This is a genomic window from Hymenobacter rubidus (genome assembly GCF_016734815.1).
In the GTDB taxonomy this organism is placed as follows: Bacteria; Bacteroidota; Bacteroidia; order Cytophagales; family Hymenobacteraceae; genus Hymenobacter; species Hymenobacter rubidus.
This window is the reverse complement of sequence record NZ_JAERQF010000003.1, coordinates 170127-283750: the sequence shown is the minus strand read 5'-3', so window position 1 is coordinate 283750 and position 113624 is coordinate 170127. Positions and strand designations below refer to the sequence as shown.

Sequence of the window (113624 nt, the reverse complement as noted above, 5' to 3'; positions counted from 1 at the left end):
ACCTGCGAAATGCGCTTGCCCCGGCCGCACAGCGTACTCACATTGAGCAGCCGGCGCAGGTCGTCGTCGCAATACGTCCGAATGTTGGTGGCGGTACGCACCGGGCGCAACAGGCCATAACGCTGCTCCCACATCCGAATGGTGTGCGCCTTGATGCCCGAAAGCTGCTCTAGGTCGCTGATGGAATAATGGCCCATTTTAGTTAATTAAAAATCACGATTTGAGAATTAAAAATTGACGCGCGAAAGCTGTGCTAATATTCCGCTGCTCTGGATTCACTTTTAATTTTCTCTTTTTTAATTTTTAATTGTTTGCGCGCTAATTCCAAATACTTCGGCGACACCCAGAGCAGACCAAATTCGGCCGAGCCGTCGCGTCCGGTAGTTTTGTGGTGGGTTTTGTGGGCCATGTTAAGCGCACGTAGATAGGGATTCTGCGACTTTTTCCAGAAGCGCAAACGGCCATGAATCAGCACGTCGTGCACAAAGAAATAGACCGTGCCGTAGCAGGCAATGCCCACGCCCACCCAAAACCACCAGCGCCCGCCATTATCGCCGGTGACGAACAAAGCCGCCGAAATTGCGCCGTAAACCAGAAAAAACAGGTCGTTGCGCTCCATCGGATGGGGCTGCCGAACGTGGTGCGAACGGTGCAAAAACCACAAGGGCCCATGCTGCACAAATTTGTGCATGAACCACGCCCAAAACTCCATAAAACCGAAGGTGGCGAGGGTAATGCTAATGGCGGCGAGGACGCTCATGCAGGGGTAACCAGAACAGGAAAAGGTTGTTTGTAAAAAACAGCCTTTTTAGCGGTTAACGTATTTTTTCTGCTCACCATTAATTTTCTACCACCCAATCCGCTCCTTGCTCAGGAAAGCGGCAATGCCTTTGCGGCAATCTTCCGAGCCGCGGGCTTCGGCGTTGCGCTGGGCGGCGTAGCGCAGGCCTTCTTCCAGGTCGAGCTCGGGCAGACGGGCCAGCATCTCTTTGGTTACCTCCATGCTCTGGCCCGAGTTTTCGCGGCACAGGCGCTGGGCGTAGGTGCGCACATTGTTGGCCAGTTCTTCCTTGGAGGCCAGGAAGGTGATGAGGCCTATTTCCTGCGCCGTTTGGGCCGACACCGGGTCGCCGCTGAGCAGCAGCTGCTTGGTGCGGGCCTCCCCTATTTTGCGCAGCAGAAACACGCTCACAATGGCCGGCAGAAAGCCGATTTTTACTTCGGTGTAACCAAATCTGGCCTCGGGCACGGCAAAAGTGATGTCGCAGATGGCAGCGAGGCCACAGCCACCGGCAAGGGCGTGGCCCTGCACCTGCCCAATCACCACTTTTTTGAGGGTGTAAATCTGGTGAAAGAGCTGCATCAGGTGCGTGCTGTCCTCCAGGTTGTCGGTGTAGCCGAAACCTTGCAGCTCTTGGATATAGGCCAAATCGGCACCGGCGCAGAACACTTCGCCAGCGGCGCGCAGCACGATTACCTTCACAGTTTCATCGTTTTCAGCAAACTCGAAGGCTTGTTTCAACTCGGTTACTACGTCGGCATTCAGGGCGTTGCGCTTGTCGGGCCGGTTGAGGGTGATGTAGCCGATGCGGTCCTGGGCTTCGTAACGGATGTAACGAAGGGCTTCGAGTTCGGGCGTGAGCAGGTTTTCCATAGGAGCGGGGTTGGCGCGGACGGATGGTTAACAACAAGGATACCACCCGGGGTTGAATGGTGGCATCAGGTAGGGCAATTAACGCAAAAAATATGCAGGCGGACTTGTTTACCTGACCAACCTGTTCGCTACGACGCCGAAAGCGTGGTATGGGACAACTCGGCGCGGGTGGGGCCTACGGTTGCTTGGGCCTCATAATCATTGCTATTCGGGCAGCGGCTCCGGCGGTGGGCACCGGAAAGCGCCTTGCGCCGTCACGTCCCAGGTACGAAAGCCGTGGGCCCGAAAGCTGGAATCGAGGCGGGCCACGTACCAGATTTTGCAGGAAGAGTCGAATACAATGTTGGCCTGCGGGCCAAACACCGCCGCCACTGTTTCGGGCTTGACTCGGGCATTGCGCCGCAGCACCAGCACATCGACCGTGACAGGGCGGGTGGCTGAAGAAATTCGGTTTGAAACAAACCCAATGCGCAACCCGCGCCAAGATGCCAGCACCACCGGGCCGGGCCGAAAAAATGCGTTTCCGTTGGCGCTATCGGGGTCGGCGAGGCGCTGCACGGGCACCGTGCAGCCCCGCCAGCCCACGCGGTAGGCGGTGCGGCGGGCCGCCCGCTGAATGATGCCCGGCAGCAGTCGGTAGGTGCGCTCGGTTTCGTTGAGCGGCACCGAATCGGGCGTGACAAACTCGGCCGAAGCGCCCTGCCAGAACCCCACCGCCGAACGGCGTGGAATACTGTACACGATAAATTCCTGGGTGGGTGCCACGGCGCGGGCTTCGGCCACCCGGCTGCCCGCGTAACCCAGCAGCAGCAGCGCCATGCCGCGCAGCCACCCGATTCGGCGGGTGTTGAGCCAGGCTAAGAAAGTGCCAATGAGCCCAAAAATGAGCACAGTTTGCAGGGCCGAAACGTGGACTTCGCGCACCACCCAACCAGCGAAATGGCGGCTAATAAATGCGATGTATTGGTTGAACATCCAGACCATCCACTCGAATACCCATGCTACTGCTTTCGGTCCCCAGTCCAACAAGGGGGCGGCCTTCGGAAGCCAGATGCTGGGTAGAAACACCAGTCCTTTTATCGCCAGCAACCCTAGCCCCACATACACGGCACCGCTCGAAATGGGCACCGCCACTAAGTTGGAGAACAAAAAGCTGAACGGGAACTGATGGAAATAATACAGCCCCAGCCCAAACGTGGCCACCTGCGCAGCCAGCGACAGCGCTACGGCCTGCCATATTTTATCCAGCAGCCAGCCAATTTTCTTCCACAGCCACTGAACCACTTTAGGCTGCCAGGGCCGCTGCCGGGCGTAGAAATAGCCTTCTACGTCGAGCCAACGGGCAATGCGCGGCTGAATATAGACGATGCTCAGTACCGCCAGAAACGAAAGCTGAAAGCCTACGTCGGCCACCAGAAAAGGATTCCAAAGCAGCAGAAAAAAGGCAGCGACGCCCAGCGTGTTGAAGATGGAGCTTTGCCGCCCCCAGGCTTTGCCAATGATAAAAAACGTGAACATCACCGCCGCCCGCAGCACCGATGCCGACAGCCCGGTGAGAAACGCGTAGCTCCAAATCACGCCCAGCCCCAGCAGCGCCGACCAGATGCGGAACCCCGGCATACGGCCAAACAGCTTCTGCAGCAGCCACGACAGGGCATAAAACAGCAGCCCCACCTGCAAGCCGCTCACGGCCATGATGTGCGAGGTGCCCGTGCTGCTGTACGCCTGCTTGGTTTCCGAATCCACATCATCCTTGATACCAAGCACCAGCGCCGAAGCAATGGCATACTCCCGCTTGGCGTGGATGTACTGCCGGAAAACACCATCGAGCACCGCCGCGGCCCGCATACTCCAATAAATCAGAATATTCGGCGGCTCATTTCGCAGCCTGCGGTACTGGTCGGGGTGGATGTATTGCTGGTGGTACACCTGCCGGTACTCCAGATAGCGAGCGTAGTCGAACTCGCCGGGGTTGAGCGGGGGCTTGCTGGGGTCGGGGTGGCCGCGAATGAGCCAGACTTCGCCGTACTGCGGCTGCGCAATGCCGGCCACGCGCGGCAAAGACACGCGCACGCCGCCCGTGGCCCGGCGCCAGCGGCCGGCCACGCGCACGGCCTGCACCCGCAAGGTGGTAGCGTAGGTGGCGGCGCGCACCACGGTGGCCTCGTCCACCACGGCCTGGTAGCATTCCACTTTATCGCCGAAGCGGTAGAGGTGGTCGGCCCGGCGGCTATCGGTGGCGCGCTGGGTGAGCGTGGCCCCCAGCGCAACAATGGCCAGCAGTGCCAGCACCCCGGCCGCATCGGTAGCCGCCGGGGAGGGCCGGCGCACGCTCCAGCCGATGAGGCCGGCCGCCAGCACGGCCAGGGCTACCGTAGCGGGCCACAACTCCGGCCAGGCACCGCCAAGGTAGAGGTAGGCCACTATCCCGATAATGAGAGCGGGCGTGTAGCGCACAAAGGGAAAAGTGGCCCAGGTAAGCATAAGAAGTTGGTAGAGACAGCCAGCATATTGAACTGGCAATGTACCCGTTTGCCCTCAAACCGCCGCCGCTCCCGGTTCAAACCGTTAACTGAAGCAGTATCTTGGGGCATCGAAAGCCCTTGCCACCCATGTTTTCTTACCTGCGCCGCCTCAAGCTCAGCTACGCTGCTTACAATATTTTTCAACCCAAGCGCCTGGCCCACAACTTGCCTATTTACGCCAGGCTGGGACTGAAGAAGCAATACTTCTCCCCCATCAGCAGCCGCGACTTTGCCCACCTGCCCGCCAATGCCGGCCTGCCCACGGTGCCGCCTCTGGCTGAACGCCTGAAGGCCCTTTCCGCTTTCCAACAGCTTCCGGCAGCCAGTCAGGCCAATTTGCTTGCCTTCGAAGACAACGGCTTCGCCATCCTGCCCGGTTTTTTCAGTGATGAACAGGCCGAAGGCATCAACCAGGACCTGGCCAGCCTCATTGCAACCCAACAAATCAGCCTGCGCTACCGCAACAAGTTCATGTTCGCCTTTCGCAAGTCGGCCCGCATCCGGGCGGCCGGCGAAGGTGCCTTGCGGGAACTGGTAGCGGCGTTGCTGGGCCACGAAACCAAGCTATTTCAAAGCATTAACTTCCTGACTGGCAGCGAGCAGCGTACCCATTCCGACAGCATTCATATGAGTACCTTCCCGCTGGGCGGTATGGCCGCAGCCTGGGTGGCGCTGGAAGACATCACGCCCGACAATGGCCCGCTGCACTACTACCCCGGCAGCCACAAGCTGCCGTATTACCTAAATGCTGACTATCAGAACGAAGGCAACGACTGGCTCATCGGCGACAAGGAATACACTGAATACGAGGCGTACATCAACCAGAAAATTGCCGAAGCCGGCATCCCGAAACAGATTTTCCTGGCCCGCAAAGGCGACGTCTTCGTGTGGCACGCCAACCTGATGCACGGCGGGGAGCCCCACACGGATAAAGCGTTGACGCGCAAAAGTATGGTGTTCCACTACTTCAGCCAGGCCCACATCTGCTATCACGAAATCACCCAGCGCCCGGCGCTGCTGTAGCGCGAGCTTTGTAGTTCGCGTCCCCGCACCAAATCGTTGTTGTTTCGAGACGCGAACCACAAAGTTCGCGCTACTACCCCAGCACCATTTTATAGTGCTGAATGCCAGCTTCCTCAAACATTTCCCCTTCTTTCCGAAATCCGTGCCGCTCGTAGAAGCGCACGGCGCCAATCTGCGCATTCAGGTACACCTCGGCATCGGGCAATTCGGCCTGCACGTCGGCCAGCACGGCGTGAAGCAGCGTGGCTCCAATCTCCTGGTTGCGAAATTCTTCCAGCACCGCAAAGCGCTCCAGCTTCACGCCGTTTTCGGTTTCGCGCCAGCGAGCCGCGCCGGCAGGCGTGCCATCGGCCGTGCGGGCCAGATAGTGGCGGGCATCGGTGCGGTCATGAATGTCGTTTTCGAGGTTGGCGGGCACACCCTGGCCTTCTACAAACACTTTTTCGCGGATGGTGAAAGCGGCGTCAAGGTCGCGCAGGTCGGTGATGCGGAAGGCGGTAGCGGGCATAGGTGGTTGGGGCTAAAAGACAGGACGTCCAAAGTCCAAATTATAAAAAGAACGTCATGCTGAGCGCAGCCGAAGCATCTCTACTGCGCAAGTAATTTATTTACTTTTGCCAGTAGAGATGCTTCGACAGGCTCAGCATGACGTTCTGATACTTGCAGCGAAGCGTTACAGCGCCTGCTCGTGGTTCACGGGCAGCGCCGTTTCGGCTTCCGGAGCGGCGCCGTCGAGCAGACCTTGCTCGCGCAGGCGGCGTTCGTGGCGCTCGTCGCGGCGGGTGGCGCCGTTGGCCTGGGCCTGGCGCACCTGCTCTTCGTTGTCGAATTTGTCGTAGGCCTTCACAATTTCTTTCACCAAGCGGTGGCGCACCACGTCCTCGGCGTTCATCTCGACGTAGCCGATGCCGGGCACATCTTTCAGAATGTCAAGCGCCTGCATCAGACCCGATTTCTGGCGGGTGGGCAGGTCAATCTGGCTGCGGTCACCGTTCACCATCACCTTGGCGGTGGGGCCCATGCGCGTCAGGAACATCTTAAGCTGCGAGGGCGTGGTGTTTTGGGCCTCGTCGAGCAGCACGAAGGCATTGTTCAACGTCCGGCCGCGCATGTAGGCCAGCGGGGCTATTTCAATGATTTTATTTTCCTGGTAAAACTTCAGCTTTTCGGCCGGAATCATGTCTTCCAGCGCGTCGTAAATCGGGCGCAGGTAGGGGTCGACTTTCTCCTTCATGTCGCCGGGCAGGAAGCCCAGGCTTTCGCCGGCCTCCACCACGGGGCGCGAAATGATGATTTTCTTCACCTCCTTGTTTTTAAGCGCGCGCACGGCCAGCGCCACCGAAATGTAGGTTTTGCCGGTACCGGCGGGGCCCAGGGTAAAGGTGAGGTCGTGGGCCATCACGGTGTCGACCAGCTTTTGCTGGTTGGGTGTTTTGGCTTTGATGACGCCGCCCTTGGCCCCGAACAGAATGACGTCGGGCGAGGCGGCTAGCACCCGTCCTTCGGCCTCTTCACTGGTGGCGGAGAGGTATTGGTTGACGGTTTTGTCGGTAATCTGGCCGTATTGGTGGTAGTGCTCGATGAGCGACGACAATAAATCGTTGATGCGGGAAATGACTGCCGGCTGGCCCTGAATCTTGATTTCGTTGCCGCGGCTGATGATTTTGGAACCCGGAAAAGCAGCAGCTAACTGCCGGATATTCTGGTTGTCGGGGCCGAGGAAATCGACCAGGGACATGTTTTCGAGGGTGATGACTTTTTCGACCAAGAGCGGGGAGAGGAGGTATGGAAGCCAGCGGGCTGGCAAAAAAGAAAGGGGCCTTTCCGGGTAAACCGGCTACTTTTGCCCCGGTTCGAGCGGACTGACAATACTACGAAAAACTACCGAACGCAGGGCATGGGCTTGATTACGTTGCTGACCGATTTTGGCTACCGCGACCATTACGTGGCGGCGCTAAAAGCGCGGTTGCTCCAACTGGCCCCGGCGGTTCCGGTGGTCGACATCAGCCACGGCGTCGAACCCTTCAACATCGCGCACGCCGTTCACGTTCTCCAAGCCGTATTTCGGGATTTTCCGGCCGGCACGGTTCACGTCATCGGCGTCGACGACCACGGCGCGGGCCCCGAGCCGGGCTGGCAGGCAGCCCGCTTTAAGGGCCACTACTTTGTGGCCGGCGACAACGGCATTCTCTCCCTGCTCTGCAACGGCGCGCCCGAGCAACTGGTGGCCCTGCCGGCGGCCGTCACCTCTTCCCCCACGCGCGATGTGCTGCTGCCCGCCGCCGTGGCTCTGGCTCTGGGCGAGGCGCTGGAAAGCCTCGGCCCGGTCGTAACGGAATTTCACCGGCTCAATAACCGCCAACTGCGCTTGCAGGACCACCGCATCACCGGGCACGTGGCCCACGTGGACCACTACGGCAACCTGGTCACCAACATTTCGCGCACGGCCGTGGAAGCCGTGGGCCACGGCCGGCCCTTCACCGTGCACTTTGGGCGCGAAGTGGTGCGCGAGTTGCACCCACACTTCTCGGCCGCGCCTCCCGGCGAGGCCGTCACCGTCTTCAACAGCCAAGACTGCCTCTGCCTGGGCATTTGCCAGGGCAACGCCTCGGAGCTGCTGGGCCTGCATTTCGACTCGCAGGTGGACGTGCGCTTCGTGGTGGAGTAAGCGAGTGCCGGAGAATTCTTGCTATAAATTAAAAACGTCATGCTGAGCGTAGTCGAAGCATCTCGCGTGCAATAGTAAATAAATTACTGCTGCGGTAGAGATGCTTCGACTCCGCTCAGCATGACGTGCTGGGGTGTTCTGGAAAGCTCAGAGTGACGAGTTACTTCAGCGCGCTTTTTAGGTCGCTTACGGCTACTCCCTGGGCGTCTTTAGCTTCGGGCACTACGGCTGCCATGCCGAAGAATTCGTGCGTCGTGCCGTCATACTTTTTATAGTTGACTTTCACGCCCGCAGCCGAGAGCTTGTCCGATAAAGTCTTGCCTTCGCTTGTGAGCGGGTCGTAATCGGCCGCAATAATGGTGGTGGGCTCCAAGCCTTTCAGGTTGGCAGCTACCAGGTTGATGCGCGGGTCTTTCGCATCGGCAGGCGTGCGCAGGTAATTCTTGAAGAACCATTCCATGCCGCCCTTGTTGAGGGGCGCGGTTTGGGTGTTGGCCTGGTAAGACGGCGTGTTGGTATCGGAGCCGGCAATGGGGTACACCAGCACCTGGTACTTGGGCAGGGCCACTTTCTTGTCGCGGGCCATGATGCTCACGTTGCAGGCCAGGTTGCCGCCGGCGCTTTCGCCTACTACGGCCACTTTATTGGGGTCGCCTTTCATGCTGGCAGCGTTTTTCAGTACTGCCTGATAGGCCGCAAAAGCGTCGTCGTGAGCGGCGGGGAATTTATGCTCCGGGCCTTTGCGGTACTCTACCGACACCACCATGGCCCCCACCTGCTCGCACAGCGCCTGGGCCGAAGCAGCGTAGGTGTCGTTGGTGGCAATGACCCAGCCGCCGCCGTGGTAATACACAATAACCGGGAACGGCGCCGTCCCGCTTTTGGGCGTGTAAATGCGGGCTTTCACGCCGGGAGCAATGGTTTTGGTGGCGGTGTCGCAGTTCAGGGGCGGCGCCGGAATGTTGCTCACGCGCATCTGCTTCATGGCCGCATCGGCAGCGCTGGGCTGCTTACGGGCCTGGGCAGCGGTGAGCTCGGGGAAAGGCTTGTTCTTAAAGCTCATCAACTGCTCGATGACGGCCTGCATTTCGGGCTTGATGTTGGGGCCCCAGGCGGGTTTCGCGCCGGTGGGTTTTACCGCGCCAGCGGTAGCGCCGGTGCTGTCGGCCTTGGCCGTGACGGCGGCACTGTCGGAAGCCGCATTGGTTTCTTCCGATACCACAGTGGCCGTTTTGTCGGATTCGGTAGCGGTGGGCTGGCTATTGCAACTGCTCAGCAACAGGCCGCCCGCCAGGGCAGTCACCATCATCCACGCGGCAGTAACCGGCTGGGGGGAAAGGAATTTCATGAAAAATGTGAAAAATGTGAAAAAATGTGGACTACGTTTCAACACTCTTACGCTTAAATTGTCGGGAGAGGTTTTATTTTCTGTTGACATTTGTTCCTGAATTGTTATTTCCTGCCCCACTCATGCTTGTTCGCATTGTCCGCATGACCTTTGAACCGCGGTACGTGTCGGCCTTTTTGGTGCTTTTTCACGAAAGCGCGCCGCGTATCCGGCAACAGCCCGGCTGCCGGCACCTCGAGTTGTGGCAAGATGCCGACCACCCGGCCACTTACTGCACCCATAGCCACTGGGACGATGCGGCAGCCCTGAATGCCTACCGCAAGTCGACCCTTTTTGGTGAGGTGTGGCCGGCCACCAAGCGTCTTTTCGCCGCCCCGCCCGTAGCCTTTTCGGTGAATCCGGTGTTGTATCCGTACACTTATTCCCAACATCTGCCCGTATTTCCCATGCCCGACCCCTCTGATTATTTCGCTTTCTACGACCTGCCCCATTCCTTCCGGCCCGACGAAGCCGCCCTCAAACGCCTCTACTACGCCAAGAGCCGCGAAACGCACCCCGATTTCCACGCCACCTCCTCGCCCGAAAACCAGGCCGAGATGCTGCGCCAGGCCACCCTCAACACCGATGCCTACCGCACCCTCTCTGACCCAGATAAACGCATGGCCTATATCCTGCGCGAAAATGGCCTGCTCGAAGAAGGCAAAAAGGAACAGCTCCCGCCCGATTTCCTAATGGACATGATGGAGTTGAACGAGCAGTTGATGGACCTGGAAATGGATGCCGACCCCGCTGGCATCACCAAAGTGGCCGCCGAAGTTCAGGCCCTCGCCGATACTCTCGATGCCGGCATCGAGCCCGTTCTCGCTGGCTATGAGCAGCTCCCCGCCGACCACCGCCCGGCCGCGCTCCAACAAATCCGTACCTACTACCTAAAAAAGCGGTATCTGTTGCGCATCCAGCAACAGCTAGCTACCTTTGCAGCCCGCTCCTGATACCGGCAGAGCGGAATTGTTCTGAATGAAGTTCATCCTGCCCGGATGGCGGAACCGGTAGACGCGTTGGTCTCAAACACCAATACCGCAAGGTGTGCCGGTTCGACTCCGGCTCCGGGTACGACCCCTCACGACGTGAGGGCGCAGTTAAGCCCTCAAAAAGCCGTGAATCAAGCAATTGACGCGGTTTCTTGGGGGCTTTTTTGCGTTCATCATCAATGGGTTTACCCAGACTTACCGAAGTTTTTACGCCACCTCGCAATGTGGTGCCCGAAGTTATTGCCTCGCTCAAAACCATTCCGCAAGGCACCGCTACTACGATTTGGTGCGCGACGAATCCGTTATTAGCTACCATCGGCGGGGTGCATTGTGAGGGCGCGGATATTGCCGGCTTGGCGCTTGGGCAGGTAATGCCGGCCGGGGTGAAGCCGTATGCATTGGATGAATCCGCGGCCAAGCGGCTGTAGCAATTGACCCAAGAGATGGCGGGCATCGCCGTTGACACGGCGGGATAACGCACGAAGAAATCACGGGTGCGCAGTTCACGCCGTCGCACCTGCCTGGTTGAATTACTGGACCTGTGTTCGTTTGGCAACCGCCAGTTGAAGCAGTTGATTACCAAGGCTTCGCCTAAGCCCCGGCGTTGGTCCGGGGATTATTTTGCGGCGGCGGAGATGCTTTTTTCTGAAGTTGAGCATTGAGCTTACAGAACTTTTCGTAGTAAGGAGTCAAGGATTCGCCACCGTTCAGTTTGTGGATGAGCTTTGGAGCATGGTAACTATTGCCGTTCTTGCACTTCTCCTCCAATGGAAAAAGACCCGTTCGCTGAACCCGCCGTACCCGCCCTGCTTCACTCCGAAGAAGAATTTCGCCTGTTTTTGGCCGCCAGCTTTGACATTGTGTACAAAATGAGCGCCGACTGGCGCTACATGTACCGCTTGGTTGGCAAAACCTTTCTCACCGACACCTTTGCCCCCACCGAAACGTGGCTGACGAGCTACATTCCGGCTCCGCAGCAGCCTCAGGTGCTCGACTGGATTGCCCAGGCCATTCAGTCCCAAAGCATGTTTGACCACGAACACCAGGTCTTCCAAGCCGATGGCTCGGTGGGCTGGGTGCATTCGCGGGCCGTGCCCGTGCGCAACGCCGAGGGCGAGATTACCGAGTGGCTGGGCACGGCCATCAACACGACGCCGCGCCGACGGGCCGAGCAGGCGTTGCTTGAGCAGCAGCAGGCCGTATTTGTTGCCGTGCAGGAAGCCGAGGAGGCCGAGCGGAAGCGCATTGCCGAGAACTTGCACAACGGCATTGGCCAACTTCTCTTCGCCGTCAAGCTACGCCTGGAACAGTCGCGGGTTTTGCTGCCCACTCCGAATGCAAGGGTCGACGCCCTGCGGCAAGAAACCGATGAGTTGCTGGCCGATGCCATCCGCCAGGTACGCACCATTTCGCACGAGCTGGTGCCGATGGTGCTGGAGGAGTTTGGCTTGCCGGCGGCCGTCAAGGACTTGTGCCAAAAAATGAGCGGCGTGGTGCTGCGCGTGAAATGCCAGGTGCATCTCGATGAAGAGTTGCCGTCGCTGACGGGTTCGCTCCAGCTGGCCCTCTACCGCATTGCCCAGGAACTGCTGCAGAACGTCGTCAAGCACGCGACCGGAGCCACCCACGCCAGCCTGGAGCTGGAAAATGTGCCGGGGTTTGTGCTGCTGCGCGTGGAAGACAACGGGCCGGGCTTCGCCGCCGACATGCTGCCCGCGGGCGCCAGCATGGGCCTGCGCCACATCCGTGACCGGGTGACGCTGCTCGGCGGCACCATCGAGGTGGGCAAAATGCCCCACTCCGGTGCCTACGTGCGCCTGCGCCTTCCGGTGCCAATGGGATGAGGGTGCTTCTCCCGCAACGGTTCTTGGCTTTCATCAACCGGCGAAGCTGTTTCACGGAATAAGCGGAGCGGCCGGAGCGTCAGCAGCGGCCCGCTGTGGCTGCATCGAACACGCGGCAGAAGATGCTGCCACAAGTCCTGCCAATGTCCTTCTTCGTAAAGTCATTCGTCAGCAGCTCATCGGCTCATCAGCGGCGTCCACGTGCCGCATCGCCCTGGTTAGAGCGGTTTCGCACTCGGTGTACGGCGTTAAAGACGGTGCACCGAGTGCGAAACCGCGGCAAGGAAGCCCTGGCCAACCATCGGAGCCGCCGCGCTAGTGCGCGACGCTTTGCGGCGCACCGGCCGGCTTGGTTTCCAGCAATTGGTACTGCTGGCGGAAAAGAACGTCCTGGCAAACGTGCTGCCGGCCCGAATTTTCGGTGACGACCCAATCGCCGGCAAAAAGCGTGATTCGGCTCCGGCCGCTGGTCAGGAAAGCGTGGGGCGGCATGGCCAGGAGCCATCCGCCGCCCGGATGGCCGGGGGCTTCGTCGGAAACGCCGGCAATGGCAAGCCCCGGAAACCACTGCACCGCTTCGACTACCTGCAGCACGGAACCAAGCGGTAAGCGCGTAAAGTGAGGCATGAACAAGTGAGTAAGAGAGAAATAAAACAGCCGGCTTCACAACTGGCGGCGCTATTCGGGGGCACCGGTTGCTGCTTTCTGGCCGCCGAAGCAGCAAGATTAATACCCATCAAATGAACATATTGTGAGCCTTCGCCCACGGGCCGGCTTTCGTGGCGCGGCAAGGCACGGCGGCGCGGTGGGCAGGGCCACCCTCCGTTTTTCGGCGGCTGGGGCGGGCGGCGTTTGCCGCGCTGGCATTGCGGCTCCGCTGGCTCCGGCAGCCAACTTGTGCCATGCGGCGGCGCGGGCACGGGGCCAATGCCGGGGATTGTTGCATTTTTGCAGCCTATTCTTACCGCTCCCTTAAATGTCCCACCCCATTGCCTTGCCGCGCCTGTTGGTAGCGGCCAATTGCCTCGGCCTCCTATCCGTTCTGCTGAGTGGCTGCGTGCGCTCCGCCGGTCCATCAACTAGCGCCAAGGAGTACCTCCTGTATGTGGGCACCAACGTGGCTGGCGAGCAGGACAACACGATTTTTCTCTACCGCGTCTCCCCCACCACCGGTGCCCTCACCCGCGTGAGCGCCCAGCACGGCGGCGCCAGCCCAACGTACCTCACGCTGGGCGCCAGCCGCCGCTTTCTGTACGCAGTGAACGAAACCCAGTCCTTTCGGGGGGCCAAAAGCGGGGCCGTCAGCGCGTTTGCCGTGGACCCGCACTCCGGCGACCTCAAGCTCCTCAACCAGCAGCCGTCCAACGGCGCCTCGCCCTGCTACATCAGCCTCGACCACACCGGCAAAGCAGCGCTGGTGGCCAACTACGTGGGCGGCAACGTGAGCCTGCTGCCCGTGGCGGCCGACGGCCGGCTGGGCGCGCCCGTTACCGACCAGCACGAGGGCTCCGGCCCGCACCGCAACCAGGGCGGCCCCCACGCCCACTGCCTCCTCCCCGACCCGGCCAACCGGTTTGCCTTTGCTGTGAACCTGGGCACCGACCGCGTGTATGCCTACCGCCTCGACCCGGCCGCCGGGCGCCTCACGCGCCAGCCCGAGCCGGCCTTCGTGGCCAAGCCCGGCGCCGGCCCGCGCCACCTCGTGTTCCACCCCAACGGCAAGCACGCCTACCTGATTAACGAGCTGAGCTCGACGGTGACGGCGCTGGCCTACGACGCAGCCGGGGGGCGCTTCACGGAAATGCAGACCCTATCGGCGCTGCCGGCGGGCTACACGGGCGAAAACTCCTGCGCCGACCTTCACGTTTCGCCCAACGGCTTGTTTCTCTACGCTTCCAACCGCGGCCACAACAGCATCGCGGTGTTCGCCATCGATTCGGGCACGGGCACGCTGGTGCCCATTCAGGACGTTGATACGCAAGGCAAGACGCCGCGCAACTTCACCCTCGACCCCAGCGGCCGGCTCCTGCTGGTGGCCAACCAAAACTCCAACAACGTGGTCACGTTCCGCGTCGACCCGCAATCGGGCCAGCTCACGCCCACCGGCCAAACCACGGAAGTGCCGTCGCCCATGTTCCTGCAGGTAGCCGAGGATTTTACGCGCTGAGGCCCGTTGTGGGCCGTACTTGCGGCAACGCCCTGGGCCTGGGAACGTAAGCGGGCCTACGCTACACCTGCGCTTATCGCCTTCCCCGTTCTATGCCCGACCCCGACAACCACTCCCGCGAGCTGCAATTTCCGCTCTACGTTAAGGCACCGCTCGTGCTGCTGGGGCTGGCCCTCACGGTGTTCACGCTGCACATTGCCAGCGAAATCATCTTCCCGCTGTTTTTTGCGGCCATCTTTGCCATCATGCTGCACCCCGTGGAGCAGTGGCTGCTCCGGCACCGGGTGCCGCCGCTGCTGGCCATTGCCCTTACGGTGGTGCTGGGCGTGACGGCGCTGCTGGGCCTGCTGTACTTCATTTACCTCGAAGCGGCGCAGCTATCCAGCCAGATGCCGCTGTTCAAGGCCAAGTTTGCCCAGACCACCGCGCAGGTGCACCAGTGGCTGCAAAGCCGCTTCGGCCTGAGCGACCAGAAGCTGCAGGGCTGGCTGAACGAAGCCGGCAACCGCGCGTCGGGCCTGCTGGGCGGCACGCTGTCGGCCGTGTCCGGCCTGCTGGTGGTCGCCACGCTGATTCCGGTCTACATTTTCCTGTTGTTTCTCTACCAAAAGCGCCTAGTCGATTTTTTAATTCAGGCCTTTTCCGGCCACCGGCAGGACGCCGGCGTGACCGAGGTGCTGCGCGAGAGCAAAGCCGCCATTCAGAGCTACATGGTGGGCCTGCTCATCGAGGCCAGCATTGTGGCCACGCTCAACACCGTGGCGCTGCTCATCATTGGGGTGCCGTATGCGCTGCTGCTGGGCGTGCTGGGCGCGCTGCTGAATTTTATTCCTTATATCGGCGGGCTCATTGCCATTGCCCTGCCCATGCTCATGGCCTTTGTGGCCAAGCCCGGCTATGGCCACGCGCTGGCCGTACTGGCCGCCTACATGGTTATTCAATTCATTGACAACCACTACCTCATTCCGCGCATTGTGGCCTCCAAAATCAAGGTCAACGCCCTGGTGGCCATCGTGGGCGTGCTGGTAGGCAATGCCATTGGCGGGGTGGCGGGCATGTTTTTGGCGCTGCCCGTTATCGCCATTCTCAAGATTGTGTTCGACCGCATCGAGTCGCTCAAGCCCTGGGGCATGGTGCTGGGCGATGAAGAAACGCCCCGCGGGCGCCGCGTGAACCCGCCGCGCAAAGAGGTGTTGCAGGAAGAAAGCAAATCGAAGGATGCTTAAGTAGGCTGTTGGCCCGTCCTGCCGAGCTTGCCAATAGCGCGCAAGTAATCAGATTTACTGCTGCACGCGAGATGCTTCGATTACGCTTCGCAGGGCGTCCTAAAGCCTTTCCCTGAGTCGCTTGGCATACACCGGCCACCCGCCCCTGCTACCGGCTTAGCTCCGGGCTGCGCAGCCAGGCTTCGGCATCTTCTACGTTGGAAAACCGCTTGAACAGCAAGCCCGTCGGCGCCGCCGACACAACCGACTGGGTGGATAGCCGGTGCAGTGGGTCGGCCCCTTCCACAATGGCGCAGTAGCGGGCCTGGGCCTGGCCGATGGCCCTCGGAATCCATTGCTCCGTTAGCCACTGCTGCGCCTGGCCCGATAGCGGCTGGCGCTGGCCGTGGTCCGACAGCATTTTGCGGGTTCCGGTGCTGCGCAGCAGCTCCAATACCTGCTCGTAATAGGTCTGCAAGGCCTCAAAAGAAGCCCGCCCGCTGCCCCAGGCCAAGCGCACAAAGCCCGCCGGATGGTAAGAAACCTTGCCCACGACACTTTGAAAATAAATGGTTTCCTGCGCGCGGGGTGCTTGGTTCATAAAAAAGGTAGAGGCCGCACAATAAAATTGCCACAAAAGCCCACAAATCTACGTTCCATACCGCCAAGCGCCGCTTCCTGAAAACGACACGGGCATAAATACGTATATCCCCCCGTCCTCAGTCTTATCAATAGATTATTTTCAAGTTAAATTATATTATTTCTAATACATCTGCGTGCTTTCGCTTATCCTCTATGCGTTTATACTTTGAAAATCCTGTTGGGCGTGTGCTGGAACATCCCCATGGCTATGCCTTGGTCCAATACGCCGAGGGACCCCGCGATTTCGCAACGTTTCAGGCTCTTCTTACGCACACGCACCAGCTTTTGCGTCGCCACGGCTGGCACAAAATCCTGGCCGACCAACGCTACATCACCACCTTTACCGCCGAAGAGCAGCAGTGGGTGGCCAACTATTGGCTGGAGCGCAGCGCCCAGGATGGCTACGAGCTATACGGAGCCGTGCTGGTGTCCGGCGAGCGGCTGGCCCACTTGCCACCCGACGCCCTCGCCGACACCTTGCACCAGCAGTCGGCCCTCCGGTACCGGTTGTTTGCTACCGAAGATGAAGCGACGGCCTGGCTCCTGCAATTGCCCTAGCCTGTCGGGGCTTATTCGGCCAGGGCCGCGGGGCGAAAATCGATTGACTTTACCGGCGGGCCAAGTGGCTGCACACGAGGCATTTCGCTGTGCGCTGCAGCACACGAAAAGCAGCCCAAAAGTGGGGCAAGAGACGCACTCACAGCACCAGATGAGCCGTAGCGGCGGTGCTCCCGCCCGCGTCGTCATCGGTCACGAGCAATAGCTCAAACTGGCCATCGGCCAGTTGCTGCCGCACCGCCAACCCTTCCACTTTGCCGTAATACGGCCGGCCATCGGCCCAGGCCAAGCGGGCGAAGGTGGCTGTGTGCGCCGCCACGTCCACCACTCCGATAAACGAGCCGAGCACGGCCCCATCCAGCACGGCATCGGCGGTATTTTCGACGGAAGCCGACACGAACAGGACTCCGTTTACGAACGACGCGCCCGAAAAGCCGGCCGGGCACCCGTCAATTAGCGGCAGCTCGAATACAAGCTGGTGCGGCGAGGGCACCCGTGCTCCAGCGGCCCCGGCCAGCAGTTGAAGTACCGGCGCCAGCGGCAGCACGAACAGCGCCGCCGCATCGGCCCGGCCCACGGTGCGCTGAAACAGCAGCAGCTCCGCGTCGGTGGTCGCGGCGGCTTCGAGGTTGAGGGCTACCCCGGCGGGCAGGTGGGCGCTGAGGTGGGCGTAGAGCAGCGCCAGGTCCAGCAGCTGGGGCGTTTGAGGGCTTTCGGAGGGCACAAACCAGCCGCGGGCCCGGTTGGGGCGGCTGCCGGAGCCGAGCAGCAGCAAGCCGGGGCGGCCATCGGGCCAGGTCAGGGCGGCCATGCACTCTAGGTCGGGCTTTTCGGGCTTGGGAATCCGGCCGGTGGCGAAGGCAGCAGTATCAAACAGCGCAATCCGATTGGTAACGGCCAGCGTGGCCGCATCGAGCTGGTACAGGTACGGCGAGTCGTCGCCAACGACGTAGGCGGCACTGCCGATAATTTCAACTCCCGATGCAGAGGGCAGCCCCGGCAGCTGGTTTTCGGTGAGAATGGTGGCAGTCATGGACGTGTTCCTACTTCACAATCACCAGTTCCACGCGGCGGTTGAGGCGCCGGGTCTCCTCGCGGTCGTTGCTGAATTTTGGCTTCGAACCCCCAAAGCCCACCGTGCTGATGCGCTTCTCGTCGACGCCGCGGCCCACCAGGTAGCGCTTCACTTCGGCCACCCGGTCTTCGGACAGCTGCTGGTTTTTATCGGCCGGGCCCACGTTGTCGGTGTGGCCTTCGAGGCGGATGTCGGTGGTGGGGCTGGCCTGCATGGCAATGGCCAGGCGGTTGAGCTCGGTGTAGGCGGTGCCCAGCAGCGTGGCTTTGCCCTGGGTGAAAATGATGCTGGGCAAGTCGACTTTGGCCCCCACGGCGGCGGGCAGCAGCAGCAGGTCGAGGCGGGGCGAACCGCTGGCCACCAGGGTGTCGCCCACGGTCAGAAAACCGCCGCCGTTGGCCGAGAGGTAGTATTTGCCGGGCAGCAGCGACATCTGGTAATTGCCCGAATTATCGGCCCGACTGGTGGCGTTGAACTGCGCCCCGGTGGCCGTGCTCAGCAGGTTGGCCTTCACCACGGCGCCGGGCACCGGCTGCTTGGTGCGGGCATCGAGCACGCGCCCGCTCAGGAAGGCCCGCCCGCCGCTTTCGCCGGCCTCGGCCACGACGGGCTTGGGCAGCGAATCGGGGGGCGTAGCGCGGCCCGTGCGCAGGATGTCCTTGGTGCCATTGGGCGTGGCCGAGGAGGAAAAATAGGCCGTCTTGCCGTCGGGCGAGAGGCAGAGGTAGGCGTTGAAGCCGGGTCCGTTCAGGGCCGGGCCCAGGTTGCGGGGCTCGCTCCACTTGCTCCAGCTTTCATCGAGCCGGCGGCTCACAAAAATATCGGCCGAGCCGTAGCCCATGTGGCCATACGAGGCAAAATAAAGGGTTTTGCCGTCGGGCGCGAGCCAGGGCGCAAAGTCGAAGCCGGGCGAATTCAGCACCGGCCCCAGGCTTTTGGGCTCGGTGTAGCCGCCGCTGCCGTCGGGCCGGCTCAGGTAAATGTCGTTGCCGCCTTCGGAGTCGCCGCGTTCCAGCGAGAGGAGCAGCACCTGCCCATCGGCCGACATGTAAAAGCCCGTGCCGGGCACCGCCGAATAGAAATTGGCAATGCGCAGGGCCTCGGGCCGCACACTTTTGGGGGTGGCGCCGGGGGCGGTGGCGGCCGCCTGGGCCACCCGGCTCAGGCCCTCGTCCAGGAAGCCGTCGCGGCCGTAGGTGCCGCGCACCAGCAGCATCTGCCCGCCCGTGCCCGTCGTCGATTCCACGGCGTTGTTCTGGGGGGTGTTCACGCCATCGAGGCGGGTGGGCGGGCCCCAGGTCTGGCCTTTGTCGGGGCTTTGGCTCAGCCAGGCATCGCCCGAGTCGGTGTTGCCTTCGGTGTTGCCGGCAAATTTGGTGCGGGCGAAGTACAGCGTGTTGCCGTCGGGGCTGAGCACGGGGTGCACCTCGTTGCCGGGCGTGTTCACGCTGCCGGCCAGCGGCAGCGGTGGCCCAAACGGCGAGGGGCCTTCCAGCACATTCAGGCGCAGCCGAAACAGGTGCCACTGCTGGCTGGCCCGCCCGTTGCTCTTCTGGGCCACCACCGCTGTACCGTTGAACTTGTCGGACGAGGCCAGGGCCGCCACCCGGCTTTCGCTGCGGTTTTCGAGCTGAAAGCTGCCGGCCGGCCCGGCCGGCACCAGCCGCCACTGCTGCTGCTCGCTGCCCTGAAACGGCCGCTGCACCAGCGCCGTGCCTTCGCCGGGCTTGTCCACGGTCAGGCACTGGGTGCTGTGGCGGGCCTCGATGCGGAAATACTCGCTGCCCTCCCGGATGGGCACAAACCGCCATTGCTGGCTGTTGGCGTGGGTGAACTCCCACTGCACCACGGGCGCGCCGTTGGCCGTGCTGGCGCTGGCCACGTCGAGGCAGCGCCCGCTGCCCCGGTCAATCAGTCCGTAATACGCCCGGTCATCGGGCACAAAAGCTGCTTGAGCAGAGGCAACCAGGGGCAGAAAAAGGAGTAGCAACAGCAATCGAAACATCGGCGGGGGCGCGCCGAAAAGGAGCACGCTTGGGTGAACTACGCAAAAGAACGCCGGAATGGCGGGGAATAATATCTCCGCCCGTCATCCTGAACGCAGTGAAGGACCTTACCGCCGAAGAACAGTATGTAGTGATTCAACCGCTGTGGACGTGATAAGGTCCACAGCGGCGCTCAGGATGACAAGCGTTTTTCCGCCTTCAATCCTTCCCTGCTCAGGCCAGCAGCTTGTGCTTGATGGCGTACTGAATGAGGCCCACGACCGATTTGCAGCTGGTTTTGGTGAGAATGTTTTTGCGGTGCGTTTCCACCGTGCGCTCCGAAATAAACAGGGCCTCGGCAATGGCGTGGTTTGACTTTTCTTCCGCCACCAGGCGCAAAATCTCCTTTTCGCGGGTAGTCAGTTCCACCACCGGCGCTACGGGGCCGCGCTGGCCGGGCACGTCGAGGTGCTGGAGCAGGGTCTGGCCCACTTCCTGGCTGTAGTGGGTGCGGCCGGCGGCCACATCGGCAATGGCGGCGCTGAGCTCGGCCTTGGTGGTGTTTTTTAGGAGGTAGCCCATGCCGCCGGCTTCGAGCACTTCCATCACCGAAGCGTGGTCGTGAAACATGCTCAGGGCCAGCACCCGCACGGCCGGAAAGCTGGCCCGAATGTGCTGGGTCAGCTCCACACCGCTCATCTGGGGCATGTTGAGGTCGACAATGGCCACCCCGATTTCGGGGTGCTCGCGCAGGCGGCGCAGGGCGTCGGCGCCGGTATTGGCCTGGGCCACCACACGGATGACCGGGTCGTTTTTGAGCAGGGTTTTGATGCCCTCTATCACCAGCTGGTGGTCGTCGACCAGCAGCAGGTTGATGCGGGCCGAAACCGGGTAAGCGTCACTCATGGCCAAAAGAAATTAATGCAGAATGAAAGGGAGCAGCACCAGCCCGCCATGTCCCGGCGCAGTGTAGAAGTCAGAATGCCTTTAACTCAAACATACTTCAATTTTATTATACAACGAAAAAAACGGCCTTTCGCGCGCATCAGTCCGGCAGGGGCACCGTGGCCGTGACGGAGGTGCCGTGGCCGGGGCGGCTGTCGAGGTCCAGCACGCCGCCGAGGTAGGCCATGCGGCTCTCGATGTTTTTCAGGCCAATGCCGGCGTCTTCGCCCAGCGCGGTGGGGTCGAAGCCCACGCCGTTGTCTTCCACCAGCACGGTCAGCTCATCGGGATGGCGAATGATTTGCAGCGTCACTTCGGTGGCCTGGGCGTGCTTGAGAATGTTCTGCACCAGCTCCTGAATCACGCGAAACAGCACGTTTTCGGTGGTGGGCTCCAGGCGGCCGCCCCGGTCCAGGCCCACCACTTCGAGGTTAATTTTGACGCGGCCGGCCGCCGGGAGCTTGTCCAGAAAATCGCGCACGGCCTGGGCCAGCCCCCGCTTGATGAGAGCATTGGGCATGAGGTTGTGGCTGATGCTGCGCACCTCCTTGAAGCTTTCGTCCACCACGTCCAGGGCATTTTGCAGCAAGGCCTGCTGGCCCTGGGTGCGCACGCCCAGTTCCTCGCCCAGCGAGTGCAGGTTCATTTTGGCCGCGGTGAGGAGCTGGCCCACGCCGTCGTGCAAATCGGAGCCGATGCGGCGGCGCTCGGTTTCTTCGGCTTCGAGCACGGCCTGGGCGCGCAGGCGCTCCAGCTGCTGCCGCTCCTGGGCAAATTCCACCTCGCGCCGCAGCCGGCGGCGGTTGTAGAGCAGGTAGGCCAGGCCGGCCAGCAGCAGGGCCACCGCCAGCCCGGCCCACAGCTGCACATTGCGCCGCCGGATAACCTGCTGCTGGGTGCGCAGCTGCGCCGCCTGCAGGCGGTTCTGGGCGTCTTTTTTCTCGGTGTCGTACTTGGTTTGCAGCTCGGCCACCTGCTGGGTGCTTTGCTCCTGAAACAGAGAATCGTTCAGCAGCTGAAAGCGCCGCTGCCACTGCAAGGCTTTGGCGGGCTGCCCGTTGTCTTCGTACAGCGCGGCAAAACCGTTGTACACCACCCGCACGATGGGCAGTGCGTGCAGGCGCCGGCTGAGCTGCAGGGCGTGCTGGTAGGCGGCTTCGGCCTCCTTGGTCCGGTGCAGCAGGGCCAGGGCGTCGCCCAGGTTCAGCCACGACTCGGCCTGCCCCTGCTCGTTGCCTTCGGCCTGGTCGATGGCCAGCGTTTGGCGGTAGTAGCGGTAGGCTTCGGCGCCGTTTTTCAGCTTCAGGGCCAGGCCGCCGAGGTTGTAGAGCGCCAGCACGGCAACGCTGGAGTCGCCCAGGGCACGGGCTTTTTGCAGGGAAATATGGAAGTCGGCGCGGGCGGCGGCCTGCTGGTTTTGCTCCATCAGTGCCGTGCCGCTGTTGTTGAAGGCGATGGCCAACGGCTTGGCGGCGCGCGCATCGCCGGCCTGCACGGCCTGGCCCAGCAGGCGCTGGGCACGGCGGGCGTATTCCAGGCTCAGGTCGAGCTTGTGGAGGTTTTTGTTGGTGGTGGCCAGCCCCAGGCAGGCACTGCCCTGGCCCAGCAGGTCGTGCCGCTGCTCGGCCAGGCGCAGGGCCTGCATCAGGTTTTGGGCCGCGGCGGGAAAGTCGCCTTCGGCGTTGGCGAGGCGGCCCAGCAGCAGCAGCGCTGCTTGTTGCTGCGCGGGGCGGCCGGGCGCCGCCGTGGCCCGCTGCAAGGCCAAGGAGGCCAGCCGCTTGGCTTCGGCAGGCTCGGTGGGGCGCAGCGCGGTGGCGTCGGCCAGCAGCAGGCGCAGCTGAGCGGTATCGGCGGCTGTTGCCCGGCGCTGGTTCAGGCTGTCGACCAGCGGCGAATTGGCAGGCGTCTGGGCGTTGGCTGGCCTGGCGGCGCCGAGCCACAGGCCAGCAATGAACAGCCCGATTTGCAGAAATAATTGGCCGCCTGGGTTAGAAAATCGCATGGGGTCAGCAGGTTGAAAAACGTTTTCATCTTCTTCCTTTTCGCGCTTTCGCCGTGTTGGCTTGTGGCGGTATCAACCATCACGCAAGCCCATTCACCGGCTATGCAAAAGCAGCCAAGAATATCAGAACCGCTAAGTAAAGCAATTATGCCATACTTAACGGCGCCGTTTTCCTAATTTTTAGGTAGCCCTTTCCTGGCTGCCCTGGTAGCTGGAGCCGCAGCGTCGACCGGCCGCTTGCCGCCGAGCGGGCAACTTGGCACCCGCAGGGCGTGCTCATTTCGTCGGCACTTGCGGCCAGGCGGGCCATAGCCCGGCAACGGTTCCACTCAATTGGCAGTAAGTAATGGACTTTTGAGCCATACGTTGCTCTGTCCCTCACCTTTCTTTTTCCCTTCCCACCCATGCGCAAAGGCACCAAAGTCACCTGGAAATACGGCACCGGCACGGCCACCGGCAAAATAGAATCGGTGCACAAAGAGCCCGTTTCCCGCACCATCAAAGGCTCCGAAATTCACCGCAACGGCTCGGCCGCCGACCCGGCCCTGGTCATCGTGCAGGAGAATGGCGACCGGGTGCTCAAGCTCAAAAGCGAAGTAAAATCTGCTTCCTGAGCCCCCGTTGGGGCTTGGCTGCCCAACTCCTGCCGCCGGCTGCTTCGCCCGCCGGCGCTAGGGCTACCCCACGCGCAATGCTCTGCCGGCTTATCATTCCAAGCAGCGGCAACCCAAAGCTATTTTCAGGAACATTTTATATAATAATTAACCTATATTAACGGCGCGTTACGGTCCCCATTTCTCGCGCCCATGTCTCCTGTACCCACTCCCCTGCCAGCCGAGCCCCTGGCCGAAACCGACCGCGCCGAGCTCCTTGATGCCTTGCGCGGCTTTGCCCTGTGCGGCGTGTGCCTGGCCAACCTGTTCACGGGCTTCAGCTTGTGGCACGAGCCGGGCACCGGCGTGCCATCCACCCCACTGCCAACGGACACCACCGACCCCGCCGCCGCTTTCTTCATTCGGGCGTTGGTCGATGGCAAGTTTTACTCCCTGTTTTCGCTGCTGTTCGGCATCGGTTTCGCGGTGCAGCTGCAACGCGCCACCGCCCGCGGCGACGAGCAGCTGCTGACGTACCGGCGGCGGCTGTGGGTGCTGCTGGGCATTGGGCTGGTGCACCTGCTGTTCATTTGGCCCGGCGATATTCTGGCTTTTTACGCGCTGGTGGGCCTGTTGCTGGTGCGGCTTCGGCACCTGTCGGACCGGGCCATTGGGCGCTGGGCGGTGGTGTTGCTGCTGGTGCCCGTGCCGCTGTGGGCCGTGTTTTGGCTGGGCGGCGGCTGGAAAGCGCTGGTGCCGCTCACGCCGGCCGCTCCGTTTTACGCCCTCGGCCAAGCCATCGACCAACCCCTGCACATCAAGTCCTTTTACCAGGTAATGGCCAACACCAGTTGGATGTTTTTCTTCAAAGCCATGCGCTCGGGCATCTTTTACCGCGCCGGCGACCTGCTCTTTCAGTGGCGGGTGTGCAAAGTGCTGGCCATGTTTCTGCTGGGGCTGTGGGCAGGGCGGCACCAGGTGTTCCGGCAGCTCGATGCGTACCGGCCGCTCCTGCGGCGCGTGGCCCTTGGCGGGCTGGCGCTGGGCCTGGCGGCCAGTCTGCTCAACGCTTACCTTGACCACAGCCCGGAATACTTCCAGGGCCTGGCGCCGGGACTAACTTTTGCGGTGCTTTATGCCCTGGGCGTGGGGCCTCTGTCCCTGGGTTACGCTGCCACGTTTGCGCTGGCGTGGCGGCGGCCGGGCGCGCAGCGGCTGCTACAACTACTGGCCCCTTTGGGCCGCATGGCCCTGAGCTGCTACCTCAGCCAGAGCATCATTGCCACTTTCTTGTTCTCGGGGCTGGGCCTGGGCTGGGTGGGCAAAGTGGGGCCGACGCTGCTGTGGCCGTTGGCGGCGGGCATCATCCTGTTTCAGTTGCTGCTGTGCCGCTGGTGGCTGGCCCGCTTCCGCTTTGGGCCGGCCGAGTGGGTCTGGCGCAGCCTCAGCTACGGGCAGGCGCAGACGCTGCGCCGCCCGGCAGACCTGCAAGCTGCTGCTATTGGCTGAAACGCAACCCGTTTATCAGGAAAAAAGCAGCCCCGCCAGTAACTGCTGGCGGGGCTTCCTTTTTGTTGATAAACGGGTAGTTGTCAGTTGTTCGTTGTCAGTTGTTGGTCTCAATACAAACCCAGACTAACAACTGACAACGAACAACTGACAACTAGCTAGCGGTTCCTGGGGTCGGGCTCGATGAAAGCTTCCGACTCCATCTCGGTGGGCACCACCACCACGCCCTGCTGGAGCATGGAATTGCGCTTGCCGTAGAGGAAGTACACCACAAAACCCAGTACCATCCAGCCAAAAGCCAGCAGCAGCGTGTTCTTGTCGAGCCCGATGATGAGCAGCGTGCACACCAGCGCCCCCATTATCGGCACCAGCGGAAACGACGGCGACGAGAGCGGCGCCATGAACGGGCGGGGCTGCGCGGGGTCCGACCGGCGCATAATCCAGACGCCAATGCTCACCAGCACGAAGGCCAGCAGCGTGCCAAACGACGTGAGGTCGCCGGCCACCGAGCCGGGCACGAAGGCCGCAAACAAACCCACGAACACCATCAGCATGAGGTTGGATTTGTAGGGCGTGTTGAACTTGGGGTGCAGCTCGGAGAAGGCTTTGGGCATGAGGCCGTCCTTGGCCATGGAGAAGAATACGCGGCTCTGGCCCATGAGCATCACCAGAATAACGGACGTGAAGCCCAGCAAAATCCCGATGGTCACGGCCGTGGCCAGCCAGCCGTAGCCGGTCATGTGCGCCCGGATGGCGTAGGCCACCGAGGCCTCGCCGCCAATGGCCGGGTCGGCAAATTCGCGCCAGTTGGCCACGCCCGTCAGTACGTGCCCAAACAGGATGTAGAGCACCGTGCAAATGGCCAGCGAGCCCAGAATGCCAATGGGCATGTCGCGCTTGGGGTTTTTGGCTTCCTGCGCGGCCGTGCTCACCGCATCGAACCCGATGAAGGCGAAGAACACAATGCCCGCGCCCCCGATGATGCCGCCCCAGCCGTGCTTGTTCCAGCCCTCGTAGGTGCGCACCACTTCGCCGGCGGCGTTTTTCACCACGGCATCGGCCGGAATCAGGTAGGGCGTGTGGTTGGCGGGGTTGATGAACTGCCAGCCGACAGCAATAAAAATCACCACAATCAGGGTTTTGAGCACCACGATAACGGCGTTGAACATGGCCGATTCCTGGGTGCCCTTCACCAGCAGCAGGCTCAGCATCACGATGATGAACAAGGCCGGCAGGTTAATCATGCCGTGCTGCTCCACCCCGTTTATAACGGCGTGCTCAAACGGAGAGTGGCTTAAATGATACGGTATACTGGTGTGAAAGACTTCCAGCAGCTTGTTCAAATACTCGCTCCAGGCAATGCTGACGGTGGCCGCGCCCAGCGCGTATTCCATGATGAGGGCCCAGCCAATGACCCAGGCCACGAACTCGCCCATGGTGGTGTAGGCGTAGGTGTAGGCCGAGCCGGCAATGGGAATCATGGCCGCAAACTCGGCGTAGCACAAGCCGGCGAACACGCAGCCAAAGGCGGCCAGCACGAAAGCCAGGGTCACGCCCGGTCCCGAGGCCTGCGCGGCGGCATTGGCGGTGCGCACAAACAGGCCGGCCCCGATGATGGCGCCCACGCCCAGGGCCACAAGGTTGCCGGCGCCCAGCGTGCGCTGCAGCGTGCCGTGCCCGGTGGAGTTGGCCTCGCCCAGGAGCACGGCCAACGGTTTTTTGGCGAAAATACTTGCCATGTGTTAGGTGTAAAGGAGGAAGAAGTATGAAATAAATGAGGGTTGAAACGAAGCCGCCCGGCAGCAGCCAGCCGAAATTTCGGTTAAGACCACGGCGGCGGGTCCGAAATATAGGCAGCAAATTCGCTACAACCCGTTTTTGGACCTTCCGAGGACATGGCGAAGCAATGGTCCGGCTTATTTTTACACCCTGGATGTTGTGTCGAAGGCGCTCGGATTAAACTCCGGCCATTTCGCTGCATCCAAATCCGCATCCTGGTTCCCTACATTCCATTCCTACAATCCGTTTATGCATAAATTTCTCGTGCTGCTGGCCACCGCCGCAGCCACTTCCACCACCTGCCTGGCGCAAGCCCCTGTCGTCCTCGGCCAGACCGGCCCCGCCCCTACCAGCGTGCCAAAACCATCGGACCAGATGGTGGAGCGCCGCACCCAGTACCTCGCCAAAGAGCTCGGCCTCAGCGCCGACCAGCAGGCCAAACTGAAACCCATCCTGCTGGCCCAGCGCCAGGACATGCAGACCCTGCACCAGCAAGTGAGCACCGCCGGCCGGCGCCGCGGCCTGGGCCAGGACGTGAAAGCCAACCAAGCCAAGTACGACGAGCAAATCCGGGCCGTGCTCACCCCGGCGCAGTACACCAAGTTCGACCAGCTGCGCACCGAGCAGCGGGAAAAACTGCGCGACTTCCGCGCCACTGGCCAAGCCGGCCAGGCTGCCCAGCCAACGGAATAATTGGCGGGGTTGGCCGGCAAAAAGCGCCGACTTATCGGCGGATTGCCGCCGGGGCGTGGCGGGCCGTTTTCCTGGCATACCGCTTGCAAACACCTTTTGCGTAACCGGACGGGCCACCTGGTTCCGCCGCTCATCCCTCAGTCACCCATTTTTCGCTTCAACCCCACATGAAAAAGACCCTTGTCCTGCTCGCTGCCCTCGCCTTCGCCACCGCCGGCACCAGCTTCGCCCAAACCGCTGTGAAAACCACCGGCTCCGATGCCAACCAGACGGCCCGCCACTACCAGAAAGGCCCGAAAGACCCCGCCAAGACGGCCGACCACAAAGCCGGCAAAATGGCCAAAGAGCTCGGCCTCAGCGCCGACCAGGAAGCCAAAGTAGAGCAGCTGTTGCTGGCCCGCCAGCAGGAAGGCGCCGCCCTCAAAGCCAAATACGGCGCCGACCGCATAGCCGGCCACGCCGAAATGAAGGCTTCGCACGAGAAGTACCAGGCCCAGCTCAAATCCATCCTCACGCCGGAGCAATACGCCAAGTTCGACAAGATGAAGGACGAGCACCACGGCCACGGCAAAGGCCAAGGCGGCAAAACGAAGGTGAAAGCCAAAGCTTAACGCCTCGCTTTCAGCACCTATCAAACAAAGCCCCAACCAGTCCGGTTGGGGCTTTTTTGTGCGTTTGGCCCCGCTGGGCACTTCTCTGCATTCCGGCGCTTGCTTATATTTGGCCAAACCACCCGGCTAACCATCTCCCTCCCCATGCCTCCCCTCCCCAGTAGCACGGCTTCGGCCGTGCAAATTCAGCAGTTTTACGACAAGGGCCTGGCCCACGCCAGCTACGCCGTGCGCTGCGGCCGCCAGGTCGTTGTCATCGACCCCGGCCGCGACCCGCAGCCCTACTACGATTTTGCCGACGAGCACGAAGCCCGCATCATTGCCGTAATCGAGACGCACCCGCACGCCGATTTCGTGTCGTCGCACCTGGAAATTGCCGATGAAACCGAGGCCACCATCTACTGCAGCAAGCTGGTGGGGGCCAAGTACCCGCATCATGCCTTCGACGACGGCGACCGCATCAAGCTGGGCAATGTGGAGCTGCACGCCATCAACACCCCCGGCCACTCGCCCGACTCCATCAGCATTCTGCTCCTCGATGAGCTGGCGCAGAGCCGCGCCGTGTTCACCGGCGACACGCTGTTTGTGGGCGACGTGGGCCGGCCCGATTTGCGGGAGGACGAGGCCATTGGCGGCCACAAGCGCGAGGAGCTGGCCGCGCAGATGTACCACAGCACCCGCAACAAGCTCATGACCCTGCCCGGTGCCACCAAGGTGTACCCCGCCCACGGCCCCGGCAGCCTCTGCGGCAAGACGACGAGCCCTGACCTTGACAGCACTATCGCCAAAGAGCTGAAAACCAACTACGCCCTGCAGCCCATGTCGCAGGAAGAGTTCATCCAGGTGCTGCTCGAAGACCAGCCCTTTGTGCCCAAATACTTTGGGCACGACGTGCGGCTGAACAAACAAGGCGCCCGCGGCTTCGAAGACAGCGTCCGGGCCGTGCCGCACCTGAGCACCGCCACCGCGCTGGAGCCGGGCGTACTCGTCATCGACACCCGCCCGGCCGCCCGCTTCCGCGCCGGCCATTTGCCCGGCGCCATCAATTTGCAGGATGGCGGCAAGTTCGAAACCTGGTTGGGCTCGGTCGTAGGCCCCAAGGAGCTGTTCTACCTGCTGGCCGACAGCAACATCGCGCTGGATACGGTGGTGCGGAAAACGGCCAAAATCGGTTATGAAGGCAGCATCAAAGGCGCCTTGCTCGCCCCAGCCAGTCTGCCCGAAACCGCGCCTACTGTCGACGTAGCCCAGGTTCGTGAACACCCCGAGGCCTTCACCATCGTCGATATCCGCAACCACGCCGAGGCCAAGAACCAAGTATTCGACAACGCCCTGGTGATTCCGCTACCCGAGCTGCGCGAGCGTGCCCACGAAATCCCCACCGACAAGCCGGTGCTCATTCATTGCGCGGGCGGCTACCGCTCGGCGGCCGGCGCCAGCATCGTGCAGGCCGCCCTGCCCGGCGCCGAGGTACTGGACCTGGGCGAGGCCATCACGGAGTTTCAGAAGGCGGCGGTGCACTAGCATGATAGGAGTTCCCGGCTTAGGAATTCTGTTGGTGCTGGCAATCACTGTGCTGTTTTATCTGCCTTTCATCACGGTCAAAATTTTAGCACAGCTGACTCAGATTGATAGATTGCCGGATTTGGCCAGAATGGCATTATTCGGCATTGCCTATTTGCTATTCACAGGATTGACGCTACTTCTCATTAGAGCCAATCCTTACGAAATGATTGATTGGCTGCTTCTGTATGCTGTCCTCGCCACCCTGCTGTATTTTACATTAAAGTGGATTCAGAAGGAAACAAATCCGACTGTTTGAATAAGCTGGCCCATTGGCACTAGTCAGTTAGCATTGTATTGAAGCCCCGGCGCCCCCTGCCGGGGCTTTTTCATTCCTTGCGGCGGGGGTATCTTTGATATTCACTCTACCCCATGCGCGTCCTTCACACCGCCGACTGGCACCTCGGCCAGCACTTCCTCACCGGGCAGGAACGCACCACCGAGCAGCAGGCTTTTCTCGACTGGCTACTGCTCACGGTGCAGGCCCAGGCCATTGAGGTGCTGGTGATTGCCGGCGATATTTTTGATACCCAGTCGCCCTCCTACACGGCGCAGGAGCTGTACTATACCTTTCTGGTGAAGATGCAGGCCACCGGCTGCCGCGACATCGTGGTGGTGGGCGGCAACCACGACTCGCCCACCATGCTCAACGCCTCGCGGCAACTGCTGCGGCAGCTGCGCATTCACGTGGTGGGCGGCGTGCCGATGGACCCCACCGAGCAGATTCTGCACCTGAACGCGGCCGACGGCCGGCCCGGCCTGGTAGTGTGCGCCGTGCCCTTTCTGCGCGACCGCGACATCCGACTGGCCGTGGCCGGCGAGACGCTCGACGACCGCCAAATCCGCATCCGCCAGAGCATTGCCGACCACTACGCCGCCCTGGCCGCCCACGAGGCCGTGCGGGGCCTGCGCGAGCAGAACGTGCCGGTATTGGCCACCGGCCACCTCTACGCCGCCGGCGGCGAAGCCCGCGAGGGCGCCGAGCGCGACGTGCACATTGGCGGGTTGGGGTTGATTGGGGCCGAGCATTTTCCCACGGCCTTCGACTACGTGGCGTTGGGCCACCTGCACCGTCCGCAGCTGGTGGGCGGGCGGGCGCACATCCGCTACTCGGGCTCGCCGGTGCCGCTGTCGTTCACCGAAGCCAACGACAAGCAGCAGGTGCTGCTACTGGAGTTTAAGGGGGCGGGCGCGCCGGTTATTACAAGCATTCCGGTGCCCGTGACGCGCCGCCTGCAGCGCTTCCACGGCACGCTGGAAGAAGTGGAGGCCGATATTCTGGCCTACGACAACTCGGCTTTTCAGCAAGTGGCCTGGGCCGATGTGCTGGTGCGCTCCGACGAAACGCCCGCCGAAGTGCAGCGCCGCGTGCAGGCCGTGTTGCAGCTGCAAAAGCAGCAGGTGATTGCGCCCAAAGGCGTGCGCCACCAACGCGCCACCGAAGCCCCGGACCTGGCCGAAAACGCCATCCCGCTGGCGCTGCTGCACGAGCTGACGGTGGACGAAGTATTTGGCCGGCGCGTGGCGGGCCTGCCGCCCGAGCGGGCCGCTGCCCTCACATCCACGTTCCAGGAGTTGCGGCAGCTGCTGGGCGAGGCCGACCCACAGGCACAGGGCGGCGAAGCGTCGTAAGCCAGTTTACAGAACTATCCCAGAACGTCATGCTGAGCGCAGTCGAAGCATCTCGCGTGCAGCAATAAATCAAATCACTCACTCGGTAGAGATGCTTCGACTGCGCTCAGCATGACGCGTTAAGGAACTTGCTATTCAGCCCGTTTCCTCGCCAGCAGCCACAGGCCGCCCAGCACTAGGGCTCCCACTCCTGCTGCAACAGCTACTGCCGAAATCGGCTTGTGCGCTGCCGCGTCAGGCCGCCGCGCAACATCCGCATCGCGAAACTCCTGGCCCGCGGTGGCGGCCAGAATCAGGCGGACGGTTTCGGCGGGCTGGTCCCATTGCGGAAAATGGCCGCAGTCTTCAAACCAGTAAAGCCGGGCATCGGGGAATTTGGCGAGGGCCCGCGGGGCCTGGCGCGGCAGGCACACCCGGTCCTGCCGGCCCCAGCCAATAACCAGCGGCGCATTGATGCTGCCCGCCGGCGCCCCCTGCTGCACTTCGCCGTAGGCCAGGTTGTCCAGCAATTCATCGAAGGAGGGCGCGTGGGCAAAGCTGCGCATTTCATCGAGCGCCACGTGCGCCGGCAACTGCCACGGGTGGGCCGAAAACTGGGCAAACAGCGCCGTGCGCGTCACGGCATTGCTAGTCACGAAAGGCATGGCGGGCTGTAAGGCTCGCACCAGCTGCGTAGAAATGGCCACGCTGTGGTAGAACACCGGAATTTCCCAGCCCTGCCAGAAGCCGCCGGGGTCGAGCGACACCACGGCCCCGAGCACGCCGCCCCGCCGGGCCAGTTCCAGCACCAGCCGGGCCCCCATCGAGCTGCCCACGGCGTCGATGCCGAGCAGGTTTTGCGCCCGCAGGAAGTCGGTCACGGCATCAGCCAGGGTGGCTATGGTGACGGGGCCGGCCAACGGCGGCGTGTTGCCAAAGCCGGGTAAGTCAACGGCAATGACTTCGCGCTCAGTGGCCAGGTCTTCGATGATGGTTTGCCAGGAGCGCCAGCTGCCGCCAATGCCGTGCAGCAGCAAAAGCGGCCGGCCTGCGCCGCGTCGGATGTGGTTCATAGTCATTGGCGTAGTTAATGGCGGCGTGTGCATCTGCCGATTTAAGCGCCGGGCAGCGCGGATGGTCCAATCAACCTCAACGGCTGGGCCCGGGGCATAGTTATGCCCGGGCCGACAGCAAGGCCCCGCAGTGCGGGAACCCAAACCGGCCCGGCCGCCTTTTCCAGGCCGATTCTGCCGAAGGCCGCCGTACCTTCGGGAAGTATTTTGGGAGAAGTATTCGATGAAAATTATCAGCGTCCGTTTCGCTAACCTTAACTCGCTGCCCGGTCCGTTTCTGATTCGCTTCGATGAGACGCCCCTGGCCGACACGGGGCTGTTTGCCATCACGGGCCCCACCGGCGCGGGCAAAAGCACGCTGCTCGACGCCATTTCGGTGGGCCTCTACGGCCGGGTGCCGCGCCACGACCGCCAGGTGGGCGAGATGGTGAGCCGCCACGCCAAAGACGCGTTTTCGGAAGTAGAATTTGAAGTGCACGAAACCAACGCCGACACCGGCGTGGTAGACCGCGTGCGCTACCGCTCGCGCTGGGAAGTGAAGCGCAAGGTGCGCGGCGAGGACAAAGGCGCCCTCAACCCCGACGCCATGACGCTGGTGCTGAGCCCGTCGAACATCGCCGTCATCAGCGGCAAGGAGGCGGTGCCCAAGCGCGTGGGCGAGGTATCGGGACTGGACTTTGGGCAGTTTGAGCAGTCGGTGCTGCTGAGCCAGGGCAAGTTTGCCCGCTTCCTGCACGCGCCCGAAAAAGAGCGCAGCGCCCTGCTCGAAAAGATGACCAACGTGGACATCTACTCGCGGCTGAGCGTGGCGGCGTTTGAGAAAGCCAAAGAGGAAGAGCTGAAAACCAAGCTCCTGCGCGCCAAGCTCGACGCCACCCGCCTGCTCACCGAAGAAGAACGGACCGAGCTGGAACGCCAGCTGGACGTGCTGCACGCGCAAGCCGAACAGCACCACGAGGAGCAGCAGGACCTGAACATTTGCCTGACCTGGCGCACCATCCTCGACCAGCTCGACCGGCAACTGGCCGACGCCACCCGCGAGAGCGAGCGCCTGCAACGCGACGACGAGCAGCTGCAAGCCGAGTTTGCCCGCCTGGAAGGCCACCTGCGCGCCGCCGCCGTCGACAAGCCGCTGGAGCTGGCCGAAGCTGCCGAAAAGGAAGTGGCCAGCGACGAAAATCAGCTGCGCGAGCTGGCCGAGGCCCTGCCCCGGCTAGCCACCGCCGCCGAAACGGCCGCCGCCGCGCATACCACCGCCACCGCCACCCACGCCGCCGCGCTGGCCGAGGAAGACCGCCTGCGTCCGCTGCTCAGCCAGGCCCAACAGCAGGACGCGGCCATTGCCGCCACCCGGCACCAGCTGCAGCTCAAGCGCGAAGCCCACGCCCAGCAGGCGCGCGACTACCAGCACGCCGCCGCCGGCGTGAACCGGGAAGCGCAGGAAATCAGGACGCTGCAAGGCCAAAACGAAATGCTGGACCGCTGGCTTATCGAGCACAGCGCCGAGATTGAGCTGAAAAACCAGGTACTGGCCCTGGACCGCGAAATCATCGACCTGCAGGGCGCACAGAAGGAGGTTGCGAAAATAGACGCCAGCCGGGCCGAGCTGCGCAAAACCCAGGACCAAACCACCGCCGACCTGCGCCGCCAGCAAACCCTCGAAGCCGAGGCCAAGGCGCGCAAAAAAGCCATCGAGGACGAGGGCAAGCCCTGCCGCACCGAGCGCGACGCCCTGCTGCTGGGCACCACGGCCGCCGCCCTCGCCCAGCGCGCCGACGACCTCACCGCCCAGCAACAGGCCCTGCAGCAGCTCCTGCCGAAAGCGGAAGCCGCCCAGGAGCACCAGGCGCGCGCCGCCGCCCTGGCCATTCAGATAGAGCAGGAAGCCCCGGCCCTGGCCACGGCCGAAACCACCGCCGCCCACCTCGAAACCCGCCGGACCGACGGCCAGCACCTGCTCGACAGCTACCGCCGCGAGCTGCGCGCCCAGCAGGCCCTGGCCGACCTCAACCAGCACCGCCAGCACTTGCTGCCCGGCCAGCCCTGCCCGCTGTGCGGCGCATTGGAGCACGCCTTCGCCGCCAATTTTGCTGCCGAGGCCGACGAGCAGGAGCAGCGCGTGGCGCAGCAGCAGCTGGCCCTGGCCAAGCTGGACGAAGACCTGCGCCTCGCCACCACCGCCCTGGCCCGCCGCCAGACCGAGCAGCAGCAGCGCCGCAAGCTTTGGGAAGAAGCCCTGGCCGCGGCCGACGTCGCTCAGCAGCAAGCCGCCGCGCTGGCCGCCACCTGCACGCCGGCTCCGGCCGAGCCCACCAACCCGGCGGCCGTGCGCACCTTGCTCGAAACCGCTACTCGGGAGCAGGCCGCCGCCGTGGCCGCCCGCCGCCGCGTGGCCGAGCTGGACGAGCAGCTGGCCAAGCTCCGCGAGCAATACCTCAAGGAAGGCGAAGCGGCCGCGGCCGCCGAGCGCGAGATTCCGCGGCTATTGGAGCGGGAGGATACCATAGCCGCCGACCTAGCCAAGCTGGTGGAGGAGCTGCTGCACTGGCAGGAGCAGACCGATATTTTCCAGGGTTCGATTCGTGACTTTCTGGCGCCCCACCGCCTGCAGCTGCCCGCCCGGCCGCCGTATGACGGCATTCTGGCCACCCTGCGCGAGCGGGCCGAGCACTACGAAGCGCAGGTCGCCGCCCTGAACGAGCTAGGAAAAACGCTGCTGGGCAAAACCAGCCAGCACCAGGCGCACGCCGAAAGCCTGGCCCAGCAGGCCAAACAACTCGCCGCCACCACGGCCACGCTGCAAGCCGAGCAACTCACAATCGACCAGCTACTAGCGGCCCGCCAGGCTCAATACGCCGGCCTTAACCCGGCTGCCGAAGCCGAGCAGCTGCGCCAAGCCACCCAGCGCCTGGCCGAGGCGGCCGTGCGTGCCCAGGCCCAGCTGGCCGACCAGCAGAAAGCGCTCGAAATTCAGCAAAACCGCCAACAAGACCTGCAGGCGCAGCTAGGGGTGCACCGCAACGCCCACCACCAGCGCCAAACGGAGCTAGCCGCTGCCCTGACCGGCGCCGGCCTGGCCGCCGCCGCCGAAGCGCGCGCCCTGCTCCTGCCCGCGGCCGAAGCCACGCGCCTCACCCAGCGCCGCCAGGACCACCGCACCGCCCAGGCCGCCGCCGCCCGCCGCCTCGCCGACCTCACCGCCGAACTCAACCACCACGCCGAGGCCGGGCTCACGCCCCACACCGCCACTGAGCTCACCGCGCAGCTTAACGCGCTGTCGGCGGCCGATGATATTTTGCAGCAGAAGCTGGGGGCTGTGGGCAACCAGCTCCGGCAGGACGACGACGCCCGGCAGCTGCTGGCCGCGGGCCAGCACGAGCTGACCCTGCGCCAGCAGGAAGAGCAACGCTGGCATGACCTGAGCGAGCAGATTGGCTCGGCCCGGGGTGATAAGTTCAGCCAGTTTGCGCAGGGCCTCACCCTCACGCACCTGGCCCGGCTGGCCAACCTGCGCCTGCGCCAGCTCACGGGCCGCTACACCATTCTCAAAACGCCCAACCGCAATCTAGAGCTGCAAATCATCGACCACGACCAGGCCGATACCGTGCGGCCCATGGCCTCGCTCTCGGGCGGCGAAAGCTTCCTGGTGAGTCTGGCGCTGGCCCTGGGCCTGAGCGAGCTGGCTGGGCACAAGGCCCGCATCGAGTCGCTGTTTATCGACGAGGGCTTCGGCACGCTGGACCCCGAGGCCCTGAACACGGCCCTGGATGCGCTGGAGCGCCTGCAGCATTCGGGCAAGATGATTGGCATCATCTCCCACGTTACGGACCTCAAAGACCGGATTGGCACCCAGATTCGGGTGCGGCCCGGCGCGGGCGGCAACAGCAGCGTGCACCTGGTCGGTATTATGGGCAACGAAACCAGCTGCGCGGTGCCGTAATTCAGCGCCGGCCGCGCCGGTTGGTGATGCGCTCTACGCGCTGCTTGCGAATCCAGGCCAGGTAGGTTTGCAGGCCCTCGGCGGCGCGCAGGGCCTCCACGGTGGGGTATTGGCGGGCCAGCTCGCGGTTGCTCAGGAAACGGTGCACGCTGCTGTGACAGGGCTGGCACAGGTCGACGGTGGGGCCGTATTTGCCGCCTTCTTCGCGGGGTACCAAGTGGTGGCGCGAGGTGGCTTGCACCGTGCGCTCGCAGAGGCCGCACTGGGGGCCGGTGGCGGGCAATGCATCAACAGCGGGCCAGGAAGGAGACGGAAAGCGCCGACGGGCCATAGGTGGAAAGGGAGTTGAGTGGCGGCAAGAAGTTGCGCCATTAGGCGCCATAAGCAACACAACTGATGGCCGGCAAGTTGCGGAATCAGCATTGTCGCGCTATCTTGGCCTGCAGTGGTAGAACACAATTTCTTAATTCGCTCTTCCCGTAGTCGCTTATTCAACCCTTCATCCTACTTAACCTATGATAATAACTGTACCCCTTATTCTGAACAAGCGGCTGTTCTGGGCCGGCGTGCTCGCGGCTTTGCTGCTGGCAGCCCCCCCGGCCGCCCACGCCCAAACCTGGATGGTGAGCACCACGGCCCAAATCAAGCTGGGCATCCTGGATAAATACGGCCAGCTGGGCCCCTACACGGCCACTTTCGTGGTGCACAACGAAAAAACCGGCAAAGACTATTTCCTGGTGAAGGAGCTGGCCCGCAACCAAACCGGAATCGACGTCCTCTTCCCCACCGACCCCTCCGACCCCAACTACTTCAAAACCGAAAGCGGCGAAGCAGCCAATGCCGCCCCCGGCCGCTACACCTGGGAGTGCCGCGTGAAGGGCGTGAAAGCAGTGGGCGGCCGGTTTGTCTTCCCCGAAGTGGCCAACGACATCACCGTTGTCAAGCAATAGGCCGGCTTTCCCTCAACTCTTGTTCAAAGCCTGGCCTTGCGCCGGGCTTTTTTCGTTTAATAGTTGTTTAGGATGTCACCAAAACCAATCAGCCCGTCCTGCTGAGCTTGTCGAAGCATCTCTCCCGCTTCGTTGGGCCGTGATGAATTGCTTGCGCGGGAGAGATGCTTCGACAAGCTCAGCAGGACGTTCTACCTTGCCTTCAAAGGCCTTTCCTTTCACTTTTGCTCGTTAATATATTATGCCACGCAAGTCTTTCCCCGAACTCATCAACAGCCCCGGCATGCCGGTGCTGGTCGATTTTTATGCTACCTGGTGCGGGCCCTGCAAAACCATGGCACCCGTTCTGGAGCAGGTGGCGGCCCAGCACGGCGGCAAGCTGCGCGTCATCAAAATTGATGTGGACAAGAACCAGGCGGTGGCCCAGCAATACCGCGTGCAGAGCATTCCTACGCTGATTCTGTTCCATCAGGGGCAACCCGTGTGGCGGCAGGCCGGGGTGGTGCCCGCCGCCCAGATTGCGCAGGCCCTGCAGCCGTTCGTGGGCAAGCCGTAGCCCCGAGAAAACTCTTTTGCGGCCCCGCCGGCCGGCGGCAAACTATCCGGCGAAGGCGGGCGTTGGGGAGGGCGCTACCTTTACGTCCTCCCCGACTGCTGCCGTATGATTGTCAATTATTCACTACGTTATTACTTCTTACTGTTTGCATTGGCGCTGGGCGCGCCGCGTTTCGCCCGAGCCCAGAACCCTGCCCGGTACACCCTCAGCGGCACGGTGCGGGGCGGCCACGGCGAAACCCTGCCCGGCGCCAGCGTGGCCGTGCCGGCCCTCAACACCGGCACGGCAGCCGATTCGCTGGGTCGTTTTTCCCTGAGCTTGCCGGCCGGGCGCTACCGGTTGGTAGTGGCCTTCATCGGCTACGAGCAGCTCACCCGCGAGCTCAACCTCACGCACAACCAGCGCCTAAGCTTCGACCTGGCCGAAAGCGGCAACGAGCTGAGCGAAGTGGTGGTAGAAGGTGCCGCCACATTGGAGCAAAAGCTGAAAACCACCCAAATGGGCGTGGAGCACCTCAGCATTGCCGAGGCCAAGCTGCTGCCGGCGCTGTTTGGTGAGGTCGACATTCTGAAAACCCTGCAGCTGAAGCCCGGCGTGCAGAGCGGCGGCGAGGGCAGCAGCGGCCTCTTTGTGCGCGGCGGCTCGGCCGACCAGAACCTGGTATTGCTCGACAACACGGTGGTCTACAACCCCAACCACTTGTTTGGGCTGTTTTCGGTCTTCAACTCCGATGCCGTGCAAAGCGTGGACCTGTACAAATCGGGGTTCCCGGCGCAGTTTGGGGGGCGGCTGTCGTCGGTGGTGGATGTGAAGCTGCGCGAGGGCGACCGGCAGCACTACGTGGCCACCGGCGGCGTGGGCCTGATTTCGTCGCGCCTCACCTACGAAGGCCCCATCAACAAAGGGAAGGGCTCGTTCATTGTGAGCGGCCGGCGCACGTATTTCGACATTTTCACGCGGGCCCTCAACAAGGCCAACGAAAACAAAGAGGATTACAGCCCCATTCCGGACTACTATTTCTACGACGCCAACCTGAAGGCCAATTACGCGCTGGGCGAGAAAGACCACCTTTTTTTGACGGGCTACCTGGGGCGCGACGTGTTCGGTTTCAGCAGCACGGGCGGGTTCAATTTCAATTTTACCTGGGGCAATACCATCGGTACGCTGCGCTGGAACCACGTGTTTTCGCCCAAGCTGTTCGTGAACACCGCCGTGTCGGTGTCCGACTACAAGTACGACCTCACCAACAAGCTCGACCAATTCAGCTTCGGCATTGGGTCCAACATTCGGGACTACACCGGCCGCGTCGATGCGGAATACACCCCTACCGACCGGCACTTAATTAAGGCCGGCGCCATGCTCACGCAGCACCGTTTTGGCGTGGGCCGCCTCGATGCCAATTCCGGCGACGGCCGCGTCAATTTCGGCGCCGACGTCACTTACTACGGCCTCGACGGCGCCCTCTACGCCTCCGACAACTACAAAGCCAGCGACAAGTTGCAGCTCGAAGGCGGCCTGCGCCTCACCGGCTTCCGCAGCGGCAGCGACCAGTACGCCGGCCTGGAGCCCCGCGCCGCCGCCCGCTACGCCCTCAACGAGCGCACCTCCTTCAAGATGAACTACGCCCTGATGTACCAGTACGTGCACCTGGTCACGAACTCCGGCGCGTCGTTGCCCACCGACATCTGGTACCCCTCGCGCCTGTCGGTGATGCCCCAACGCTCGCAGCAGGTGAGCGGCGGCGCCAGCTTTTTGCTGGGCCAGGGCAAGTACCTGCTCACCGACGAGGTGTACTACAAATGGGGTAAGAATCAGGTCGATTTCAAAGACGGCGCCCAGCTGTTTGTGAACCCCGAACTGGACACCGAATTCATTTTTGGCAAGAGCTGGGCCTACGGCAACGAGCTGTACCTGGAAAAGAAAACCGGCAAAACCACCGGCTGGATTGGCTACACCCTGGCCTGGAGCTGGCGCAACTTCCAGCCCCAGCGCGACCTGCCGGGCATCAACGGCGGCCGGGATTTCCACCCCAGCTACGACCGCCGCCACAACCTGACCGTGGTGGTGCTGCACCAACTCAACGCCCGCCTGAGCCTCACGGCCAGCTTTATCTACTCGTCGGGCTCGCTCACCACGCTGCCGCTGGGCCGCTTTGGGGTGCAGGACATTCCGGGGTCCAGCGTGGGCATCGACCCGCGCCCGGTGCCCATTTACCCCGACCGCAACTCCTACCAGCTCATCCCCTACCACCGCCTAGACCTCGGCGCCGTCTACAAAATCGGCACCCGGCGCAACCAGGACCTCACCCTGAGCATCTACAACGCCTACAACCGGCGCAACGCCTACTTCGTGTTTTTCGACACCCTGCGCGACAAGGCCACGGGCCGCACCACGGGCTTCGCAGCCAAGCAGGTGTCGCTGTTTCCGGTCATTCCCTCGCTCACTTATAATTTCCGGTTTTAAGCCTTTTGTTTTGATTGTACTGCAAAAGCGGAACGTCATGCTGAGCGCCGCCGAAGCATCTCTACCGCGCAACTAGAGCAGTTTCGGGGTCGTTGTATAGTAGCGCGAACTACACCGTTCGCGCTTCTACTGCCGTTGCTTCGGAATGTACCCTGATACCAAAACTGCCCTAATTCAGTCGATTGGATTACTCTCGCGGGAGAGATGCTTCGACAAGCTCAGCATGACGTTCAACTACATCACCTATGCAACGACTTCCTCGCTCCTTCATGCTCGTCCTGCTCGCCCTGGCCGGCTGCGGCAAGCTGCAAAACGACATCAACGTGCCGCTGCCTACCTACAATGCCGATTTGGTGGTGGAGTGCTACCTGGAGCCCGGCAAGGTGCCCAGCCTGGCCGTCACCACATCGGTGCCGTACCTGAGCGCGGTGCTGCCGCAGGTGCCCACCGATGTGACGGTCACCCTCACCATGCCCAACGGCACCCAGGTGCGGCTGCCCTTCAACCCCAACTACAAGGCACTGGTTGACACCACTTCGGGCGTGAAATTTCATTCCCACATCGGCACCACGCCGCTGGTGGCAAAGTCCGGCGACGTGTTCAAGCTGGACGTGGTGGACACCAAGGGCCGGCACGCCACGGCCACCACCACCATGCTGGCGCCCATCACCATCGACTCGGTCAACTACAAGTTCAACGACAAAACCGGCACCGAGCGCAAGGCCTACTTCCTCACCAATTTCCGCGACCCGCCCGCTTTGGACGACTGCTATCGGCTGCAGCTGCACAAAGGCAACCCCGCCAAAGGGGCGCTGCTCAAAAGCCCGGAAGTGGACATGTCGGTAGAAGACCGGTTGCTCAACGGGCAGAACATCACGCTGGGCACCAGCTACCGCTTTTACCCCGGCGATACGGTGACGGCGACGCTCTACCACATCGAGCGGGCTTTTTACCGCTTCCGGCAGTCGGTGCGCGACGCGCGCCAGGCCAACGGCAACCCCTTTGCCAACCCCTCGGCCGTGTACGGCAACGTGGAAGGTGGCATTGGCATTTTCGCCGTGCTGAGCGCCACCACCACTCAGAAGATTCTGCGGTGAATTCCAGTTGTTGGTTGTTCATTGTCCGTTGTCCGTTGTCAGCAAGGTGTTCGAACTGACAACTAACAACGGACAACGAGCAACTAATTCAGCCCTGCTACTACCGCTTTTATCAGGGCAGTGAGCCGGGGCTCGGCGGCACCGGCGGCGGCGAAAATATCGGCCAGCACCACCGGCTTGAGGTGGCCCGGCGCGCACAAATCGGTGATAACCGACACGGCCAGCACCGGCAGATTCAGGTGCCGCGCGGCAATGACTTCGGGCACCGTGCTCATGCCCACGGCATCGGCCCCGATGGTGCGCAGGTAGCGGTATTCGGCGGGGGTTTCGAGCATGGGGCCGGGCACGCTGGCGTACACGCCGCGCCGGGTGGTGCTGGCCTGGCCCAGCGCCTGGGCCGCCGTCTCGGCCCGGCCGAGCAGGTCGGCATCGTAGGGCGCAAACATGTCGGGGAAGCGCGGGCCCAGCTGGTCCAGGTTCGGGCCAATGAGCGGGTTGCCGGGCTGCAGGTTGATGTGGTCGTCAATCAGCATCAGGTCGGCAATGTTGAAGTCGGGGTTCAGGCCGCCGGCCGCGTTGCTCACCAACAGCCGACTGATTCCCAGTAGTTTGAGCACGCGAACCGGCATGGCCACCTGCTGCATGGTGTAGCCCTCGTAGTAGTGGAAGCGCCCCTGCAGCACGGCCACTCTTTTGCCACCCATGCGGCCCAGCAGCAGGCGCCCGGCGTGGCTTTCCACGGTGCTGAGCGGAAAGTGCGGGATGTCGGCGTAGTTGATTTCGTGCTCGACGTCTACTTCCCGGGCCAGTGCCCCCAGCCCGGTGCCGAGAATGATGCCCGTTTCGGGTTGAAACCCCTGGGAGTTGGTTTGGATGTAGGCGGCGGCTTCGCGGAGGTGCTGCATGAGGAAAATGCTAGTGAAGTTGTTTAGGAGGTCGGTTCCGCTCGGTCCGACGGCGTAGGCGTCCGACCGGTTGCCGCCCGAACGAGGCGCCAACGACCGTTGACCGACGACCGGTCGGACGCCTACGGCGTCGGACCGGCAAGCGGGCCCCTTCCGAAACAGCTTCAATGAAAAACAAAGTTGCTATTGTTACGTCTATATTTGGTTTATCCTTCCACTACTTTACCACCATGCCATGAGCTACCGACTGCTGCTATTGGGCGGAATGTCTTTTCTCGGCGCCTGTTCTAAACACAACGAAAGCCCCGGCCCAAAGCTTTCCCCCGCCGAAACGGCCGTCAACAAAGTCGTCGGTTCCTATACCTGCCGGGCATATCGCACGAACTGGCAAACGGGCACGGCTGATGTTACTACCCGCCTTCGGGATACAATCATTCAGGTAAGCCGGGTTGATACAAACACCGTCCAGACCGGCGCAGTTTCCCTGGATTTCAGGAGCAATATGTCGACGCTGGGTTACTCGGGCAAATCCAAAAAGTTTGCGAACAATGCCGGGTTCGCAACCTATGGAGGGTCGACCAGCTACCAAGGACTGCAACTGGACGCCTATTCGGACAGCCTATATTATGTCAACGACAACAGCGCCCACTTCTTCGGCTCAGTGTGGACCTTCTACGGAAAAAGGGTTAAATAACGGCTGTGACGTAAGGCAGCACCAAACCAGCTAAATCACACCAAAGGCTCACATCAGTATTGACGTGGGCCTTCGGTGTGCAATGCCTTGCCTACTGAATATCCAAGGTGTAGGGCAGTTTGGCCTGCACGCCGCGCATCTGCATCAGCTGCTGGTACTGGGCGTAGGCGGGGTAGAGCGGGCCGAGCTCGGCTTTGATGGCCTTGGCTTTGGCCGTGTCATCGTCGTCGTCACCGAAAAAATTCAGGATGTTTTCGAAGGGTGACTTCTGGCGCGGCAGGCGCTGCACGCGGTAGTCGTCGGCCTTGAGGTGGGCGCGGGCGGCCGCGATTTTCAGGGCGTCCTCGTAGTCCCCTAACACGTCGACAAGGCCGTTGTTTTTGGCTTCGATGCCGCTCCAGACGCGGCCTGAGGCCAGGCGGCGCAGGCGCTCTACCGGCATGTGGCGGCCCACGGCGGCCTTGCTCGTGAAGTCGGCGTAGATGCGGTTCACTTCCTCCTGCAAGGTGCGCTTTTCAAAATCCGACAGCGGGCGGGTGATGGTGGGCAGGTCGGAAAACTTGCCGGTAGTCACGCGGTCGACGGTGATGCCGAGCTTGTCGGCCAGCAGCGGCTGCACGTTCGGCAGCACGCCAAATACGCCAATGGACCCCGTGATGGTATTCGGATGGGCCACAATGGTGTCGCAGGCCATGCTGATGTAGTAGCCGCCCGAGGCTGCCACGTCGCTCATGCTGGCGATTATCGGCTTCACTTTCCGGGTCAGCAGCACCTCGCGGTAGATGATGTCGGAGGCCAGCGACGAGCCGCCGGGCGAGTTCACGCGCAGCACCACGGCCTTCACCTTGTCATCGAGCCGGGCCTTGCGGATGGCTTCGGCAAACTTGGTGCTGCCGATGTTGTCGTCGGAGCCCTTGCCGGTCACGATGTCGCCCTCCGCGTATATCACGGCAATGCGGTTGCCGCTGGTGTTGCCCTCCTTCTCGTCGGCATCGTCGCTGTCGAGGTAGTCGCCCAGGCTCACCACGCTGGGCTTTTTGTCTTTGGCCAGGCCCAGCTTTTCGCGCAGGTAGTCCTGCACCTCGTCAAAGTAGCCAAGCTTGGTCACCAGGTTCAGGCGCAGGGCATCGGGGGCGTTGTGCACCAGCATGGAGTCCGAAATGACTTTGAGGCGGGCCGGCGAAATGTGGCGCGATTCCGCGACCCGGCCTATCATGTAGCCGTTGATGGAATTGAGAAACGATACCGTTTGGAAACGGGCCGAATCGGAGAAGTTCTCCCGGAAAAATGGCTCCACGGCGCTCTTGAACGAGCCTACCCGGAAAATGTAGGGCTCGATGCCGGCCTTGGCGAAGAGGCGCTTGTAGAACATCACCTCCGCGCTCAAGCCGTTGAATTCGAGCGTGCCCTGGGGGTTGAGGTAGATTTCATTGGCCACCGACGAGAGGTAGAAGCTTTTTTCGGAGGCGATTTCGTGGTAGGCCACCACAAACTTGCCGCTCTTCTTGAAGTCGAGCAGGGCATCGCGCACTTCTTCCATGGTGGCCATGCCGCCCTGCACAATGCCCAGATTGAGCAAAATGCCTTTGATGTCGCCATCGGTTTTGGCGCGCCGAATGGCCGCCTTTAGGTTGACCAACCCCAGCGAATTGCCGCCCCCGCCGAAGCTGCCGAATTTGCTGTCGCGCCCGCGCTCGGTGAGCGGCTCGTTGAGCTTGAGCTCCAGCACCGAGTTGGCGGCGGTTTCCTTGTGGTCGCCGGCGCTTTTCGCGCCGGCCACAAGGCCCACCATCACCAGAAAGCCCAGCAGGCCGAACACAAACAGGCCGACCACGGTAGCCAGCACAAATTTTAAGAATTGACGCATAGATTAAAAAGGGAAAGTCGCAATATCAAGCTTTGGGGTGTTTCAAAAAATAACCGGCTACCAGGGAAATGCCGCGGTTGTAGATGCCCGTGCTGCCCAGTTCCCGCTCCCAGTCGTCGCGGTTCACGTCGCGCAGCCCGTAAGCAAGCCGAAGGCTGAACGTGAGGCCGTTGGGCAGGTCGGCCCCGCCCCCCACAACCACGGAAAAATCGTGGCCGTAATGCGCCGTCACGTCGTCGTCGCCGTTAAACACGCCGCGCAGCTGGTTGTTGGCATCCAGGTAATAGCCCGGTGGTCCCACCTCGTGGCCTTTCAGCAGGAAGCCCAGCTGCGGCCCGGCCAGCAGGTGAAACGGTTTGGCAAGGTAGAACTTGGCCAGCACTGGCACGTTCAGGTAAGTCAGGGCAATGGTGCCTTGCTGGGCATTCGGTGAAGGCCCTTTGCCGCTGGCGCCCGCCTCGTATCCGGCACCTTGTTGCGTCAGCAGCAGCTCAGGCTGCACGGCCAGCCACGGCAGCGGCTGCCAGCGCACCACCGGCCCACCACAAAAACCGAGTTTGCCGTACGTATTGCGGGTAATTTTTCCGGCTAGTCCGTAGGTAGTCAGCCCGCCTTGGGCCCCCAGCGAAATGCCCAGGTGCTGAGCGGGAGTCACAAGGGCAGCCCCCAACCAAAAGACCATCAACCAAAAAAAGGTCCGCATAACCGCTAGTAAAGTACCTGAGCCCGGTAGCAAACAAAGGTAACCGGGAACACCAGCGCTGCAATTATTGACGGCTATTCCGCAGAAGAATGCTGGCACGCGGCGCTCAATACCCGTACTTCTCGCCCCACCAACCACGCAGGCGTTCCTGAATTTTGGCCTCGCTGGCGTTCTGGCCGGGTGCGTAGAAACGGGTGCCGCTCAAGGCATCGGGCAGAAATTCCTGCTCCTCAAAATTGCCCTCGCCGTTGTGCGAGTAAGCGTATTCTTTGCCGTAGCCAAGCTGCTTCATCAGGCGCGTGGGGGCGTTGCGCAGGGGCACCGGCACGGGGTACACGCCGTTGGCCTTCACCTCGGCCTGCGCCGCCCGAATGGCCAGGTAGGCAGCATTGCTTTTGGGCGAAGTGGCCAGGTAAATAACAGTTTGAGCCAGAATTAAATCCGACTCGGGCAGGCCGATGACGGTGCAGGCCTGGAAGCAACTGGTGGCCAGCATCAGGGCATTGGGGTTGGCGTTGCCGATGTCTTCGGCGGCGAGAATGAGCATGCGGCGGGCAATGAACTTCACGTCCTCGCCGCCTTCGAGCATCACGGCCAGGTAGTAGAGCGCGGCGTTGGGGTCGGAGCCCCGCATGCTTTTGATGAAGGCCGAAATCACGTCGTAGTGCATTTCGCCGCCTTTGTCGTACTTGGCCAGCGGGCGCTGGGCCACTTCCTGCACCACGGCATCGGTGATTTGGACAGTGCCTTTTTTGTCGGGCGGCGTGCTTTGCACCACAATTTCCAGCAGGTTGAGCAGCTTGCGGGCGTCGCCGCCGCTCAGGGCCAGCAGGGCGTGGTCTTCCTTGAGGTTGACTTTTTTCTGCTTCAGCGCCTCGTCTTCGGCCAAGGCCTTGGTCACGAGGCTGCGCAGGGTTTCTGCGCTCAGCGGCTCCAGCACGTACACCTGGCAGCGCGAGAGCAAGGCCGGAATCACTTCAAAGGACGGGTTTTCGGTGGTGGCCCCCACCAGCGTGATGGTGCCGTGCTCTACCGCGCCCAATAGCGCGTCCTGCTGCGCTTTGCTAAAGCGGTGAATTTCATCGATAAACAGCACCGTGCCGCGCTGCCGCCGGGCCCGCTCAATCACCTCGCGCACATCCTTCACCCCCGCGTTGATGGCGCTGAGGGCCACAAAAGGCTGCTTGAGCTCGGAGGCCAGCAAGTGGGCCAGGGTGGTTTTGCCCACGCCGGGTGGGCCCCACAAAATGAGGCTGGGCAGGCGGCCGGAAGTAAGGTAGCGGCGCAGTACGCCGGTTTCGCCCACCAGGTGCTGCTGGCCGGCGTAGTCGGCCAGGCGGCGGGGGCGCTGGCGCTCGGCCAGGGGCGCGTCGGCGCCGGGCGCGGGCGCCGGGGCGAAAGCGGCGGGTTCGTCGTCGGGAAATAAAGAAGCCATAAGGAGCGAAGTAGCGCGAACTTTGTAGTTCGCGTCCCCGCGCCGTCTGCTACAGTTGAGACGGCGCAGGGACGCGAACCACAAAGTTCGCGCTACTATGTCCAATCAGCTCCGCGTGCATGCGGCCTTGCTCGTCGTCACCATCATCTACGCGGCCAATTACAGCCTGTCGAAAGACGTGATGCCGCACTACCTCCACCCTTTCGGCATCGTCACGCTGCGCATTGTCGGAGCCATTCTGTTCTTTGCGATAATCAAATTTTTCGTGGCGCGCGAGGACAAAATCATCGGTCGGGCCGACAATCTGCGCTCCATTGCCTGCGGCGTGCTGGGCATCGGGCTCAACCAACTGCTGTTTTTTTCGGGCCTGAACCTGACCGCCCCCATCAGCGCCTCGCTGCTGCAAACGGTGGCACCCATTGTGGTTGTCATTGCGTCGGCCGTGTTGCTCAGCGAGCGTATTACGCTGCCCCGCGCGCTGGGCATTGCGGTGGGCGCGGTGGGCGCGGCCTCCCTCATCCTGGGCCGCAACGCCCAAACGGCGGCGGTGTATCCGCAGGGCACACTGGGCAATGTATTCATTTTGCTTAACGCCACGGTGTTTGGTATTTACCTGGTCATTGTCACGCCGCTTATGCGCAAGTATCATCCGTTCACGGTGCTGGGGCGGGTGTTTCTGGTGGGCGGGTTCATTGCCATTCCCTTCGGCTGGCGCGAGGCCCTGACGGCCAACTATGCCAGCTTTCCGCCCTACATCTGGGCCGAGGTCGGTTTCATGATTTTCTTCCTCACCATCCTCTCCTACCTGCTGAATAACTGGGCCCTTAAATACGCCTCGCCGGCCCTGCTGGGCGTGTACATTTATTTGCAGCCGGTGCTGGCCGTGCTCATTGCCGTGAGCCTGGGCAAAGACCACCTCACCTGGGGCAAGGCCGGGCAGGCGGCCCTCATTTTCCTGGGCGTGTGGCTGGTGAGCCAGAAACCCAAAGCAACGCCGGTGTCCGAAGTACCGCTGGAGGAGGTGCAGGATTAACGCCTTTTCTTTAACCCGTTCAGCACCCGTAAGCCGCCGTATGTGCCTTATTCGTCGCGCATTGCCTGAAATTCTGCTGGTATTGTCCAGCGCTGGCGCTTTCGCTCAAACTCCCAGCCCCGCCGATTCTGCCCGGCCGCAGCAGTACACGTACATCGAAAAAATGCCGGTTTTTCCGGTGCTGGCCCCCGGCGACAGCACCGTGCCGTCCAATCAGCGGTTCCGTCGTTTTGTAAACGCCGACGTGCATTTTCCGGCCAAGGCCTTGCGCGATGGCGTTTCGGGCCGGGTGTTTTTCTCGTTTGCCGTCAATGCCCAAGGCCGCACCCAGGACATCAAGCTGGTGAAGGGCCTGCGGGACGACGTGGACGCCGAAGTGCTGCGCAATGCCCACCGCCTCGACGCCATTCAGTGGGAGCCCGGCACCCAGAACGGCCGGCCCGTCACGGTATCGTTCACCGTGCCCATCTCGTTCAACATCAACGAGAAGCAGGCAGTCAAAACCTTAGGCGACTCGCTCGATACGGGCCGTTACGACCACCAAGTAGCCTTTCCCCTATCGAGTTGGGAAAGCAAGCGGTGGCCGGCGCCCAAGGGCAAAGGCATGATATACGGCACCTGCCTGCAGCGGCTCGGCGGCACCAGCAGCCTGGGCGTGGCCGAGTATGTGCGGCTCGTGAACCTGACCACCCACAAATCGGTCAGCTTCAGCGTGAAGCCCGCCATGAAATCGCGGCGTGAAAACGGCTTTTTTTATGCCTTGCCCGCGGGCCGCTACGCGCTGCACCTCTACGTGTACCCCGATAAAATTTGGGGTCCTTACCGCTTATATTTTGAGAACCTGCGCAAGCCCGTTGCCCCGTCGCCAAACGCCCCACTGCGCCAGACCCGCTACCAGTTCACGGTGGAGAGTGGCAAGGTGCATTACGTAGGCACCTGGAACCTGGCCAACGAAAACCAGCCGGAGTTTCTCGACGAGAAATACCAGATTGACCCGGCCATTCAGGCTTATTTCCCGCAATTCAATTTCAAGGAAGCGGTGCTGGCGCTGCCCCAATAAAAAAGGCCCCTGCATGGTGCAGGAGCCTTTTTTATTGGGATGATTAGTTGTCCTGATTTATCAAATTTACCACCAGCGTTACCATCGTGGCTTTATCCTCGGGCTTGCTCTCAGCAATGAGCAGCGTGAGGGCTACCAGCGCATTATCCGCTAAGCGCCGCGAACCATCGGAATGATAAAGGCAGTGGTTACGGTCCAGAAACCACACGAAGAGAAAAGCTGCAATGCGCTTATTTCCATCCGAAAATGAGTGGTTTTTCACTACAAAATACAGCAGATTGGCCGCCTTCTCTTCTACGCTTGGGTATAAGTCTTCGCCACCGAAACTCTGATAAATTGTGCGCACCGAACTCTGAAAGGAGGCGTCTTTTTCCCGCCCAAACAGTGGGCTTCCGCCGAATTGCTGGCGCAGGCTGTTCACGGCTTCCAGGCCAGCTTCATAGGTCAGTTCAAACGGCTCATCGGTAGCCGTGCCACGCACTTCCAAGCGCTGGTGGTCGTATTGGTCGAGCACGTCGAGGGCCCGGGCGTAGTCGCCCAGCACCCGCAGCAACGCATTCGATTCGTCGGAAGTCAGTTCCTGGTTGGCTGCTACTTCGCTTTGCAGTTGCACCAGACGCTTGAGGTCGGCCAGCTGGCGGGCGCTTTCGCGCAGGCGCTTTTCATTCACGGCGTAGCCCTGCACCAGGTATTGGCGCAAAACGTTGGTGGCCCATTGGCGGAAGTGCGTGCCACGCAAGGACTTCACCCGGTAGCCCACCGAAATAATGACGTCGAGATTGTAATGCTTAACGTGGTAGTTTTTGCCATCGGCGGCAGTTGTCAAGGAATTCTTGACAACTGAATCTTCGTTCAATTCGCCTTCACGGAAAAGATTGCGAACGTGCAAGCTTACGTTCTGCTTCGTCGTGACAAAAAGCTCGGCCATCTGCGCCTGCGTGAGCCACACGGTTTCGTGGTCAAGCTGAACCTCCAGTTGCGCCTGGCCATCTGGGGCTTGGTAGAGCAGAATAGTATCGATGGAACTCATGCAGAACGAAGTGAGTGAGGCGCGCAAACTAGCGAAATAAAAATACCCTCTTGCAAAGTTTCCGCCCAATGGGCAAAACTTTGCAAGAGGGCAATTCAGTCAGCGCCGAAACTACTTGGCTTGCGCGCGAAATCCCCCGCCTTCGGCCAGCGAAAAACCGTAAAGAAATTTCTCCTTGCTGCTCATAATGGGGTCGACCACAATGTCGAGCCGGTCGGCCTTGGCCGTATGCGGCACCGACACGATGAACCATATCATGTGCTGTGAGTCGTTGCCGCCCGGCAGTTTCATCACTTCGAATCCCTCCACTCGGTACGTTTCGATGGGGTTCACAACCGAGCCTACTTTGGCTATCTGGCCCGGTACGCTATCGGGGCTCATAGTGCCCAGCGCCACGGGGTTCATGCTGGCCCCGGCCGCCCGGTAGTCTTTGCTTTTCACGTTGCCCATAAAGGCAGTGAGGTTGCCTTCGGCCTGCTGCGCCAGGGCCAGGTCGGCCATGGGGTAGGTAAAATCCTGCTTGGCCGTGGAGTCCACCAGCGTGACTTTGATGGCATCGTATTCCTTGCGCTGGCTGTCGTCCAGCTTTTTATACAGCACATAGGCACAGTTGGAAGCGGGCACTTTCAGTTGCGGGTAGCGCTGCTCCAGCTTGGGGCTGCTGAGAATTATTTCCAGGTACTTGCCTTGCGGGCTGCTGGCATCGCCGGTGTTGCTGCCTTTCTCCAGCTTGGCAGTGCCGCCGTACTGCTGGGTCAGGGCATCGAGGCTGGGGGCGTTGGGGAGCGGGGAATTGCAAGCCGTAAAACCGGTCATAAGACCCAAGCTTAGCAGCAGAAAAAAAGCGCGGAGGGATTTCATAGGCGGGGCAAAATACGGTGCAAAGAAAAACCCCGGCAGGGTTACTGCCGGGGTTTGCCTCAACAATTATTCCTTACAAGTGAATCACCTCGCCGTAGGCAGCGGCGGCGGCTTCCATAATGGCTTCCGACATGGTGGGGTGCGGGTGCACCGATTTGATGATTTCCATGCCCGTGGTTTCCAGCTTGCGGGCCACCACTACTTCGGCAATCATCTCGGTCACGTTGTACCCAATCATGTGGGCACCAAGCCACTCGCCGTATTTTTTGTCGAAAATCACTTTCACAAAGCCGTCTTTGGCACCCACGGCGCTGGCTTTGCCCGAGGCCGAGAAGGGAAATTTGCCCACCAGCACGTCGTAGCCTTTGGCTTTGGCTTCGGCTTCGGTGTAGCCCACGCTGGCGATTTCGGGCGAGGCGTAGGTACAGCCGGGGATGTTCTGGTAGTTGAGCGGCTCGGGGTGGTGGCCGGCAATTTTCTCGACGCAAATAATGCCTTCGGCCGAGGCGACGTGGGCCAGCGCAGGACCGGGCACGATGTCGCCGATGGCGTAGATGCCGGGCACGTTGGTCTGGTAGAAGTCATCAACCAGCACGCGGCCGCGCTCTACTTTAATGCCCAGCTCTTCGATGCCGATGTTTTCGAGGTTGGTGGTCACGCCCACGGCGCTCAGCACCACGTCGCACTCAATCACCTGTTCGCCCTTGGCCGTTTTGATGGTCACCTTGCAGCCGGCGCCACCGGTGTCCACTTTGGTCACTTCGGCACTGGTGAGCACGTTCACGCCGATTTTGCGGAACGACTTCTCCATCTGGCGCGACACTTCCTCGTCCTCCACCGGCACGATGCGGGGCAGGAATTCCACCACCGTCACCTCGGAGCCCATGGTGCGGTAGAAGTAGGCAAACTCGACGCCAATGGCGCCCGAGCCCACCACCACGAGGCGCTTGGGTAGTTGCTCCATGGCCATGGCCTTGCGGTAGCCGATGATTTTCACGTTGTCGACGGGCATGGTGGGTAGCTCGCGCGAGCGGGCACCGGTAGCCAGAATGATGCTCTTGGCTTCGACAATTTCCTTGCTGCCGTCGGCTTTGGTCACCTCCACTTTGCCGGGGGCCAGCACTTTGCCGGTGCCCATCACGGTTTCAATCTTGTTCTTTTTGAATAGGAAGTTGATGCCCTTGCTCATGCCGTCGGCCACGCCCCGGCTGCGCTTGATAACGGCGCTAAAGTCATAGCCTACGCCCTGGGCGCTCAGGCCGTAATCGGCGGCGTGGTTGAGGTACTCAAACACCTGCGCCGATTTCAGCAGGGCTTTGGTGGGAATGCAGCCCCAGTTGAGGCAGATGCCGCCCAACGACTCGCGCTCAATCACCCCCACTTTCAAGCCCAACTGCGACGCCCGAATGGCGGCTACGTACCCGCCGGGGCCGCTGCCGACCACGACCAAATCAAATTGCAATGCCATAAAATGCTCTGAAAGAAAAAAAGTACACCGGGCCCGGCTGGGGGACCCTCCCACTTGGGGCAGCAAAGATAACCGCCCCCCCTTACCGCACCGCACTTGCGTGCGCAACCGTTTGAACTTGGCAGCGAAAAAAGTGGAGCGCGAGAAACCAGCAGCCAATTTCACAAAGTCACCGTATAACCCCCCGGTTACGGCGCAGCTTGCCGTGGCCTTAGCCATTTTTCGCTTATGAAATCAGTTTTTCGCGCTCCTGTGGCCGCTCTTGGGCTGCTTGCTTTTCTCACCAACTGCGCTACTACCGTCACCGAAAAGGAGAAACCGACGAATACCAGCCAGCTCATGGCACCGCCCACGGCCGCCCGGCCCGACTCGACCGGCGCCGCCACCACGGCCCCCGATGCCCGCACTACTGGCGCTGCCAATGGCGTGGCCGCTACCCCCGGCACGGCCGTAGGCACTGATGCTGTATCGGATGCGGCCACGGCCGCCGCCCTGGCTGCCGACAAGCCCGACCCCAACGCTCCCTCCGCTTCCGTGGCCTCGGCCGAACGGGAAAAGGAAAAGAAAATGACCGCCGCCGACTACCGCATCATGCTCTCGGATGCGGAGGCTTCGCTCATCGTCAACCCCAAAAACCCGCGGGCGTTGCTCCAACGGGCCAAGGCCAAGAGCTACTTAAAACAATACAAAGAGGCCTTGCCTGACTACACGGCCGCCATTCGCTACCTGCGCAACAACCCCGATGCCTACTACAACCGCGGCGTGAACCGCCTGATGCTGAAGCAATACAAAGCCGCGCAAACCGATTTTTCCAGCGCCATCAAATATCGTCCTGATGACAAGGAGTCCCTCTTCGGCCGGGGCGTGGCCCGGATGCAGATGTACCAATACAAGGCCGCCGTGGGCGACTTCACCAAGGCCATCCAGCTCGATTCGGCGTATGCCGATGCCTGGGAGTATCGCGGCATCAGCTATTCGTCGTTCGACAAGCTTTCCGAAGCGCGTCGCGACCTGGAGCGCGCCACCCAACTCAACCCCGAAGCGGCCAAAAGCCTGCACCGCTACATTGGCAACGACGAAGGACATGCACCGATAAAAGCCCCCGTTACCCGCGCCGTTGGCGGCGTGCACCCCAAGCCCGGTCAGCACTAGCGTAATCCACACTAGCGTAATCCAGCAAAGAAGTCCGTCATGCTGAGCGCAGTCGAAGCATGACGTTCGGTTTTTCTCTGCCCTTCCCTACTTCCCGCCGAAAAACAGCTTGAAATAGAAACTCGGTTTCCTTAGCTGCTCACGCAAGTCTAAATCCATGAACATCATGGAGAGCGTGGCGGCCAGCGTGGGGTTGTTCACGGCGCGGTTGGCGATGATGTTGAACAGGCTGGGGAAGTTGAGCAGCCGCTGCATCACGCGGCTCAGGCGCAGCTCCTGGCCGAGGCGGTTGTACACGGCTTTGTCGTAGCTTTTGAGGAATTCGGAGCTAAAGTCGGACTTTTTCACGGCCTCCACGGCCCAGATGGCGGCATGACGGCCGCTCACCATGGCGTGCGAAATGCCCTCGCCCGAAAACGGGTCAATGAGCGAGCCGGCGTCGCCGAGCAGGAAATAATTTGCCCCCGACAGCGCCCGCCGCTTCGAGCCCAGCGGCAGGCCAAAGCCTTTGACGGAACCCAGCCGCGTGGCTCCGGCAAAGCGCGGGGCCAGCGTGGGGTGCGTGGCCAGAATCTCATCGAGGCGCTGACGAAGATTTATTTTTTTGGCGGCCACGGTTTTGGAAAGCATGCCCACACCCACGTTGGCCTGGCCGTTGGGCAGCGGGAACACCCACAGGTAGCCGGGCAGGAAGTCCTTGATGAAGTGCAGCTCGATGAAGTTATCGGGGCTGAGGCCGCTCACGCCGTCGTAGTACGTGCGCAGGCCGGCGCAGTGGTGGTCGGGCTCGAGGGCGTGGCCGGCCACTTTGCGGGCAAACTCGGATTGGGCACCGTTGGCAACGAGGAGCAGGCGGCAGGTGGCAATTTCCTGTCCGGCTTTGTCGAAAAGCTGCCAGCCGGTGGACGTACGCTCGGTGCGGGCCACGTCCACGTTTTCGCGGAAGTCGATTTCGGGGCGCTGGCGCACTTCTTCAACCAGGAAATTGTCGAAGTCGATTCGCTTAGCCACGTGGCCGGCGGTGGCGTCGTGAGCTTTGTCGAACTGGGGCTTGAAGGGAATGCTGAGCTTGCGGCCGTTGGGCGCAATAAAGTCGATGCCCCAGCTGGGAATCTGGATGGGCGAGGCGGCCAGCTTGGCGTGCAGGCCGGGCTCGATGCGCTTCAACTCGTTGATGACCTTGCCGCTGAGGGCGTCGCCGCAGGTTTTGTCGCGCGGGAAGGCGGCGCGGTCCAGCAGCAGGCAGGGCTGGCCGGCGTTGGCGAGGTGCAGTGCGGCGGTGGCCCCGCCGGGGCCCGCGCCCAGAATGCAGATGTCGTGGTGGGGCATAATCTTGGGCGAAGTTAACCCGGCGTGACGCGAACGTAGCGCGAACTTTGTAGTTCGCGTCCCAGCGCCGCTAAAGCCATCTGCAAGTTGTTCGGGGACGCGAACTACAAAGTTCGCGCTACTTACCTTCGCCCCATGACCAACACACTCACCGGAAAAGTAGCCCTCGTGACGGGCGCTTCCAAAGGAATTGGCCGCGCCATCGCGGCGCATTTTGCCCAGCTCGGCGCCGATGTCGCCTTCACGTATCTGTCGTCGGTTGAAAAAGGCCAGGCCCTCGAAGCCGAGCTTTCGGCCGCCGGCACCAAGGTAAAAGGCTACCGCTCCGACGCCTCCGACTATACCCAAGCCGAAAAGCTGATTGAAGACGTAGTGGCCGATTTCGGCAAGCTCGACATCCTCGTCAACAACGCCGGCATTACGCAGGATGGCCTGCTCATGCGCATGAGCGAGCAGCAGTGGGACACCGTGCTGCAAGTCAACCTCAAATCCGTTTTCAACCTCACCAAAGCCGCCACCAAGCCCATGATGCGCGCCAAAAGCGGCTCCATCATCAACATGACCAGCGTGGTGGGCATCAAGGGCAACGCCGGGCAGGCCAACTACGCCGCCAGCAAGGCCGGCATCATCGGCTTCACCAAATCGGTGGCCCTGGAGCTGGGCTCGCGCAACATCCGCTGCAATGCGGTGGCGCCCGGCTTCATCGAAACCGAAATGACCGATGCCCTCGACCCCAAGCAGGTGGATGAGTGGCGCAAGGCCATCCCGCTCAAGCGCGGCGGCCGGCCCGAGGACGTGGCCAAGGCCACGGCGTTTCTGGCGTCGGATGATTCGGCCTACATTACCGGCCAGGTGCTGCAGGTTGATGGCGGGATGCTGACGTAGGGTTTTTCTTATTGATTAGAATGCGAAGCAGGGGTGCAGCATATTGCGCTCCTGCTTTGTGTTGAAAAGCCGTTTCGTTCTCGACCTTGAGACATGAAAAAAACCTCCCTCCTGCTCCTGGCGCTGGCGCTGCTCATTTCCGTATTTGCCCTCCGGCCCGTGCGCCGCGCCTACAGCCACCGCTTCGGGCAGGCCGCCGACCGTAAGCTTTTCCGCGACGGTGACCTGGTTTTTCATACCAGCCGGTCGGAGCAAAGCCAGGCCATTCAACTGGCTACGCACTCGCCTTACAGCCACTGCGGCCTGCTATACCAGCAGGATGGGCAGTGGCTGGTGCTGGAAGCCATGCAGCCGGTGAAGGTGACGCCGCTGATGGCGTGGACCGGCCGGGGCCGCGGCGACCATTACGTGGTGAAACGGCTGCGCGACGCCGAGACCGCCCTCACGCCCACCGCCCTGCAGCGGATGAAAGCCGTGGGCAAAGGCATGGTCGGCCGCGACTACGACGGCACCTTTGGCTGGTCCGACGACCGGATTTACTGCTCCGAGCTCATCTGGAAAGTGTATGAGCGCGGGCTGGGCCGGCGGCTGGGGCAGCTCCAGCACCTGCGCGATTTCGACCTGAGCCACCCCGCCGTGCAGGCCAAGCTGAAGGAACGCTACGGCAACCGGCTACTGCTGAATGAAACGGTCATTTCGCCGGTCAGCATCTTCAACAGCCCCGAACTGGTTACCGTGCTCAGCCGTTGATGCAGCGGCAGGCGGCAACTTTAGCGGCGCGGGCCGACCTTTAGGGAAACTACCTTGTGTATCTTACGACCTACCTTTCTAGCCATGTCCACCCTCACACTTACCCTCGACGACGATTTATTGGCACAAGTCGAAGCGTATGCTCAGCGTACTGGCACCGATTTATCCGCGCTTTTTGCAAATGCTGTACGTCCTATTGTTGCTTCTGAACGCGAGCGGCGACCTCTTTCACCCGAAGTAACGGCGCTACTTGGCTGCATCACGCTACCGCCGGACTTTGACTACAAAGATTATCTGGGCGATGCACTAAGTGAGCGGGAACGTATATGAAGCATTATTTTTTGGACACCAACGTTGTTATCGACTATTTGGCTCAACGCCAGCCCTTCTGGCTCGATGCGGCTGAGTTGATGCAGGCTGGTTTAGATAAGCAAACTCGTCTTTATGTAGCCAGTTTATCGTTTGCCAACATTTACTACATCCTGAGGCGGGTTGGCACTGCTGAAAAAGCTCGGGAATTACTTGTCAGATTAGAACGCCTCGTTCGAATTGTAACGGTCGATGATATTTTCATCCGGCAGGCCTTAGCAAGTACTTTTAGTGATTTCGAGGACGGCATTCAACATTTTGCAGCGGTATCAGTGTCAGCTTCGGCTATTGTTACCCGAGATTATAAGGATTTCCAAACCAGTTTGCTGCCAGTAATTTCGCCGGCTCAAGCTTTGCTAGAAATATAAGCCTACTGCTTTTCAGCTGCGCTTTTTATTATCCCTTTCGTTTGCTGACCACCCAATATTCTTCCTGGCTTATCCTCGTTTGCCTGCTGGTGGGCGCGGGCTACGCCGCCCTGCAATACTCGGCCAAAACGCTCTGGAGCAAGCAGTTGAACTACGCGCTGGCGGCGTTGCGCTTTGCGGTAGTCAGCTTTCTGTGCTACCTGCTGCTGGCCCCAGTCATCAAAACCACCACCACGCGCACCGAGCAGCCCACGCTGGTGCTGGCCGTCGACAACTCGCAGTCGGTGGAGCTGTTCACGCCTAAAAACGTGCTGAGCCAGGCCACCACTGGCCTCACCAAACTGGCCGAAACGCTGCGCGGCAAAGGTTTCACCGTCGAAACCCGCACGCTGACAACGGGCACGGGCCGCCCGGCTTCGCTCGATTCGTTGCGCTTCGGCGCCGCTACCACCGACCTCGACCAGCTCCTCACTGGCACACGCGAAGCCTACGATGGCCGCAACCTGGCCGGCGTGGTGCTCCTAAGCGACGGCCTCGTGAACCAGGGCCGCAGCCCGGCTTATTCCGAGTTCAACTTCCCGATTTACAGCGTGGCGGTGGGCGACACCATTCCCAAAAAAGACCTGCGCCTGACCGGCCTCACCTACAACCGCGTGGCGTTCAGCGGCAATAAATTTCCCATCGAAGCCGAGCTGGGTTTTGAAGGCTACGCGGGCGGCGCGGCCACGGTGGAGCTGCGCGAAGGCAGCAAGGTGCTCGATAGCCGCCGCGTGGCCCTGCCCGCCGGCCGCCGGCGTGTGCGCACCACCTTCCAGATGACCGCCCCCGCACCCGGCAAGCGGCGCTACGAAGTTCGCATCGTGCCTCAGTCGGGCGAGTTTACGGAGTTAAATAATGCCCGCACCGCCTTCATTGAAATTGTGAAGGGCAAGCTGCGCGTACTGCTGGCCGGTGCCGCCCCGCACCCCGATTTGAAAGCCCTGCGCGCCGCCATTCTCGCCAACGACAACTTCGACATCACGCTGGCTATTTCTGGTGTGCAGCCACTGAAAGCCGATGCCGATTTTGACGTAGCCATCCTGCACCAGCTGCCGGCGCAGGGCGGGCTGGGCCAGGAGATTCTGGCCCAGGTGAAAGCCCGCAAAACGCCCGCGTTCTACATTCTGGGCGCACAGTCCGATTTGGCTGCTTACAACCAGTTGGGCGCGGGCCTCACTATTCAGCCGCGCGGGTCGCAGACCGATGAGGTAACGCCCGTGCCGAACCCCGGCTTCGCCCGCTTTGCCACCGATGAGGAATCGGCCCGGCGCTTTGCGCAATACCCGCCCGCGCCGGTGCCCTTCGGCGACTACCGCCTAGGCCCCGGGGCCGAAGCCGCGCTCTGGCAGCAGGTGGGCCGCGTGGCTACCCAGAAGCCGCTGCTGGTTTTCGGCGGGCCGCAGGACCGCCGCCAGGCCACGCTGCTCACCGATGGCAGCTGGCAGTGGCGCCTGAGCGAAGCCGTGGAGCACGACGACCGGCCCGAAGCCTACGACCGCCTCATCATCCGCACGCTCCAGCTCCTCACTCAAAACGCCAACAAAAAGCGCCTCGACGTGTACCCCACGCAGGACGCCTTCGGCACCCAGGACGACGTGACACTGGGCGCGGAAACCTATAACGCCGTCTTCGAGCGCCTCTACAACCAGAAAATCGACCTGGTTTTGACCGACGAAAAGCAGCACGCCCGCCGCTTCAGCTTCGCCAACGCCGAGGACGGCTCGCCGCTGCACCTGGGCCCGCTGCCGGCCGGGCTGTATAAGTACCAGGCCCGCGCCACCCTGGGCGGCCAGGCCCAGCAGGATGCCGGCGAGCTGCTGGTGCAGGCGCAGCCGCTGGAAGCGTTGGAATCGAAGGCCGACCACAACCTGCTAGCGCAGTTGTCGCGCCGCAGCGGCTCGCGGCTGTACTATCCCGCGCAACTGGACAAGCTGGCGCAGGACATCATCAAGGCCAATTACAAGCCGGTGATTACTGCCGAAGAAGACCTCAAGGATTTGATAAATCTGAAGTGGATTTTCTTCGTGATTCTGGCCTTTTTGACGGTAGAATGGGCGGTGCGGAAGTACTCGGGCAGCGTGTAGGGGAAAGGAAACAGAACGTCATGCCGAGCGCAGCCGAGGCATCTCGCGTGCCAAAGTAATCTAATCGATTGAGTTACTACCCCACGCGAGATGCCTCGGCTGCGCTCGGCATGACCGTTCCTTTACGTCTGTTTAGCCTGAATAATTGGCTCGTCCGTAAAGTAGAACCGACGCAAAACCGTCCTCCCTCCTACTTTACCGCACTGACATGAAAATACGAGCCATCCTAACCGGGGCCACCGGCATGGTGGGCGAGGGCGTCCTCCTCGAATGCCTGCAAAACCCCAGCGTGGAGCACGTTCTCGTGCTCACCCGCAAGCCCACCGGCCGCAGCCACCCCAAAATGACCGAGCTGCTGGTGCCCGATTTGGCCAACCTGAGCGCCGTGGAAAACCAGCTCACGGGCTATAATGCCTGTTTTTTCTGCGCCGGTATTTCCTCCGTGGGTATTTCGAAGGAAGAATACGAGCGCATCACCCACGACCTGACGCTGGCCGTGGCCGAAACCCTGGTGCGCCTCAACCCGGACATGACATTTATCTACGTATCCGGCGCCGGCACCGACAGCAGCGAGAAAAGCAGCCAGCATTGGGCCCGCGTGAAGGGCCGCACCGAAAACGAACTGCTTGCCCTGCCGTTTCACGCCGCCTATATGTTCCGGCCGGGTTTTATGAAGGCAACGGAAGGCCAGCACAATATGCTGAAATGGTATGGCGCCATTGCCTGGCTCTACCCGCTGGCCCGGCGGCTGGCGCCGAACTTTGTGAGCACCCTGCAGGAAGTAGGCCAGGCCATGATTAACGCCGCCGATTTCGGCTACTCCAAACCGGTGCTCGAAGTGCGCGACATTGTGGCCCTGGCTCGTAGCAAAGCGGCTCCGCGCTCCTGACCAATCAATATGCGTGAATCAGTAAAGAAATTTCTTGTGACGACCGGCGGCATTCTCGGCACCCTGCTTGTGGCAGTGGTGGCATTTACCAACCTCAGCCCGCAGCTGGGCGGCACGCCCACGCGGCAGGAGAAGGAGGTGTTTGTAAAGTCTGGTCATTACAAAGACGGCAAATTTGTGAACTTGATTCCGACCCGGGAAATGACGGGCGGCAGCATGCCCTCGGTAATGTGGAAATTTCTGTTTCACAAATCGCCCCAAGCCGCGCCGCCCGGCCCGCTGCCCACCCAGCCACTCGATTCGCTCGCCATCACCCAAAAAACGCCCGAAATGGTGCGCGTCACCTGGTTCGGCCACTCGGCCAGCCTCCTCGAAATTGCCGGCCAGAACATCCTGCTCGACCCCATGCTTGGGGTGGACATGGGCCCGGTGAGCTGGGCCACGCCCAAGCGCTACAACCGCAGCCTGGCCATCACCCCCGAAAAGCTGCCCTACATCGCCGCCGTCCTCATTTCGCACGACCACTACGACCATCTCGACTACGCTACCATCGACAAGATAAAGGACAAGGTGGGGCATTTTTACGTGCCGCTGGGCATTGGCGCCCACCTGCGGGCCTGGGGTGTGCCCCGCACCAGCATCACCGAAATGAACTGGGGCGACAGCGTGCAGCTGCCCAACCTGCGGGTGCGCTGCACGCCCAGCCGCCATTTTTCGGGCCGTGGGCTGGGCAACCGCAACTCCACGCTCTGGTGCTCGTGGGTGGTGCAGGGGGCCAGCAAACGCGTGTTCTACACCGGCGATGGTGGCTACGGGCCGCATTTTGCCGCCATCGGCCGGCAGTACGGCCCCTTCGATTTGGCGCTGGTGGAATGCGGCCAATACAACGACAGTTGGGCCGACATCCACATGAAGCCTGAGCAAAGTGTGCAGGCTGCCCGCGATGTACGCGCCGCCGTGATGCTGCCCGTGCACTGGGGTGCCTTCACCGAGTCGCTCCACGCCTGGAACGAGCCCGTGACCCGCGCCACCGCTGAGGCCGCACGGCTGGGCCAAGTGATAACGACGCCGCATTTGGGCGAGCCGGTAACTTTGGGCACCGAGCTGCCGAAGTCGCGCTGGTGGGAGAAGTAGCGCGAACTTTGTAGTTCGCGTCCCCGCGCCGTTAGGACCACTCTAATGGCGCGGGGACGCGAACTACAAAGTTCGCGCTACAGTGCTACTATGCGTTACATCCTGCTGAACAAGCCCTACGAAGTCCTCACCCAGTTCACCGACGAGCACGGCCGCGCCACACTCAAGGATTTCGTACCCGTGCCCAACGTGTACCCCGTGGGCCGGCTCGATTTCGACAGCGAAGGCCTGCTCCTGCTCACCGACGACAAGCAACTCCAGCACCGCCTGAGCGACCCCAAATTCAAAGTCCCGAAAACCTACTGGGCGCAAGTGGAAGGCACCGTTTCGGAAGATGCGTTGCAGCAGCTTCGGCGCGGCGTGCAGATAAAAGAAGGCTTCACCGCTCCTGGCGAGGCTGTCGAATTACCCGAGCCAGCGCACCTCTGGCCGCGCAACCCACCCATCCGTTACCGCGCCAGCATCCCCACCAGCTGGCTGGAAATCCAGATTTCACAGGGCATGAACCGCCAGGTGCGCAAGATGTGCGCGGCCGTGGGCCTGCCGTGTCTGCGGCTGGTGCGCGCCGCCATTGGGCCGCTGGGCCTGGGCGGGTTGCAGCCCGGCCAGTGGCGCGAGTTGACGGCGGCGGAAGTGAATTCGCTGCGGAAAATAAGTGGGGCGTTGCGCCGTTTTTAGGCCACACATGAAGAAACGCTTCCGCCGACTTCTAATAGTCGTACTGGTCGGCTTCGCCGCGATGAACGCCGTGGCCTTCTTCCACGCCTGGCGCTTCACCCACTTCGCCAACGAGCCCGGCCTGCACTCGCCCAACCCCGAGCAGCTCAGCCCCGGCCAGAAGCTCTGGCTGCTGCTCACCGGCATCCGCAACCCCAAGCCGCAGAACGGCCCCAAACCCAGCTTCCCGGTCAAAACCGTCACCATCGCCAGTCCCAACGGCCCACTCGAAGCCTGGTACGCCCGGACCGACAGCGGCCAGACCCGCGGCACCGTGGCCCTGTTTCACGGCTACACCAGCAGCAAGTCGCACCTCACCCACGAGGCCGGCTACTTCCGCCGCCTGGGCTACAACGTGCTGCTTGTAGACCAAGCCGGCAATGGCAACTCCGCTGGTTTCCGCACCACCGTGGGCTACCGCGAGGCCGACGACGTTGCCGCCGCATTCCGTTGGCTTAAAGACTCAACCAGTAAATCGTCAGGCTCCCCCTCTCCGCGGGAGAGGGGGCCGGGGGGTGGGGTCATCCTCTACGGCGTGAGCATGGGCGCCGTAGCCATCCTCCGCGCCGAGGCCGAGCTAGGCATCCGTCCCACCGCCAACATCCTGGAATGCCCCTATGGCAACATGCGCCAAACGGCCTACAACCGCTTCGAATCCATGCACGTCCCCGGCTTCCCGATGGCCGATTTGCTGGTGTTTTGGGGTGGCGTGCAGAACGGTTTCTGGGCCTTCGGCCTCAACGCCGAGCATTACGCCAGCCAAATCCACACGCCCACCCTCCTGCTCTGGGGCACCGCCGACCCACGCGTGACCCGCGCCGAAACCGACGCCATCTTCGCCCACCTCGCCGGCCCCAAAGCCCGCCACGACTTCCCCAGCGTGGGCCACGAGCCCTACTGGCACCGCTACCCCGCCGATTGGGAGCAGCAGACGCGGGCGTTTCTGAGCCGCTGATACTCGGCAATGAAACCAATATTTATTCCACTGATTTTTCTACTGATTCCATCATTCTGAGGGCAGTTTGCGCTAAGCCATTGTTGGGATACCCTTTCAGCACTTGCTTATAATACGCTTTGGCTTTTAGTCCATCTCCAATTTGGCTGTAGCAAAAAGCAATGTTGCACAAAGCCATTTCACGGTAATCCATAGCGGAAGAACTCAGCAGCGTGACGTATCGATATTTATCTACCCACGGTTTGTCAGTAAAAAACCGGTAGCTCGCCTCAAAAAATGGAATTGCGCCAGCATAGTCGTGTTTTTTAACCAATCGCATTCCCTTGCGGTGGTCTCCGGCAACAGTTGCCCTGAGCACATAAGCGAGCAGCCAGTAAATGCCAACTGCCGGAAATACTGGATTTGTGAAGCCGGCTAAATAACAGAGTGCTCCAATTAATCCCAGCACTACCATCTGAGGCAGGATTGAAATCCATGCTATTTGCTTTACTACTGGTACGTTTGATGCCATCTATTTTCAGTTGCTGAATAGTAATTACAGGTGAAAGTAGCGCAAGAAACTGTAAAGCACTGCCCTCTTTCCGCCCCCTTGTCAGGAAAATTTTGGCCACTTGCAACAAATCCCGCCACCGCGTCGGATAATCTTGCGCGCTGGGCCGAATCGGTGACAATCTGTCACCAAAACGACGCTGGTACGTTGCTTGTAATCCCCCGGTAGCGGCTGGAAAGCTGCTTTGAACCTGACACATTCCACTCTCAATCTTAACCAACACACCCCTCTCATGGGCAAAATAATCGGCATTGACCTCGGCACCACCAACTCGTGCGTAGCCGTAATGGAAGGCAACGAACCCGTTGTAATTCCCAACAGCGAAGGCCGCCGCACCACCCCCAGCATCGTCGCTTTCCTCGACGGGGGCAAGGGCGAGCGCAAAGTGGGCGACCCGGCTAAACGCCAGGCCGTGACCAACCCCAAGAACACGATTTCCAGCATCAAGCGCTTCATGGGCCGCCACTTCAACGAAGTGACCGCCGAGCAGAAGCACGTTTCCTACGACGTCGTAGCCGGCCCCAACAACACGGTAGCCGTGAAGATTGGTGACCGCAACTACACGCCGCAGGAAATCTCGGCCATGGTGCTTCAGAAAATGAAGCAAACCGCTGAGGACTACCTCGGCACGACCGTAACCGAAGCCGTTATCACGGTACCCGCTTACTTCAACGACGCCCAGCGCCAGGCCACCAAAGAGGCCGGGGCCATCGCCGGCCTCGATGTGAAGCGCATCATCAACGAGCCCACCGCGGCCGCCCTGGCCTACGGCCTCGACAAGAAGCACAAAGACCAGAAAATCGCCGTGTATGACCTCGGCGGTGGCACGTTCGATATTTCCATCCTGGAGTTGGGCGACGGCGTGTTTGAAGTACTGAGCACCAACGGTGACACCCACCTCGGCGGCGACGACTTCGACCAGGTTATCATCAACTTCCTGGCTGACCAATTCAGCAGCGAAAACGAAGGCCTCGACCTGCGCAAAGACCCGATGGCCCTGCAGCGCCTGAAAGAAGCCGCGGAGAAAGCCAAAGTGGAGCTCTCCAGCTCGACCGAAACCGAAATCAACCTGCCCTACATCACCGCCACGGCCTCGGGCCCCAAGCACTTGGTGGTGAAACTGAGCCGCGCCAAGTTTGAGCAGCTCGCCGACGACCTCGTGCGCCGCTCGATGGACCCGGTGAAAAAAGCCCTGCAGGACGCCGGCCTGAGCACTTCGGACATCGACGAGGTTATCCTCGTGGGTGGTTCGACCCGCATCCCCCGCATCCAGGAGGAAGTGGAGAAGTTCTTCGGCAAGAAGCCTTCGAAAGGCGTGAACCCCGACGAAGTAGTGGCCATCGGTGCTGCCATCCAGGGCGGTGTACTGACTGGCGAAGTGAAGGACGTGCTGCTGCTCGACGTGACCCCCCTTTCGCTGGGCATTGAGACGATGGGCGGTGTGATGACCAAGCTCATCGAGTCGAATACGACCATCCCGACCAAGAAATCGGAAACCTTCTCGACGGCCTCGGACAACCAGCCTTCCGTAGAAATCCACGTGCTGCAGGGCGAGCGTCCGCTGGCCTCGCAGAACCGCACCATCGGCAAGTTTCACCTCGACAGCATCCCGCCCGCACCCCGTGGCGTGCCGCAAATTGAGGTAATCTTCGACATCGACGCCAACGGCATCCTGAACGTAACCGCCAAGGACAAAGGCACCGGCAAAGAGCAGAAAATCCGCATCGAAGCCAGCTCGGGCCTGAGCGAAGCCGACATCAAGCGCATGCGCGACGAAGCGGCCGCCAACGCCGACGCCGACAAGGCCGAGACCGAGCGCATCGGCAAGCTGAACGCCGCCGACTCGATGATTTTCCAGACCGAGAAGCAGCTGAAAGAGTACGGCGAGAAGCTGAGCGGTGGCAACAAAACCGCCATCGAAGGCGCGCTGGCCGACCTCAAATCGGCCCACGAAGCCAAAGACCTCGCCCGCATCGACACCGCCATGGAGGCTATCAACGCCGCCTGGCAGGCTGCCTCGCAGGAGATGTACGCCGCCGGTGGCGCCGAAGGTGGCCAGCCCGGTGCTGGTGGTTTCCCCGGTGCCGACGGCTCGGCCGACGGCGGCCAGGGCCAGCCCGCTGGCGACCACGTGACCGATGTGGACTATGAGGAAGTAGACGGTAAATAAGAACCGCAGATTGTAACGGATTTGACGGATTACACGGATTCAAATTCGTTTTAGGAAAGGCCGGAAGCGTTGCTTCCGGCCTTTTTTTGTAGGTTTATGGCATGTTGATTTGGTGGAATTTCAGGCTTTGGCTGATTGGCTTTTTGATGTTTTTGGGCAGCGCTGTAGCAATGGCGCAGGACAAACCGGTTTTGGGTGGCATGGGTGCCGCCCCGGCTTCTAAGATTCCGGTGCCGCAGGTGGTGCGGGCCAGCGCAGCCGATACCTCCCGGTTTCCGCTCACTTATTGCATCGCGCTACCGGCCATCACTCCTGCCGAACAGTGGGAAAAGGACTACGCCCGGTATCAGCGCCTAGTGCCTCCGGAAACCAAGAAAACCCAGGAAGGCCTCGATTTTGTGGCCCTCAATGGCGTAAGTACCTGGTGGTGCGCCAACTCGGCCAGTCCCTACGCCCAATTGGATACAACCACCCGCATTGCCGACGCCCAACGATTGGTGGGCGAATGGCACGGCGTGGCCAACCGGCTCATCACCCACATTGACTCGTTTTCGATAGCCGACCAGAAGTTTTACCGCAGCGCCTTAGCGCGGGATACCCCCGGCCCGTTCACCATCCGATTCACGGCGAGCAAGCTGCAGCTGAAGCCGGCGTCGCTGCGGCGAAACCGGGCGCATAGACACTACGTGCTGCTCAACCAGCGCTATTTGTTGCTGTATGGATTGGCGAAAAGCAACGGCAACGTGTCGCTGGTGGGCCTGGACCCGGCGGGCCGGCTTGTGTTTCACACCAGCACCGTGGTCGAGCGCAAAGTGCGCGGGCAATACCACACGTACCAAACGGTGACACGCCAGCTCATTTGCGAGCGAGCGCAGTGAACTCTTCCCGGTTTGGGGACCACGCAATCTACGTAAAACAAGTACCGGCTGCTGCTTTCGGCAGTTTTTGTTTCCTTTGTTTGCCGGCAAGTGGCGCGGCTGTTTCCTGTATCCATGCTTGATTTTCTACCCTTTCAGTCATTTCCATCGGCCGAGGCGGCCCAGCCGCTGCTGGCCCTGCTGCGGCAGCGCGGCATTCCCTTCGAAACGGCCACTGATACCGGCGAGCCCGTGTTCAACCCGGCCTTCACCTTCAACAATACCTACGCCACTTTCGTGGTGAAGCTGCACGGCGCCGACTTTGAGTGGGTGCGGCGCCTGCAGGAAGACGCTAACCGCGACGCCCTGGCCGCCCTCAGCCCCGACCATTACCTGTTCAGCTTCTCCGATGTGGAGCTGTTCGACCTGCTGGCCCGGCCCGAGGAATGGAGCCCGCTGGATGTGACGCTGGCCGGCCAACTGCTGCGGCAGCGCGGACGCGACGTGTCGCCCGATGCCATCCGGCTGCTGCGGCAGCACCGCGTGGCCGTGCAAGCCCAGCCCGAGCGCAACAACACCGGCCGCATTCGGCTGGGCTATTTATTTGCGCTGCTTGGAGGCTTCGGGGCTATTTTTATGGGCTGGGAGCTGTATTCGCACAAAAAAACGCTGAACGACGGGCGGCAGGTGCCCTCCTACCCGGCCCACGACCGGGTGCACGGCCTGCGAATCATGACGTTGGGCGTCGCCAGCTTTATTATCTGGATTGTGGTGCGGCTGTGGGTGTTGCCGCAATAAAGCCGGCATTCGCACCCATTCGCGCCCAATTCGCGTAAGCACGTCCATTGTGACTCATCGCATTTTATTCTTGCTCTCACCGTTTTTCTTTTTATGAACTTCTCTTCCCTTCTGTTTCCCGCCCGGGCCCTGGCTTTGGGGGTACTGCTCACGGCTGTTTACTCGTGTAGCGTGAGCGAACAAGTAAAGGACAAGCCGACCGGCAAAGCCGCATCGAGTGAAGCGCTCGAAAACGAGGCGTATAACCGCATGCAATACCGGCTCAATTTTATGGACGCTGCCAAGCTGGGCGGTCAGGATATTCTGTTTGTGCGCCAGGCCTCCGACCTCACGGCCGCCCAGCAGGCCCGCATGCAGTCGGGCCTGCAAGGCGGGCGCCTGCCCTTGCACCTGCTGATGCGCGTGTACGCCCGCAACGCCAGTTCCACCACCGGTATCCAGCTGAAGCAATTGGATTACAAGCTGCTGCTCGACGGCAAAGAGCTGGCCACGGGCAGCACCGGCGCCAATACCGTCCTCGAATCGAGTGCCATTGGCACCCTGCCGGTGATGGTGGACCTGAACGTGACCCCCGCCTTGCTGGCGGGCCGCACACCGGCCGATTTTGCCGCTGGCCTTGCCGATTTTACCGGTCCCAAACGCCGGATGACCATGCTTATCCGCCCCAATTACGTGGGCGCTTCGGGCCGCCAGGTTCCGGTTTCGGACTTTGAGCCCATTGAGCTGGTCACGGCCAAACGCTCGGTTTCAACCAAATAAGCAGGCGGCAGTCCGTTTCAACCAAAAGCCCGATGTACCAATGGTGCATCGGGCTTTTGGTTGAAACGGGGTTTAGGAATAGGAAGTGAGCAGGATTAGGCTTTGGGTTGTGGCGCAACTTCCCGTCATGCCGAGCGCAGCGCTGCATGACGGGTTGACGGCTTTTGGAACTGCTTCTACTCCTCACTCCTCTCCTTGCAGCACGTCCTCTACGCCTTCTTCAATTTTTTCTTCGGCTTCTTCGTGGTCGTCGGCATCGGCGGCTTCCAGTTCGGCTTCCTGCTCCTGCCAGCCGCTGGGCTCGTAGCTGAGGCGAATGTAGATGGGGTAGTGGTCGGAGCCGATGTGGGTGAGGCGCTCCAGGCGCTGGAGGCGGAAGTGCGCCGAATGAAAGACGTGGTCGAGGGGCCAGCGCAGCAGCTTGTAGTCGGCGTGGAAGGTGGGCAGCAGGCCCCGGCCAATGCGCGGGTCGAGCAGGCGCGAGAGGCGCCGAAACAGCTCCGACGTGTGCGACCACGCCACGTCGTTGAGGTCGCCGGCCACGATGGTGGGGCCGTCGCGCTCCTGAATAAACTTGCCCACCACCAGCAGCTCCGCGTCGCGGCGGGCACTGTTTTTCGATTCCTGCGGGGCGGGCGGCTTGGGGTGCAGAAAGTGCAGGCTGACGGGCAGGCCGCTGGGCAGCACCACGCTGCCGTGAAACGACGGAATATCGGGGTCGAGGATGAAGCGAATGTGGGGCTGGCGCAACGGCAGCCGCGAAAACACCAGCATGCCGTAGGTATTGGGCAGCGGAGCGTGGCAGGTGTACGGATAGTCCGCCTCGATGCGGCGGAGCTGGCTCAGCCACCAGTCGTCGGTTTCCACGGCCAGCACCACGTCGGGCTGGTAGTGCCGGATGTGGCCCAGGCAGCGCGAGGCGTCGCGGTTGTACATCAGCACGTTGGCCACCATCAGGCTGAGGTGGTGCTCGTCTTCGGTGGCGGGGCGGCTGGCATCGGCCACCTGCTTGCGGTGCAGGGGCGTGTAGGGCCAGATGCGGCTGAGCTGGTACACCAGGGCCACGCCCAGGCTCGCCACAAAAAAGCTGTGCCCGAAGCTATGGACCGTGGGCAATGCCAGCGCGGCTCCCAGGCTCAGGGCCAGTCCCGCCACAATTTGCAAGCGCGGAAAGTCGCAAATCCGAATCCACCACGCGGTTTGGCGGAAGATGGGCAGCACGGTTACCAGCAAGCCCAAATTCCCCAGAATCAACGTTGCCCAGTATCCGGTGGTCAGCAATGCAGTAAGAAAAGTGGGCATGAAATAAAAGCGGGTGGGAATGGAAGCACGAGCAGGGTACGCGGAAAGCCCGGCACCTTATACATCGTCCTGAAACCCGCCTTTGCGCAATTCTTCAATCGTGCGCATCACCCGGTCTTTGAGGGTGGTGCGGTATTTTTCCAGCGCATCGGCCAGGCGCGCATTGCCAATGGCCAGTATCTGGGCAGCCAGCACGGCGGCATTGGCGGCGTTGTCGAGGCCCACGGTGGCCACGGGCGTTCCGGTCGGCATCTGAATCATGCTCAGAATCGAATCGAGCCCCTGAATGGACAGCGTGCTGTTGATGGGCACCCCAATGACGGGCAGCGTGGTGAAAGCCGCCACCATGCCGGGTAGGTGGGCCGCGCCGCCCCCGCCCGCGATGAGCACGCGCAGGCCGCGCTTGCGGGCACTTTCGGCGTACTCCACCATGCGGTGCGGCGTGCGGTGCGGCGACACCAGCGTGATGTCGTAGGGAATGTGGAACTGGCGGAGCACATCGGCCGCGGCCGACATGATTTTCAGGTCCGATTTCGACCCCATGATGATGCCCACAATTGGGTTTTCGGTCACGGGGCGGTCATCGTCGGTGCCCGGCGAAGCGGCCGGGGTGGAAGCGTCAGGTATCATTCAGGCGAAGTAAGAAAAAGTTAACCGGGAGCGTGCGGCGGGCAGCCGCGCCGTTGAGGCGGCAAAATAGTACTTTTCCCTCCGGTCCGGCCATTCTCCTACCTTTGCGCCCCATGGAAGTTCTGCTCGCCACCTTCACCACCCTGTTTTCCATCGTCAATCCCTTCGGTGCGATGCCGGTGTTCCTCACCCTCACGGCCGACGACCGGGCTTCGGAACGGGCACGTACCGCGCTGAGGTCCTGCGTCTACATGGTGGCCATTCTGAGCGTGGCCTTCTTCGGCGGGCAGTACATTCTCAACTTCTTCGGCATCAACATTCAGCATTTGCGCATTGCGGGCGGCATCTTGCTCATGCGCTCGGCCTTCGAGCTGCTCACGCCCGGCGCCAACCGCGACCGGGTGGGCCCCGACGCCCTCGAAGAAAGCAAGCACAAAGACGACATCAGTTTCACGCCGCTGGCCATGCCCATGCTGTCCGGGCCGGGCTCTATGGCCATCTGCATCGGCCTCATTCGCCCCACGTATTTCGATAAGGCCATGACCATTGCCGGCTTCGCGCTGGTGGCACTGGCGGCGTTTGTCATTTTGCTGTTTTCGTTGCGCCTCACGCGCGTGCTGGGCAAGCCGGGCATGGCAGCCATGTCGCGCATCATGGGCTTTATTACGCTGGCCATTGGCGTCAATTTCCTGGCCACGGCCATTGCGGCCTTATTTCCCGGTTTGACGCGCTAGGGTAGCAGTAGGCTTTTGGTTGTCGGGGCATCATGCGGCGTCCCTTAGCCTCCCGCCGTACCTTTGGGCTTCCTTATGCTGAAAAACGACCTTTTCCTCCGGGCTGCTCGTGGCGAAGCCACCGAGCGCCCCCCCGTCTGGCTGATGCGCCAGGCCGGCCGCATCCTGCCCGAATACCGCGCCCTCCGCGCCCGCCTCTCCGGCTTCAAAGAGCTGGTCGAAACCCCCGAACTGGCCGCCGAAGTCACCATCCAGCCCATCGACGCGCTGGACGTAGACGCCGCCATCATTTTCTCCGACATCCTGGTGGTGCCCGATGCCATGGGCCTGCCCTACGAAATGGTGGAGTCGCGCGGCCCGCTGTTTCCCACCACCATCAAGTCGGCGGCGGACATCGACAAGCTCCGCATCCCCGAGCCCGAAGAAGGCCTGGGCTACGTGCTGGAGGCCCTTCGCATCACCAAAAAAGCCCTCAACGGCCGGGTACCGCTCATTGGGTTTGCCGGCGCGCCGTTCACCATTCTGGCCTACATGGTGGAAGGCCACGGCTCCAAAACCTTCTCAAAAGCACGCGGCATGCTCTACCGCGAGCCCGCCCTGGCGCACCGCCTGCTGGCCAAAATCACCGCCACCACCGTTGCCTACCTCAAGGCACAGGTAGCGGCTGGCGCGCAAGTGGTGCAGGTCTTCGACTCGTGGGCCGGCATCCTGCCGCCCGCGCACTACACCGAATTTTCGGCCCGCTACATTGCCGAAATCTGCGAAGCCCTGGCCCCCTTGGTGCCCGTCACCGTGTTTGCCAAAGGCGCGTGGTGGGCCGTGCCGGAGTTCGCCGCCATGCCCTGCCGCACCATCGGGCTCGACTGGAACCAGACGCCCGCCCACGTCCGCGCCGAAGCCGGCGACAAAACCCTGCAAGGCAACCTCGACCCCTGCGCCCTCTACGGCACGCCCGCCCAGGTACGCGCCGCCACCGAAACCATGCTCCGCCAGTTTGCCGGCGGCCCCCACATTGCCAACCTTGGCCACGGCGTTTACCCGGACACGAATCCGGACAACGTGCGCGTGTTCGTGGAAACGGTGAAGACGTGGCGGGGGGGAAAGTTTTAACCAGTATGAGCAGAATTGGAATAGGCTTTTTGCTCGCGTTGCCAGCCCTGAGCAGTCAGGCACAAACGCAGCGCACGTCTGTTGCCATCGACAAGAAAGACCGTCTGACGTTTGAGCGAGTTCCTTTTAGTGCGACCGGCAAAACATTCAAATACGTAGCGAACAAGCAGCCCAACGGAACAAAAACGCTGATTGCCATCAACGGCAAACCGGTCTTTGGTACCGACGGCGAACTGCCGAAGTACACGCTAAACAAGGCATCTGTGCTCTTCAAGAGGCATTCCTACCTTTTGCCGGTAAGCGGCATGTATAACCCGTGGTTTGGTCAGAAGCTGGACAAGCAATTTGTTCAGTTGAAGAAGGCCGGCGACACGCTCACCATCCAAGCCGTTTTTTCCGATGGTGCCGGTTCTTATCTAGCAGAGTGGAAAATCGACGGAGATTCTGCAAAAAGAACTTTACTGACCGCTGACGATGCAGTAGTGACAGGGTTCTTCCAGTCAAATCCAGGCGGCGAATAGGTAAATGCCGGTTTAAATACCCTCTGTTTCTCCTCAAACCAATCCTCATGTTCGGTCCCGTCTTTTACCTCACCCTCGCGCTGTTACTGGCCCTGTTGGCCTTCATGTGGCGCTGGTTTCTGCGGCGACCGGAGCGCTCTACGTTCGAAACCTTGCTGGTGGTGCTGGCTACGCTGGGCAGCTTGTCGCCCCTGCTGTTTCTGCTGTACCTCTATTTTTCCGGCGCTGCCACGGGCTTGAAATAACGCCCGGTCACCCATTTTCCAACCAGTTCATGGACGTAAAAGACAGCAACGGCAGCCTGCTCGCCGAAGGCGACTCGGTCACCCTCATCAAAGACCTCAAAGTAAAAGGCTCCTCGCTCACGCTCAAGCGCGGCACGCTGGTCAAAAACATCCGCCTCACCAACAGTGCTGCCGAGATTGAAGGCCGCGCCGGCGGCAGCACCATGGTGCTGAAAACCGAGTTTCTGAAGAAGGCTTAGCATGTAGCGCGGACTTTGTAGTCCGCGTTCCCGAGCCGTATCAACGATTATAAACGGCGCGGGGACGCGGACTACAAAGTCCGCGCTACGTGGCGCTACTACAATCCCGCAGCCTGCGCTTCTTCCAGCAGCCGCTGTTTCTCCACGGGCACCACGCCTACTTGCTCGCACACCAGCCCGCCGCCCAGGTTGGCCAGCGCTGCCGTGAAAGCCGCCGGCTGCCCCAGCGCCACGCACAAGGCCGCGATGCTGATAACGGTATCGCCCGCGCCCGACACGTCTGAGATAGTGCGCAGGTGGGCCGGCAGGTAGGTTTTCACGTCTTCCTGCTGGGCAAATACGCCGTACTCGGAAAGGGTGACCAGCACGATGTCGGGCGTCAGGGTTTCGCGCAGCCGGGCCACGGCGGCCTCGAACCCGGCGCGGTCGGTGTTGGGCTCGCCAAATTCCAGCTTCAGGCCCTCGCGCAGCTCCTTGAGGTTGGGTTTGAAGAGCGTGCAGTGGCGGTAGGCCAGGAAATTCTTCTTCTTAGGGTCCACTACGGTGGGAATGTTGCGCTGCCGGGCCCGCGCAATGCACTCCGTAATAATAGCCTCGCTGAGCACGCCCTTGTCGTAGTCCTCGAAAATAACTACATCGGCGCGGGCCAGCAGGTCGTCGTAGGCAGCCAAGAGCTGGGCAGCTTCTTCGTTGTTGAGGTCGGTTTCAATCTCTGAGTCGATGCGCAGCAGCTGCTGGCCGTGGGCCAGAATGCGCTGCTTCACCGTGGTGGGTCGGGCGGCGCTGCGAATGAGGCCATCGGCGGGCAGGTCGTGGTCGTGCAGCAGTTGTAGGAGCTGGTCGCCGCCCGCGTCGGTGCCAATCACGGCGCAGAGCAGCGGCGTTGCGCCGAGGGCCTGCACGTTCAGGGCCACATTGGCAGCCCCGCCGAGGCGGTTTTCGGTGCGGGCTACGTGCACCACGGGTACGGGCGCTTCGGGTGAGAGGCGCGTGGCCCGGCCCCACACGTAGGCATCCACCATCACGTCGCCGATGATGAGGACGCGGAGGTTGTTGAAATCCCGGAAGAGGTCGGCGAGGGAGGAAACGGGAGTAATCAAATCAACAGAAATAAGCTGTCATCCTGAGCGTAGCGAAGGACCTTATCACGGTTGCGTCGATTGAGTTACTGCAAGCTGTTCAACCGTGATAAGGTCCTTCGCTACGCTCAGGATGACAGACGTAAAGTTTACAACTTTGCCAAACTAGCCCTGATGCGCCTAAATGCCTCTACCAGCTTGTCATCGGCGGCGGCAGTGCTGAAGCGGATGCACTCCGGCGCCCCAAAGGCATCGCCCGACACGGCCGAAACGTGGGCGTCGTTCAGCATGAACAGCGCCAAATCCAACGCATTGTTGATGACGCTGCCATCGGGCGTGGTACGGCCAAAGTAGGCCGAGACTTCTGGGAAAATGTAGAACGCGCCGCTGGGCGTGGGTGTATTGAAACCGGGAATGTCCTTCACGATGTCGAGTACCAAGTCGCGGCGGCGGCGGTAGGCTGCCACCATCTCATCGGCCGAGGCACGGCCACCGCGCAGGGCCGCCAGCCCCGCCCGCTGACTGATGGAGCACGTGCCGGAGGTAATCTGACTCTGCATCTTCTCGCAGGCGGCCGCAATATCCGGCCGGGCAGCGAGGTAGCCCAGGCGCCAGCCCGTCATAGCGTAGCCTTTCGAGAAGCCATTCACGGTGATAACCCGGTCCTTCACTTCAGGGAAATGGGCCAGGCTGGCGTGCTCGCCCACGAAGTTGATGTACTCGTAAATCTCATCGGCCAGCGCATACACCTGCGGGTGGCGGGTCAGCACTTCCGCAATAGCGCCCAGCTCTTCGCGGCTGAAAACGGCCCCGGTGGGGTTGCAGGGCGACGAATACATCACCAGCTTGGTACGGGGCGTGATGGCGGCTTCGAGCTGCGCGGCCGTCACCTTGTACTCGTTGGCCAGGGTGCCGCGCAGCTCTACGGTCACGCCGTCGGCCAGCTTCACCATTTCCTCGTAGCTCACCCAGTAGGGCGAAAACACGATGACTTCATCGCCGGGGTTTACCAGGCTGAGCACAGCGTTGGCCAGGGCCTGCTTGGCGCCGGTGCTCACCACAATCTGGTTGGGCAGGAAATCGAGCTGGTTATCGCGCTTGAATTTGTCGCAGATGGCCTGCCGCAACTCCGGGATGCCGGGTACGGGCGTGTAGAAGGTATAGCCGTCGTCCAGGGCCTGTTTGGCGGCGTCCTTGATGTACTGCGGCGTCTGGAAATCGGGTTCGCCGAAGCTAAGGTTGATGACGTCGACACCCGTGGCCATCAGTTCGCGGGCCTTCTTGACCATGGCAATGGTGGCGGGCTCGTTCATCGCCAGCAGGCGGTCAGATAGTGGCGAAGTAGTGACGGGCGCGGCGGTATCGGGCATAGTACGGCGGTAATTGGTGCGGTAAAGGTAATTCCAACTGTCATCCTGAGCGCAGCGAAGGACCTTCTCACGCAAGAACAACTAACAGTGGCTCCCCATTAGCCAGGACGTGAGAAGGTCCTTCGCTGCGCTCAGGATGACAGTAGGGTAGCTACTGCCCCAGGCGGCGCCAGCAGTGCCAGAGCACGCTCACGTCGGTGCTGGGCTCGTAGTCCTTGGCATACAGCAACTCCAGACGCCGGCGCGTCACCGCATTCAGGGGCGCGGCCGAGGCGGCGGCATCGGCGGGCGAAAGCACGGCGGGTACCGTGCGGGCCGGGCCGCTCATGTAGCGCAGGCCCACCCAGGTGCGGCTGCCAAAAAGCACGGCCACGCAGTTGCGCAGGAAACCCGCTTTTTCCGGCTGAAACCACACGAGCAGCGGCGCCGCTACCAGCAGCGCAGTGCTGCTCATCACGTCGAGCAGGCGCTTGGCGCGGGCCTGCTGGGGCTGGTAGAGGTTCAGGGCAATATCGAGGGTGTAATAGTCGCCGGGCGCGTCCTTGCTGCTGCTGCCGATGATGTACTGGCTGTCTTCGGGCAGAATTTTGTAGGCCACCGGCGGGTCGGCCGGTAGGCTTAGCATCAGAGTGATGATTTGGCTGGCGGGCAAATCTTTGCCGCAGAATATCAGCTCATTCAGCGCGTAGATGCGGATAATATCAGCCAGCTGGCGCAGCTCACCCAAGGGCTCGTCGGGCGGTGCTTCGGCCAGGTAGTGTGCCGAATCGTCGGCAAAGACTGGGACCAGGGCCGCCGCCACCGGAGCCGTTTCGACGTAGCCAATTACGCGGGCCGACACATGAGCAGCCTCCAGCAGCTGGCGTACGCGGTGGCTTTCGAGCCCCGAGCCCACAATGGCAATGTTTTTCTGCCGCCGCTCGCTCAGGCGCAGGTTTTTGTAGAGCAGGAAGTGGGCCAGCAACTGCCGGCCCACCAGCGCCGCCACGGCCCAAGCCCCGCCCAGAATAATCAGGGCCTTGGAAAAGCGCCAGGCATCGAGAAAATTTGACGCCGCCGAAATCAGCAGCGTGCCCACAAACACGCCCCGCACCACCCGCGAGGTGTGCACCGGCGGGTCGTAGGCCCCGCTGAGGTAGGCCGAGGTCATCCAAATCAGGATGTAGGCCGGCACGGCCACCGCCATGTACTGCGGCGGGTAGGCCCCCGGCACAAACTTGTGGTTGTGTTCCCAGTACGTTTTCAGGAAGAACATGCCGGCCCAAATCAGGCCGGCGTCGAGCAACAGCGGGGCAATGCGCACGGCCAGCCGCTCGGCCACGGCCGCGCCCGCCCGCAGCCAGATGGCAGCGTTAATCAGCAGTGAAAACAAGCCCGCCCGGCCCGGCGCAAAATGCTTCCGGGCGAAAATGACCATGGCCCGGTAGAACACAAACACGTAGTTGACGCTGGTGCGCTTTGTGCTTTCGCCCTTGTAATGAATGATGCGCGTGCCGGGGAAATAATGGTTTTTCCAGCCGCCCCGCGTGAGGCGGTACGAGAGGTCGATGTCCTCGCCGTACATAAAATAGTCTTCGTCGAGCAGACCCACCTCGTCCAGCGCCGCTTTGCGCAGCAGCATGAAAGCGCCACTCAGCACCTCTATTTCGTGGGTCTGGTCTTTGTCGAGAAAGCCCAAGTGGTAGCGCCCAAAAGTGCGCGACTTCGGAAACACCCGCGCCAGCCCAAACATCTTGTAGAAGGCCACGGCCGGCGTGGGCAGGGCCCGCTTGCTTTCGGGCAGGAAACGCCCCTGGCCGTCGAGCATTTTTACGCCCAGCCCGCCGCAGTCGGGGTGCGCGTCCATGAAATCGCAGCAGGCCCGGAAGGTATCTTCCTCCACCACCGTGTCGGGGTTGAGCAGCAGCTGGTACTGGCCGGTGGCGCGGCGCAGGGCCTGGTTGTTGGCCTTCGAAAAGCCGGGATTGTCGCGGTTGGCTATCAGAATAACTTCGGGAAACCGCGTCCGCACCATGGCAACCGAGCCGTCAGCCGAATTGTTATCGACTACAAACACCTCCACGGGCTCCCCTAGCTTCTCCACCGCACGCCGCACCGAAAGCAGCGCCTGCTCCAGAAAGTAGCAGACGTTGTAGTTGACGATTATGACGGAGAGCTTCACCACGACAAGGCGAAATTAGAACGAGTACCCCGAAATTTCATTTCGGCCGGCCGCATAACTACGCCGCGGACGCGAAAGGAGATTGTGGGGTACTCGTATGAATGGCCGAAATAGATTTCGGGGAAATAAGGCATCAGCGGGCCTGGCGCAGGCGGTCGACAATGCTGCGGCCGAGGGTGATTTCGTCGGCGTATTCCAGCTCGCCGCCCATCGGAATGCCGCGGGCAATGGTGCTGATGTGCACGTTGGGCAGGTCGCGCAGGCGGCGCGAGAGGTAGAAAGCCGTGGTGTCGCCCTCCATGGTGGGCGAAATGGCCAGAATGATTTCGCGCACTTCCGAGTCTTCGGCCGAAGCCCGCTCCACCAGCGAATCAATGTGCAAATCGGAAGGCCCGATGCCCTCAATGGGCGAAATGACGCCTCCCAGCACGTGGTACACGCCCTTGTACTGCCCCGTGTTCTCAATGGCAATCACGTCGCGCACGTCCGACACCACGCACACCAGGCTGTGGTCGCGCAGCTTATTGGCACAAATTCCGCACTCCTCGGCGTCGGAAATGCTGTGGCAGGTTTTGCAATACGTGATTTCGAACCGCATTTTGGCCAGCGCCTCGGCCAGCGTGGCCGTCGTGTCCATCTCGGCCTTCAGCAGGTGCAGGGCCAGCCGCAGGGCCGTTTTGCGGCCAATGCCGGGCAGGCGCGCCAGCTCCCCAACGGCGTTTTCAATCAGTTTTGACGGGAATTCCATGTAGTCTAGTTGTCAGTTAGTCGTTGTCGGTTGTTAGCCTCTGCCATCAGCACAACCTGACAACCGACAACTAACAACGGGCAACTACACGACGTCGGCCGAAATGCCACGGTCATGAATGGCGGAGCACAGCGGCTCCAACTCTTCGTAGGTGCCCATCTTGACGGCGCATTTGCCCTTGTAATGAATGAGCAAGGTGCATTGCTCAGCCTGTTCGGGCTGGTGGCCGCACACGTCCATCAGGGTTTTGATGACGTGCTCGAAGGTGTTGATGTCGTCGTTGTAGACGACGAGGTTGCGCAGCTCTACTTCTTCCTCAAGCAGCAGTACCTCTTCATCATAGTCAATTTGCGGTCGGGTGTTCATAGGGCAAATTTACGCAGGAAAACCGGCGTTGAGTAGCTCTTGATAACCCTGATTCCGGCAAATTCGTTTCGCCAGACTGGGACGATTTATAGCAGCGCTGCCGCGCTTAGTAGCGCGAACTTTGTAGTTCGCGTGCCAGAACGATACGACGACCAAACGGCGCAGGTACGCGAACTATGAAGTTCGCGCTACGGCCCATCCATTACTCCCGCTCCCCATGCCCGTTCCCTCCTCCGATTTTAAAAAAGCCCTCAAGCGCCTCCCCGAGTCCGATAAGGAAGCCCTGCTCCTGCGCGCCGTGCGCCGCGACGCCGAGCTCTACGAAACCTTCCGCTTCGAACTGCTGGCCGACGTGACCCTGGGCCAGGTGCAGGAAGAAACCGCCGACCGCATCCACGAGCTGTTTACCGTGGCGGTGTCGGGCCGCCTGCTCAACCGCAGCCTCGTGAAAGCCTTGCGCGCCAGCGTGCAGGAAGCGGCCCGCGCCCGCCGCATCACCAAAAACAAACAGCTTGAAATTGACTTGCTGGTGTACATTTTACGCCAGGCCATCGACAATTATTCGGGCCAGTTCGACAGCGTGTATGACGGCTTCTTTAATGCCACGGCGCGGCTGGCGGCGCGACTTCCGGCCCTCATTCTCAAGAGCCTGCACGAAGATTTGTGGGTGGAATACAAGCCCGAGCTGGACGAGGTATTGCGCCAGCTCCACGGCCGCAGCAAAAGCCACCACCTGAAGTTTGAGCTGCCTTGGCAGTTTCAGATTCCCGAGTAGCTTTGTGCTGAATTGTCTACCCTAAAATCAATACATGACCCCACGGTTTACTTCCCTCGTGGCCAGCGCCCTGCTGGCCCTTTCCACTGGCTGCGCCGGCAGCTACAACGCCATTCGCCCCGACCGCATCAACACCTACATTCCCTCGCATTCGTCGGGGCCCGTCGAGTTGGGCTACCAGTTTGACGTGCTCCGCCTGCGCGGCAACAAGAAATACGTCAAAAAGGAAAACAAGCGCGGCTACCACGTAGCCGCCGTGAAGGTGACCAACAACTGGGACCGGGACGTGAATTTTTCGCGCGACCTGACGCTGCTCTACGGCGACCGTTCCATCATCCCCATGGCCCCCGACGTAGCCGCAAAATCATTGCGGCAGGGCATCGCCATCTACCTGCTCTACCTGCTGCTCAACGGCAACTATGGCGGCACCTACAACTCCAGCACAGGCCAGACCACCGGCGGCACTTACCTGCCCCTCGGCTTTTTTCTCACCGGCGGCAACATGCTGGGCGCCGGCCTGGCCAACGGCAACTTGCGCAAAGAGTTTGAGCGCTACGACCTGACCAACCGCACGCTGCACCCCGGCGAAACGGTGTACGGCATCATGAGTTTCCACGAGTCGTCCATGGCGCCCATTCGCCTGGAAATGCGCGGCATTCCGCCCACCGTGGCGGCTCCGGTCACCACGCCGCCGGTAGCCGCACCGGCCGCGGAGCCGACGCCCAGCACGCCGTCCCCGGCACCGGCCGCCAGTCCGGCGCCCGCCACGGCACCGCGCTAGCTTGCCCGCAACACACAAAAAAGCCCTGTCGGTGCAGTACCGACAGGGCTTTTTTGTGTGTTGCGGGCAAGCCAATTAGGCTTTCTTAGCGATAACGTTGAAGGTTAGGTCGAACGTGTCGTAGATGGCTTTGTCGCCGATGCTTTCGAAGAACGACTTCGAGCCATATTTCAGGCCGAATTTGGTGCGGTCGATGGTCACTTTGCCCGAGGCAGCGGCTACGCCGCCTTTCACGCCCACTTTGGCGGGGAAGCTGATGCGCTGCGTCACGCCTTTGATGGTCATGTCGCCGGTGATGGTGGCGTTGTCGGCCTCCTTAGCGGCCCCTTTGATGGGCGCTACGCTCACGATTTTGAACGTCGAGGTGGGGTACGTAGCCACGCCGAAGAAGTCGTCGCTGCTCATGTGGCCCACAAATTTGCCCTGGCTGTCGGCATCCTTGATGTCGGTGGCTTTCAGCGTCTTCATGTCAACAGTTACCGTACCGCCCACGATGGAGTTGCCCTTCACCAGCAATTCGCCGCTGCTGAACTGCATGGTACCATTGTGGCCGTGGGTCACGGCTTTGCCTTCCCAGCCCAAGGTGCTGAGCTGCGGCTGCAATTTGTAAACCGGGTCGGCGGCGGTGGCGGTTTTAGCGGCTTTGGGAGCCGAGGCCGCGGGAGCTACACCGATTACAGCAACAGCAAGCAGGGCGGGCAAGAGAAATTTTTTCATGGGAAAAAGAAATTAAAAAGGTAAGCGGTAATTGAATGGGTGTAAACTTCGGCCGGGCCGTAACGAAAAACGATGCCAGAAAGCGCTGATGAATTGATTTAGGTGGGGTCTTGCGCTGAACTGCGCATTTTATCGAGCAGGAAATTCAGCTGCTGCAACTCTGTTTCGGTGAGCTGCTCGACGCCCGTATCGCGCAACGCACCGGACTCCTCAATCCGGCTGAGCAAGTCGAGGCCGGCGGGGGTGATGCGAATGTCCACGGCACGGCGGTTGGCGGGGCACACGGTGCGCGTCACCAACTTCTTCTCCTCCAGGCGGTCCACAATGCGGGAAGCGTTGCTGGTTTTGTCCAGCATCCGGTCGATGAGCAGCGCCACCGTGGCCGGCAGCGGGTGCTGCCCGCGCAGGATGCGCAAGATGTTGAACTGCGGCAGCGTGAGCCCAAAAGGCTTAAACGCCGCTGCTTGGCGTAGCTGCATCCAGCCGGCCGTATATATCAGGTTGATATGGGCCTTCTGGAATTCGTCGCGGAAAATGGGCTGCTTGATTTCGTCTTCGATGCGCATAGGAGGCAGTGGAATCGGATGCAAATTTATGTACATACATTTAATGTCACAACATCGTTCATGAAATTTTTAAAAATAAATGCCTTGATTTACCACTTCGCCACCCATCTTGGCTCATTCACGTATTGCCGCCCAACCACCATTATTTCCTTTTTTGTCATGCAACGCTTTCTTTTACTCTCCTTTGCGGCGGCTTGCCTGGCCACCGCCCCCCGCTTGGCCGCCGCTCAGGACGGCGGATTTCCGGTGCAAACCACCAAACGCACGGAATTTGTGATGAAAAACGGCGAAGTCATGCGCCGTGAAGGCTCCCAGGTCACGGCCCTCACCCAGAATGTCAAGCTGGACAATGGCGTTAAAATCAACTACAAAAGCGGCATCGTGGAAATGCCCACCGACCGCCTTCACCCCGTAGAAGGGAAAAAAATCACCCTGCACGAAGGCGACTACGTGCGGCCCGACGGGGGCATTGTGTTTGCAACGCCCAGCAGCGCTGCGGCCGCACGGGGCGAGGAGCCGAAGCCAATGCCCGCCGGCGCCGACAAGTTCGACACCTACGTGCAACGCGGGCCCGGTTTCTCCGACCCCGTTACGCAGGTACGCCTGCTCAACCAGAAAGTCGACTTGCTTACCCAGAAGGTATTCCTCCTCAGCCAGGGCCGTACCGAAATGCCCGACACCAAAGCCATCGACAGCGAGCTGGCCAAAATCAACTCCCAGTTGACGGTGCCCAAGTAGACCGCCTCTCCCTTTCACTGCACCAGCACTACCACGGGGCTGCGGAAGCATCAGGCTTTCGCAGCCCTGGTTTTTTGGCCCTTACCGGTAGTATTCACTCCGCCCGGCACAGATAGCCCTCCCGCTCAACCACTGCCCCAAACGGCTCATCCTTCACTATCAGGAAGCCGTCGAGGTCGTGCACGTCGGCCAGCGCACTGATTTGCAGGGCGGCGGCAATGCCAATACTGGTTTCGACCATGCAGCCCAGCATGGGCAGCAGGCCGTGCGCCCGGGTACGGCGCAACAGCTCCATGCCCCGCCGGAAGCCGCCGGCTTTCATCAGCTTCACGTTGACGCCGTGGAACTGTTGGGCAATTTCCGTAAAATCGGCGGCATCGGTTACCGACTCGTCGGCTACCAGCGGCACGGCGCTGCGGGGGCGCAGGTAGCGGTAGTCGGCGGCCAGCGCGGCGGGCATGGGCTGCTCCAGCAAGCGCAGGTGCAGGCCGGGCAGGGCGGCGGCCTGCTCCAGAAATTGCAGCACGCTGTCGGCATCGGGCCAGGTTTCGTTGCCGTCAACGAGCAGGGCGTGGCCGGGCAAGGCACGCGCCACCTCGCGCAGCATGTCGAGCCCTTCGGCCTGGTTCACCTTGATTTTGAGCAGCTGGAAGCGGGCCGCCGCCTGCGCCTGCACGAAGCCGGCCACCGCGCCCGGTTCCATAATGGGCAACGAGAACGCCGTGGGCACGGCGGCGGCCGGCGGCGGCACGCCCAGCCACTGCCACACCGGCTGCCCGGCGCAAGCGGCCAGCCAGTGCACCAAGGCCGCCTCCAGCGCAAAGGCCAGGGCGTGCGCCACCGGCTGGGTTGCCAGCAGCGCGTCCAATGCGGCCAATGAACTCACCTCGCCCAGCCCCTTGGCTTGCAGCTCCGCAAACTGCTGCCGAAGCAATTCGGGGGTTTCGCCGTAGCGCACGTTGGGGGCGGCCTCGCCCACGCCCTGCTGGCCCTGGCCGGCTACGCGCACCAGGAGGTTGGTCTTGGTGCTGGAAGCGTTGCGGGAAATTTTCCAGACGTAGCGCAGGGCCAGCAAGTGTGGCGTAAGGGTCCAGGAGGGCATGGGAAAGGGCAAAACGCGCCGACAAAGCGCCGCAATGGCAGGCAATTACGAACTGGCGGCCAGTGCGTGGCCGGTTGAAAAGCGAAGTTGAACCCCTTTTTCCTGTTGTTGGCCGAAAGAAATCAATGCTGCAAAGTAATGGAAACACCTTTGTTCCATCATACTACAACCTACTTCAATCCAACCTTCATCGCACAGCATTTTCATGAAGACATCAGTACTGGCTTCTCTTCTTTTTGGTTTCCTGCTCGCAGCAGCAAGCTCGCAGCAGGCTCAGGCCCAAGGCAAAAGCAATGAAATCAACAATTCTATTCCGTGGTTCACGGTGCAGAATCAGGCCTTGGTGGTGCAAACGCGTGGCAAAGCCAAGCCCCTGGACAAGGACGTGACCTTGCCCAACGGCATTCGGATAGAATACCGCACCAAATCGGTACTCCTGACCAGTGGCACCCGCGTGCCGATGAAAGAAGGCGATATGCTGAGCCTGAACGGGGAATTTATCGGCAGCCACACGGCTGTTCCGGCGCCGGCCCCCGTTTTTGCCCAAGCATCTGCGCCCACTCCTGCTCCCGAGCCAGTTGCGCCGGCCGCGCCGGCCGCGCCGGTTGCCAGCGGCCCTACGTTCACGTATCGGGCTACTGCTCCGGTCAATGGCAAGCTGCGGGGCATGGTGGAACTGGGTGCCAGCGGTTTCAATATGTTCATTGTTCGGGTGGACGCCCAGCACAACTGGAAGCTGGAAAAATCGGAGTTCGGCAACAGCCTGGTGATGGAGAACATTGCCACGGAGGACGATATCCGGAACGGCTTGAAAGCCTACATCGGTAAGATGCTGGACTTTGGGGTAGCTGCGCGCGACATTCATTTCGTGGTGAGTTCCGGGGCGGTGCTCTCCGAAGGCACGCAGCGCATCATCAAGTCGCTGCAAGCACTTAAATACGTGGTGAATACCGTGACGCCGGAGCGCGAAGGTGCCCTGGGCCTGAAAGCGGCGCTGCCCGCCGAATTTGCCCAGAAAGCTTTTGTGCTGGACATTGGCTCGGCCAACACCAAAATTGCCTGGCTGGCCGGCGACCAGCCGCACGTCGAGGACTCATTCGGCTCCAAGTATTTCCAGAGCAACACCGACGACGCCACCGTGGCGGCCGACATAAAAGCGAAAGCATCCAACATTCCCGCCGCGCTGCGTGGCACCTGCTTTGTGATAGGTGGCGTGCCGTATGAGTTGGCCAAGGCCGACCGCAAAGGCCAGGAACCTTTCACCGTGCTACGCCCTGCCAACAGCTATTCGGAGCTGAACGGCGCCAAAACCAAAGCAGGCCTGAACATTTATCAGGCCGTAGCCGAAGCCACCGGCTGCAAGCAGTTTGTTTTCGGCTACGATGCCAATTTCACCATCGGCTACCTGCTCTCGCTGCCGTAGGCGGGAAGTTTATCAAGCCCCAACAAGCCCCGTGCCGTCGCGCACGGGGCTTTTTTTGAGCCCGGCCGCCCCAAACCAACCGGGCCCGACCGGGCTTGCTGGCGGGATTATGCCGTTCTTTAAACCCTCATTCCGATTTCCTGGCCTTTTTTACTTGCATGGCAAAATCCCGCTACTCCCTCGTTGCCGTCGTTATCCTGCTAATTGCTGGCATCCTAACCCTACTCGTGGCCAACAACCTGGTGGCTTTGCCGGCCGCCGTGCCGGTGGTGGCCCGCTGGCTGGCGCTGGCGGCCGTAGCTGCGGCCGTGGCGCCCCGCCGCTCGCTCACGCTCTGGATTGTGGTGAGCATGTTGGTGGGCATTGAGCTGGGGCACGATGCCCCGGCCGCTGCCATGAGCCTCAAAGTGCTCAGCGACGCGTTTCTGCGGCTGGTGAAAACCATCATCGCGCCGCTGGTTTTTGCCACGCTGGTAGTGGGCATTGCCGGGCACGCCAACCTGAAGCAGGTGGGCCGCATGGGGCTTAAAGCCTTGGTTTACTTCGAAGTCGTCACCACTTTTGCCCTGTTCATTGGCCTGGCCGCCATCAACCTGACCCACGCGGGCGTGGGCATTAGCAAGGCCGGCGTGAAGGAAGAGGCCCTGGCCGCTGCCCCGGCCCAAACCGCCTCCGACATCATCCTGCACATCTTCCCCGAAAACATTGCCAAATCGGTGGCGGAAGGACAGGTGTTGCAAGTAGTGATTTTTGCCATTTTGTTCGCCATTGGCCTGGCTCTCACGCCCGAACGTCCCCGCCGCGTCATGCTGGAGTTCTGCGAAAGTCTCTCGGAGGTGATGTTCAAGTTTACCAACGTGGTCATGTATTTCGCGCCCCTGGGCGTGGGCGGCGCCCTGGCCTACACAGTGGGCAAGATGGGCTTTGCGCCGCTGCTCAATGCCTTGCAGCTGCTCCTGACGCTGTACGGCGCGCTCATTGCCTTTGCGCTATTGGTGCTGCTGCCGGTGGCGCTGCTGGCCCGCATTCCGCTGCGCCGCTTCATCGCGGCCGTGGCCGAGCCCGTGAGCATTGCCTTCGCCACCACATCGTCGGAAGCAGCCCTGCCAAGGGCGATGGAAGCCATGGAAAGCATCGGGGTGCCGCGCCGCATCGTGGCGTTTGTGATGCCCATGGGCTACTCCTTCAATTTGGATGGAACCACGTTGTACCTGTCGCTGGCGGCGGTGTTTGTGGCGCAGGCGGCCGGCGTGCCGTTCACGTTCGGCCAGCAGCTGCTGATGGTTTTCACGCTGATGCTCACCAGCAAAGGCGTAGCAGGCGTGCCGCGGGCCTCGCTGGTTATTTTGTTGGCCACGGTGGCGTCTTTCAACCTGCCCGCGTGGCCCGTTTTCATCATCCTCGGCATTGATGCGCTGATGGACATGGCCCGCACGGCCGTGAACGTGCTCGGCAACTGCCTGGCCTCGGCAGTAGTGGCGCGGTGGGAAGGCGAGTTCGTGGACGACTACCACGGCCCCGACCCGGCCTTGGCAGAATAAGTTTTTTCAGAAACACGAAATAGAACAAAAGCTAGTCGGCCTATTTCACTCCAGCCAAAGGCATTTTTGCGCCACTCGCCGAAATAAAACATGCGTTAACGAGCAGTATGCACTAATTTAGCCCTCATTCCCGGAACGTATTTCTATTCCTGCGTCTTTCAGAATTTTTCTAGCTTTTACTTCTCTTTTTCCGTTATTTTAACCTACCTTACAGCTATGAAACCAACTCGTCAACTTGCCTTACTGGCTTTGGCGCCGGCGTTGCTGCTGGCACCGGCCTGTGTGTCAGTCAAGAACATGATGAAAAGCACGCCCTCGGCAGCGCTGTCCACTCGCTTGCCGGCGCTGGAAATCCTGGCTGACCAAGGCCCGTTGGCGATGAACGACGGCGCCCTGCCCGAAGACCCGCTCAAGCTGTTTCAGCAGGAGTGCCGCACCAACCTGACCGAGCCCACCGATACGGCCACTTACGGCTACGCCAAGCTGATTGTGAAAAAGGTGCGCACCGTGCGCACCGGCCGCGCCGTGCAGGGCCTGCAAGTGCTCACCTTTATGATTCCGGCGGTGATTGGCATTCCGCTGGAATGGTACAAAACCACCCTGCAAGCCGAAGTGCAGGTGAGCGATGCGGCCGGCAACCTGCTGGGCTCGTACACGGGCTCCGGCAACTCGGAAGTGAAAGTGGCCATGTACCACGGCTACTCGCAAACCACCGCCCCACGCCTGGCCGACATCATTGCCCTGCGCGGCGCCATGGCCCAGATTCGCCCCCAGCTCGACACGGCAACGGCGCGCCTGCGCCCCTTGTTGCTGGCGGGTGGCAGCGTGGAGAATCCCACTTTGCCTTCCTCATCCAACGCCACGGGCAGCCGGTAAGCCGCTGCACGGGCATCTGGCTTGGCTAATGCTTCACGTTTTCGGGCCTGCCGTACCCGCCCTGGTGATAGGGGCATAGGTGCGGCGGGCCTTACCTTTGGGGCGCCATGGCCTACCTTCTGCCTTCCCGTTTCCTGACTTTGAGCGCAGCCTTGCTGCTGAGCGGATGCTGCGCCAACGACGTGTGCGACTGCAAAGATGCCCAGGAAGACGTCATTCAATTCCGGTTTTCCTCCGGTTTCAGCACGGCTGACCTCGACACGGTGCTCGTTCAGCGCTACCCGCTGGTCATCACGCCCGCCACAAAACCGGAAACGGTGACGCTCATCCGGGCGGCCAGCCGGGTGTACGACAACATTGAGCTGAACAACACCACGCCCTTCGCGCAGGTAGGCGCCGCCCGGCTGAATAATTACAAGTACGTGGTGCGCTACTACGCCACCCCGCGGCAGCGTCGGTCGGCCATTGCCCTGATTGTAGACAAAGTTGACCTGAAGGGCAGCTTTGGCGGCGGCAACAGCACGGGCTGCTGCACCTGCTACACCAACCTCTCCAAGGCCATTTCCTTCCGCAAGGACAGCACCTTTGCCGAAGCGGCCGACAGCACGCGGGACCTGAAAGCGACCCCGACGCCTACTTTCACCATTCGCAAGTAGGCCGCGGGGCCGCTGACCTGCGTATAACCACTGCCGAGCTGCAACAATTGGCCGGAAATTCGTGTTTTCGCCCTTATGCCCGCTACTCCTACGCTACCGGCCGCGCCCATCCTGCACGCATCGGCAGCCCCCACCCCCAATTTCCCGTTTCGCTCTACGCTCAGCCTGGAGCCGCTGATTGCCTACTGGCGCGAGCGCGAGCAGGCCAGCAATGCGGGCGTGGCGCTGCTGGCCCGCGCCATTGGCGAGCAGGTGGCTGCGGCCCCCTGGTGCCGGGGCCTGCTCACCGATTATACCGTTCTTGAGAACAACTGCGACCTGATTGAAACGCTGATGCTGGCCGTGTTTCCGCCCGCTTCGTTTGCTACCGACATTAGCGGGGTGGTGGGGCCGTACCAGCGGCACAGCTTCTATTCCACGAAGCAGTTTAAGGAGGTGATGCTCAACAAAGACGGCATCATCAAGCAGCCGCTCAACATTGACATGGTAGCCATGGAGCGGCAGATGGGGCTCATGGCGTATCACCTCATCCTGCACCGCGTGTACGGAGCCGAGCTGCCCTCGCTGGGCACCATCGTGTTCACCGTGCCCGACTACAAAATCGGCCTTTACCGGCACTACGGGGTCGATTTCAATTCCGATTTTGTGACGGTGAAAGTGGTGGGCGAACCGCCGGTGCTGAGCCCGGAGCAGATTGAGCTTCTGCTGCACAACCGTCACCGGCCGGAATATTGGCGGGAAATACTTCCATCGGAACACTTTGATTTGGAAGGCTTTAACTATTTGCAGCTGGTTGACATCACCGACCAGGAAATTCTGTCGGAGCTGAAATACGACCTGCTGGAGCGCGACGTGCTGCAAACGCCCGCCCGTTTCGAGCAGATACAGGAAAAGCTGCGCGTGCTGTTTGCCCAGCCGGCGCTGCAACTCGGCATCGCGGCTTACGACGAGAAGAAGCGCGCCTTCGTTGATTTTGGCCGCAAAATCAACCACAGCTTTATCACCAAGCAGGTGCAACACCATGCCGCCAGCAGCGGTTTTCGCATGATATATGAGCGGCTGATGCGTGAGCGTGAGCCCTTGGTGCTGAAGGACGTAGCCACCGCGGACCTGCCGGATGACCTGCGTCAGAAGATTTTGGCCCTGGGCATTCATTCGGCCATACTGGCCCTGCTGCCTTACGGCAACGACACGGTGGGCTTGCTGGAGCTGGGCACCCCAACGGTGAACGGCCTCGACGAGTTTGACATGGACAAGGTGGGGCAGTTTCTGCCGCTGTTTGCCGTGGCCGTGAAGCGCAACGCCGAGGATTTACAGACCCGCATTCAGGCCGTCATTCAGGAGAAATTTACGGCCATTCACCCCACCATGGCCTGGCGCTTCGCCGATGCCGCCCGCAACCTGCTCACGGAGCTGGATGCCGGCAACCGCGCCGCCGAGATGGAAGCCATTGTGTTTGAGGACGTGTACCCGCTGCACGGCTCTTGCGACATTCGGGGCAGCAGCACGGTGCGCAACGAGGCCATTCAGGGCGACCTCATCGAGCACCTCACGCTGGCGAATAAGGTGCTGAAAAAAGCATCAGAATACCAGCAGCTTCCCATTCTGGACGAGCTTAAGTTCTACGTGACCAAGAACCTGAAGCGCCTGCGCGACGGGTTGCTCTCGGGCGACGAGGCCAACATCTACGACTCGCTGAAGCGCGAGGTGGAGCCCTTGTTTGAGTACCTGGCCACGCACACGGCCGACCTGCGCCCCATCATCACGAGCTACTGGAGCAACATTGACCCCAAACTGGGTATTCTTTATAAGCGCCGCCGGGATTTTGAAATCAGCGTGACCACGCTCAACGACGCCGTGAGCGACTACCTGGACGAGGAAGAAGACAAGGCTCAGCTCATGTTTCCGCACTACTTCCAGCGGTACAAGACCGATGGCGTGGAATACAACATCTACGTGGGCAGCACGCTGGTCGAGAACAAGCCCTTCGACCTGGTATTTCTGAAGAACCTGCGCCTGTGGCAATTGCTGACCATGGTGGAAATCACGCGCCGCACCGCTGCGCTCAAGCCCACCCTGCCCGTCCCGCTCGATACCACGCAGCTCATCCTAATTCACGGCCAGTCCCTGAGCATTCGTTTCCGGCAGGACGAGCGGCAGTTTGACGTGGACGGCGCCTATAACATTCGCTACGAAATCATTAAGAAGCGAATCGACAAAGCCACCGTGCTGGGCACCGGTGAGCGGCTCACCCAGCCCGGCACCATCGCGCTGGTGTATGCGCAGACCCGCGAGGCCGTGGAATATTACGAGTACATCGACTACCTACAGGACCGGGGCCTCCTCGAAACCGGCGTGGAAGAGCTGGAGTTGGAAGAATTGCAGGGCGTGAAGGGCTTGTTGGCCCTGCGGGTGCGGGTGAAACTGTAGCGCGGCTTGATGCTAGGTGCGGGCATCAGGGTCCGCACTTTCGGCCCCCATCACCGCTACTTCCTCTTTCCAGAACAGCTTCAAGCCGGCCCGAAAGGCCAGCAGCCACGCCGCTCCGCCCGCAAAGCCGGCCAGCACATCGGTGGCGTAGTGCGCGTGCAGGTACACCCGCGTGAGGCCGATGAGCCCGGCCCACAAAAGCAGCGGCACCACCCAACCGGGCCGCCCAAACCGGCGGGCCAGCAGCCACGCTAGCCCGCCGTAGAACGTGAAGCCCAGCATGGCGTGCCCGCTGGGAAAGCTCAGGCCGAAGGTGTGAAGCAGCGCGTTGGTCGGCCGGGGTCGGTTGAAATACAGCTTCAGCAGTTGGTTCAGGAGCACGCTGCCGGCCATCACAAACACCATTTCCCAGGCCTCGCGGGGGCGGCCCAGCCGGCGCAGCAGCACCGGGACGGCAATGCTGGCCGGCAATAAAAAGGGCATGGCCGCAAAAAAAGTCACGAATCGAACCGGCCCGGTCAGGCCCGGATGCGCCAGCCGCAAGCTGTCCATCACGCCCGCCGCCCAGTTGTCGAGGGCCACAGAATGGTGCACGAACACCACCCGCACCAGGTAAAAAAACACCGCAAACGCCGCCACAAACACCACCGCGCCCAGCACAACTTCGAGGGTCAGCAGGCCAGCCAGGGCCAGCAAACGAGAGGAGAAACGATTCATGGGCGCTGGTATCGGGAAGAATAATAGCGAGTCAGGGCTTATAACGAAAAAAGCCAGCCCGGTGGGGCTGGCTTTTTAAAACGTGCGCTCGGAGAGACTCGAACTCTCACACCTTGCGGAACTGCCGCCTGAAGACAGCGCGTCTACCAATTTCGCCACAAGCGCAGGCTGGGGCTAAAAAGCCGCCCGTTCCGTGAGGAGGTGCGGCCTTTTGATGGTGCAAAGATACAGGGCTGAACCGCACCGGCGCAACCCCCGGCCTGTTTTTTTCCGCTTTCGTCGGGTTTGGCCGTCATCGGCATTTGTTTTTCAGTTACTTGCCGGCATAATTTTTTTTCATTCCATCGCATTTTGCCTTCTGCCAGTTCTGCTGCGGCTCCGTCCCCTACGCCTCTGACCGGTTTCGACCGGGTGGCGTGGTGCTACGATGCGCTGGCGGGGCTCGTGTTTGGGCCGGCCCTGCAGCGGGCGCAACTAGCCGCGCTGGCGGGGCTGCCAACCGGCGCGCCGCATGTGCTCATTCTGGGCGGCGGCACGGGCTGGGTGCTAACGGAAGTGCTCCGGCGGCGGCCCCAGGCCACGGTGCTCTACCTCGAAGCCTCGGCCAACATGCTGGCCCGTGCCCGCGCCCGCCTGGCGCGGGAACTGCCCGAAACCCTGGCCCAGGTGGAATTCCGCCACGGCACGCAGGCTGCTTTGGGCACTGCCGAAAGCGTCGATGCACTCATCACGTTTTTTGTCCTCGACTGCATTGCCCTCGATGAAATAGAGGCCGCCCTGGCGCGGCTGCGGGCCGCGCTACGGCCGGGGGCTCCGTGGCTGTTGGCTGATTTCCGGTACGCCCGCCGGGGTTGGCGCGGGGTACTGCTGGGGTTGATGTACACGTTTTTTCGGCTGACAACCGGCCTGCGGGCCAGCGAGCTGGCAGACCTGCCCGCTGCTCTGGACCGCCTGGGGCTGGCACCTGTGCAGCGGCAATTATTTTATGGCGGTGCTGTGGAAGCGGTGATTTTCAGGGAAAAGCCATTCCAACACTTCCCTTGATATTTACTACCAGGGCTCTGATTAACTAAAACATAATTTTTACATTATTACACTTCTTTAATGGCGAAATTCCGCTTATTTTATTGTAAATTTTCCGCAACTTTGCAGTCGCAAACAGTGCGGCCTATCTATTCCATTCCTTGTTAACTTATTATTTCTGCCCATGAAACACCTTGCTACTGCTGCTATTTTATTGAGCCTGGCCTTCGGTACTGTCCCGGCACAGGCCCAAACCGCGCCCGCTCCGGGGCCGGCCGTGCGCTATACCATGGCGTTTCCCAACGCGGTGCACCACGAAGCCAAGGTGACGGCAACGTTTGCAGGCCTGCCCGCCGGGCCGTTGCACGTGCGCATGGCCCGTAGCTCGCCCGGCCGCTACTCGCTGCACGACTTTGCCAAAAACGTGTACTACGTGGTGGCCACCGACGGCGGCAACCACCCCTTGTCCCTGAACCGGCCCGACCCCTACGGCTGGGACGTGACGCCCGGTGCCGACGGCACTGTCATTTTCAGCTACACCCTCTACGGCGACCTGACCGATGGCACCTACGTGGGCATCGACCAGCAGCACGCCCACCTCAACCTGCCCGCGGCCCTGTGCTACGCCACCGGCTTTGAGGGCCGCCCGGCGGAAATTAAGTTTGACCTGCCCGCCGCCTGGAAAGTGGCGACCCAGCTGCGCTCCGGCACCGATAAAACGGTGTACACGGCCCCCAACATGCAGTATTTGATGGACAGCCCGGTGTCGCTGGGGGCGCAGCAGGTGCGTAGCTGGCAGGAAGGCGACCAGACCATTGAGCTGGCCACGCTGTACCAGGGCCCGGCCGCCGAGCTGGACAACTACGCCAAGAAAATTCAGAAAGTAGTGAAGGAGGAAAAAGCCATTTTTGGCGAACTCCCGACCTTTGATTTTGCCCGCTACACCTTCATCGCCAACTACCTGAGCCAAGCCACTGGCGACGGCATGGAGCACCGCAACTCGACCTCCGTGACCAGCCCGCGCCCCTTGCGCGACGAGGACGCGACCCGCAACCTGGGCACGGTAGCCCACGAATTCATTCATGCCTGGAACGTGGAGCGCCTGCGCCCCAAGGACCTGGAGCCGTTCGACTTCCAGCGCGTGAACATGAGCGACGCGCTGTGGTTTGCCGAGGGCTTCACGCAGTACTACGGCCGGCTGGCCCTGCGCCGGGCCAAGCTGATTGAGGACGACGAGTTTTTCGAAGACATCAGCCGCTGGGTGAACCTGCGCCAGAACAGCCCCGGCGCCCGCTATGCCTCGGCAATCGACATGAGCCGCCAGGCGGCCTACACCGATGGCGCCGGCAGCGCCGACCCCATGAACATCGTGAACACCAACCTGTCGTACTACGACCAGGGCGCAGGCATTGCCCTGGTGCTCGACCTGCAGCTGCGCCAGCACCACCGCAGCTCGCTCGATAAGTACATGCAGGCCATGTGGCAGGAATTTGGCAAGAAGCAGGCCGGCTACGCGCCCACCAACCCCTACACCGTGCGCGACCTGCAGCGCGTGCTGGGCGAGGTGAGCAAGGACACGGTGTTTGCGAGCCGCTTTTTCCGGCAGTACGTGTACGGCCGCGAGCAGCCCCGCTTCAGCGAAAACCTGCTGCTGGCGGGCCTGGCCGTAATTCCGACCCGGGCGCTGGGCGCGGCCCTGCCCAAGCAGGTAGAATTCGACGAGGACGGGCACTGCATTGTGGCCTACAACACGCAAATTGGCTCAGGCCTGTACAAGGCCGGCATCGACCGGGGCGACCAGATTGTGACGCTCGATGGCAAGGACATCAAAAGCTCCAACGACCTGGATGCTGTGCTGCACAAGCACTCGCCCAGCGACGTGGTGTTTGTGAAGGTGAAAACCCGCGGCGGCGTGGAGCGCACCACCCAGCTCATTCTGGCCGAAGACCCCAACGTGCAGGTGAAATCGGTGAGCGACGTGGAGAAAATGGAGTACACCACGAACCAGAAGAACCTGCGGGAAGCGTGGCTGGCCAGTCAGGCCAGCAACTAATCGCGCATAATAGCGCAAGCCAATTTCGGGAAGCCCCGGCGGGCGGGTGCCGCAAGCTGCGGGCCGGCCCATCGGGGCTTTTTATTGCGCTGTTTATGTAACTGCCGGATTGGCGAATATCTTTACCTTTGAACGGTTGAGGGACGCTTTTGCCCAATTGCTTACGCCGCCTTGCGCTGTTTTCCGCCCCCGAGTATCGTTTTATTTACTTTTCTATTTCTTTCCATGGAAATCTTTGAGAAACTCACCCACGCCGCGAAGGACTTTTTCATTGAGTCCGAAGAAGTAAACCCAGCGCCCACAACTGCCCCGCCCACTACCCAATACGGTGTGCCACAAGCCCCCGCGGCAGCAGCCGGCGCCGCTGCGCCTTACGCCGCAGCCCCCACGTTAACGCAGCCCGAACAGCGCCACACCGACCACATCAACGGCATTCTGGCCGGCAATGGCAAGGACTTTGGTGCCTACATGAAAATGGTGAAGAGCATGGCCGCCGCCGGCATGTCGGGTCCGTTGCTCTACCAAACGGCGTTCAATGCTTTTTCGGCGGTGAATGGTGGCACGGTACCGTCGCTGCTGGCTTCGGCTACGCAGTTTGAGCAGGCCCTGACCACCGACCACGATAAAGTGCTGGCCCGCCACCACGAAAAGCTGGGGGAATTGGTAGTGCCCGGTGCCGCGCCCAGCCCGGTGGTGCAGCTGGCCGCGCAGGAGAAAAAGCTGGCCGCCGACCTCGCCGACCTCACCCGCCAGCTCCAGGCCAAGCAGCAGCAGTTGCTGCAAACCCAGCAGCAACTGGCCGAAGAGCGCCAGAAAACCCAGGCCGCGCTGGCCTCCTATGAGCTGGCCAACTCGACTGCGCTGGCCGAGCTGCAAGCCCACCACAAGGCCGCCGAGGCCTTCCTGAACGCCACCGGCGCGGCCAAATAGCCAGCAGATGCCCCAACTTATACCATCCCGTCACCTTTTCCTCTGCATTATGAACACACCCCTACTCGGTCCGCCGGCACCGGCCGACGGTCTGCCTTCCTGGCAAAAACCCGAAAAAGTTGCGGCCTGGGTTTTTGTGGCCCTCCTGGCCGGCATGGGCGTGTATTACTGGGGCATGATTGTGCCCTACCTGGTTGACATTGTGTTCGATACCGTGAAGCTTGGCATCGGGCTGGGCACCTTGTTCGTGCTGTTTTTGCTGGCCACCAACAAGCGCATCAAAGCCGGGCTGTGGTACCTGGGGCAACGCATTTTCCGGACGGCCGCCAGCCTGTTTGTCAACACCGACCCCATCGGCATCATGGAAGACTACATCCGCAACACCGAGAAGGAGGCGCGCAACATGGAGGAGGAAGTGGGCAACATTGAGGGCGCCAGCGAACTGGTGAAGCGCAAGATGGCTGCCAATGCCGACCAGATGAAGGAGTACCTGGGCTTGGCCGACTCGGCCCTGCGCCAGGGCGAAAAAGACAGCGCCGAGAGCTACGCCAGCCGCGCCGCGCAACTGGAAGACTACAACCGCCGCCTGCAACCGATGGCCACCACCACGGCCAACGTGAGCCTGGTGATGCGCCAGATTCTGAAAGCCGCCCTGCGCCAGATTGACGGCAGCAAGTTCAAGGTCAATCTGCTCAAGGATGAGTACGAGTTGGTGAAACGCACCAGTTCGGGCATGCGTGCGGCCATGAACATCCTGCGCGGCGACCCCGACAAAAAGTATTTCTTCGACCTGGCCACCGACCGCGTGGCCCAGGACATGGCCCAGCAGCTGGGCCAGATTAAGCAGGCCATGCGCTACTCGCAGGAATTTGTGAAGGAGATGGACATCCAGAACGGCGTGATGAGCGAGAAAGGCCAGCGCCTGCTCGACAAGTACCAGAAAGGCGAGTTCAACGCCATTATGGAGAACGAGCAACCGGTGCGCATGAACGTGGCTGCTACCGCCAAAGCCACGGACGACGCCTACGGCAAACTTCTCGACTAAGGGAATGTGGCGAATGTGAGAAATGAGTTGAATGTGGGGAATGGGCTGGATATGAGAAAATCCTCTGCCAAGGCTTCATTCTGATAACCTTCTCTCCTAGCTCCCATATTTTCCGCATTTATTTCCCGCATTCAGCATATTCACCATATTCTGCACATTTTCACATTCTTTAAATGACCACTCGCGGTAAAGTTCTCATTGCCATCATCGTCCTTGCGGGCTTGTATTTCGGCATCAATAAGCTCACTTCCAGCAACCTGCTTTTCAAAAAGGCCGCTACGGAGTCGGTGCTGCTCAATTCGATTGAGCTTCCCGCCGCTACCGGCGGCAACGGGGTAAACACCGTGGTGCCGCTGGCCCCGCTGCCCGGCACCGCCCCGGCCGAAAAGGGCACCCCCATCGTGTGGGAGGTGATGGCCTGGAACAGCCAGATGGCCGGCATGCTGGCCAACGGCGGCCCGCGCACCACCACCGGCTCGGCCATGGCCGCCAACGGCGTGGACATGCAGATTGTGCGCCAGGACGACGTGAGCAAGATGCAGGCCGACCTGGTGAAAAACGCTTCCGACCTGCAAAGCAACCCCGCCACACCCGGCCTGATTGTGAGCATCATGGGCGACGGCCTGCCCGGCTTCTCGGCTGTGCAAACCGAGCTGAAGAAAACCGGCACGCAATTGCAGATTATCCCCTACTCGGTGGGCAAATCCTTTGGCGAAGACAAGCTGATGGGCCCGAAAGAGTGGCTGGACAACCCCAAGCTGGCCCTGGGCAAAACCGTGGCCTGCTACCTGCGCGACGGCGACCAGAACATTGCCCTGAAATGGTGCGCCGACAACGGCCTGAAAGTGAACCCCGACGAAACGACCTACGACCCGCAGGCCGTAAACTTCATGGCCGCCAGCGACTTCCTGGTGGCTGCTGAGAAGTACATTCTCGGCAAGCCCGAAAGCCGCGATAAAATTGTGGACGGCAAAAACACCGGCGTGAAGGTGGACGTGGTGGCCGATGCCGTGGCCACCTGGACGCCCGGCGACGTGAACATTGCCAAACAGAAAGGCGGGCTGGTAAAAATCGTGAGCACCAAGGAATATTCGAACCAGATGCCCAACATCATGGTGACGACCAAGCGCTGGTACGACGCCCATCAGAAGGAAGTGGAAGGCCTCATTCTGGCCCACGCGGTGGCCGGCGACCAGGTGAAATCACACCCCGAGGCCCTGACCCGCGCCGCCGACATTTCGGCCGACGTGTACGGCGATAAGGATAAGAACGGGGCGTATTGGCTGAAGTATTACAAGGGCGTGAGCGAGGCCGACCGCAACGGCGACGTGGTGGAACTGGGCGGCAGCAAGGTATTCAACTTCGCCGATAACCTGAACCTGTTTGGCCTGAACGAGGGCGGCACCAACATCTATGCCTCGGTGTACAAGGCCTTTGGCGACGTGCAAAGCAAGCTCTACCCCAAGGAACTGCCCAACTACGTGCCCCTGAACGACATGCTGGACCTCACACTGCTGCGCAACATTCAGGAGCGCTACAAAGGCAAAACGGTGGCTCCGGCCGAGACGCAGAAGTTTGCCGCCGGCGACGAAATCCGCCAGAGCGTGAGCAAGCGGGCCTGGAACATCGAGTTCAACTCGGGCCAGAGTACCTTCACGCCTTCGGCCGAAAAAGAACTCAACCAATTGTTTGATGACCTGGTGGTGGCCGGCAGCCTGAAAGTGGCCGTGCACGGCCACACCGACAACTCCGGCGACCCGCAAGCCAACCAGCAGCTGAGCGAGGACCGCGCCATGGCCGTGCGCCAGTGGCTGGAGCGCAAAAGCAGCAGCGCCTTCCCCGACGGCCGCATTCAGGTGTATGCCCACGGCGCCACCGAGCCCGTGGCCAGCAACAGCACCCCCGCCGGCAAAGCGAAAAACCGCCGCGTGGAAATTGTGCTGGGCAACTAAGCGCAAGGTTTCGCAAAGTGTAAAAAGCAAGTCCCGCAAAGTGTAACGCTTTGCGAGAACCAGCTATTTATCCTTTGCGAGACTTACCTAAAAAACTTTGCGAAACCTTGCGCTATGCTGAAAGACTTATTCGTGCCCAATGCCAAGCCACGGCCTTCGGTATTTCTGACGATGGTGGCGTGCCAGGTGCTGTTTCTGCTGCTGCTGTGGCTGTTTTATCCCTTGCAGCTGTTCCCGACTTTGGGGGAAGTGCTGGCTTCCTTTAAGGACCTTGTCACCACGCAAGGGCTCATTCAGGAGCTGTGGGCCAGCCTGACCACGGCGCTGGGCGCCCTGGCCATTGCCACGGTGCTGGCCTTGCTGATATCGTACCTCACGGCGCTTCCCTTCTTCCGGCCCATCGCCTACGCGGCCTCCAAAATGCGCTACCTCACGCTCACGGGCCTCACTTTCTTCATGGCTTTGATGCTCAGCTCGGGCCACCAGGTCAAGCTCTCGGTGCTCGTGTTTGGGGCCACGGTATACCTGGTCACGGGCATGACGAGCGTGATTCTGACCACCACGCAGGAGGAAATGGACCACGCCCGCACCCTGGGCATGAGCGAATGGCGCAGCTTCTACGAAGTGGTGGTGCTGGGCAAGCTCGATGAAATGCTCGAAGTCGTGCGTCAGAACTTTGCCATCATCTGGACCATGATTACGCTGGTCGAAACGCTTTACCAAAGTGAGGGCGGCATCGGCCTGCTGCTCTACAAACAAAACCGCTACCTGCACCTGGCCGGCGTGGTGGCCATTCAACTCGTCATTCTGGGCACCGGCGCTTTACAGGATTACGTGTTTGCGTTTCTGCGCCGCATGTTCTTTCCGTACTCCGAGCTTACCGTTGCAAAATAATGGCCGACCACCTCTACAAAGAGCCTATTCTGACGCTGCGCGACATCTCCATGCAGTTTGGGGGCGAAGTGATTCTGCGCGACATCAGCCTGGACGTGCTGAACGTGGTGCGGCCCGGCGTGAGCCAGGGTCAGGTGGTGGGCTTTTACGGGCGCTCGGGCATTGGCAAGTCGGTGTTGTGCCGCATCATTGCGGGGCTGCTGCCGCCCAGCACCGGCACCGTGCTGGTGGCCGACCCGCAGCGGCCGGTATGCCCCGGCGATGTGGGGTTTGTGCAGCAGCGCTACCCGCTGTTCAACCACCGCACCCTGCTCGACAACCTGCTGGTGGCTGCCGGCCGTAAGCACTCGCCCGCCGATGCCAAGGCGAAAGCCGAAGAATTCCTGACCCGTTTCGACCTGGCGCCGCACCGGCGCAAGTACCCGGCCATGCTCTCGGGCGGGCAGCGCCAACGGGCCGCCATTGCGCAGCAGCTGCTGTGCTCGGAGCATCTCATCATTCTGGACGAGCCCTTTTCGGGCCTTGACATTGCGATGATTGACGAGGTGAAAAAGATTATTCTGGAAGTGACCACGCTGGACGAGCTGAACACGGTGGTCATCGTCTCCCACGACCTGGCCACGACCACCGCGCTGTCGGATACACTGTGGCTGCTGGGGCCCGAGCGCGACGCGGCCGGCCAGCTCTTGCCGGGCGCCACCATCAGCAAAAAGCACCAGTACAACGTGGCCGACATGGGCCTGGCCTGGCAGCCCGGCATTCAGGCCAAGCCGGCGTTTGTGCAGCTGATTGAACACCTCAAAGACGAGATTCGCAAGGCCTGATGCCGTCCGGCGGGCTTTCGGCTAAAACACTTGGACCGCCAGCCCGTTTCTTTGGCCCGTTTCTTTGGCCTCCATCGCTCTTTTGAGTTTCGCCCATGCCCAAACGCATTTCCTACCTTCGCAACGACGCGCTGCCCACCGTGAAGCCCGGCTACCCCGGCAACAAGCTGTTCGGCAAGGAATTCGCCAACGGCGAGGAATTGTTCGAGCCCAGCTTTGCCAACGTGCTGAAGTGGCAGCTGTCGACCAACCCGCAGAAGGAAGAAAAGAAGCGCGACACCTGGGCGCCCGACGTGGTGGATTGCTCGGCGGCTTTCGCCTCGACGGAAGACGTGCTGGTGTGGCTGGGGCATTCGTGCTTTCTGCTGCGGGTGGCAGGCGTGAGTTTGCTGTTCGACCCGGTGCTGTTCAGCTCCCTGGGGCTGCGCGCCCGGCATCCCCTGCCCTGCCCGCCCGAAGCCATTCGGAGCATTGACTACCTGCTGCTTTCGCACGGCCACCGCGACCATCTCGACGAGAAGTCCATCAAGCTGCTGGCGGCGCAAAACCCGCAGCTGCGCGTGCTGTCTTCGCTGCGCATGGCGCCGCTGCTGCGCGGCATGGCGCCCGGCCTGCCGGTGCAGGAGGCCGGCTGGTGGCAGCGCTACGACCTGGGGCCGGCCGCGCCGCTGGAAATCATTTACCTGCCGGCCGCGCACTGGCACCGCCGCGGCCTGACCGACATGAACCGGGTGCTGTGGGGCAGCTTTCTGATTCGGGCCGCCGACAAGCTCATCTACTTCGCCGGCGACACGGCCTACGCCGACCATTTCGAGGCCATTGAGCAGCGCTTCGGGTCCATCGACATTGCCCTGATGCCCATTGGTGCCTACAAGCCGGCCTACATGATGGCCAAAAGCCACGTCAACCCGCACGAGGCGGCCAAGGCCGTGAACGTGCTGCGCGCCGGCCACGTGGTGCCCATGCACTACGGCACCTTCGCCCTGGCCGACGAGCCGGCTTCGGAGCCGCTGCGGCAGCTGACGGAGGTGGCCGCCGGCGGCATGCTGCGCGGCGAGCTGCACGTGCCCGCCGTGGGCGAGGTGCTGCGCTGGCGCGAGTGGGAATAAATTTGCACCAACCAAAACCTTCTGATGCCCTTCGCGCAAACACAATGAGGATATATGATGCTAACCGCCGGCTGACGTGGGCGCTATGCCTGGGGCTGAGTAGCGGTGCCACGGGGTGCGTCATGTGCTTTCCGCCGGACTATTATAAAAACCAGGAGAAAGCCGACCGGGAGGAGATTGTGAAGGTGCTCACCACCCAAACCGCGGCCTGGAACCGGGGCGACATTCCCGGCTTCATGGCCGGCTACTGGAAATCGGACTCGCTGGTGTTCATTGGGCGGAAGGGCCCTACCTATGGCTGGCAACCCACGCTGGAAAATTATCAGAAGAACTACCCCGACGCGGCGGCTATGGGGAAGCTGGACTTCAGCGGATTGCGCGTGACGCCGCTAAACCCCGGCGCGGCCCAGGTCATTGGGCGGTGGCATTTGGCACGGCCCAAGGCGGGCGACCTGCAAGGTTATTTCCTGCTGGTACTGCGCGAGATAGATGGCAAGTGGGTGGTGGCGGCCGACCATACCAACAGCGAGCAATAGCAAACGCAAGTTGCGGGGCTATGCTTTGCCAGCGGCCACCGGAACAGCGTCGATAATGCCCAGGCGGGCCGCGTGCAGGGCCGCCGTAGCATAGTCTGGCACGAGCAGCATGGGCACACTTTCCCGGCCCAGCTCCTCGATGATGGGCCCGACCAATAACGCCCGCTCGGGCACCTGCACGTCGCGGATGTAGATGGCGCGGATGCGGCCGGGGTGGCGGCGCACCACTTCGCGGTAGATGCGGGCGTCTTCCTGGCCACTGTCGCCGCAAAGGACGAAAGGCAGGGCGGGATAAGTGGTCAGGATGTCGTCGATTTCGTGCAGCTTGTGCGCAAAGTGGATAGCGGCCGAGCCCGTGACGCCGGGGGGCGGCGGGGCTTTGGGGCGGGCAATGCTGAGGTCGCGCAGCAAGAGCGGGCCGGGCGGCATTTCGTGCAGGCCCATGAACTCCTCCAGCACGTCGTAGAGGTTCCAGGGGCTGCTGCTGACGTAGAAGAACGGGTTGTCGGGCCGGCCGGTGCGGCCCCGCTGCAGGCGGCGGTAAAAGTCGGCTACGCCCACGAAAGGCAGGCGCGAGTAGGCGTTGCTGAGCAGGGTGCGCGCCAGCATTTTCAGCACGTTGGTGGCGCGGGTTTCAAACACGGTGTCGTCAAGGTCGGAAATGACGCCGAACTCGGCACCGGCGGGTGGCACCAGCACCTTGGCCGAAGCCTGCACCTGGGGCAAAGGCACGCGGAAGGCGGCCGGCAGCCGCGTCAGGCGCACCGGCACGGGGTACCAGAGGTAAGCTTCGGGCGTGGGCAGGGCCTGGGGCTCGATGATGAGGGTGAAATAGCCTTCGTCGTCGGTGGTGACGAGGTGCTGGCTGCCGTCGGGCAGCTCGGCCACGAGGTCGGCGCCGGCAATTTCGCGGCTGTTGAAGCGGCGCACCATGCTGCGGAAGTTGCGCCAGCGCGAGTCGGCGGCGGTTTGGACTGCCAGTCCGCGGTCGGCCAGCAGGCGCCCTTTGATGTAGAATTTGTGAGCGGTGCCGTAGCTGCGGTAGGCATCGAGCTGCAGGGGCCGCAGCCAGCCGCGCCGCGCCGCGGTGCGGGTGAACAGGTGGTCGGTCCATTCGGTGATGGCGGAAAGGGCATCGAGCAGCTTCATGGGGCAAACCTACGGCCGGCGGCCGGCAACGGCTGACCACGGCCGGCATTGGCGCTTTTGCGTAAAACCCCGACCCCCGATTTTCCGAGGGCCTTTGCACTTGCTATGCCCACCCCCGCCACTGCCCGCCCCAAAACCCGCAAAAAGACGCTTCAGCCGCAGGATGAGGCGCATATCGTGTACAAAGACCCGGCGCGCCAGGCCGAAATGGCCGGCCTGCGCTACGCCACCGACCAGGGCCCTGGCATCACCCGCAAACCCACCCGCGCCGGCCATTTTACCTACCGCGACGCCAAAGGCCAGAAAATAACCGACTCGAAAACGCTGGACCGCATCGCCAGCTTCGTCATTCCGCCGGCCTGGACCGAGGTCTGGATTTCGCCCTCGCCCAACACCCATTTGCAGGTGACGGGCCACGACAGCCTGGGCCGCAAGCAGTACCGCTACCACCCGGCCTGGGACGAAATGCGCAGCCTGACCAAGTTTTCGCGCCTGCGCACGTTCGGCGAAAAGCTGGTGCCGCTGCGCCAGCAGCTCAACAAGGACCTGCGCCGCCCGGCCCTCGACCGCGAAAAAGTGGTGGCCCTCGTGCTCGCCCTCATGGACCAGTCCTTCATCCGCATTGGCAACAAGGAATACGCCCGCAAAGACGGCAAAGCGAAACCCAGCTATGGCCTCAGCACCTTGCAGGACAAGCACGTAGCCATTGAAGGAGCGGCGGTAAACTTCAACTTTGTGGGCAAGAAAGGCGTGGCGCACGATGTGACGCTGCACGACGCCCGCCTGGCCCGGCTGGTGCGCAAGTGCAAGGAAATTCCAGGCCAGCACTTGTTTCAGTATTACTCCGCCGACGGCCAAAAGCACGCCCTCGAATCGGGCGATGTAAACGACTACCTGCACCGCCACACGGGCCTGCAGCTGTCGGCCAAGGACTTCCGGACCTGGGGCGGCACCGTGAAAATGGTGGAATGCCTGGAAGCCGTGCTGGACGAAGAGCCCGAACTAGCGCCCGAAAAAGTGGTCAAGAAGGCCGTGAAGGAGGTAGCTACCGGCCTTGGCAACACGCCCACCGTGTGCTCGAAATACTACATTCACCCGCAAGTGGTGGAGTTGTTCAAATCGGGTCAGCTCATTGAATTTCTGCGTCAGAACAACGCGGAGAAAACGGAAGATGACCTGCTTTCGCCCACCGAGCGGCTGGTGCTGAAGATGCTGGAAAAGGCTTGAGCGTTTGTCCAACATATCCAAAAAATTGAATGTCATGTCGAGCGTAGCCGAGACATCTCGCGTGCAATAGCAGCCCAATGCCGTTGCAACGACGCGAGCGAGATGTCTCGGCTACGCTCGACATGACGTTCAGTTTTATTCCTTATCACCCTACCTTCCCCTTATGAAATTAGCCACTTACCTCCTGGCCCTTGCGCCCTTCGCCGCACTGGCCCAAAAGCCTGCCCCGCTTCTGCCGCCCGCTGACCCCGCTATTCAAAAGCTGGTCGATGAAATCTCGGCCAAAAACCTCGAAGCCAATATCCGCAAGCTGGTTTCCTTCGGCACGCGCCACACCCTGAGCGACACGCAGAGCCCCACCCGCGGCATCGGCGCGGCCCGCAACTATGTGCGCGACGAGTTTCTGAAATACAGCAAAGCCGGCGGCGGACGCATGACCGTCGAAATGGATACTTTCACCATCAAGCCCGATGGCCGCCGCATCAACAAGCCCGTGCTGATGGCCAACGTGCTGGCCACCCTGCCCGGCACCGACCCCACCGATAACCGCGTCATCCTCGTGAGCGGCCACATCGACTCCCGCGTTTCGGACGTGATGAACGCCACCGCCGACGCGCCCGGCGCCAACGACGACGGCTCCGGCACGGTGCTGGTGATGGAACTGGCCCGCGTGCTGGCGGGCCAGAAGTTTCCGTGCACCCTCAAGTTTGTGGCCGTGCAGGGCGAAGAGCAAGGCCTCTACGGCTCGGGCCACCTGGCCGAGCGCGCCAAAAAAGAAGGCTGGAACCTGATTGCCATGCTGAACAACGACATCGTGGGCAACTCGCACGGCTTCGACCCGGAAATTAGCGACGCCACCCAGGTGCGGGTGTTCAGCGAAGGCGTGCCGGCCACCGAAACGCTCGAGCAGGCCAAGGTGCGCCGCCAGCTCAGCTCCGAAAACGATGCGCCGAGCCGCCAGCTGGCCCGCTACATTCAGCGCACGGCGCAACTCTACGGCCGTGGCCACAAAGTGGCCTTGGAATACCGCCCCGACCGGTTCCTGCGCGGCGGCGACCATACGCCCTTCAATCAGCAGGGCTTTGCCGCCGTCCGCTTCACCGAGATGAACGAGGACTACACCCACCAGCACCAGGACCTGCGCACCGAAAAAGGCCGTGCCTACGGCGACGTGACCGAAGGCGTGGACTTCGCCTATCTGCGCCGCAACGCCGGCATCAACCTCGCCACCATGGCTAGCCTGGCCCTGGCCCCCGCCGCCCCGGCCAAGGTCGAAGTCCTTACCGCCGACCTCACCAACCGCACCCAGCTGCGCTGGCAGGCCCCCGCCGGCCCCAAGCCCAGCAGCTACGTGGTGCTGGTGCGCGAAACCAATGCCCCGCAATGGCAGCAGCGCTTCCCGGTGTCGGGCCTGACGGCCGACCTGCCTATCAGCAAGGACAACTTCATTTTCGGCGTGGCGAGTATTGACGCCGCCGGGCATGAAAGTGTGGCCGTATTGCCGGTAGTGGGGCGGTAATTTGACGGCAGGCAAGTTACTGTTTCAATGCATCCAGCGAAGCTCACGCAACCGTTATTGACATTCGCAGGTCAGGCAAAAAACTAATCTTCTGACTATGCGCATTTTACATGTCTCCGCATTAATTTCCCTGCTGCTAGTTGCCGGCTGCAAGAAATCGACTCCTGCTTCTCCTGCTGTTTCGAACCTGGATGGCACCTACACTGGCACTTTTCAGCGACAGACCAGTGGTAGCAGCCCTATTTCTCAGGTGAGCTTGGTTTTTTCAGGAGGCGAATGGAGTGGAACCAGTCAGACACCCAAATACCCCGGGCTGTGCAAAGGCACTTATACAGTGATTGGCAAAAAGATAACCTTCACGAATACTTGCATTTGGACGGCAGACTTTGACTGGACGCTTATACTGAGTGGCGACTATGAATTCACTGCAACGGGCAATGCATTGGAAATCACCAAGCCAGGCCCATCGTATACGGACATTTATCGGCTAAGCAAATGATGACCATCACGCACCCCAACCTTAACTCGGCGCGAAGGCATAACGGTTAAAGCGGTATTATCTCGATATTGAGCGGCTCGGTGTTGTTATCTCCAGCGGATGTAATGCTTCGGTACTTGCAGCGATACAACCACCGAGTTTCACTTACATTCTTTCTTGCTCATGTCAACGCTCTTCATCATCCTGCTCGTCGTTTTACTCCTACTTTCCGGCCTGCGTATTGCGCAGGAATACGAGCGGGCCATTGTGTTTCGGCTGGGCCGGTTTGTGGGCGGACGCGGACCGGGGCTGTACTGGATTATTCCGTTTCTGGAGCGCCAGCAAACCATTGACATTCGGACCAAAACGGTGGATTTGGAGCAGCAGGAAACCATCACCAAGGACAGCGTGACCATCAAGGTGAACGCCGTGCTGTGGTTTCGGGTGGTAAACCCGGCCGATGCCATCATCAAAGTGGCCAATTTCAACCAGGCCGTTTACCAGCTGTCGGTCACGGCGCTGCGCAACATCATCGGCCAGCACCAGCTCGATGAGGTGCTGCGCGAGCGCGCCGCCATCAACTCGGCGCTGATGCAGATTGTGGACGCGGCCACCGAGGCCTGGGGCGTGAAAATTGAGCTGGTCGAAATCAAGGACGTGGAAATTCCGGAATCCATGCAGCGGGCCATGGCACGCGAGGCGGAGGCCATCCGCGAGAAGCGCGCCCGCATCATCAAGGCCGAGGCGGAGTTGGAAGCCAGCATCAAGCTCACGCAGGGCGCCAAGCAAATGGAGGAAAGCCCCATTGCCCTGGAGCTGCGCCGCATGCAGATGCTCTCGGAAATCGGCATCGACAACAACACGACGACGGTGGTGCTCATCCCGTCGGAATTTACCAACGCGGCCAAGAGTTTCACGCAAATGGTGAGCCAGCCGGAAAAATAACGGCTGCCCAGGCCAAGCCCCAGCCGCCCCGCGTCCAGCCGCGGAGCGGCTTTTTTGTGTTCCCCGGTCCGACCGCTGGAGGCCCGGACTTCCTAAACAGTCATGCAGCAGTAACCGGATAAAATACCCCGTCATGCTGCGCTTGCCGAAGCATCTCTATCGCAGCAGTAAAATAGGGCAGTTTTGGTATCAGTGTACATTCCGAAGCAACGGCAGTAGTAGCGCGAACGGTGTAGTTCGCGTACCCCGCGCCGGTAACCCGTGCCGTGAAGAAAGGGCAAACGGCGCGGCGACGCGAACTACACCGTTCGCGCTACGATACAATGACCCCGAAACTGCTCTAGTTGCGCGGTAGAGATGCTTCGGCAAGCGCAGCATGACACCCTTTTTGGATACGGTACTGCTGCATGAACGCTTAAATAGCTGCGGCAGTAAGGGTCGTTGGACAAACCGTTATTTTCAACGACATTCACGTTTCGGCAATTTTTTATCTGGCTTCAGTCCAACCCGTTTTTCTATGAAAAGAACCTTACTCCTGCTGCTGGCAACGGCCTTGACTTCGGCTTCGGCCCAGGCCCAGTGGAACGCCAACCCTGCCCAGAACCTGGCCGTACGCGACGTGGCCGGCACTGGCGAAGTAACCCCACGCATCTCGCCCGCTCTGAACGGTGGCACCTGGGTTTCCTGGTTTGAAACCGTGCCCGGCACCAACTACCAAATGCGCCTGCAATTGCTGGACGTGAACGGCCGGCCCCAGCTGGGCACCGCCGGGCTGCTGGTGAGCAACCAGCCCCAGGGCACTGCCCTTTTCGGTTATGACCTCAAAACCGATAACCTGGGCAATGCCATATTAGCATTCCAGGACACCCGCACGGGCGCCAATCAGTGCGTGGTCTACAAGGTTTCGCCCACCGGGCAGCAGCTTTGGGGCGCCAATGGCATCGCGCTGCTCGATGCAGCAGCCACCTCGGGCCTCGGGCCGGTCATCGGCGTCACCACGGGCAACAATGTGATAATTGGCTGGATAGCAGGCGGCACGGCCAACACCGTGCACAGCACCAAGTTTGTGCCGCTGCAAAAGCTGTCGGCCGCGGGCGTAGCCCTGTGGACCACGGCCGTCGACATTCAGGACCCCGTGAAGCGCTACAGCCGGCCCAGTTTTGTGGCCGTGCCCGGCAGCGAGGATGTGGTGGTGCAGTACGTGGAGGAAACCGGTTCCGGCCTGGGCGTTTCGACGGTGTATGCGCAGCGCTACAATGCCAGCGGTGCGCCCGTATGGGCCGCCCCGGTGCGGGTGAGCGACAAAACCATTGGCTTTGCGGAAATCCCGGTGCTGGTGCCGGACGGCAACGGCGGCTTCTACGTGCTGTTGGCCTCTGGCAACCCCGCCAGTGCGGCGCTGGGCGACATGTATGCCCAACGCGTGCTGGCCGATGGCAGCCTGCCCTGGGGCACCTCGGGTACCGAACTGCTGACGGGCACGGGCACGGCGCGCATTGGCGGCGCACTGCAATACGTGGCGGCCCGCAACGAAGTGTGGACGGTAGTGAACGAGTTGAGCAGCACCCAAAGCACCTCCGGCTTCACCATGCAGCGGCTAAACCCGGCCACCGGCGTGGCCATGCTGGGCACCAGCGGCATACCCGTGCTGGGCGTGAGTGCTAATTATTATTCGGCCCAAACCCTGCGCGACACCGGCACGGGCCTTATCATCACCTACACCGAAAACCTCAATGCCAGCGGAAGCAACCGCGCCCTGTGGGCCACCAAGGTCAATTACCTGGCCCAGCCGGCCTTTCCCGTGGCTACGCCCAACATTCTGCTCAGCAGCGTGAATAGCGCGAAGCAAAAATATGCCACCTTGCCCTTCAGCAACAACCAGCTGGTGAACGTGTGGCAGGACAGCCGCACCGACGATGGCATCTACGCCCAAACCATCAGCGACAACGGAACCCTGGGCGTGCTGACGGCCGCCCGCAGCGCCGTGGCCGCGCAGCCGCTGGAAATCAGTCCCAACCCCGGCGCTGCTCCGGAATTGCACCTCACCCTTCCCAAAGCCCAAACCCTAAGCGTGCAAGTGCGCGACCTGGCCGGCCGGCGGGTGTGGCAGTCGGAAATAGCTGTGCCGGCTGGCGTCAGCACCTTACCGTTCGCGGCATCAGCCTTAGCGTCGGGCGTCTACCTGGTCGAAACGGTGGTGGATGGCCAGCCCTGGCGCGGCCGTTGGGTGAAGCCGTAGTGACCTAAGAAGCGGTTTGAGTTAGCGAGGGATACCAGCGGACTGGTGTAGCGACGCATCCTTGCGTCTCATCGTTGGCCGATTTTGTTCAACGACAAGACGCAAGGATGCGTCGCTACACGGTTCGGGCGACTAAAAAAATAGCTCAAACAGTCTCTAAGCCGCAGGCAAACAACTGCTCGGCTCCCCCGTAGGAGTTTTGGGGCCAGGCACCTGCCTGGCCCTTCTGATTTCATTCCGCATGAAAATTCTCCTCACCGGTGCCACCGGCTACATTGGCCAGCGCCTGCTGCCCCTGCTGGCCGGGGCCGGCCACGAGGTGGTGTGCCTGGTGCGCGACCCCCGCCGCTTCTCGCTGCCCGAAACCCTGCCAGAAGCCCTGGTCGCGCGGATTAGCGTGGTGCAGGGCGACTTGCTCCGGCCCGAAACCCTGGCCGAAGCGCCCACCGACATCGACGCGGCCTACTACCTGGTGCACTCGATGAGCGGCGGCAACGACAACTTTTTTCAGCAGGAGCAGCAGTCGGCCCGCAACTTCACGGCCTACCTGGACACCACGGCGGCCCGCCAGGTCATCTACCTCTCCGGCATTGCCAACGACCACGGCCTGAGCGTGCACCTTCGTTCCCGCTTTGCCGTGGAAAGCGTGCTGGGCCAGGCCCAACGCGCCAAGCTCACCGTGCTGCGCGCCAGCATTATCATCGGCTCGGGCTCGGCGTCGTTTGAGATTATTCGGGATTTGGTGGAGAAGCTGCCCGTGATGGTGACGCCGCGCTGGCTGAACTCGCGCTGCCAGCCCATTGGCATCCGCGACATCATGTTTTACCTCACGCAGGTGCTCGATAACCCGGCCTGCTTCGGCCAGGCCTTCGACGTGGGCGGGCCCGATGTGCTGACGTACCGCGAAATGCTGCTGGGCCTGGCCGCCGAGCGCGGCTATCGGCGGTGGATTGTGACGGTGCCCGTGCTCACGCCGCGGCTCTCGTCGTGGTGGCTGTACCTGGTCACGAGCACCACGTTTTCATTGGCCCAAAGCCTGGTCGAGAGCCTGAAAAACGATACCGTCTGCGACCCGGCTCGCAGCATCAGCGCCGTCATTCCGCACGAGTGCATGAGCTACCGCGCCGCGCTGGCCCTGGCCTTTCAGCGCATTGAGCAAAACGAGGTGGTGAGCAGCTGGAGCGACGCCATCAGCTCGGGCACCATGCGCCAGAACTACATGGACGCCATCCAGATTCCCAAAAACGGCATGTTCTTCGACCGCCAGTTCGTGCCCTTCCGGCGGCCGGTGGCGGAGGTGCTGGACAACATCTGGCGCATCGGCGGCGACCGGGGCTGGTACAAAACTGACTGGCTCTGGCAGTTGCGCGGCCTGATGGACAAGGCCGTGGGCGGGCCCGGCCTGCGCCGCGGCCGCCGCTCGCCCAGCCGCCTGCGGGCCGGCGACCCGCTCGACTTCTGGCGCGTGCTGGTGGCCGACAAACCCGGCCGCCGCCTGCTGCTCTACGCCGAAATGAAGCTGCCCGGCGAGGCCTGGCTGCAGTTCCGCATCGTGGACCAGGACGACGGCAGCCACGCCCTAGAGCAGCTGGCCGCCTACCGCCCCCGCGGCCTGGCCGGGCGCCTGTATTGGTATTCGGTGCTGCCCTTTCACGGCATCATTTTCAAGGGCATGGCCCGGAACATTGTGCGGTACGGGGAGCAGCCTAGCGAAGCCAAACGGCAGCCTGCGCTGGCGCACTAAAGGCCCATTATGCTTTATTGTAATGCCTGATTATTTCAACGATTACCACTTATGGTCAGAAGGTTATAGCCGTGCCGTAGCAGATAGCGAAGTCTAAAAACTGTGAAAGTTGTTTTGGAGCCCGCTTGCGCAGCCGCGTAAGTTTAGACTTCCCTTTCCTGGCCCGACTAGCTACCCTACGCTATGACCCTACCCGATACTCACGGCCACGATTTCTACACGCCCTTCTACCTGCTGGCCACCCTCACCAACGTGGCCTTGCTGCTGTGGGAAGGCTGGCGGCGCGGCTTCCCCCTACGGCCCTGGCTGACGCTGGTGGCGGCCAGCAGCTTGGCGCTCATCTTGGGCTCCAAGCTCATCACGCACCCCGTGGGCGAGTGGAACGCCCTGCTGTGCAGTGATGCGCCAGCCGACTCGGCCCGCTCCATTCTGGGCGGCAGCCTGGCGGCCGTGCTCTCGGTGCTGGCGCTGCGGCGCTGGCTGGGGCTGCCCTGGGCGGTGCTGGATGCGCTGGCCCTGCCGCTGTGCGCGGCGCTGGTGGTGCAGTGCGTGGGTTGCGTGCTCACGGGCTGCTGCTTCGGGCTGCCCACCACGGGCGCCTGGGGCCTCACCTATGCAGCAGGCACCCATCCGTGGGCGATGCAGGTGCAGGCCGGGCTGCTGCCCGCCACGGCCGCCCATAGCTTGCCGGTGGCGCCCACGCAGGTGCTGGCCATGCTGCTGTGCGCCGCCGTGGCCGGGGTGCTGCTGGCCACCCGCCACAAGCGCTGGCCGGTGGGCGCGTGGCTGCTGCTGCAAACGGGACTGTTGCTGCTCGGGCGCTTCGCCCAGGCCTTTTGGCGCGACCCGGCCAGCGAGCCGGTGGCGGGCAACGTATTCATCTGGCTGGGCACCCGTTGGCTCGGCCTGCAGCTGTGGTTGCTGCCACTGGGCCTGCTGGCAATGGGTGTCTGGGTGTGGCGGGTGGGTCGGGTCGACTCGCCAGCCCTTAGCCAACCCCATGACGCCCCTTTGGTGCCGGCCAGCCGCTATTTGCTGGTGATGGTGGGGATGCTGGGCCTCACGGCAGGCTTGTCGGCCACGGCCCTGACGCCCCCCGAAACGGTGGCCGTGAAAGGCTTGCTGTTGGCGGTGCTGGCGCTGGAGGCGGGCCACCTGCTCGCGGCGGGCTCAACCCGAGTGGTCGGAGAATCGACTAGCTGGTCGTTAAATTTTTTGAGTTCTGTTACGCTGCCGCGCCTGTTGCCGGTGAGCCTGGCGGCCGCTGTATTCGTGCTCACCAGCCAGGGACCAGCTCCGGCCGACAGCACCGTGGCCGGGCGCCTGACCCTTAGCCTCGATGCTCAGCAGTCGTCCTACACCGACATCGTAGGCACTTCCGGTTGCGGTACTTCCACGGATGTGACGGAGTATGAACACCGCGCCCGCGTGGCGGGTGGTGAGGCGCGCTACGACTTAGCACATGCCGGCCCAGGACCCACTGTAAGTGTGGGCGTGGGCGCCTGGGCCGGCAAAGACGAACTAGCCATCACCCAGGTCAATAGGTATGTGCCTACCGGGTTGGGACAGTTGCCAAGCACCTCCTTTCCGCTGTATGCCATCAGCCCCTTTGCAGAAGTAAACTTTGCGAAGCCGCACCGTTTCGGTGGAGGCCTCCGCCTGGGGTTGAACATGGGCAAACTGGGCTATCGGCTGCCTACTTACTACGACACCACCCTGACAACGCTGCGCGTAGGGCCGCAATTTGCCTGGTGGCTGGGCTGGCGCGAAAAGGTGTACTGGCAATCGGACCTGGGACTGGGCAGCAATTGCCTGGGGCATTACCTTGCCCGAGCTGGAATAGGTTCGGGCCTGGGCCGCCGCACCGGCCGCTTTGTGCTGGCGGGCATCGCAATGCCCGTTGGAATCGGGACCAGCATCGGAAACAACCAAACCGAACTGCCCGGCCCCATGGGCTTCGTAAGCGCGCAGGTGCCACTGCCCCATACAGCCATCAGCTTTGAACCAAGCCTGCTTTCCGATTTCAAAAGCAACTACCAAGTCAATCTGCGGGTGAATTGGCAAGTTGGTGGTCGTTAAGTAAAAACCTACCCGAACACTGGCACCACGCGCCCCTCCTCCACTTTTAGCGCGGCGTCGTACTTCTTGCCGGTTTTGGCGGAGATGAAGCCTTTGATGACGCTCGTTTCGCCCTTGCGCAGCAACTGCTTGAGCTGCGTTTCGGTGAGGGTTTTGCCGCCCCACTCGAAGGCCACGCGGAACTGGCAGTCTTCGCGGAAGCGCGAGCAGCCGTAGGCGGCCTTGCCCTTGAGCATGGTGCCCAACTGGCACACCGGGCACGGAATCTGGCCCGAGTCGGGCGAGGCGCCGGGCTTGCTTTCGGCCACTTGCAGCAGGGTAGGCTGAAAAGCTGTGTCGAGGCCAATGGCGGCGTCGAACTTCTGGCCGTCGGCCCCCACGAAGCCCTTCATCACGGGTGTGCGACCTTTGGCGAGCAGGACTTTTACTTGCGGGTCGCTCAGCTTTTTGCCGTGCACTTCGGCCGGCAGGCGGAAGCTGCAACCCTCGCGGAAACGCACGCAGCCGAAGGCCGTTTTGCCGCGCACGATGTGGCCGGTTTTGCAGGCCGGGCAGTAGCCGAGACCGTTGGCGCCGGGCAGGGTGGCCGGCCCGCCGGGCTTGGTGGGGCGGCCGCCGGTCATGCCAGCGGGCACCTTGCTTCCTCCTGCCGCGGCCGAATTCTGTTCCTGCTGCACGGCCAGCTCGGCGCTGCCGGACGTGACCATGCGGCCGCGGCCGTCGTTCTTCACTTCGGCCACCATCTCCTTCACCAGGCCCGACAGCTCGCCCAGGAAGCCTTCCGACGACAGCTCGCCGCGCTCAATCTGGCGCAGCTTGTGCTCCCACTGACCGGTGAGCTCCGCCGATTTCAGGGTGGGGTTGCGAATCAGGCCAATGAGCTCGACGCCGGTGGGCGTGGGCACAATGCGCTTTTTCTCGCGCCGGATGTAGTTGCGCTTGAACAGCGTTTCGATGATGGCGGCGCGGGTGCTGGGGCGGCCGATGCCGTTTTCCTTCATGGCCTGGCGCAGCTCCTCGTCGTCGATGTTGCGGCCGGCCGTTTCCATGCCGCGCAGCAGCGTGGCCTCGGTGTAATCC

Annotated in this window: 104 protein-coding genes and 2 tRNA genes (2 of these 106 cut by a window edge); 67 read left to right on the top strand and 39 right to left on the bottom strand. The window is 61.6% G+C overall.

Translation table 11 applies throughout. From position 1 onward, the window contains the following. The 4 genes from JKL48_RS03960 to JKL48_RS03945 form a co-directional block, all read right to left on the bottom strand. Positions 1–197, bottom strand: partial view of a MerR family transcriptional regulator gene (locus tag JKL48_RS03960; protein WP_201978748.1) — the start only. It extends 703 nt beyond the left edge of the window; 197 of the gene's 900 nt are visible here — the first part of the coding sequence; it begins with the start codon at positions 195–197; its stop codon lies off the left edge, out of view. Positions 198–253: 56 nt separating this feature from the next. Next, complete coding sequence (locus JKL48_RS03955) at positions 254–619, bottom strand: sterol desaturase family protein (protein ID WP_394368845.1); 366 nt, start codon at positions 617–619, stop codon at positions 254–256. Positions 620–847: 228 nt separating this feature from the next. Continuing rightward, positions 848–1654: an enoyl-CoA hydratase/isomerase family protein gene (locus JKL48_RS03950; protein ID WP_201978734.1), complete on the bottom strand. Its 807-nt coding sequence runs from the start codon at positions 1652–1654 to the stop codon at positions 848–850. 204 nt (positions 1655–1858) lie between these two features. Continuing rightward, positions 1859–4138 (bottom strand): ComEC/Rec2 family competence protein, encoded by a 2280-nt coding sequence (locus tag JKL48_RS03945; RefSeq protein WP_201978731.1) that lies wholly within the window; start codon positions 4136–4138, stop codon positions 1859–1861. 128 nt (positions 4139–4266) lie between these two features. Here JKL48_RS03945 and JKL48_RS03940 point away from each other — a divergent pair, with 128 nt between their 5' ends. Then, on the top strand, positions 4267–5202 hold the full coding sequence (locus tag JKL48_RS03940; RefSeq protein WP_201978728.1) for a phytanoyl-CoA dioxygenase family protein: 936 nt from the start codon (positions 4267–4269) through the stop codon (positions 5200–5202). Between the two features lie 73 nt (positions 5203–5275). Here the strand turns inward: JKL48_RS03940 and JKL48_RS03935 are convergent, their stop codons facing one another. Then, on the bottom strand, positions 5276–5710 hold the full coding sequence (locus JKL48_RS03935; protein WP_201978720.1) for a GNAT family N-acetyltransferase: 435 nt from the start codon (positions 5708–5710) through the stop codon (positions 5276–5278). 165 nt (positions 5711–5875) lie between these two features. Then, complete coding sequence (locus tag JKL48_RS03930; protein WP_201978717.1) at positions 5876–6970, bottom strand: PhoH family protein; 1095 nt, start codon at positions 6968–6970, stop codon at positions 5876–5878. A 129-nt stretch (positions 6971–7099) separates the two neighbouring features. On the opposite strand from JKL48_RS03930, the gene JKL48_RS03925 reads away from it, so the two are divergent. Then, a complete protein-coding gene (locus JKL48_RS03925; RefSeq protein ID WP_201978714.1) occupies positions 7100–7870 on the top strand; it encodes an SAM hydrolase/SAM-dependent halogenase family protein in 771 nt (256 codons plus the stop codon). A 160-nt stretch (positions 7871–8030) separates the two neighbouring features. Here JKL48_RS03925 and JKL48_RS03920 read toward each other — a convergent pair whose 3' ends face one another. Continuing rightward, positions 8031–9218, bottom strand: a complete 1188-nt coding sequence (locus tag JKL48_RS03920; protein WP_236668599.1) for an alpha/beta hydrolase — start codon at positions 9216–9218, stop codon at positions 8031–8033. Positions 9219–9340: 122 nt separating this feature from the next. On the opposite strand from JKL48_RS03920, the gene JKL48_RS23510 reads away from it, so the two are divergent. The 4 genes from JKL48_RS23510 to JKL48_RS03895 all read left to right on the top strand — a co-directional run bounded on the left by JKL48_RS23510 (position 9341) and on the right by JKL48_RS03895 (position 12093). Beyond that, a complete protein-coding gene (locus tag JKL48_RS23510; protein WP_317191893.1) occupies positions 9341–10210 on the top strand; it encodes an antibiotic biosynthesis monooxygenase in 870 nt (289 codons plus the stop codon). Between the two features lie 39 nt (positions 10211–10249). Then, positions 10250–10331: transfer RNA gene (locus JKL48_RS03905), tRNA-Leu, on the top strand. Positions 10332–10473: 142 nt separating this feature from the next. Further along, positions 10474–10677 (top strand): hypothetical protein, encoded by a 204-nt coding sequence (locus JKL48_RS03900; protein WP_201978711.1) that lies wholly within the window; start codon positions 10474–10476, stop codon positions 10675–10677. Positions 10678–11016: 339 nt separating this feature from the next. Then, entirely contained in the window at positions 11017–12093 is a 1077-nt protein-coding gene (locus JKL48_RS03895) for a PAS domain-containing sensor histidine kinase (RefSeq protein WP_201978707.1), read from the top strand. Positions 12094–12408: 315 nt separating this feature from the next. Here JKL48_RS03895 and JKL48_RS03890 read toward each other — a convergent pair whose 3' ends face one another. After that, on the bottom strand, positions 12409–12720 hold the full coding sequence (locus JKL48_RS03890; RefSeq protein ID WP_201978698.1) for a hypothetical protein: 312 nt from the start codon (positions 12718–12720) through the stop codon (positions 12409–12411). A gap of 349 nt (positions 12721–13069) precedes the next feature. On the opposite strand from JKL48_RS03890, the gene JKL48_RS03885 reads away from it, so the two are divergent. Both JKL48_RS03885 and JKL48_RS03880 read left to right on the top strand, forming a co-directional pair. Beyond that, positions 13070–14260 carry a lactonase family protein gene (locus JKL48_RS03885; protein WP_201978696.1) on the top strand — a complete coding sequence of 397 codons (1191 nt, stop codon included), beginning with the start codon at positions 13070–13072 and terminating at the stop codon, positions 14258–14260. 92 nt (positions 14261–14352) lie between these two features. Further along, positions 14353–15486 carry an AI-2E family transporter gene (locus JKL48_RS03880; protein ID WP_201978693.1) on the top strand — a complete coding sequence of 378 codons (1134 nt, stop codon included), beginning with the start codon at positions 14353–14355 and terminating at the stop codon, positions 15484–15486. A gap of 148 nt (positions 15487–15634) precedes the next feature. On the opposite strand, the gene JKL48_RS03875 is transcribed toward JKL48_RS03880, so the two are convergent. Next, the gene (locus tag JKL48_RS03875; RefSeq protein ID WP_201978690.1) at positions 15635–16066 is read right to left on the bottom strand and encodes a hypothetical protein; all 432 of its coding nucleotides are present in this window, start codon (positions 16064–16066) and stop codon (positions 15635–15637) included. 194 nt (positions 16067–16260) lie between these two features. Here JKL48_RS03875 and JKL48_RS03870 point away from each other — a divergent pair, with 194 nt between their 5' ends. Then, positions 16261–16665 carry a hypothetical protein gene (locus JKL48_RS03870; protein ID WP_201978687.1) on the top strand — a complete coding sequence of 135 codons (405 nt, stop codon included), beginning with the start codon at positions 16261–16263 and terminating at the stop codon, positions 16663–16665. A gap of 139 nt (positions 16666–16804) precedes the next feature. Here JKL48_RS03870 and JKL48_RS03865 read toward each other — a convergent pair whose 3' ends face one another. From JKL48_RS03865 to JKL48_RS03850, 4 genes are all read right to left on the bottom strand, one after another. Then, positions 16805–17698 (bottom strand): DUF6929 family protein, encoded by an 894-nt coding sequence (locus JKL48_RS03865; protein WP_201978684.1) that lies wholly within the window; start codon positions 17696–17698, stop codon positions 16805–16807. Between the two features lie 10 nt (positions 17699–17708). Continuing rightward, entirely contained in the window at positions 17709–19730 is a 2022-nt protein-coding gene (locus JKL48_RS03860) for an RICIN domain-containing protein (protein ID WP_201978681.1), read from the bottom strand. A gap of 229 nt (positions 19731–19959) precedes the next feature. Next, positions 19960–20631: a response regulator gene (locus tag JKL48_RS03855; RefSeq protein ID WP_201978678.1), complete on the bottom strand. Its 672-nt coding sequence runs from the start codon at positions 20629–20631 to the stop codon at positions 19960–19962. Positions 20632–20770: 139 nt separating this feature from the next. After that, positions 20771–22672 carry a tetratricopeptide repeat-containing sensor histidine kinase gene (locus JKL48_RS03850; protein ID WP_201978676.1) on the bottom strand — a complete coding sequence of 634 codons (1902 nt, stop codon included), beginning with the start codon at positions 22670–22672 and terminating at the stop codon, positions 20771–20773. Positions 22673–23076: 404 nt separating this feature from the next. On the opposite strand from JKL48_RS03850, the gene JKL48_RS03845 reads away from it, so the two are divergent. Both JKL48_RS03845 and JKL48_RS03840 read left to right on the top strand, forming a co-directional pair. Then, positions 23077–23286, top strand: a complete 210-nt coding sequence (locus JKL48_RS03845) for a hypervirulence associated TUDOR domain-containing protein (RefSeq protein ID WP_201978673.1) — start codon at positions 23077–23079, stop codon at positions 23284–23286. 192 nt (positions 23287–23478) lie between these two features. Further along, a complete protein-coding gene (locus JKL48_RS03840; protein WP_201978670.1) occupies positions 23479–24774 on the top strand; it encodes a DUF418 domain-containing protein in 1296 nt (431 codons plus the stop codon). 158 nt (positions 24775–24932) lie between these two features. Here the strand turns inward: JKL48_RS03840 and JKL48_RS03835 are convergent, their stop codons facing one another. Then, a complete protein-coding gene (locus JKL48_RS03835) occupies positions 24933–26513 on the bottom strand; it encodes an amino acid permease (RefSeq protein ID WP_201978669.1) in 1581 nt (526 codons plus the stop codon). A 289-nt stretch (positions 26514–26802) separates the two neighbouring features. Between JKL48_RS03835 and JKL48_RS03830 the strand changes: the two genes are divergently transcribed. The 5 genes from JKL48_RS03830 to sbcD all read left to right on the top strand — a co-directional run bounded on the left by JKL48_RS03830 (position 26803) and on the right by sbcD (position 31052). Further along, complete coding sequence (locus JKL48_RS03830; protein ID WP_201978667.1) at positions 26803–27246, top strand: hypothetical protein; 444 nt, start codon at positions 26803–26805, stop codon at positions 27244–27246. A 167-nt stretch (positions 27247–27413) separates the two neighbouring features. Further along, complete coding sequence (locus tag JKL48_RS03825; protein ID WP_201978665.1) at positions 27414–27857, top strand: DUF4890 domain-containing protein; 444 nt, start codon at positions 27414–27416, stop codon at positions 27855–27857. A 144-nt stretch (positions 27858–28001) separates the two neighbouring features. After that, positions 28002–29381 (top strand): MBL fold metallo-hydrolase, encoded by a 1380-nt coding sequence (locus JKL48_RS03820; RefSeq protein WP_236668598.1) that lies wholly within the window; start codon positions 28002–28004, stop codon positions 29379–29381. Position 29382: 1 nt separating this feature from the next. After that, on the top strand, positions 29383–29679 hold the full coding sequence (locus JKL48_RS03815) for a hypothetical protein (RefSeq protein ID WP_201978663.1): 297 nt from the start codon (positions 29383–29385) through the stop codon (positions 29677–29679). A 113-nt stretch (positions 29680–29792) separates the two neighbouring features. Next, on the top strand, positions 29793–31052 hold the full coding sequence (gene sbcD / locus JKL48_RS03810; RefSeq protein ID WP_201978661.1) for an exonuclease subunit SbcD: 1260 nt from the start codon (positions 29793–29795) through the stop codon (positions 31050–31052). 131 nt (positions 31053–31183) lie between these two features. On the opposite strand, the gene JKL48_RS03805 is transcribed toward sbcD, so the two are convergent. Next, complete coding sequence (locus JKL48_RS03805) at positions 31184–32104, bottom strand: alpha/beta fold hydrolase (RefSeq protein ID WP_236668597.1); 921 nt, start codon at positions 32102–32104, stop codon at positions 31184–31186. Between the two features lie 223 nt (positions 32105–32327). On the opposite strand from JKL48_RS03805, the gene JKL48_RS03800 reads away from it, so the two are divergent. Then, positions 32328–36044 carry an AAA family ATPase gene (locus JKL48_RS03800; protein WP_201978659.1) on the top strand — a complete coding sequence of 1239 codons (3717 nt, stop codon included), beginning with the start codon at positions 32328–32330 and terminating at the stop codon, positions 36042–36044. Position 36045: 1 nt separating this feature from the next. Here the strand turns inward: JKL48_RS03800 and JKL48_RS03795 are convergent, their stop codons facing one another. Next, on the bottom strand, positions 36046–36375 hold the full coding sequence (locus JKL48_RS03795; RefSeq protein WP_236668596.1) for an HNH endonuclease: 330 nt from the start codon (positions 36373–36375) through the stop codon (positions 36046–36048). A 184-nt stretch (positions 36376–36559) separates the two neighbouring features. Between JKL48_RS03795 and JKL48_RS03790 the strand changes: the two genes are divergently transcribed. The 4 genes from JKL48_RS03790 to JKL48_RS03775 all read left to right on the top strand — a co-directional run bounded on the left by JKL48_RS03790 (position 36560) and on the right by JKL48_RS03775 (position 41110). Further along, entirely contained in the window at positions 36560–36994 is a 435-nt protein-coding gene (locus tag JKL48_RS03790) for a hypothetical protein (protein ID WP_201978657.1), read from the top strand. Positions 36995–37235: 241 nt separating this feature from the next. Continuing rightward, the gene (trxA, locus tag JKL48_RS03785) at positions 37236–37550 is read left to right on the top strand and encodes a thioredoxin (protein WP_201978655.1); all 315 of its coding nucleotides are present in this window, start codon (positions 37236–37238) and stop codon (positions 37548–37550) included. A gap of 105 nt (positions 37551–37655) precedes the next feature. Further along, positions 37656–40013, top strand: coding sequence for a TonB-dependent receptor (locus JKL48_RS03780; RefSeq protein WP_201978654.1), 2358 nt, complete (start codon positions 37656–37658; stop codon positions 40011–40013). A 269-nt stretch (positions 40014–40282) separates the two neighbouring features. After that, positions 40283–41110 (top strand): DUF4249 domain-containing protein, encoded by an 828-nt coding sequence (locus tag JKL48_RS03775; RefSeq protein ID WP_201978652.1) that lies wholly within the window; start codon positions 40283–40285, stop codon positions 41108–41110. An 83-nt stretch (positions 41111–41193) separates the two neighbouring features. Here JKL48_RS03775 and JKL48_RS03770 read toward each other — a convergent pair whose 3' ends face one another. Then, positions 41194–42015 carry a purine-nucleoside phosphorylase gene (locus tag JKL48_RS03770; RefSeq protein ID WP_201978649.1) on the bottom strand — a complete coding sequence of 274 codons (822 nt, stop codon included), beginning with the start codon at positions 42013–42015 and terminating at the stop codon, positions 41194–41196. 235 nt (positions 42016–42250) lie between these two features. Between JKL48_RS03770 and JKL48_RS03765 the strand changes: the two genes are divergently transcribed. Continuing rightward, positions 42251–42709, top strand: coding sequence for a hypothetical protein (locus JKL48_RS03765; RefSeq protein ID WP_201978646.1), 459 nt, complete (start codon positions 42251–42253; stop codon positions 42707–42709). Positions 42710–42800: 91 nt separating this feature from the next. Here the strand turns inward: JKL48_RS03765 and sppA are convergent, their stop codons facing one another. From sppA to JKL48_RS03750, 3 genes are all read right to left on the bottom strand, one after another. Then, on the bottom strand, positions 42801–44576 hold the full coding sequence (gene sppA / locus JKL48_RS03760) for a signal peptide peptidase SppA (protein WP_201978643.1): 1776 nt from the start codon (positions 44574–44576) through the stop codon (positions 42801–42803). 25 nt (positions 44577–44601) lie between these two features. Continuing rightward, the gene (locus JKL48_RS03755; protein ID WP_201978641.1) at positions 44602–45279 is read right to left on the bottom strand and encodes a porin family protein; all 678 of its coding nucleotides are present in this window, start codon (positions 45277–45279) and stop codon (positions 44602–44604) included. Positions 45280–45385: 106 nt separating this feature from the next. Further along, complete coding sequence (locus JKL48_RS03750; protein ID WP_201978639.1) at positions 45386–46714, bottom strand: replication-associated recombination protein A; 1329 nt, start codon at positions 46712–46714, stop codon at positions 45386–45388. Between the two features lie 97 nt (positions 46715–46811). On the opposite strand from JKL48_RS03750, the gene JKL48_RS03745 reads away from it, so the two are divergent. Both JKL48_RS03745 and JKL48_RS03740 read left to right on the top strand, forming a co-directional pair. After that, positions 46812–47747, top strand: coding sequence for a DMT family transporter (locus JKL48_RS03745; protein WP_201978637.1), 936 nt, complete (start codon positions 46812–46814; stop codon positions 47745–47747). Between the two features lie 61 nt (positions 47748–47808). Next, entirely contained in the window at positions 47809–48807 is a 999-nt protein-coding gene (locus tag JKL48_RS03740) for an energy transducer TonB (protein ID WP_201978634.1), read from the top strand. Positions 48808–48850: 43 nt separating this feature from the next. Here the strand turns inward: JKL48_RS03740 and rhuM are convergent, their stop codons facing one another. The 3 genes from rhuM to lpdA all read right to left on the bottom strand — a co-directional run bounded on the left by rhuM (position 48851) and on the right by lpdA (position 52166). Further along, entirely contained in the window at positions 48851–49837 is a 987-nt protein-coding gene (gene rhuM / locus JKL48_RS03735) for a virulence protein RhuM/Fic/DOC family protein (protein ID WP_201978630.1), read from the bottom strand. Between the two features lie 111 nt (positions 49838–49948). Further along, on the bottom strand, positions 49949–50698 hold the full coding sequence (locus JKL48_RS03730) for a hypothetical protein (RefSeq protein ID WP_201978628.1): 750 nt from the start codon (positions 50696–50698) through the stop codon (positions 49949–49951). Between the two features lie 73 nt (positions 50699–50771). Beyond that, positions 50772–52166 (bottom strand): dihydrolipoyl dehydrogenase, encoded by a 1395-nt coding sequence (gene lpdA, locus JKL48_RS03725; protein ID WP_201978625.1) that lies wholly within the window; start codon positions 52164–52166, stop codon positions 50772–50774. Between the two features lie 228 nt (positions 52167–52394). On the opposite strand from lpdA, the gene JKL48_RS03720 reads away from it, so the two are divergent. Continuing rightward, positions 52395–53318 (top strand): tetratricopeptide repeat protein, encoded by a 924-nt coding sequence (locus JKL48_RS03720; RefSeq protein ID WP_201978621.1) that lies wholly within the window; start codon positions 52395–52397, stop codon positions 53316–53318. A gap of 87 nt (positions 53319–53405) precedes the next feature. On the opposite strand, the gene JKL48_RS03715 is transcribed toward JKL48_RS03720, so the two are convergent. After that, positions 53406–54647 (bottom strand): geranylgeranyl reductase family protein, encoded by a 1242-nt coding sequence (locus JKL48_RS03715; protein WP_201978617.1) that lies wholly within the window; start codon positions 54645–54647, stop codon positions 53406–53408. Between the two features lie 135 nt (positions 54648–54782). Between JKL48_RS03715 and fabG the strand changes: the two genes are divergently transcribed. The 9 genes from fabG (at position 54783) to JKL48_RS03670 (ending at position 62837) form a co-directional block, all read left to right on the top strand. Beyond that, positions 54783–55532 carry a 3-oxoacyl-[acyl-carrier-protein] reductase gene (gene fabG, locus JKL48_RS03710; RefSeq protein WP_201978614.1) on the top strand — a complete coding sequence of 250 codons (750 nt, stop codon included), beginning with the start codon at positions 54783–54785 and terminating at the stop codon, positions 55530–55532. 93 nt (positions 55533–55625) lie between these two features. Next, a complete protein-coding gene (locus JKL48_RS03705; protein WP_201978611.1) occupies positions 55626–56282 on the top strand; it encodes a YiiX family permuted papain-like enzyme in 657 nt (218 codons plus the stop codon). Between the two features lie 84 nt (positions 56283–56366). Next, positions 56367–56612 carry a DUF6364 family protein gene (locus tag JKL48_RS03700; RefSeq protein WP_201978609.1) on the top strand — a complete coding sequence of 82 codons (246 nt, stop codon included), beginning with the start codon at positions 56367–56369 and terminating at the stop codon, positions 56610–56612. 11 nt (positions 56613–56623) lie between these two features. After that, entirely contained in the window at positions 56624–57019 is a 396-nt protein-coding gene (locus JKL48_RS03695) for a PIN domain-containing protein (protein WP_201978607.1), read from the top strand. A gap of 41 nt (positions 57020–57060) precedes the next feature. Continuing rightward, positions 57061–59142 (top strand): VWA domain-containing protein, encoded by a 2082-nt coding sequence (locus JKL48_RS03690; RefSeq protein ID WP_236668595.1) that lies wholly within the window; start codon positions 57061–57063, stop codon positions 59140–59142. A 208-nt stretch (positions 59143–59350) separates the two neighbouring features. Then, complete coding sequence (locus JKL48_RS03685) at positions 59351–60031, top strand: NAD-dependent epimerase/dehydratase family protein (protein WP_201978604.1); 681 nt, start codon at positions 59351–59353, stop codon at positions 60029–60031. A gap of 9 nt (positions 60032–60040) precedes the next feature. Beyond that, positions 60041–61165: an MBL fold metallo-hydrolase gene (locus tag JKL48_RS03680; protein WP_201978601.1), complete on the top strand. Its 1125-nt coding sequence runs from the start codon at positions 60041–60043 to the stop codon at positions 61163–61165. Positions 61166–61255: 90 nt separating this feature from the next. Beyond that, positions 61256–61843 (top strand): pseudouridine synthase, encoded by a 588-nt coding sequence (locus tag JKL48_RS03675; RefSeq protein ID WP_201978598.1) that lies wholly within the window; start codon positions 61256–61258, stop codon positions 61841–61843. 7 nt (positions 61844–61850) lie between these two features. Continuing rightward, positions 61851–62837: an alpha/beta hydrolase gene (locus JKL48_RS03670; RefSeq protein WP_201978596.1), complete on the top strand. Its 987-nt coding sequence runs from the start codon at positions 61851–61853 to the stop codon at positions 62835–62837. Between the two features lie 22 nt (positions 62838–62859). Here the strand turns inward: JKL48_RS03670 and JKL48_RS03665 are convergent, their stop codons facing one another. Continuing rightward, entirely contained in the window at positions 62860–63348 is a 489-nt protein-coding gene (locus tag JKL48_RS03665; protein ID WP_201978594.1) for a tetratricopeptide repeat protein, read from the bottom strand. Between the two features lie 271 nt (positions 63349–63619). Between JKL48_RS03665 and dnaK the strand changes: the two genes are divergently transcribed. From dnaK to JKL48_RS03645, 4 genes are all read left to right on the top strand, one after another. Further along, a complete protein-coding gene (gene dnaK, locus JKL48_RS03660; protein WP_201978593.1) occupies positions 63620–65557 on the top strand; it encodes a molecular chaperone DnaK in 1938 nt (645 codons plus the stop codon). A 152-nt stretch (positions 65558–65709) separates the two neighbouring features. Next, positions 65710–66435 carry a hypothetical protein gene (locus JKL48_RS03655; protein WP_201978585.1) on the top strand — a complete coding sequence of 242 codons (726 nt, stop codon included), beginning with the start codon at positions 65710–65712 and terminating at the stop codon, positions 66433–66435. Positions 66436–66549: 114 nt separating this feature from the next. After that, the gene (locus tag JKL48_RS03650; RefSeq protein ID WP_201978584.1) at positions 66550–67212 is read left to right on the top strand and encodes a hypothetical protein; all 663 of its coding nucleotides are present in this window, start codon (positions 66550–66552) and stop codon (positions 67210–67212) included. Between the two features lie 93 nt (positions 67213–67305). Then, positions 67306–67971 carry a hypothetical protein gene (locus JKL48_RS03645; RefSeq protein WP_201978582.1) on the top strand — a complete coding sequence of 222 codons (666 nt, stop codon included), beginning with the start codon at positions 67306–67308 and terminating at the stop codon, positions 67969–67971. A 183-nt stretch (positions 67972–68154) separates the two neighbouring features. Here the strand turns inward: JKL48_RS03645 and JKL48_RS03640 are convergent, their stop codons facing one another. Both JKL48_RS03640 and purE read right to left on the bottom strand, forming a co-directional pair. After that, complete coding sequence (locus JKL48_RS03640; RefSeq protein WP_201978580.1) at positions 68155–69273, bottom strand: endonuclease/exonuclease/phosphatase family protein; 1119 nt, start codon at positions 69271–69273, stop codon at positions 68155–68157. A 57-nt stretch (positions 69274–69330) separates the two neighbouring features. Beyond that, positions 69331–69816 (bottom strand): 5-(carboxyamino)imidazole ribonucleotide mutase, encoded by a 486-nt coding sequence (purE, locus tag JKL48_RS03635; protein WP_236668610.1) that lies wholly within the window; start codon positions 69814–69816, stop codon positions 69331–69333. Positions 69817–70016: 200 nt separating this feature from the next. Here purE and JKL48_RS03630 point away from each other — a divergent pair, with 200 nt between their 5' ends. The 5 genes from JKL48_RS03630 to JKL48_RS03610 all read left to right on the top strand — a co-directional run bounded on the left by JKL48_RS03630 (position 70017) and on the right by JKL48_RS03610 (position 72752). After that, positions 70017–70637 (top strand): MarC family protein, encoded by a 621-nt coding sequence (locus JKL48_RS03630; protein ID WP_201978564.1) that lies wholly within the window; start codon positions 70017–70019, stop codon positions 70635–70637. Positions 70638–70712: 75 nt separating this feature from the next. After that, on the top strand, positions 70713–71747 hold the full coding sequence (gene hemE / locus JKL48_RS03625; RefSeq protein WP_201978551.1) for a uroporphyrinogen decarboxylase: 1035 nt from the start codon (positions 70713–70715) through the stop codon (positions 71745–71747). 5 nt (positions 71748–71752) lie between these two features. After that, positions 71753–72268, top strand: coding sequence for a hypothetical protein (locus JKL48_RS03620; RefSeq protein WP_201978540.1), 516 nt, complete (start codon positions 71753–71755; stop codon positions 72266–72268). Between the two features lie 47 nt (positions 72269–72315). Beyond that, entirely contained in the window at positions 72316–72513 is a 198-nt protein-coding gene (locus JKL48_RS03615; RefSeq protein WP_201978537.1) for a hypothetical protein, read from the top strand. Positions 72514–72542: 29 nt separating this feature from the next. Further along, on the top strand, positions 72543–72752 hold the full coding sequence (locus JKL48_RS03610; protein ID WP_201978534.1) for a zinc ribbon domain-containing protein YjdM: 210 nt from the start codon (positions 72543–72545) through the stop codon (positions 72750–72752). A 98-nt stretch (positions 72753–72850) separates the two neighbouring features. Here the strand turns inward: JKL48_RS03610 and JKL48_RS03605 are convergent, their stop codons facing one another. The 5 genes from JKL48_RS03605 to JKL48_RS03585 form a co-directional block, all read right to left on the bottom strand. Beyond that, positions 72851–73849, bottom strand: a complete 999-nt coding sequence (locus JKL48_RS03605; RefSeq protein WP_201978863.1) for a bifunctional heptose 7-phosphate kinase/heptose 1-phosphate adenyltransferase — start codon at positions 73847–73849, stop codon at positions 72851–72853. A gap of 131 nt (positions 73850–73980) precedes the next feature. Further along, complete coding sequence (locus tag JKL48_RS03600) at positions 73981–75201, bottom strand: pyridoxal phosphate-dependent aminotransferase (RefSeq protein ID WP_201978532.1); 1221 nt, start codon at positions 75199–75201, stop codon at positions 73981–73983. A gap of 151 nt (positions 75202–75352) precedes the next feature. Beyond that, positions 75353–77365, bottom strand: coding sequence for a glycosyltransferase (locus JKL48_RS03595; RefSeq protein WP_201978530.1), 2013 nt, complete (start codon positions 77363–77365; stop codon positions 75353–75355). A 130-nt stretch (positions 77366–77495) separates the two neighbouring features. After that, on the bottom strand, positions 77496–78110 hold the full coding sequence (gene recR / locus JKL48_RS03590) for a recombination mediator RecR (protein WP_201978518.1): 615 nt from the start codon (positions 78108–78110) through the stop codon (positions 77496–77498). A gap of 84 nt (positions 78111–78194) precedes the next feature. Then, positions 78195–78476, bottom strand: a complete 282-nt coding sequence (locus tag JKL48_RS03585; protein ID WP_201978516.1) for an ATP-dependent Clp protease adaptor ClpS — start codon at positions 78474–78476, stop codon at positions 78195–78197. Between the two features lie 217 nt (positions 78477–78693). Here JKL48_RS03585 and JKL48_RS03580 point away from each other — a divergent pair, with 217 nt between their 5' ends. Both JKL48_RS03580 and JKL48_RS03575 read left to right on the top strand, forming a co-directional pair. Next, positions 78694–79251, top strand: a complete 558-nt coding sequence (locus tag JKL48_RS03580) for a hypothetical protein (RefSeq protein WP_201978514.1) — start codon at positions 78694–78696, stop codon at positions 79249–79251. 34 nt (positions 79252–79285) lie between these two features. Then, positions 79286–80032, top strand: coding sequence for a hypothetical protein (locus JKL48_RS03575; protein WP_201978512.1), 747 nt, complete (start codon positions 79286–79288; stop codon positions 80030–80032). 75 nt (positions 80033–80107) lie between these two features. Here the strand turns inward: JKL48_RS03575 and JKL48_RS03570 are convergent, their stop codons facing one another. Beyond that, positions 80108–80749 carry a YceI family protein gene (locus tag JKL48_RS03570; protein WP_201978510.1) on the bottom strand — a complete coding sequence of 214 codons (642 nt, stop codon included), beginning with the start codon at positions 80747–80749 and terminating at the stop codon, positions 80108–80110. A 98-nt stretch (positions 80750–80847) separates the two neighbouring features. After that, on the bottom strand, positions 80848–81315 hold the full coding sequence (locus JKL48_RS03565) for a MarR family winged helix-turn-helix transcriptional regulator (protein WP_201978501.1): 468 nt from the start codon (positions 81313–81315) through the stop codon (positions 80848–80850). Positions 81316–81474: 159 nt separating this feature from the next. Here JKL48_RS03565 and JKL48_RS03560 point away from each other — a divergent pair, with 159 nt between their 5' ends. Next, positions 81475–82053 carry a DUF6799 domain-containing protein gene (locus JKL48_RS03560; RefSeq protein WP_201978488.1) on the top strand — a complete coding sequence of 193 codons (579 nt, stop codon included), beginning with the start codon at positions 81475–81477 and terminating at the stop codon, positions 82051–82053. Positions 82054–82147: 94 nt separating this feature from the next. Here the strand turns inward: JKL48_RS03560 and JKL48_RS03555 are convergent, their stop codons facing one another. Then, the gene (locus JKL48_RS03555) at positions 82148–83155 is read right to left on the bottom strand and encodes an enolase C-terminal domain-like protein (RefSeq protein ID WP_201978478.1); all 1008 of its coding nucleotides are present in this window, start codon (positions 83153–83155) and stop codon (positions 82148–82150) included. Positions 83156–83360: 205 nt separating this feature from the next. Between JKL48_RS03555 and JKL48_RS03550 the strand changes: the two genes are divergently transcribed. The 5 genes from JKL48_RS03550 to JKL48_RS03530 all read left to right on the top strand — a co-directional run bounded on the left by JKL48_RS03550 (position 83361) and on the right by JKL48_RS03530 (position 90081). Beyond that, the gene (locus tag JKL48_RS03550) at positions 83361–84578 is read left to right on the top strand and encodes a DUF6799 domain-containing protein (RefSeq protein WP_201978476.1); all 1218 of its coding nucleotides are present in this window, start codon (positions 83361–83363) and stop codon (positions 84576–84578) included. Between the two features lie 158 nt (positions 84579–84736). Further along, on the top strand, positions 84737–86119 hold the full coding sequence (locus JKL48_RS03545) for a dicarboxylate/amino acid:cation symporter (protein ID WP_201978474.1): 1383 nt from the start codon (positions 84737–84739) through the stop codon (positions 86117–86119). A gap of 216 nt (positions 86120–86335) precedes the next feature. Next, positions 86336–86995, top strand: coding sequence for a hypothetical protein (locus JKL48_RS03540; protein WP_201978472.1), 660 nt, complete (start codon positions 86336–86338; stop codon positions 86993–86995). Between the two features lie 107 nt (positions 86996–87102). Then, positions 87103–87651, top strand: a complete 549-nt coding sequence (locus JKL48_RS03535; RefSeq protein WP_201978470.1) for a hypothetical protein — start codon at positions 87103–87105, stop codon at positions 87649–87651. A gap of 75 nt (positions 87652–87726) precedes the next feature. After that, complete coding sequence (locus JKL48_RS03530) at positions 87727–90081, top strand: GAF domain-containing protein (RefSeq protein WP_201978468.1); 2355 nt, start codon at positions 87727–87729, stop codon at positions 90079–90081. A 12-nt stretch (positions 90082–90093) separates the two neighbouring features. On the opposite strand, the gene JKL48_RS03525 is transcribed toward JKL48_RS03530, so the two are convergent. Continuing rightward, positions 90094–90798 carry a phosphatase PAP2 family protein gene (locus JKL48_RS03525; RefSeq protein ID WP_201978466.1) on the bottom strand — a complete coding sequence of 235 codons (705 nt, stop codon included), beginning with the start codon at positions 90796–90798 and terminating at the stop codon, positions 90094–90096. An 83-nt stretch (positions 90799–90881) separates the two neighbouring features. Further along, a tRNA-Leu gene (locus JKL48_RS03520) sits at positions 90882–90963 on the bottom strand. Between the two features lie 186 nt (positions 90964–91149). Here JKL48_RS03520 and JKL48_RS03515 point away from each other — a divergent pair. From JKL48_RS03515 to JKL48_RS03475, 9 genes are all read left to right on the top strand, one after another. Continuing rightward, positions 91150–91842: a methyltransferase gene (locus JKL48_RS03515; RefSeq protein WP_201978464.1), complete on the top strand. Its 693-nt coding sequence runs from the start codon at positions 91150–91152 to the stop codon at positions 91840–91842. 163 nt (positions 91843–92005) lie between these two features. Next, positions 92006–93874 (top strand): M61 family metallopeptidase, encoded by a 1869-nt coding sequence (locus tag JKL48_RS03510; protein ID WP_201978462.1) that lies wholly within the window; start codon positions 92006–92008, stop codon positions 93872–93874. A 225-nt stretch (positions 93875–94099) separates the two neighbouring features. Then, positions 94100–94804 carry a hypothetical protein gene (locus tag JKL48_RS03505; protein ID WP_201978459.1) on the top strand — a complete coding sequence of 235 codons (705 nt, stop codon included), beginning with the start codon at positions 94100–94102 and terminating at the stop codon, positions 94802–94804. A 49-nt stretch (positions 94805–94853) separates the two neighbouring features. Then, positions 94854–95849, top strand: coding sequence for a PspA/IM30 family protein (locus tag JKL48_RS03500; RefSeq protein WP_201978457.1), 996 nt, complete (start codon positions 94854–94856; stop codon positions 95847–95849). 173 nt (positions 95850–96022) lie between these two features. Further along, positions 96023–97801 carry an OmpA family protein gene (locus JKL48_RS03495; RefSeq protein ID WP_201978447.1) on the top strand — a complete coding sequence of 593 codons (1779 nt, stop codon included), beginning with the start codon at positions 96023–96025 and terminating at the stop codon, positions 97799–97801. A gap of 114 nt (positions 97802–97915) precedes the next feature. Continuing rightward, entirely contained in the window at positions 97916–98695 is a 780-nt protein-coding gene (locus JKL48_RS03490) for an ABC transporter permease (protein WP_201978445.1), read from the top strand. Next, on the top strand, positions 98695–99519 hold the full coding sequence (locus tag JKL48_RS03485; RefSeq protein WP_201978442.1) for an ATP-binding cassette domain-containing protein: 825 nt from the start codon (positions 98695–98697) through the stop codon (positions 99517–99519). The genes JKL48_RS03490 and JKL48_RS03485 overlap by 1 nt, the downstream gene beginning before the upstream one ends. 95 nt (positions 99520–99614) lie before the next feature. Further along, the gene (locus tag JKL48_RS03480) at positions 99615–100628 is read left to right on the top strand and encodes an MBL fold metallo-hydrolase (protein ID WP_201978439.1); all 1014 of its coding nucleotides are present in this window, start codon (positions 99615–99617) and stop codon (positions 100626–100628) included. A gap of 122 nt (positions 100629–100750) precedes the next feature. Next, positions 100751–101164, top strand: coding sequence for a YybH family protein (locus JKL48_RS03475; protein ID WP_201978436.1), 414 nt, complete (start codon positions 100751–100753; stop codon positions 101162–101164). Positions 101165–101182: 18 nt separating this feature from the next. On the opposite strand, the gene JKL48_RS03470 is transcribed toward JKL48_RS03475, so the two are convergent. After that, on the bottom strand, positions 101183–102313 hold the full coding sequence (locus JKL48_RS03470) for an App1 family protein (RefSeq protein ID WP_201978433.1): 1131 nt from the start codon (positions 102311–102313) through the stop codon (positions 101183–101185). A 105-nt stretch (positions 102314–102418) separates the two neighbouring features. Here JKL48_RS03470 and JKL48_RS03465 point away from each other — a divergent pair, with 105 nt between their 5' ends. From JKL48_RS03465 to JKL48_RS03435, 7 genes are all read left to right on the top strand, one after another. Beyond that, positions 102419–103540, top strand: coding sequence for a DNA topoisomerase IB (locus JKL48_RS03465; protein ID WP_201978430.1), 1122 nt, complete (start codon positions 102419–102421; stop codon positions 103538–103540). A gap of 163 nt (positions 103541–103703) precedes the next feature. After that, entirely contained in the window at positions 103704–105059 is a 1356-nt protein-coding gene (locus JKL48_RS03460) for a M20/M25/M40 family metallo-hydrolase (protein WP_201978427.1), read from the top strand. Between the two features lie 97 nt (positions 105060–105156). Further along, positions 105157–105558, top strand: a complete 402-nt coding sequence (locus tag JKL48_RS03455; protein ID WP_201978421.1) for a hypothetical protein — start codon at positions 105157–105159, stop codon at positions 105556–105558. 162 nt (positions 105559–105720) lie between these two features. After that, a complete protein-coding gene (locus tag JKL48_RS03450; protein WP_201978417.1) occupies positions 105721–106482 on the top strand; it encodes a slipin family protein in 762 nt (253 codons plus the stop codon). Positions 106483–106999: 517 nt separating this feature from the next. Further along, the gene (locus tag JKL48_RS03445; protein WP_201978413.1) at positions 107000–108721 is read left to right on the top strand and encodes a T9SS type A sorting domain-containing protein; all 1722 of its coding nucleotides are present in this window, start codon (positions 107000–107002) and stop codon (positions 108719–108721) included. 241 nt (positions 108722–108962) lie between these two features. Then, positions 108963–110465, top strand: a complete 1503-nt coding sequence (locus JKL48_RS03440) for an SDR family oxidoreductase (protein WP_201978411.1) — start codon at positions 108963–108965, stop codon at positions 110463–110465. Between the two features lie 183 nt (positions 110466–110648). Continuing rightward, positions 110649–112544: a prolipoprotein diacylglyceryl transferase family protein gene (locus tag JKL48_RS03435; protein WP_201978407.1), complete on the top strand. Its 1896-nt coding sequence runs from the start codon at positions 110649–110651 to the stop codon at positions 112542–112544. 8 nt (positions 112545–112552) lie between these two features. Here the strand turns inward: JKL48_RS03435 and JKL48_RS03430 are convergent, their stop codons facing one another. Then, a protein-coding gene (locus tag JKL48_RS03430) for a type IA DNA topoisomerase (protein WP_201978405.1) crosses the window boundary here: on the bottom strand, positions 112553–113624 show its end. The gene runs 1514 nt beyond the window's last position; the window shows 1072 of its 2586 coding nt (coding positions 1515–2586); its start codon lies beyond the right edge, outside the window; its stop codon occupies positions 112553–112555.

What these genes read in the sequence shown, in the direction of transcription:
- JKL48_RS03890 (WP_201978698.1), bottom strand. Translation starts at nt 12,720, where the DNA reads ATGCCTCACTTTACGCGCTTACCGCTTGGTTCCGTGCTGCAGGTAGTC.
- JKL48_RS03835 (WP_201978669.1), bottom strand. Translation starts at nt 26,513, where the DNA reads ATGGCAAGTATTTTCGCCAAAAAACCGTTGGCCGTGCTCCTGGGCGAG.
- JKL48_RS03630 (WP_201978564.1), top strand. Translation starts at nt 70,017, where the DNA reads ATGGAAGTTCTGCTCGCCACCTTCACCACCCTGTTTTCCATCGTCAAT.
- JKL48_RS03755 (WP_201978641.1), bottom strand. Translation starts at nt 45,279, where the DNA reads ATGCGGACCTTTTTTTGGTTGATGGTCTTTTGGTTGGGGGCTGCCCTT.
- JKL48_RS03855 (WP_201978678.1), bottom strand. Translation starts at nt 20,631, where the DNA reads ATGAGTGACGCTTACCCGGTTTCGGCCCGCATCAACCTGCTGCTGGTC.
- JKL48_RS03560 (WP_201978488.1), top strand. Translation starts at nt 81,475, where the DNA reads ATGCAACGCTTTCTTTTACTCTCCTTTGCGGCGGCTTGCCTGGCCACC.
- JKL48_RS03500 (WP_201978457.1), top strand. Translation starts at nt 94,854, where the DNA reads ATGAACACACCCCTACTCGGTCCGCCGGCACCGGCCGACGGTCTGCCT.
- JKL48_RS03950 (WP_201978734.1), bottom strand. Translation starts at nt 1,654, where the DNA reads ATGGAAAACCTGCTCACGCCCGAACTCGAAGCCCTTCGTTACATCCGT.
- JKL48_RS03845 (WP_201978673.1), top strand. Translation starts at nt 23,077, where the DNA reads ATGCGCAAAGGCACCAAAGTCACCTGGAAATACGGCACCGGCACGGCC.
- JKL48_RS03510 (WP_201978462.1), top strand. Translation starts at nt 92,006, where the DNA reads ATGAAACACCTTGCTACTGCTGCTATTTTATTGAGCCTGGCCTTCGGT.
- trxA (WP_201978655.1), top strand. Translation starts at nt 37,236, where the DNA reads ATGCCACGCAAGTCTTTCCCCGAACTCATCAACAGCCCCGGCATGCCG.
- JKL48_RS03575 (WP_201978512.1), top strand. Translation starts at nt 79,286, where the DNA reads ATGACCCCACGGTTTACTTCCCTCGTGGCCAGCGCCCTGCTGGCCCTT.
- JKL48_RS03565 (WP_201978501.1), bottom strand. Translation starts at nt 81,315, where the DNA reads ATGCGCATCGAAGACGAAATCAAGCAGCCCATTTTCCGCGACGAATTC.
- JKL48_RS03600 (WP_201978532.1), bottom strand. Translation starts at nt 75,201, where the DNA reads ATGCCCGATACCGCCGCGCCCGTCACTACTTCGCCACTATCTGACCGC.
- JKL48_RS03445 (WP_201978413.1), top strand. Translation starts at nt 107,000, where the DNA reads ATGAAAAGAACCTTACTCCTGCTGCTGGCAACGGCCTTGACTTCGGCT.
- JKL48_RS03685 (WP_201978604.1), top strand. Translation starts at nt 59,351, where the DNA reads ATGAAAATACGAGCCATCCTAACCGGGGCCACCGGCATGGTGGGCGAG.
- JKL48_RS03875 (WP_201978690.1), bottom strand. Translation starts at nt 16,066, where the DNA reads ATGAACCAAGCACCCCGCGCGCAGGAAACCATTTATTTTCAAAGTGTC.
- JKL48_RS03830 (WP_201978667.1), top strand. Translation starts at nt 26,803, where the DNA reads ATGCATAAATTTCTCGTGCTGCTGGCCACCGCCGCAGCCACTTCCACC.
- JKL48_RS03895 (WP_201978707.1), top strand. Translation starts at nt 11,017, where the DNA reads ATGGAAAAAGACCCGTTCGCTGAACCCGCCGTACCCGCCCTGCTTCAC.
- JKL48_RS03650 (WP_201978584.1), top strand. Translation starts at nt 66,550, where the DNA reads ATGCTTGATTTTCTACCCTTTCAGTCATTTCCATCGGCCGAGGCGGCC.
- JKL48_RS03945 (WP_201978731.1), bottom strand. Translation starts at nt 4,138, where the DNA reads ATGCTTACCTGGGCCACTTTTCCCTTTGTGCGCTACACGCCCGCTCTC.
- JKL48_RS03675 (WP_201978598.1), top strand. Translation starts at nt 61,256, where the DNA reads ATGCGTTACATCCTGCTGAACAAGCCCTACGAAGTCCTCACCCAGTTC.
- JKL48_RS03610 (WP_201978534.1), top strand. Translation starts at nt 72,543, where the DNA reads ATGGACGTAAAAGACAGCAACGGCAGCCTGCTCGCCGAAGGCGACTCG.
- JKL48_RS03525 (WP_201978466.1), bottom strand. Translation starts at nt 90,798, where the DNA reads ATGAATCGTTTCTCCTCTCGTTTGCTGGCCCTGGCTGGCCTGCTGACC.
- JKL48_RS03665 (WP_201978594.1), bottom strand. Translation starts at nt 63,348, where the DNA reads ATGGCATCAAACGTACCAGTAGTAAAGCAAATAGCATGGATTTCAATC.
- JKL48_RS03790 (WP_201978657.1), top strand. Translation starts at nt 36,560, where the DNA reads ATGATAATAACTGTACCCCTTATTCTGAACAAGCGGCTGTTCTGGGCC.
- JKL48_RS03715 (WP_201978617.1), bottom strand. Translation starts at nt 54,647, where the DNA reads ATGCCCCACCACGACATCTGCATTCTGGGCGCGGGCCCCGGCGGGGCC.
- JKL48_RS03645 (WP_201978582.1), top strand. Translation starts at nt 67,306, where the DNA reads ATGAACTTCTCTTCCCTTCTGTTTCCCGCCCGGGCCCTGGCTTTGGGG.
- JKL48_RS03720 (WP_201978621.1), top strand. Translation starts at nt 52,395, where the DNA reads ATGAAATCAGTTTTTCGCGCTCCTGTGGCCGCTCTTGGGCTGCTTGCT.
- JKL48_RS03580 (WP_201978514.1), top strand. Translation starts at nt 78,694, where the DNA reads ATGCCCGTTCCCTCCTCCGATTTTAAAAAAGCCCTCAAGCGCCTCCCC.
- JKL48_RS03435 (WP_201978407.1), top strand. Translation starts at nt 110,649, where the DNA reads ATGACCCTACCCGATACTCACGGCCACGATTTCTACACGCCCTTCTAC.
- JKL48_RS03825 (WP_201978665.1), top strand. Translation starts at nt 27,414, where the DNA reads ATGAAAAAGACCCTTGTCCTGCTCGCTGCCCTCGCCTTCGCCACCGCC.
- JKL48_RS03940 (WP_201978728.1), top strand. Translation starts at nt 4,267, where the DNA reads ATGTTTTCTTACCTGCGCCGCCTCAAGCTCAGCTACGCTGCTTACAAT.
- recR (WP_201978518.1), bottom strand. Translation starts at nt 78,110, where the DNA reads ATGGAATTCCCGTCAAAACTGATTGAAAACGCCGTTGGGGAGCTGGCG.
- hemE (WP_201978551.1), top strand. Translation starts at nt 70,713, where the DNA reads ATGCTGAAAAACGACCTTTTCCTCCGGGCTGCTCGTGGCGAAGCCACC.
- JKL48_RS03870 (WP_201978687.1), top strand. Translation starts at nt 16,261, where the DNA reads ATGCGTTTATACTTTGAAAATCCTGTTGGGCGTGTGCTGGAACATCCC.
- JKL48_RS03460 (WP_201978427.1), top strand. Translation starts at nt 103,704, where the DNA reads ATGAAATTAGCCACTTACCTCCTGGCCCTTGCGCCCTTCGCCGCACTG.
- JKL48_RS03485 (WP_201978442.1), top strand. Translation starts at nt 98,695, where the DNA reads ATGGCCGACCACCTCTACAAAGAGCCTATTCTGACGCTGCGCGACATC.
- JKL48_RS03705 (WP_201978611.1), top strand. Translation starts at nt 55,626, where the DNA reads ATGAAAAAAACCTCCCTCCTGCTCCTGGCGCTGGCGCTGCTCATTTCC.
- fabG (WP_201978614.1), top strand. Translation starts at nt 54,783, where the DNA reads ATGACCAACACACTCACCGGAAAAGTAGCCCTCGTGACGGGCGCTTCC.
- JKL48_RS03495 (WP_201978447.1), top strand. Translation starts at nt 96,023, where the DNA reads ATGACCACTCGCGGTAAAGTTCTCATTGCCATCATCGTCCTTGCGGGC.
- JKL48_RS03455 (WP_201978421.1), top strand. Translation starts at nt 105,157, where the DNA reads ATGCGCATTTTACATGTCTCCGCATTAATTTCCCTGCTGCTAGTTGCC.
- JKL48_RS03450 (WP_201978417.1), top strand. Translation starts at nt 105,721, where the DNA reads ATGTCAACGCTCTTCATCATCCTGCTCGTCGTTTTACTCCTACTTTCC.
- JKL48_RS03745 (WP_201978637.1), top strand. Translation starts at nt 46,812, where the DNA reads ATGTCCAATCAGCTCCGCGTGCATGCGGCCTTGCTCGTCGTCACCATC.
- JKL48_RS03955 (WP_394368845.1), bottom strand. Translation starts at nt 619, where the DNA reads ATGGAGCGCAACGACCTGTTTTTTCTGGTTTACGGCGCAATTTCGGCG.
- JKL48_RS03865 (WP_201978684.1), bottom strand. Translation starts at nt 17,698, where the DNA reads ATGACTGCCACCATTCTCACCGAAAACCAGCTGCCGGGGCTGCCCTCT.
- JKL48_RS03730 (WP_201978628.1), bottom strand. Translation starts at nt 50,698, where the DNA reads ATGAAATCCCTCCGCGCTTTTTTTCTGCTGCTAAGCTTGGGTCTTATG.
- JKL48_RS03545 (WP_201978474.1), top strand. Translation starts at nt 84,737, where the DNA reads ATGGCAAAATCCCGCTACTCCCTCGTTGCCGTCGTTATCCTGCTAATT.
- lpdA (WP_201978625.1), bottom strand. Translation starts at nt 52,166, where the DNA reads ATGGCATTGCAATTTGATTTGGTCGTGGTCGGCAGCGGCCCCGGCGGG.
- JKL48_RS03465 (WP_201978430.1), top strand. Translation starts at nt 102,419, where the DNA reads ATGCCCACCCCCGCCACTGCCCGCCCCAAAACCCGCAAAAAGACGCTT.
- JKL48_RS03815 (WP_201978663.1), top strand. Translation starts at nt 29,383, where the DNA reads ATGATAGGAGTTCCCGGCTTAGGAATTCTGTTGGTGCTGGCAATCACT.
- JKL48_RS03475 (WP_201978436.1), top strand. Translation starts at nt 100,751, where the DNA reads ATGTGCTTTCCGCCGGACTATTATAAAAACCAGGAGAAAGCCGACCGG.
- JKL48_RS03885 (WP_201978696.1), top strand. Translation starts at nt 13,070, where the DNA reads ATGTCCCACCCCATTGCCTTGCCGCGCCTGTTGGTAGCGGCCAATTGC.
- JKL48_RS03555 (WP_201978478.1), bottom strand. Translation starts at nt 83,155, where the DNA reads ATGCCCTCCTGGACCCTTACGCCACACTTGCTGGCCCTGCGCTACGTC.
- JKL48_RS03570 (WP_201978510.1), bottom strand. Translation starts at nt 80,749, where the DNA reads ATGAAAAAATTTCTCTTGCCCGCCCTGCTTGCTGTTGCTGTAATCGGT.
- JKL48_RS03840 (WP_201978670.1), top strand. Translation starts at nt 23,479, where the DNA reads ATGTCTCCTGTACCCACTCCCCTGCCAGCCGAGCCCCTGGCCGAAACC.
- JKL48_RS03770 (WP_201978649.1), bottom strand. Translation starts at nt 42,015, where the DNA reads ATGCAGCACCTCCGCGAAGCCGCCGCCTACATCCAAACCAACTCCCAG.
- JKL48_RS03670 (WP_201978596.1), top strand. Translation starts at nt 61,851, where the DNA reads ATGAAGAAACGCTTCCGCCGACTTCTAATAGTCGTACTGGTCGGCTTC.
- JKL48_RS03505 (WP_201978459.1), top strand. Translation starts at nt 94,100, where the DNA reads ATGGAAATCTTTGAGAAACTCACCCACGCCGCGAAGGACTTTTTCATT.
- JKL48_RS03620 (WP_201978540.1), top strand. Translation starts at nt 71,753, where the DNA reads ATGAGCAGAATTGGAATAGGCTTTTTGCTCGCGTTGCCAGCCCTGAGC.
- JKL48_RS03750 (WP_201978639.1), bottom strand. Translation starts at nt 46,714, where the DNA reads ATGGCTTCTTTATTTCCCGACGACGAACCCGCCGCTTTCGCCCCGGCG.
- JKL48_RS03765 (WP_201978646.1), top strand. Translation starts at nt 42,251, where the DNA reads ATGAGCTACCGACTGCTGCTATTGGGCGGAATGTCTTTTCTCGGCGCC.
- JKL48_RS23510 (WP_317191893.1), top strand. Translation starts at nt 9,341, where the DNA reads ATGCTTGTTCGCATTGTCCGCATGACCTTTGAACCGCGGTACGTGTCG.
- JKL48_RS03680 (WP_201978601.1), top strand. Translation starts at nt 60,041, where the DNA reads ATGCGTGAATCAGTAAAGAAATTTCTTGTGACGACCGGCGGCATTCTC.
- dnaK (WP_201978593.1), top strand. Translation starts at nt 63,620, where the DNA reads ATGGGCAAAATAATCGGCATTGACCTCGGCACCACCAACTCGTGCGTA.
- JKL48_RS03490 (WP_201978445.1), top strand. Translation starts at nt 97,916, where the DNA reads ATGCTGAAAGACTTATTCGTGCCCAATGCCAAGCCACGGCCTTCGGTA.
- JKL48_RS03805 (WP_236668597.1), bottom strand. Translation starts at nt 32,104, where the DNA reads ATGAACCACATCCGACGCGGCGCAGGCCGGCCGCTTTTGCTGCTGCAC.
- JKL48_RS03440 (WP_201978411.1), top strand. Translation starts at nt 108,963, where the DNA reads ATGAAAATTCTCCTCACCGGTGCCACCGGCTACATTGGCCAGCGCCTG.
- sppA (WP_201978643.1), bottom strand. Translation starts at nt 44,576, where the DNA reads ATGCGTCAATTCTTAAAATTTGTGCTGGCTACCGTGGTCGGCCTGTTT.
- JKL48_RS03470 (WP_201978433.1), bottom strand. Translation starts at nt 102,313, where the DNA reads ATGAAGCTGCTCGATGCCCTTTCCGCCATCACCGAATGGACCGACCAC.
- JKL48_RS03880 (WP_201978693.1), top strand. Translation starts at nt 14,353, where the DNA reads ATGCCCGACCCCGACAACCACTCCCGCGAGCTGCAATTTCCGCTCTAC.
- JKL48_RS03530 (WP_201978468.1), top strand. Translation starts at nt 87,727, where the DNA reads ATGCCCGCTACTCCTACGCTACCGGCCGCGCCCATCCTGCACGCATCG.
- JKL48_RS03585 (WP_201978516.1), bottom strand. Translation starts at nt 78,476, where the DNA reads ATGAACACCCGACCGCAAATTGACTATGATGAAGAGGTACTGCTGCTT.
- purE (WP_236668610.1), bottom strand. Translation starts at nt 69,816, where the DNA reads ATGGGGTCGAAATCGGACCTGAAAATCATGTCGGCCGCGGCCGATGTG.
- JKL48_RS03550 (WP_201978476.1), top strand. Translation starts at nt 83,361, where the DNA reads ATGAAGACATCAGTACTGGCTTCTCTTCTTTTTGGTTTCCTGCTCGCA.
- JKL48_RS03540 (WP_201978472.1), top strand. Translation starts at nt 86,336, where the DNA reads ATGAAACCAACTCGTCAACTTGCCTTACTGGCTTTGGCGCCGGCGTTG.
- JKL48_RS03920 (WP_236668599.1), bottom strand. Translation starts at nt 9,218, where the DNA reads ATGAAATTCCTTTCCCCCCAGCCGGTTACTGCCGCGTGGATGATGGTG.
- JKL48_RS03820 (WP_236668598.1), top strand. Translation starts at nt 28,002, where the DNA reads ATGCCTCCCCTCCCCAGTAGCACGGCTTCGGCCGTGCAAATTCAGCAG.
- JKL48_RS03800 (WP_201978659.1), top strand. Translation starts at nt 32,328, where the DNA reads ATGAAAATTATCAGCGTCCGTTTCGCTAACCTTAACTCGCTGCCCGGT.
- JKL48_RS03640 (WP_201978580.1), bottom strand. Translation starts at nt 69,273, where the DNA reads ATGCCCACTTTTCTTACTGCATTGCTGACCACCGGATACTGGGCAACG.
- rhuM (WP_201978630.1), bottom strand. Translation starts at nt 49,837, where the DNA reads ATGAGTTCCATCGATACTATTCTGCTCTACCAAGCCCCAGATGGCCAG.
- JKL48_RS03850 (WP_201978676.1), bottom strand. Translation starts at nt 22,672, where the DNA reads ATGCGATTTTCTAACCCAGGCGGCCAATTATTTCTGCAAATCGGGCTG.
- JKL48_RS03700 (WP_201978609.1), top strand. Translation starts at nt 56,367, where the DNA reads ATGTCCACCCTCACACTTACCCTCGACGACGATTTATTGGCACAAGTC.
- JKL48_RS03775 (WP_201978652.1), top strand. Translation starts at nt 40,283, where the DNA reads ATGCTCGTCCTGCTCGCCCTGGCCGGCTGCGGCAAGCTGCAAAACGAC.
- JKL48_RS03480 (WP_201978439.1), top strand. Translation starts at nt 99,615, where the DNA reads ATGCCCAAACGCATTTCCTACCTTCGCAACGACGCGCTGCCCACCGTG.
- JKL48_RS03935 (WP_201978720.1), bottom strand. Translation starts at nt 5,710, where the DNA reads ATGCCCGCTACCGCCTTCCGCATCACCGACCTGCGCGACCTTGACGCC.
- JKL48_RS03925 (WP_201978714.1), top strand. Translation starts at nt 7,100, where the DNA reads ATGGGCTTGATTACGTTGCTGACCGATTTTGGCTACCGCGACCATTAC.
- JKL48_RS03780 (WP_201978654.1), top strand. Translation starts at nt 37,656, where the DNA reads ATGATTGTCAATTATTCACTACGTTATTACTTCTTACTGTTTGCATTG.
- sbcD (WP_201978661.1), top strand. Translation starts at nt 29,793, where the DNA reads ATGCGCGTCCTTCACACCGCCGACTGGCACCTCGGCCAGCACTTCCTC.
- JKL48_RS03535 (WP_201978470.1), top strand. Translation starts at nt 87,103, where the DNA reads ATGGCCTACCTTCTGCCTTCCCGTTTCCTGACTTTGAGCGCAGCCTTG.
- JKL48_RS03615 (WP_201978537.1), top strand. Translation starts at nt 72,316, where the DNA reads ATGTTCGGTCCCGTCTTTTACCTCACCCTCGCGCTGTTACTGGCCCTG.
- JKL48_RS03795 (WP_236668596.1), bottom strand. Translation starts at nt 36,375, where the DNA reads ATGGCCCGTCGGCGCTTTCCGTCTCCTTCCTGGCCCGCTGTTGATGCA.